The organism is Rugosimonospora africana (assembly GCF_016862975.1).
In the GTDB taxonomy this organism is placed as follows: domain Bacteria; phylum Actinomycetota; class Actinomycetes; order Mycobacteriales; family Micromonosporaceae; genus Rugosimonospora; species Rugosimonospora africana.
This window is the reverse complement of record NZ_BONZ01000027.1, coordinates 230,687-321,326: the sequence shown is the minus strand read 5'-3', so window position 1 is coordinate 321,326 and position 90,640 is coordinate 230,687. Positions and strand designations below refer to the sequence as shown.

Annotated in this window: 80 protein-coding genes, 1 pseudogene and 1 riboswitch (1 of these 82 only partly in view); of the genes and pseudogenes, 31 read left to right on the top strand and 50 right to left on the bottom strand. The window is 71.8% G+C overall.

Going from position 1 to position 90,640, the window contains the following annotated elements:
- Window positions 1–172: 172 nt before the first annotated feature.
- The gene (cobN, locus tag Raf01_RS14960; RefSeq protein WP_203918443.1) at window positions 173–3,787 is read right to left on the bottom strand and encodes a cobaltochelatase subunit CobN; all 3,615 of its coding nucleotides are present in this window, start codon (window positions 3,785–3,787) and stop codon (window positions 173–175) included.
- Between the two features lie 76 nt (window positions 3,788–3,863).
- Window positions 3,864–4,000, bottom strand: a riboswitch (cobalamin riboswitch).
- Window positions 4,001–4,502: 502 nt separating this feature from the next.
- Between cobN and Raf01_RS14955 the strand changes: the two genes are divergently transcribed.
- On the top strand, window positions 4,503–7,124 hold the full coding sequence (locus Raf01_RS14955) for a HelD family protein (protein WP_505973665.1): 2,622 nt from the start codon (window positions 4,503–4,505) through the stop codon (window positions 7,122–7,124).
- Between the two features lie 102 nt (window positions 7,125–7,226).
- The gene (locus tag Raf01_RS14950) at window positions 7,227–8,639 is read left to right on the top strand and encodes a DNA polymerase III subunit beta family protein (protein ID WP_203918442.1); all 1,413 of its coding nucleotides are present in this window, start codon (window positions 7,227–7,229) and stop codon (window positions 8,637–8,639) included.
- Here Raf01_RS14950 and Raf01_RS14945 read toward each other — a convergent pair.
- The 4 genes from Raf01_RS14945 to Raf01_RS14930 all read right to left on the bottom strand — a co-directional run bounded on the left by Raf01_RS14945 (window position 8,579) and on the right by Raf01_RS14930 (window position 13,462).
- The gene (locus Raf01_RS14945; RefSeq protein ID WP_203918441.1) at window positions 8,579–9,979 is read right to left on the bottom strand and encodes an amidohydrolase family protein; all 1,401 of its coding nucleotides are present in this window, start codon (window positions 9,977–9,979) and stop codon (window positions 8,579–8,581) included. The two genes, Raf01_RS14950 and Raf01_RS14945, sit on opposite strands and share 61 nt — an antisense overlap.
- A gap of 193 nt (window positions 9,980–10,172) precedes the next feature.
- Window positions 10,173–11,438: an aminotransferase class V-fold PLP-dependent enzyme gene (locus Raf01_RS14940; RefSeq protein ID WP_203918440.1), complete on the bottom strand. Its 1,266-nt coding sequence runs from the start codon at window positions 11,436–11,438 to the stop codon at window positions 10,173–10,175.
- 106 nt (window positions 11,439–11,544) lie between these two features.
- A complete protein-coding gene (locus tag Raf01_RS14935; protein WP_203918439.1) occupies window positions 11,545–12,690 on the bottom strand; it encodes an AAA family ATPase in 1,146 nt (381 codons plus the stop codon).
- A complete protein-coding gene (locus Raf01_RS14930; protein WP_203918438.1) occupies window positions 12,677–13,462 on the bottom strand; it encodes an RNA ligase family protein in 786 nt (261 codons plus the stop codon). The genes Raf01_RS14935 and Raf01_RS14930 overlap by 14 nt, the downstream gene beginning before the upstream one ends.
- 97 nt (window positions 13,463–13,559) lie before the next feature.
- Between Raf01_RS14930 and Raf01_RS14925 the strand changes: the two genes are divergently transcribed.
- From Raf01_RS14925 to Raf01_RS14915, 3 genes are all read left to right on the top strand, one after another.
- Entirely contained in the window at window positions 13,560–14,624 is a 1,065-nt protein-coding gene (locus Raf01_RS14925; RefSeq protein ID WP_203918437.1) for a S66 peptidase family protein, read from the top strand.
- A 246-nt stretch (window positions 14,625–14,870) separates the two neighbouring features.
- A complete protein-coding gene (locus Raf01_RS14920; RefSeq protein WP_203918436.1) occupies window positions 14,871–15,809 on the top strand; it encodes a cyclase family protein in 939 nt (312 codons plus the stop codon).
- Between the two features lie 444 nt (window positions 15,810–16,253).
- Window positions 16,254–17,783, top strand: a complete 1,530-nt coding sequence (locus Raf01_RS14915; RefSeq protein ID WP_203918435.1) for a hypothetical protein — start codon at window positions 16,254–16,256, stop codon at window positions 17,781–17,783.
- 11 nt (window positions 17,784–17,794) lie between these two features.
- On the opposite strand, the gene Raf01_RS14910 is transcribed toward Raf01_RS14915, so the two are convergent.
- Entirely contained in the window at window positions 17,795–17,965 is a 171-nt protein-coding gene (locus Raf01_RS14910) for a hypothetical protein (RefSeq protein WP_203918434.1), read from the bottom strand.
- Window positions 17,966–18,178: 213 nt separating this feature from the next.
- Here Raf01_RS14910 and Raf01_RS14905 point away from each other — a divergent pair, with 213 nt between their 5' ends.
- Window positions 18,179–18,778 carry a DoxX family protein gene (locus tag Raf01_RS14905; protein WP_203918433.1) on the top strand — a complete coding sequence of 200 codons (600 nt, stop codon included), beginning with the start codon at window positions 18,179–18,181 and terminating at the stop codon, window positions 18,776–18,778.
- 82 nt (window positions 18,779–18,860) lie between these two features.
- On the opposite strand, the gene Raf01_RS14900 is transcribed toward Raf01_RS14905, so the two are convergent.
- The 6 genes from Raf01_RS14900 to Raf01_RS14875 all read right to left on the bottom strand — a co-directional run bounded on the left by Raf01_RS14900 (window position 18,861) and on the right by Raf01_RS14875 (window position 23,536).
- Complete coding sequence (locus Raf01_RS14900; protein ID WP_203918432.1) at window positions 18,861–19,289, bottom strand: DUF2267 domain-containing protein; 429 nt, start codon at window positions 19,287–19,289, stop codon at window positions 18,861–18,863.
- A gap of 113 nt (window positions 19,290–19,402) precedes the next feature.
- The gene (locus tag Raf01_RS14895) at window positions 19,403–20,176 is read right to left on the bottom strand and encodes an ABC transporter permease (RefSeq protein ID WP_203918431.1); all 774 of its coding nucleotides are present in this window, start codon (window positions 20,174–20,176) and stop codon (window positions 19,403–19,405) included.
- Entirely contained in the window at window positions 20,173–21,162 is a 990-nt protein-coding gene (locus tag Raf01_RS14890; protein WP_203918430.1) for an ATP-binding cassette domain-containing protein, read from the bottom strand. The genes Raf01_RS14895 and Raf01_RS14890 overlap by 4 nt, the downstream gene beginning before the upstream one ends.
- Before the next feature lie 130 nt (window positions 21,163–21,292).
- Window positions 21,293–21,856: a hypothetical protein gene (locus tag Raf01_RS14885; RefSeq protein WP_203918429.1), complete on the bottom strand. Its 564-nt coding sequence runs from the start codon at window positions 21,854–21,856 to the stop codon at window positions 21,293–21,295.
- Window positions 21,857–21,958: 102 nt separating this feature from the next.
- The gene (locus tag Raf01_RS14880; protein WP_203918428.1) at window positions 21,959–22,192 is read right to left on the bottom strand and encodes a hypothetical protein; all 234 of its coding nucleotides are present in this window, start codon (window positions 22,190–22,192) and stop codon (window positions 21,959–21,961) included.
- 78 nt (window positions 22,193–22,270) lie between these two features.
- Window positions 22,271–23,536: an MFS transporter gene (locus Raf01_RS14875; protein ID WP_203918427.1), complete on the bottom strand. Its 1,266-nt coding sequence runs from the start codon at window positions 23,534–23,536 to the stop codon at window positions 22,271–22,273.
- 74 nt (window positions 23,537–23,610) lie between these two features.
- Between Raf01_RS14875 and Raf01_RS14870 the strand changes: the two genes are divergently transcribed.
- Complete coding sequence (locus tag Raf01_RS14870; protein WP_203918426.1) at window positions 23,611–24,267, top strand: TetR/AcrR family transcriptional regulator; 657 nt, start codon at window positions 23,611–23,613, stop codon at window positions 24,265–24,267.
- Between the two features lie 26 nt (window positions 24,268–24,293).
- Here the strand turns inward: Raf01_RS14870 and Raf01_RS14865 are convergent, their stop codons facing one another.
- The 4 genes from Raf01_RS14865 to Raf01_RS14850 form a co-directional block, all read right to left on the bottom strand.
- Entirely contained in the window at window positions 24,294–25,514 is a 1,221-nt protein-coding gene (locus Raf01_RS14865) for a cysteine desulfurase-like protein (RefSeq protein ID WP_203918425.1), read from the bottom strand.
- Between the two features lie 263 nt (window positions 25,515–25,777).
- The gene (locus tag Raf01_RS14860) at window positions 25,778–27,136 is read right to left on the bottom strand and encodes an alpha/beta hydrolase family protein (protein WP_203918424.1); all 1,359 of its coding nucleotides are present in this window, start codon (window positions 27,134–27,136) and stop codon (window positions 25,778–25,780) included.
- 156 nt (window positions 27,137–27,292) lie between these two features.
- Window positions 27,293–29,071 (bottom strand): gamma-glutamyltransferase family protein, encoded by a 1,779-nt coding sequence (locus tag Raf01_RS14855; RefSeq protein WP_203918423.1) that lies wholly within the window; start codon window positions 29,069–29,071, stop codon window positions 27,293–27,295.
- 172 nt (window positions 29,072–29,243) lie between these two features.
- Window positions 29,244–29,861: a TetR/AcrR family transcriptional regulator gene (locus Raf01_RS14850; protein ID WP_203918422.1), complete on the bottom strand. Its 618-nt coding sequence runs from the start codon at window positions 29,859–29,861 to the stop codon at window positions 29,244–29,246.
- 130 nt (window positions 29,862–29,991) lie between these two features.
- Between Raf01_RS14850 and Raf01_RS50805 the strand changes: the two are divergent.
- Window positions 29,992–30,639: pseudogene (locus Raf01_RS50805) on the top strand (FAD-dependent monooxygenase); the annotation flags it as partial.
- 229 nt (window positions 30,640–30,868) lie between these two features.
- Window positions 30,869–31,207 carry a Rossmann-fold NAD(P)-binding domain-containing protein gene (locus Raf01_RS49555; RefSeq protein WP_239133616.1) on the top strand — a complete coding sequence of 113 codons (339 nt, stop codon included), beginning with the start codon at window positions 30,869–30,871 and terminating at the stop codon, window positions 31,205–31,207.
- A gap of 4 nt (window positions 31,208–31,211) precedes the next feature.
- Here the strand turns inward: Raf01_RS49555 and Raf01_RS14840 are convergent, their stop codons facing one another.
- Window positions 31,212–32,411 carry an ROK family transcriptional regulator gene (locus Raf01_RS14840; RefSeq protein WP_203918421.1) on the bottom strand — a complete coding sequence of 400 codons (1,200 nt, stop codon included), beginning with the start codon at window positions 32,409–32,411 and terminating at the stop codon, window positions 31,212–31,214.
- A gap of 414 nt (window positions 32,412–32,825) precedes the next feature.
- Here Raf01_RS14840 and Raf01_RS14835 point away from each other — a divergent pair, with 414 nt between their 5' ends.
- A complete protein-coding gene (locus tag Raf01_RS14835) occupies window positions 32,826–34,271 on the top strand; it encodes an FG-GAP repeat domain-containing protein (protein ID WP_203918420.1) in 1,446 nt (481 codons plus the stop codon).
- Between the two features lie 94 nt (window positions 34,272–34,365).
- Here Raf01_RS14835 and Raf01_RS14830 read toward each other — a convergent pair whose 3' ends face one another.
- The 4 genes from Raf01_RS14830 to Raf01_RS14815 all read right to left on the bottom strand — a co-directional run bounded on the left by Raf01_RS14830 (window position 34,366) and on the right by Raf01_RS14815 (window position 38,702).
- Entirely contained in the window at window positions 34,366–35,619 is a 1,254-nt protein-coding gene (locus Raf01_RS14830; protein WP_203918419.1) for a low temperature requirement protein A, read from the bottom strand.
- A gap of 258 nt (window positions 35,620–35,877) precedes the next feature.
- The gene (locus Raf01_RS14825) at window positions 35,878–36,261 is read right to left on the bottom strand and encodes a DnaJ family domain-containing protein (protein WP_203918418.1); all 384 of its coding nucleotides are present in this window, start codon (window positions 36,259–36,261) and stop codon (window positions 35,878–35,880) included.
- A 141-nt stretch (window positions 36,262–36,402) separates the two neighbouring features.
- Complete coding sequence (locus Raf01_RS14820; RefSeq protein WP_203918417.1) at window positions 36,403–37,095, bottom strand: TrbL/VirB6 family protein; 693 nt, start codon at window positions 37,093–37,095, stop codon at window positions 36,403–36,405.
- Between the two features lie 74 nt (window positions 37,096–37,169).
- A complete protein-coding gene (locus Raf01_RS14815) occupies window positions 37,170–38,702 on the bottom strand; it encodes a glycoside hydrolase family 3 protein (RefSeq protein ID WP_203918416.1) in 1,533 nt (510 codons plus the stop codon).
- A gap of 294 nt (window positions 38,703–38,996) precedes the next feature.
- Between Raf01_RS14815 and Raf01_RS14810 the strand changes: the two genes are divergently transcribed.
- The 3 genes from Raf01_RS14810 to Raf01_RS14800 all read left to right on the top strand — a co-directional run bounded on the left by Raf01_RS14810 (window position 38,997) and on the right by Raf01_RS14800 (window position 43,085).
- A complete protein-coding gene (locus Raf01_RS14810; protein ID WP_203918415.1) occupies window positions 38,997–40,451 on the top strand; it encodes an amidase in 1,455 nt (484 codons plus the stop codon).
- A gap of 103 nt (window positions 40,452–40,554) precedes the next feature.
- Window positions 40,555–42,054 (top strand): APC family permease, encoded by a 1,500-nt coding sequence (locus tag Raf01_RS14805; RefSeq protein ID WP_203918414.1) that lies wholly within the window; start codon window positions 40,555–40,557, stop codon window positions 42,052–42,054.
- A gap of 11 nt (window positions 42,055–42,065) precedes the next feature.
- Window positions 42,066–43,085, top strand: coding sequence for an acetamidase/formamidase family protein (locus Raf01_RS14800; RefSeq protein ID WP_373319530.1), 1,020 nt, complete (start codon window positions 42,066–42,068; stop codon window positions 43,083–43,085).
- On the opposite strand, the gene hypB is transcribed toward Raf01_RS14800, so the two are convergent.
- From hypB to Raf01_RS14715, 17 genes are all read right to left on the bottom strand, one after another.
- Entirely contained in the window at window positions 43,067–43,873 is an 807-nt protein-coding gene (gene hypB, locus Raf01_RS14795; RefSeq protein WP_239133615.1) for a hydrogenase nickel incorporation protein HypB, read from the bottom strand. The two genes, Raf01_RS14800 and hypB, sit on opposite strands and share 19 nt — an antisense overlap.
- A 1-nt stretch (window position 43,874) precedes the next feature.
- On the bottom strand, window positions 43,875–44,237 hold the full coding sequence (locus Raf01_RS14790) for a hydrogenase maturation nickel metallochaperone HypA/HybF (RefSeq protein WP_203918412.1): 363 nt from the start codon (window positions 44,235–44,237) through the stop codon (window positions 43,875–43,877).
- 11 nt (window positions 44,238–44,248) lie between these two features.
- A complete protein-coding gene (gene hypE, locus Raf01_RS14785; RefSeq protein WP_275412986.1) occupies window positions 44,249–45,340 on the bottom strand; it encodes a hydrogenase expression/formation protein HypE in 1,092 nt (363 codons plus the stop codon).
- Window positions 45,337–46,464, bottom strand: coding sequence for a hydrogenase formation protein HypD (gene hypD / locus Raf01_RS14780; RefSeq protein WP_203918411.1), 1,128 nt, complete (start codon window positions 46,462–46,464; stop codon window positions 45,337–45,339). The genes hypE and hypD overlap by 4 nt, the downstream gene beginning before the upstream one ends.
- A gap of 55 nt (window positions 46,465–46,519) precedes the next feature.
- A complete protein-coding gene (locus Raf01_RS14775; RefSeq protein WP_203918410.1) occupies window positions 46,520–46,792 on the bottom strand; it encodes a HypC/HybG/HupF family hydrogenase formation chaperone in 273 nt (90 codons plus the stop codon).
- On the bottom strand, window positions 46,770–48,017 hold the full coding sequence (locus Raf01_RS51245; protein WP_203918409.1) for a hydrogenase maturation protease: 1,248 nt from the start codon (window positions 48,015–48,017) through the stop codon (window positions 46,770–46,772). Before Raf01_RS51245 ends, Raf01_RS14775 begins: the two co-directional genes overlap by 23 nt.
- Entirely contained in the window at window positions 48,014–49,063 is a 1,050-nt protein-coding gene (locus Raf01_RS14765) for a hypothetical protein (protein ID WP_203918408.1), read from the bottom strand. Before Raf01_RS14765 ends, Raf01_RS51245 begins: the two co-directional genes overlap by 4 nt.
- Before the next feature lies 1 nt (window position 49,064).
- Window positions 49,065–49,844, bottom strand: a complete 780-nt coding sequence (locus tag Raf01_RS14760) for a DUF6084 family protein (RefSeq protein WP_203918407.1) — start codon at window positions 49,842–49,844, stop codon at window positions 49,065–49,067.
- A gap of 15 nt (window positions 49,845–49,859) precedes the next feature.
- Window positions 49,860–50,039: a hypothetical protein gene (locus Raf01_RS14755; protein ID WP_203918406.1), complete on the bottom strand. Its 180-nt coding sequence runs from the start codon at window positions 50,037–50,039 to the stop codon at window positions 49,860–49,862.
- A 101-nt stretch (window positions 50,040–50,140) separates the two neighbouring features.
- Entirely contained in the window at window positions 50,141–50,938 is a 798-nt protein-coding gene (locus Raf01_RS14750; protein WP_203918405.1) for a DUF5947 family protein, read from the bottom strand.
- Window positions 50,935–51,510 carry a NifU-related iron-sulfur-binding protein gene (locus tag Raf01_RS14745; protein ID WP_203918404.1) on the bottom strand — a complete coding sequence of 192 codons (576 nt, stop codon included), beginning with the start codon at window positions 51,508–51,510 and terminating at the stop codon, window positions 50,935–50,937. Before Raf01_RS14745 ends, Raf01_RS14750 begins: the two co-directional genes overlap by 4 nt.
- Window positions 51,511–51,521: 11 nt before the next feature.
- Window positions 51,522–53,324, bottom strand: a complete 1,803-nt coding sequence (locus Raf01_RS14740; RefSeq protein WP_239133614.1) for a nickel-dependent hydrogenase large subunit — start codon at window positions 53,322–53,324, stop codon at window positions 51,522–51,524.
- A 39-nt stretch (window positions 53,325–53,363) separates the two neighbouring features.
- Complete coding sequence (locus Raf01_RS14735; RefSeq protein ID WP_239133613.1) at window positions 53,364–54,437, bottom strand: NADH-quinone oxidoreductase subunit B family protein; 1,074 nt, start codon at window positions 54,435–54,437, stop codon at window positions 53,364–53,366.
- Complete coding sequence (locus Raf01_RS50530) at window positions 54,434–55,222, bottom strand: D-sedoheptulose-7-phosphate isomerase (protein ID WP_203918403.1); 789 nt, start codon at window positions 55,220–55,222, stop codon at window positions 54,434–54,436. Before Raf01_RS50530 ends, Raf01_RS14735 begins: the two co-directional genes overlap by 4 nt.
- Window positions 55,219–55,482: a HypC/HybG/HupF family hydrogenase formation chaperone gene (locus Raf01_RS14725; RefSeq protein ID WP_203918402.1), complete on the bottom strand. Its 264-nt coding sequence runs from the start codon at window positions 55,480–55,482 to the stop codon at window positions 55,219–55,221. Before Raf01_RS14725 ends, Raf01_RS50530 begins: the two co-directional genes overlap by 4 nt.
- Window positions 55,479–56,207, bottom strand: coding sequence for a D-sedoheptulose-7-phosphate isomerase (locus Raf01_RS14720; protein WP_203918401.1), 729 nt, complete (start codon window positions 56,205–56,207; stop codon window positions 55,479–55,481). The genes Raf01_RS14725 and Raf01_RS14720 overlap by 4 nt, the downstream gene beginning before the upstream one ends.
- A 664-nt stretch (window positions 56,208–56,871) precedes the next feature.
- On the bottom strand, window positions 56,872–58,071 hold the full coding sequence (locus Raf01_RS14715) for a TolB-like translocation protein (RefSeq protein WP_203918400.1): 1,200 nt from the start codon (window positions 58,069–58,071) through the stop codon (window positions 56,872–56,874).
- Between the two features lie 51 nt (window positions 58,072–58,122).
- Between Raf01_RS14715 and Raf01_RS14710 the strand changes: the two genes are divergently transcribed.
- Complete coding sequence (locus Raf01_RS14710) at window positions 58,123–58,683, top strand: TIGR03086 family metal-binding protein (RefSeq protein WP_203918399.1); 561 nt, start codon at window positions 58,123–58,125, stop codon at window positions 58,681–58,683.
- A gap of 45 nt (window positions 58,684–58,728) precedes the next feature.
- Here the strand turns inward: Raf01_RS14710 and Raf01_RS14705 are convergent, their stop codons facing one another.
- The 4 genes from Raf01_RS14705 to Raf01_RS14690 form a co-directional block, all read right to left on the bottom strand.
- Entirely contained in the window at window positions 58,729–59,784 is a 1,056-nt protein-coding gene (locus Raf01_RS14705; RefSeq protein WP_203918398.1) for an RNA polymerase subunit sigma-70, read from the bottom strand.
- Window positions 59,785–59,909: 125 nt separating this feature from the next.
- Window positions 59,910–60,701 (bottom strand): SDR family NAD(P)-dependent oxidoreductase, encoded by a 792-nt coding sequence (locus Raf01_RS14700; RefSeq protein WP_203918397.1) that lies wholly within the window; start codon window positions 60,699–60,701, stop codon window positions 59,910–59,912.
- A 117-nt stretch (window positions 60,702–60,818) separates the two neighbouring features.
- Window positions 60,819–61,142 carry a DUF2277 domain-containing protein gene (locus Raf01_RS14695; RefSeq protein ID WP_203918396.1) on the bottom strand — a complete coding sequence of 108 codons (324 nt, stop codon included), beginning with the start codon at window positions 61,140–61,142 and terminating at the stop codon, window positions 60,819–60,821.
- Window positions 61,143–61,196: 54 nt separating this feature from the next.
- Window positions 61,197–62,441 carry an NAD(P)/FAD-dependent oxidoreductase gene (locus Raf01_RS14690; RefSeq protein WP_203918395.1) on the bottom strand — a complete coding sequence of 415 codons (1,245 nt, stop codon included), beginning with the start codon at window positions 62,439–62,441 and terminating at the stop codon, window positions 61,197–61,199.
- Window positions 62,442–62,631: 190 nt separating this feature from the next.
- Between Raf01_RS14690 and Raf01_RS14685 the strand changes: the two genes are divergently transcribed.
- Both Raf01_RS14685 and Raf01_RS14680 read left to right on the top strand, forming a co-directional pair.
- The gene (locus tag Raf01_RS14685) at window positions 62,632–63,453 is read left to right on the top strand and encodes a winged helix-turn-helix domain-containing protein (protein WP_203918394.1); all 822 of its coding nucleotides are present in this window, start codon (window positions 62,632–62,634) and stop codon (window positions 63,451–63,453) included.
- Window positions 63,450–64,712, top strand: coding sequence for an MFS transporter (locus Raf01_RS14680; protein WP_203918393.1), 1,263 nt, complete (start codon window positions 63,450–63,452; stop codon window positions 64,710–64,712). The genes Raf01_RS14685 and Raf01_RS14680 overlap by 4 nt, the downstream gene beginning before the upstream one ends.
- A gap of 12 nt (window positions 64,713–64,724) precedes the next feature.
- Here the strand turns inward: Raf01_RS14680 and Raf01_RS14675 are convergent, their stop codons facing one another.
- The gene (locus Raf01_RS14675) at window positions 64,725–65,846 is read right to left on the bottom strand and encodes a YeiH family protein (protein WP_239133612.1); all 1,122 of its coding nucleotides are present in this window, start codon (window positions 65,844–65,846) and stop codon (window positions 64,725–64,727) included.
- Window positions 65,847–65,916: 70 nt separating this feature from the next.
- On the opposite strand from Raf01_RS14675, the gene Raf01_RS14670 reads away from it, so the two are divergent.
- The 3 genes from Raf01_RS14670 (at window position 65,917) to Raf01_RS14660 (ending at window position 70,010) form a co-directional block, all read left to right on the top strand.
- The gene (locus Raf01_RS14670; RefSeq protein WP_203918392.1) at window positions 65,917–66,822 is read left to right on the top strand and encodes a LysR family transcriptional regulator; all 906 of its coding nucleotides are present in this window, start codon (window positions 65,917–65,919) and stop codon (window positions 66,820–66,822) included.
- 153 nt (window positions 66,823–66,975) lie between these two features.
- A complete protein-coding gene (locus Raf01_RS14665) occupies window positions 66,976–68,058 on the top strand; it encodes a LacI family DNA-binding transcriptional regulator (RefSeq protein ID WP_275412985.1) in 1,083 nt (360 codons plus the stop codon).
- Between the two features lie 284 nt (window positions 68,059–68,342).
- The gene (locus Raf01_RS14660; RefSeq protein ID WP_203918391.1) at window positions 68,343–70,010 is read left to right on the top strand and encodes a glycoside hydrolase family 27 protein; all 1,668 of its coding nucleotides are present in this window, start codon (window positions 68,343–68,345) and stop codon (window positions 70,008–70,010) included.
- 46 nt (window positions 70,011–70,056) lie between these two features.
- Here the strand turns inward: Raf01_RS14660 and aceB are convergent, their stop codons facing one another.
- Complete coding sequence (gene aceB, locus Raf01_RS14655) at window positions 70,057–71,640, bottom strand: malate synthase A (protein WP_203918390.1); 1,584 nt, start codon at window positions 71,638–71,640, stop codon at window positions 70,057–70,059.
- Between the two features lie 89 nt (window positions 71,641–71,729).
- Between aceB and Raf01_RS14650 the strand changes: the two genes are divergently transcribed.
- The 3 genes from Raf01_RS14650 to Raf01_RS14640 all read left to right on the top strand — a co-directional run bounded on the left by Raf01_RS14650 (window position 71,730) and on the right by Raf01_RS14640 (window position 74,837).
- Window positions 71,730–72,533, top strand: a complete 804-nt coding sequence (locus tag Raf01_RS14650; RefSeq protein WP_203918389.1) for an IclR family transcriptional regulator — start codon at window positions 71,730–71,732, stop codon at window positions 72,531–72,533.
- 218 nt (window positions 72,534–72,751) lie between these two features.
- Window positions 72,752–74,344 (top strand): B12-binding domain-containing radical SAM protein, encoded by a 1,593-nt coding sequence (locus Raf01_RS14645; protein ID WP_239133610.1) that lies wholly within the window; start codon window positions 72,752–72,754, stop codon window positions 74,342–74,344.
- A 7-nt stretch (window positions 74,345–74,351) separates the two neighbouring features.
- Window positions 74,352–74,837, top strand: a complete 486-nt coding sequence (locus Raf01_RS14640; RefSeq protein WP_203918388.1) for an MSMEG_6728 family protein — start codon at window positions 74,352–74,354, stop codon at window positions 74,835–74,837.
- A gap of 37 nt (window positions 74,838–74,874) precedes the next feature.
- On the opposite strand, the gene Raf01_RS14635 is transcribed toward Raf01_RS14640, so the two are convergent.
- Window positions 74,875–75,702, bottom strand: a complete 828-nt coding sequence (locus tag Raf01_RS14635; RefSeq protein ID WP_203918387.1) for a FadR/GntR family transcriptional regulator — start codon at window positions 75,700–75,702, stop codon at window positions 74,875–74,877.
- 198 nt (window positions 75,703–75,900) lie between these two features.
- Here Raf01_RS14635 and Raf01_RS14630 point away from each other — a divergent pair, with 198 nt between their 5' ends.
- Window positions 75,901–77,025, top strand: a complete 1,125-nt coding sequence (locus tag Raf01_RS14630; protein ID WP_239133624.1) for an SPFH domain-containing protein — start codon at window positions 75,901–75,903, stop codon at window positions 77,023–77,025.
- Window positions 77,026–77,032: 7 nt separating this feature from the next.
- Window positions 77,033–78,139 carry a TFIIB-type zinc ribbon-containing protein gene (locus tag Raf01_RS14625; protein WP_203918385.1) on the top strand — a complete coding sequence of 369 codons (1,107 nt, stop codon included), beginning with the start codon at window positions 77,033–77,035 and terminating at the stop codon, window positions 78,137–78,139.
- 63 nt (window positions 78,140–78,202) lie between these two features.
- Here Raf01_RS14625 and Raf01_RS14620 read toward each other — a convergent pair whose 3' ends face one another.
- A complete protein-coding gene (locus Raf01_RS14620; RefSeq protein WP_203918384.1) occupies window positions 78,203–78,424 on the bottom strand; it encodes a hypothetical protein in 222 nt (73 codons plus the stop codon).
- Between the two features lie 171 nt (window positions 78,425–78,595).
- On the opposite strand from Raf01_RS14620, the gene Raf01_RS14615 reads away from it, so the two are divergent.
- The 3 genes from Raf01_RS14615 (at window position 78,596) to Raf01_RS14605 (ending at window position 82,594) form a co-directional block, all read left to right on the top strand.
- Window positions 78,596–79,174, top strand: coding sequence for a PadR family transcriptional regulator (locus tag Raf01_RS14615; protein ID WP_203918383.1), 579 nt, complete (start codon window positions 78,596–78,598; stop codon window positions 79,172–79,174).
- Window positions 79,171–81,012, top strand: coding sequence for an FAD-dependent monooxygenase (locus Raf01_RS14610; protein ID WP_203918382.1), 1,842 nt, complete (start codon window positions 79,171–79,173; stop codon window positions 81,010–81,012). Before Raf01_RS14615 ends, Raf01_RS14610 begins: the two co-directional genes overlap by 4 nt.
- A 61-nt stretch (window positions 81,013–81,073) precedes the next feature.
- Entirely contained in the window at window positions 81,074–82,594 is a 1,521-nt protein-coding gene (locus Raf01_RS14605; RefSeq protein WP_239133609.1) for an MFS transporter, read from the top strand.
- Between the two features lie 36 nt (window positions 82,595–82,630).
- Here Raf01_RS14605 and Raf01_RS14600 read toward each other — a convergent pair whose 3' ends face one another.
- A complete protein-coding gene (locus Raf01_RS14600) occupies window positions 82,631–82,933 on the bottom strand; it encodes a transcriptional regulator (RefSeq protein ID WP_203918381.1) in 303 nt (100 codons plus the stop codon).
- Window positions 82,933–83,409: a hypothetical protein gene (locus Raf01_RS14595; RefSeq protein WP_203918380.1), complete on the bottom strand. Its 477-nt coding sequence runs from the start codon at window positions 83,407–83,409 to the stop codon at window positions 82,933–82,935. Before Raf01_RS14595 ends, Raf01_RS14600 begins: the two co-directional genes overlap by 1 nt.
- A 222-nt stretch (window positions 83,410–83,631) precedes the next feature.
- Here Raf01_RS14595 and Raf01_RS14590 point away from each other — a divergent pair, with 222 nt between their 5' ends.
- The gene (locus tag Raf01_RS14590; protein ID WP_203918379.1) at window positions 83,632–84,816 is read left to right on the top strand and encodes a low temperature requirement protein A; all 1,185 of its coding nucleotides are present in this window, start codon (window positions 83,632–83,634) and stop codon (window positions 84,814–84,816) included.
- A 41-nt stretch (window positions 84,817–84,857) separates the two neighbouring features.
- On the opposite strand, the gene Raf01_RS14585 is transcribed toward Raf01_RS14590, so the two are convergent.
- Entirely contained in the window at window positions 84,858–86,042 is a 1,185-nt protein-coding gene (locus Raf01_RS14585; protein WP_203918378.1) for a low temperature requirement protein A, read from the bottom strand.
- Between the two features lie 62 nt (window positions 86,043–86,104).
- Window positions 86,105–87,334, bottom strand: a complete 1,230-nt coding sequence (locus tag Raf01_RS14580; protein ID WP_203918377.1) for a serine hydrolase domain-containing protein — start codon at window positions 87,332–87,334, stop codon at window positions 86,105–86,107.
- 128 nt (window positions 87,335–87,462) lie between these two features.
- On the opposite strand from Raf01_RS14580, the gene Raf01_RS14575 reads away from it, so the two are divergent.
- The 3 genes from Raf01_RS14575 to Raf01_RS14565 all read left to right on the top strand — a co-directional run.
- A complete protein-coding gene (locus Raf01_RS14575; RefSeq protein ID WP_203918376.1) occupies window positions 87,463–88,206 on the top strand; it encodes a sugar phosphate isomerase/epimerase family protein in 744 nt (247 codons plus the stop codon).
- Window positions 88,203–89,297 (top strand): Gfo/Idh/MocA family protein, encoded by a 1,095-nt coding sequence (locus tag Raf01_RS14570; RefSeq protein WP_203918375.1) that lies wholly within the window; start codon window positions 88,203–88,205, stop codon window positions 89,295–89,297. Before Raf01_RS14575 ends, Raf01_RS14570 begins: the two co-directional genes overlap by 4 nt.
- Before the next feature lie 305 nt (window positions 89,298–89,602).
- Window positions 89,603–90,640: the beginning of a cellulose binding domain-containing protein gene (locus Raf01_RS14565; protein ID WP_203918374.1), read on the top strand. The gene runs 1,092 nt beyond the window's last position; 1,038 of the gene's 2,130 nt are visible here — the first part of the coding sequence; the start codon lies at window positions 89,603–89,605; the stop codon falls past the right edge of the window.

Genomic DNA, 90,640 nt, shown 5'->3' with positions numbered 1-90,640 from the left:
GACGCGGACCAACAACCCCGCCGCAACAACTACCACCGACGCGAGTAGGGAAGCACCGAACAATCGAAGCCGCCGGGGAGTTGGCCACCAGGAACAGTCGTGGCCATCCCGGAAAAGTCAGTACGCCTGGCGAAACCGGAACCGAATCCGAGCCCGGCCGGGCAGCGGCCGCTCAGTCGCGGCCCTCCAGGTCGGACTCCGTGGCCAGGTACGCCTGGCGAAGCCGGTCCAGAGTGTCGGCCGCAGGCCGCTCCCACAGCTTCCGGTCGGCGGCCTCCAGCAGCCGCTCCGTGATCCCGCGCAGCGCCCACGGGTTCGACTTGTCGAGGAAGTCCCGTACCTCCTGGTCGAACACGTACGACTCGGCCAGTTGCTGGTACATCCAGTCCTCGACCACGCCGGCCGTGGCGTCGTACCCGAACAGGTAGTCCACGGTCGCGGCCAGCTCGAAGGCGCCCTTGTACCCGTGCCGGCGCATGGCGGCGATCCAGCGTGGATTGACCACCCGGGCGCGGAACACCCGCCGGGTCTCCTCCGCCAGGCTGCGGGTGCGCACCTCGTCCGGCCGGTGCGAGTCGCCGATGTAGGCGGCCGGGTCGCTGCCGGTCAGTGACCGCACCATGGCCACCATTCCGCCGTGGTACTGGAAGTAGTCGTCGGAGTCGGCGATGTCGTGTTCACGGGTGTCCACGTTCTTGGCGGCCACCGCGATCCGCCGGTACACCCGCTCCAGGTCGTCCCGGGCGGCCCTGCCGTCCAGGCCGCGTCCGTAGGCGTACCCGCCCCACACCGCATAGACCTCGGCCAGGTCCCGGTCGTCGCGCCAGTTGCGGGCGTCGATCAGCGGTAGGAGTCCGGCACCGTACGCGCCCGGCTTGGAGCCGAAGATGCGGGTGGTGGCCCGGCGCCAGTCGCCGTGCTCCGCCGCGTCGGCGCGTGCGTGCGCACGCACGAAGTTGACCTCGTCCGGTTCGTCGAGCGCGGCGACCTGGGAGACGGCGTCGTCCAGCAGCGCGACCACGTGCGGGAAGGCGTCCCGGAAGAAACCGGAGATGCGGACGGTCACGTCGACGCGCGGGCGATCCAGTTCGGCCAGGGGTACCGGCGCCACCCCGGTGACCCGCCGCGACGCGTCGTCCCACAGCGGTTGGCAGCCCAGCAGCGCCAGCACCTCGGCGATGTCGTCCCCCTGGGTACGCATCGCCGAGGTGCCCCACATCGTCAACCCGACGGTACGCGGCCAGTCCCCGTTGTCCTCCCGGTAGCGGCGCAGCAGCGAGTCGGCCAGCGCCTGACCGACGTCCCACGCATTGCGGGACGGGATCGCCTTCGGGTCGACGGAGTAGAAGTTGCGGCCGGTGGGCAACACGTTGACCAGTCCCCGGGTCGGGGAACCGGACGGCCCGGCCGGCACGTACCCGCCGTCCAGGGCGTGCAGTACCGCCGTCACCTCGCCGGTCGTGGCCGCGAGCCGCGGTACCACCTCGTCCGCGGCGAACCGCAGCACGTCCACGATGGACGGTACCGGCTCACCGAGCACCTCGGCGACCACCGCCGGTACCGCGTCCGGCGCCCATCCACGGGCGTCGCAGCCGGCCACCAGCCGGACGGCCAGCTCCTCCAATGCGTCCACCGCCGAGCGCCCGGAGTCCTCGGATAGTCCACTATGGACGGATAACGCCGCGCGCAACCCCGGCAGCGCCCCGACCCGCCCACCCCACACCTGAGTCGCGCGCAACACCGCCAGCACCAGGTTGACCCGGGCCTGACCCTCCGGCGCGGCGCCGAGCACGTGCAGGCCGTCGCGGATCAGCGAGTCCTTGACCTCGCACAGGTACCCGTCGACATGCAGTACGAAATCGTCGAACTCCCCGTCCTCGGGCTGGGCGTCCACCTGCAGGTCCCGGTGCAGTTGAGCGGCCTGGATCAGGGTCCAGATCTGGGCCCGCACGGCGGGCAGCTTCGCCGGGTCCAGCGCCGCGACGGTGGCGTACTCGTCCAGCAACTGCTCCAGCTTCGCCAGGTCGCCGTAGCTGTCGGCGCGGGCCATCGGCGGCACCAGGTGGTCCACGATCGTGGCATGCCCGCGCCGCTTGGCCTGGGTGCCCTCCCCGGGGTCGTTCACGATGAACGGGTAGACCAGCGGCAGGTCGCCCAGCACCGCGTCCGGCGCGCACGCCGCGGACAGGCCGAGCCCCTTGCCGGGCAACCACTCCAGCGTGCCGTGCTTGCCCAGGTGCACGATCGCGTCGACGTTGCCGGCCAGCCACCGGTACGCGGCCAGGTAGTGGTGTGAGGGCGGCAGGTCGGGGTCGTGGTAGATGGCGATCGGGTTCTCGCCGAATCCGCGGGGCGGCTGGATCAGCAGGGTGACGTTGCCCAACCGCAGCCCGGCCAGCACGATGTCGTCGCCGTCGACGTACAGTTCGCCGGGCGCGGGCCCCCAGTGGGCGGTCATCGACTCGCGCAACTGCGCCGGCAGCGCGCCGAACCACTCCCGGTACTGCCCCGCGGGTACCCGGATCGGCGCCGCCGCCAACTGCTCCTCGGTCAGCCACTCCACGTCCTGGCCGCCGGCCGCGATCAGCTGGTGGATCAGCGCGTCGCCATCCTCGGGGAAGGAATCCACCGAGTACCCGGCCTCGCGCATGGCTCGCAGCAGCAGCACCGCCGACGCGGGCGTGTCGAGCCCGACGGCGTTGCCGACCCGGGAGTGCTTGGTCGGATACGACGACAGCACGATCGCCACCCGCTTGTCCGCGTTCGGCACCTGGCGCAGGCGCGCGTAGCCCAGCGCGATGCCGGCCACCCGCCGGGCCCGTTCCGGGTCGGCGACGTACACCGGCACCCCGTCCGGGCCGGTCTCCTTGAACGAGAACGGCACCGAGATCAGCCGGCCGTCGAACTCCGGCACAGCCACCTGCATCGCGGCGTCCATCGGCGTCAGGGCCGCCGCCGACTCCTGCCAGGCTGCCCGGGTGGTGGTCAGGCACAGCCCCTGCACCAGCGGTACGTCCAGCTCGGCCAGTCCCTCGACCGTCCAGGCGTCCTCGTCGCCACCGGCCGACGCGTCCGACGGTCGGGTGCCCCCGGCGGCCAGTACCGTCACAATCAGCGCGTCGCACCGACCCAGCAGCTCGCGCAGCCCGGCGTCGACCGAGCGCAGCGACGCGGCGTAGACCGGCAGCGGGGTCGCGCCGGCCTCGGCGATGGCCACGCACAGGGTGTCCACGAACGCGGTGTTGCCGGCCAGCGCGTGCGCCCGGTAGAAGACGACACCGACGGTGGGCCGGCCCGCGGTTCGCGGACCGCCGGGTGGCTGGTGGTCGCGCTGGTCATGACGGTACTGGCCGCCGTCGTACTCCCCGTAAGCCGGCGTGGGTACCGGCGCGGCGAAGCCCTCACCGGTGAGCAGCACGGTGTCGGACAGGAACCGGTGCAGTTCCCGCAGGTTGTCCGGGCCGCCCTCGACCAGGTAGCGCAGCGCGTCGTGCGCGACTCCGGCCGGTACCGTCGAGCAGGCGGTCAGCTCCGCGTCGGGCGCCGCCTCACCGCCCAGCGCGACCACCGGCAGCCCGGCGTCCAGCACCGCGGCCAGCCCTTCCGGCCAGGTCCGCCGGCCGCCGAGCAGCCGGACCACCACCAGGTCGGCGCCGTCCAACAGGGTGGGCAGGTCGGACGGCTCGATCCGGGTCGGGTTGGCCACCCGCCAACCGGTGCCGGCGGCGCGGGCCGCGAGCAGATCGGTGTCCGCGGTGGACAGCAACACGAAGGCCGACGACGGCATGGTGGTACCTCCCGGCGGGGTCCACGCCCCGGGTCGTAGCGGGCGGCGGCGCCGCGTGGTGCCACCGGGGCGGCCAGAGTCTCCTGGCTCCCGGATCGACGCGCTCCCCCGGCCTTCCCACCGCACGCTTCCGTCGTACCGCAGTGGCCATCGTGGGGGGACCGCTCCCCGGTCACAGTGGCGGGACCGTCCCGGATTCGCACCGGGTTCCTCCGCGCCGCCCGCGCCGGATCCTACGCGTACCCGGCGAGGCGACGTACCGGCCGGGCCGTATGACCGCGTCACATCCCTGCGGCACGATGTCGTATCGGCCGGGTCGCTGTGGGCCGGGTCGCTGTGGGCCGGATCGCGGCGGCCGGGTCGTTTCGGCCGGGTGGTGTGGCGAGTCGGGTGGAGGGTCGTGTCGGCACGCAGCCGGGTCGCGGGTCGCGGCGGCCGGGTCATGTCGATCGGGCCGGTGTCGGTCCGGGCACGAGTCGTCGCCGGTCGAGTCGTCGCCGGTCGAGTCGCGCCGGTTGGGTCGTCGCGGCCGGGCGGGCGAGGTACCCTGTTGAGTTCGAGCAACAAAAAAGACGGCACGCAGAAGCGCTCCGTCTTTCTGAGATTAGACACGAGGGAGACGGGTTTGTCAAGTCCTTCCGCTGTCCCAGCTGCCTCGGGCGTGAACGGGACCGGCATGAACCGCATGGGCGACAACCGCATGGACGACAACCGCATGAGTGACAACCGCAGAGACCACGGCCGCAGAGACCATGGCCGCACGGACGACGGTCGCATAGATGACCACGCTCACGGCACGGACGATATCGATCGCGAGCAGACATACGTCTCGATGCTCTACGGCCGCCTCGACGCGATGCGAGGACACGCCAGGGACCTGTTGACCGGCGCGCTGGCCCAGACCGGCGGTACCCAGCAGGAGCGTTCGCAGCGCGACAGCACGATCCGGATGCACACCGACCGGATCGCGCAGCTCGACGCCGTGGACAGCGGGCTGTGCTTCGGCCGGCTCGACCTGGCGCCGTCCACCGACTCGGCCCAGCCCGAAGGCTCAGCCCCGCTCAGCGACTCGGCCCAGCCCGAAGGCTCAGCCCCGCCCAGCGACTCGGCCCAGCCCGAAGGCGCGGCCCCGTCCGGACCGGCCCCGTCCGCGCCGGTAACGGAAGCAACGAAAGAGCGCCGGTACATCGGACGCATCGGCATCTTCGACGAGGACGGCGACTACGAGCCGCTGCTGGTCGACTGGCGCGCGCCCGCGGCCCGTCCGTTCTACCTGGCGACCGCGGCGGCACCGCTGGGAGTACAGCGGCGTGCCCACATCCGGACCGCCGGCCGGAAGGTCGTCGGCGTGGACGACGAGGTGCTCGACCTCGCCCTGGCCGCCTCCGCCGACCGGCACTCCCGGTATGCGGGCCTGACCGGAGAGGCCACCCTGCTCGCCGCGCTGAACGCGACCCGCACCGGCCGGATGCGCGACATCGTGGAGACCATCCAGGGCGAGCAGGACCGGATCATCCGGGCAGACCTGGGCGGGGTACTGGTCGTGCAGGGCGGCCCCGGCACCGGGAAGACCGCCGTCGCGCTGCACCGGGCGGCGTACCTGCTCTACACGTACCGGCGGGAGCTATCCAGCCGGGGTGTCCTGGTGGTCGGGCCCAACACGACGTTCCTCAGCTACATCTCGCAGGTACTGCCGTCGCTGGCCGAGACCGGGGTGCTCCTGCGCACCCCGGCCGACCTCTACCCGGGCGTGTCCGCCCGGCGCCCGGAGCCGGCGGAAGCCGCCGAGCTGAAGGGCCGTACGGTCATGGTCGAGCTGCTGGCCAACGCGATCCGGGACCGGCAACGGGTACCCGACGAGGCGCTGGAGATCGTCACCGACCGGGGTTCGCTGTGGCAGGACACCCTGCGGCTGGACCCGGCCACCTGTGCGGAGGCTCGCGAGCGCACCCGCCGCCTCGGCCGGCCGCACAACCTGGCCCGACCGATCTTCGACACCGAGATCATCCACGCCCTCTCGCTGCAGGTCGCGGAGCGCATCGGTACCGACCCGTACGCCGACGATCCGCTGGGCGGCGACGACGCACCGGGGGACGAGCAACTGCTGGAGGAGGCCGACCTGGCCGAAATCCGCCGGGAGTTGCGCGCCGATCCCGCGGTGGCGACCGCACTGGACTGGCTGTGGCCGATCCTCACGCCGCAGCAACTGCTCACCGACCTGTACGCGTCCGCCGACCGGATCGCCACCGCCGCGCCGATGCTGACCGACGCGCAACGAGCCCTGCTGCACCGGGACCGGTCCGCCGACTGGACAGTGGCCGACGTGCCCCTGCTGGACGAGGCGGTCGAACTGCTCGGCGAGGACGATCGGGACGCGACGACGCTCGCCGAGCTGCGCCGCCGGCAGCAGGCCGCGTACGCCGAGGGAGCGCTGGAGATCCTGCACGGCTCCCGGCCGATCGACCTGGAGGACGAGATCGACCCGGAGATCCTCACCGCGACCGACCTGCTCGACGCCGGGCTGCTCGGCGAACGGCACGAGGAACGGGAGTACCTGACCGCGGCCGAGCGGGCGGCCGCCGACCGCACCTGGGCGTTCGGCCACATCATCGTGGACGAGGCGCAGGAACTGTCCCCGATGGCCTGGCGGCTACTGATGCGCCGCTGCCCGAGCCGGTCCATGACCCTGGTCGGTGACGTGGCGCAGACCGGTGACCTGTCCGGCACCACGTCGTGGGCGCGGGTACTGGAACCGTACGTGGGCGACCGCTGGCGGCTGGCGGAGCTGGCGGTCAACTACCGGACGCCGGCCGAGATCATGGCGCTGGCCGGCCGGGTACTCGCCAACATCGACCCAGCGCTGCCGCTGCCCCGGTCCGTCCGGGAGACCGGGATCGCGCCGGAGCTGATCCGGGTCGATCCGGCCGAACTGGCCGACCGCGTCGTGGAGACGGTACGGCGGGAGGCGGCCGGGGACAGTGGCAAGCAGGACAGTGGCAGGCAGGACAGTGGCCGGCGCGAGGGCGGCGGGCGGCTCGGCGTTCTGGTCCCGGACGGCGACCTCGCCGAGCTGGCCGCGACGGTCGTCGACGCGGTACCGGAGGCGGCCGTCGGCGACGAGGCGGACCTGGAGAGCCGGGTCGTCGTGCTGACCGTACGGCAGGCCAAGGGGCTGGAGTTCGACTCGGTCGTGGTCGTCGACCCGGCGGGGATCGTCGCCGGATCGGAGCGCGGGCGCAGCGACCTGTACGTGGCGCTGACCCGGCCGACCCAGCGACTCACCGTGCTGTGCCCCGGTGACCTGCCGGCGATCCTGGAGGCGCCAGTCGCGGCCTGACCCGAGCCCGCTGCCCCGCTGCCCCGCTGCTCCGCTGCTCCGCTGCCCCGCTGCCCCGCTGCCCCGCTGCAAAGTGTCGTACCGGGCGGTTAGCGTCCGGGCATGTTCGAGACCCTCGACGTGAGCGCCCAGGCCGGTCCGCTGGCCGAGGCGACCGCCCGGCTGGCCCGTCTCCTGCCGGCGCGGTCGGTCCACCCGGCCCATGCGGGCGTGCTGCTACGCGCCGACGACGACGGGCTCCTGCTCATCGCCGCAGACGGCGAGGTGAGCGCGCGGTTGCGGGTGCCGGCCGTCACGCACGGGCGGGGTGAGGTGGTGGTCTCCCGGCGCGGCCTGGCCGAGACCGTCGCTGCGCTCGACGTGCCGGAGATCCGGCTCGTCGCGGAGGGATCTCGGCTGGCGGTGCGCACGCCCGGTGCCCGGTTCGCGCTGCCGTCACTCGGCGACGTCCGCCCGGCGACGGCCGCGCTGCCCCGCGAGGCTGGACGGGTCTCGAGTGCGGCGCTGCGCGCGGCGGTGACACCGGTCGCCGGAGCCGCCTCGCGTGAGCACGCGCTGCCCGTCTTCACCGGCGTTCGGCTGCGGTCCGACGGCGACCGGCTGTCTCTGTTGGCCACCGACCGCTACCGGCTGGCGTCGGCGTCCCTGACCTGGCTGACCTCGCTGACCTCGCTGACGTCGCAGACCTCGGAGACCTGGCAGACCGACCAGCACAGCCGAGACCTGACCGCGGCCGAGCCGGGCGCCCCCGGCACCGGTCCGGGCAGACCACACGGCACGGGTCCGGGCAGATCACAGGCTGCCAGCCCGGAGGGACCGGAGGGCACAGTTCACAGCGAAGCAGGGGACAACCGCGCGGAGGGCACCGGTCCGGGCGATGGGAGGATCAGCGGTCCGGGCGGTGCGAGGGTCGCCGGTCCAGGCGGGGTGGCCGGCCCCGAGGTGGACGTGCTGGTGCCCGCCGCGATCCTCGCCGAGGCGACCCGACATGCGGGCACGGCCGACACCGTCACCCTCCACGCCGCGGGCGACCTGTTCGGGCTGGCCTGGGAGGGCGGCAGCGTGGTCATCCCCACGCTCGGCGACGCGTTCCCCGACACTCAGCTAGACCGGCTGTTCGACCTGAAGCCGGAGTGCGAGGTCGAGGTCGACGCCGACGCGCTGGCCGCGGCGGTCGATCGGGCCTCGCGGTACGCGGGGACGTCCGGCCGGATGGCAGTCGAGGCGGGTGACGGCGTGCTGCTGGTACGGGCGAACGACCCGCTGGCCGGTGAGTCGGAGGAGACCGTCAAGGCGTCCGTCCGGGGCGACCACCTCACCCGGCTGTACCAGGCTCGGCTGCTCCTCGACGCGCTGCGCGCGTTCGGTCGGCACCGGCTGGAGCTGCGGATCCAGGGCGGGATACGCGCCACCGAACTGCGTCACGCCTCGCCCGAGGCGCCCGTCGACCTGCGTTACCTGGTTGTCCCGTTGAGGGCGGCGCCCCCCGCCGACGAATCCGGCGCCGCTCGCTGATCCGGCGGCGCCGCGCCCGGCCGCTCGCTACCGCCGGGCCGCTCGCTACCGGGCCGCTCGCCGTCAGGCCGCCCCCCGTCGGGCCGCTCCCCGTCGGGCGGCTCGCCGTCGGCCCGCCCGCTGCCGGGCCGCTCGTCGCCACGGCGCTCTCCGGCGACCCGCCCGCTGCCGGTGGGCGCGGCGGGCACCTGGCGGCCGTTGTGCCACACCGACCGTATGCGGTCCTCCAGCCGGGCCGGGTCGAGGTCGGTACCGTCGAGGAGGACCAGATCCGCCCGCTTGCCCGGGGCGACCTCACCCCGGTCGTCGGCGAGCCCGAGCAGCCGGGCGGCGTCCAGTGTCGCGGCACGCAGCGCGCCGGCTGGACCGAGCCCGGCGTCCGACAGGTACCCGATCTCCCGCAGCACCTCGGTGTGCGGCCGTACCGGGTTGTCGGTACCCATCGCGACCGGTACCCCGGCCTCGACAGCGAGCCGGACCGCCCGCCGGTGCGCCTCGACCGCCGCCGGCCTGCGGTCGGGGTCGCCGTGCGTCGTCGAGAGCGTCGGCACGAACCACGACCCGGACTCCGCCATCGCGGCCACCGCCGACTCGTCGAGCCAGGTGCCGTGCTCGATGCTGCGGGCACCTGCGCGTGCGGCCAACTCGGCCCCTCGGGCACCGTGCGCGTGCACCATGACGCCCCGCCGCCCCTGCCGGTCCGCCTCGTCGACGAGCGCACGCATCTCCTCGGCGGTCAACTGGACGTCGTGCACGCCGGTGCCCCGCACCATCGAGCCGGTCGCCGTCACCTTGATCCAGTCAGCGCCGGCGCGCACCATCCGGCGCACCACGTCGCGGGCTCCGTCGGCGCCGCAGAACACCGGATCGGGCATCGACGGATCTCCGAACAGGTCGAGCGAACCGGACAGGGGCGCCCAGTGGTCACCGATGCCGCCCGTGGTGCACACCTGCCGGAGGCTGACGAACAGGTCGGGCCCCTCGATCCAGCCCCGCTCCAGGGCCAGTTTGAGGCCGGCGTCGGCACCCCAGGCGTCGCGTACCGTCGTGACGCCGAGGCGCAGCAACGTCCGCAGGACCGGTACGGCGGCCAGCGCCCGCGCCGATCGCGGCATATCGAGCGGATCGTCCTCGTGGTACGTGGCCGGCAGGCACACGTGTGTGTGGCAGTCGATGAATCCGGGCAGCAGCATGCCGCCGGTGCAGTCGACCGCCTCGTCTCCGTCGAGGCCGGTGCCGACGGCGACGATCCGGTCTCCTTCCATCACCACGTCGGCGGGCCGTGCCTCACCCGACGCGACGTCGAGCACCGATCCCCCGGTCAGCAGTACGCGAGTCACCCAACCATCCTTCCAGCGACGGCAAACTCCGCGCTGCCCCGCCCCGCATCGAAAATCGGCCCGGCGCCGGAAGACAGGCCGGCGTGAGAAGAACGGTCCGGTGCCAGAAGACGGGGCCGGCGCCAGAAGACCAGCCCCGGCACCGGAAGACCCGCCTCGCGCCCAAAGACGACGCCCGGCCCGGCACGAGCGCTCACGACGCCGGCCGGTGCAGTACCTCCAGCGCGCGGTCGATCTCGTCGGGTGTGGTGAACAGGTGCGGGCACAGGCGCAGGTTCCCCTCGCGGTACGCCACGTCGACACCGGCCTCGGCCAGCTGCCGGTACCGCCGCTCGTTGTCTCCGTCCCGCCGGGCGAGCACGACGAGGGTGGACCGGGCAGGCCCGCGTACCGGGCTGAGCACCTCGTATACCTCCGGATCGATGCCGGCCAGCAGCACATCGACCAGCCACTGGTCGTACTCCGCGACCGCCGGAACCCCGACCGACAGGAACAGGTCGATGGCCGCCGCCCAGGGCAGCGTGTTGGCGAAGTTGGCCGGGCAGAACACATCCATGCCGCGCACGCCCAGGTCGTCGCGCACGGTGTAGTCGCGCATGTGGTCCAGGCCGCGCCCGGCCTGCATCGCCAGCCAGTACGCCTGTTGCGGGCGCAACCGGTCCCGCAGGCCCGGGCGCAGCCAGGTGAACCCGGTGCCGTACGGCCCGCACAGCCACTTGTACCCGCAGCTCGCCACGGCGTCGACCGGGACGCGCGACACGTCGATCGGACGCGCCCCGATAGCCTGCGACGCGTTCACCACGAACGTCACCCCGGCCTCGCGGCACACCCGGCCGAGCGCGTCCAGGTCAGCTGCGTGGCCGGTGAACGAGTTCACCCAGGTCAGCGCGAACACCCGGGTCGCGTCGGTGAGAGTCGCGGCGAGTTCGGTCGCGGTCGGCGCTCCGGCGCCCGGGTGCAACCGGCGGGTATGCACGCCGCGGTCGGTCAGCCGCGACCACGGCAGTACCGTCGCCGGGTAGTCACCGTCGACGACCAGAACCTCGTCCCCGGACTGCCAGGGCAGTCCACCGGCGACCAGCTGCAGCCCGTACGACGTGCTGTTGCCCAGCACGATCTCGTCGACCCGGCCGCCCACCAGCGTGGCGAGCAGCCCGCGAAGCCGTTCGGGCTCGTCGGTGAACGCCTCGTCGGGAATGCGATGCGGCGCCGCTTTGAGTGACGCCGCTCGCGCCGCGGCCTCCACCGCGACCCGGGGCAGTGGCCCCTGGTGCGCTGTGTTGAGCCAGACCCGCCCATCGAACGGGCCGAAGCTGTCCGGCGCCACCGGGCTGGCCGGGCGGCTGTCGCCTGTGCGGCCGTGGGCGGGGCGGCTGTCGCCTGCCCGGCCGTCGGCGGGGCGGTTGGTGGCTGAGCGGTCGGTCGCTGGGCGGTCGGTCGCTGAGCGGTCGGTGGCCACGACTCCTCCCGGAAGGTACGGCAGCGCGTCGATTGTCCCCCGGCACCGGCCCCGCCGCAGCGCGGCGACCCAGCCAACACCGCCACAGCACAGCGACCCAGCCAGCTCAGCAGTCGGCCGTGTCGATCCAGGACACGCGGTGCGCCTCCGTTGGATCCGGTGTCTCCCAGCGGGAGACGAGCCGGTCGACGACCGCGTCGGGTACCGGATGCTCGCGTGCCCGGTTGCGCGCCCGCAGCACCGGCGGCGGCGCCTCCAGCGCCACCAGGTCGACCCGGCCCCGGTAGTCGGCCACCAGGCCGACGCACTGCTCACGCAGCCGGCGCGAGACGTTGGTGGCGTTCCACACGAACGACCGTCCGGCGCGCAGGTGCTCCCTGGCCAGCCGGTGCGCCGCCGCGACGACCGGGCGCTGATCGTCAGTCGGCGCCACGCGAAGCTCGGCGCGCAACCCGTCCAGGCTGACCACCGGCTGATCCGCCCGGTGCCGGGCGATCCAGGTGTCCTTGCCGGCACCGGGCAGCCCGGACAGCACCGTCACGGTCAGCCGGGTGTCGTCGTAGGCGGCGTAGTCGGGATCGCGGCCGGGAGTTCGGAAGTACCAGAACCGGGAATGGTCCGACGCGAACCGCCGCGGGGTGTCGAGGCAGCCCCGTTCCGCGCAGTACTCGCGGAACAGCCCGATGTTCTCCATCACCTCGGCGGCGTCGCCGCAGGTCCGGCCGAGGATGTCGGCGGTCGCCAGCAGTGCCAGGTCGTCGTTGCGGGCCAACAGGCTGACCCGGAACACGATGCGGTCCAGATCCGGGCGCTCCAACGCCCAGAACGGCACCTGATGGTGGCGCACCAACGCGGCCACGTACTCGCGCCAGGCCACCGGCGCGCCCAACTCCCACAACACCCGGCGGGCGATCAGGTCACCCCGGCGCGAGTGGCCGTGCGCGGTGACCCGCCCATCCGGTTCCAACTGGGTACAGTCCGGCTTCGCCGCGTCGTGCAGGAGTACCGCGGCGAACAGCCGGACCCGGTCGGACTCGGCACGGGCGCGCCACTCGGGGAGCGCGGCCAGCGCTTCGCACGCCATCCGGGTGTGTGTGGCGACGTCCCCCTCGGCGTGGTGAACCGGATCCTGTGCCACACCGGCGAGCCGGCGTACCCAGGCGAACTCGCGGACGATGTCCGACCATCGCACGGTCCAGTCCGGCGGATCCGGGGACAGCCGTTCGAAGCACGACCACTCAAACGACTTCATACATCACCGCCGGGTCGGCGAGTTGGTTGGGCACGATCGTACGGTCCAGCCAATGGCTGCCCGAGTCGAGCACCGTGGTGAGGAAGCCCGACCGTACCCACTTGTACCGGCCGGCGACCCGGCCGTCCTCCTCCACCTTGAGGTACAGACCCTCCATGTCGTCGGACCGGTCGGTCTCGGCGACCACTCGCTCCGGGTCGGCTCCGCTCGCGGTGGCCGCCTCGACGAGCGCTTCCCGCCACCTGCCGGTCCGGCACGTCGACGGACCGACGAGCGCGACCAGTTCCGCGAGGTCGGTGAACACTCCGGTACGCAGCACCGGCACCGAGCGCACCGGCGTACCCGCCAGCAGTTCGCCGCGCCGCCGCGTCGACAGGAACTCGCCGGACCGCCGGTCGAGCACGTCGAACTCACAGAAGTAGTGCGGCAGCGCGTCGTAGAACACGGTGTGCTTGGCGTACAACCATTCGCCGTACATCACGTACCGGTCGCCAAGCCTCGGCCAGAGCGCGCCGGCAACCGTCGCGGCCCACGCCTTGAACGGTCCGAACTGCCGTTCCCGGGGCCCGCCGTCCAGGTAGTGTCCGCGCGACTGAAGCCGAAGCTCGCCGCTCGCGGTGAAGCTGACCGCGGCGTTCGCTCCGTCGAGCTTCTCCTCCACCGTCAGGAACCGCCCCGCGATGTCCCGAAACGGGACGGCAGCCAGGTCGTGGTCGCCCGGCTGAAGCCGGGAACCCTCCAGGTGCGCGGTCCGCGGATACTTGACGAGCATGCCCAATGTTGTAGCCGATTCCCCATAGCGTCCGCGAACGCATTCCCATCAACCTAGTGCCGTTCAATACGCTTGCCGGGTCCGGTTCAATGGACACATGCGTCCGTCCTTCACCGCACCGGCCACGCTGCGTCCCGGAGACCGGGTGGCCGTGGTCTCCCCCTCGTTCGCCGCACCCGGACGGTTCCCGGCGGTTCACGAGCGCGCCATGACCCGACTGCGCGACGAGTTCGCGCTGAAACCGGTGGAGTACCCGACGACGCGGCGGGTCGGCGCCGACCCGCGGGACCGGGCTGCGGATCTCATGGCCGCATACCGCGACCCGGACATCCGAGCGGTACTGGCCACCATCGGCGGGGACGACCAGCTGACCGTGCTGCCGCACCTCGATCCGGCCGCGTTCACCGCGGATCCCAAGCCGTACTTCGGGTACAGCGACAACACCAACCTGCTCAACTGGCTGTGGAACCAGGGCATCGCGGCGTGGCACGGTGGCTCGACGATGGTGCACCTCGGCCGCCCCGGCGGTCTGCACCCGGAGTCGGCGGCGTCACTGCGTGCCGCGCTGTTCGGTGGCGGGGACGTCGAGCTGCGGCCGGCCGACGCGTTCAGCGAGGACGAGGGCGACTGGAACGATCCCGCGTCCCTGGAGGTCGAGGCGCCCACGCTGCCCGGCCCCGGCTGGCACTGGCACCAGCCCGACCGGGTCGTCACGGCACCGACCTGGGGCGGCAATCTGGAGATCCTGCACTGGAACCTGGCGGCGAACCGGTGGATCCGGCCGGTCGAGGACTACGCCGGCTGCGTGCTGCTCATCGAGACTTCCGAGGAAATGCCGGCCGCCGAGGAGGTCTTCCGCATGCTGCGCAACGCCGGGGAGCGCGGTCTGCTGGCCCAGTTTCCCGCGGTACTGGTCGGGCTGGCCAAGGCCAGCAGCATCGACCGGCCTACCGCGCGGCAGGATCGCGACCGGTACCGGGAGGAGCAGCGGGCAGCGGTGCTCCGCGCGCTGGCCGACTACAACCCGACCGCGATGGCGGTGTTCGACGTCGACTTCGGGCACACCGATCCCCAGTGGGTGCTGCCCTACGGCGGGAGCCTCACCGTCGACGGTCCCGGCCGCCGCATCGTCGCCCACTATCCGGACAACCGCGGCCGGTAGCGCGACCGGTGAATGAGCCTCAACCTCGCGGTGGCCGGTTCGCTGGTGCTGTACAAGCTCGCCGGGCTGTTGTGAGCGCTGGCCTGTTGTGAGCGCTGGGCTGCGGTAAGCGCCGGGCTCTCGTAACCGCCGGCTGGTGTGACCCGACTTGGCGCAAATCGGTGTCCAGCGGCGGGATACCCTACCGGCGGTGCCTCGAACCGCGTGACCGGAGGAGTCGATGCTGAGATGACGGCAGGGCGACCGATGCCTACACAGGACGACGTGCTCGGGTACTTCGACACGCTGTCGAACTGGGGGCGGTGGGGCGACGACGACGAGCTCGGGACCCTGAACCACATCACCGACGACGTCCGGCTGGCGGCGGCGCGGGCCGTGCGCCACGGCAGGAGCGTGTCGTGCGCGTGGGAGGTCGCCGTACCGGAAGAGATGGAGCGGTCGACAACGACGTGCCCGTGCGCCGCCGACATGCCGGGTGCCGAGAACATGCCGGTGCCCGCGTTCCACAACGACCGGCGCTGGGGCTTTTCGTCCGAGCGGCTCGGCATCACGTTCCACGGCAACACCCTCACCCACGTCGACTCGCCGTGCCACATCTTCTGGGACGGCACGATGTACAACGGGCGGTCGCACTCGTTGGTCGACGCCGCAACGGGATCGGCGTGGGCGGCCGTCACGGCGGCGGCGAATGGCATCATCACGCGTGGTGTCCTGCTGGACATTGCGAGGGTCCGCGACGTGCCGTGGTTGGAACCGGGGCAAGGTGTGTTTCCCGATGATCTCGAGGAGGCCGAGCGTCGCCAGGGAGTGCGGGTGCGATCCGGCGATGCGGTACTCCTGCGGACAGGCTATGGCCGCTTCCGGCACGAGGCCGGTGAGGCCAGTGGCTTCACGCAGGCCGGCTGGCACGCGTCCTGCCTGCCGTGGCTGCGTGAACGGGGGGTAGCGCTGATCGGCGCTGACACCCCCCAGGACGTTCAGCCGTCGGGGTACGAAGACGTGTTGATGCCGGTTCACGCCGTGAGCCTGGTCGCGATGGGTCTGTGGCTGCTCGACAACTGCGATCTGGAGGTGTGCGCGACGACGGCTGCCGAGCTCGGCCAGTGGGACTTCCAGCTCGCGGTCGCGCCGGTTCGCTTCGCCGGTACGTCCGGCAGCCCGGTCAATCCGATCGCCACATTCTGACCGCGGTTCACGGTGGCGAGGTACCCCGCCACGATTGCGGCCGCCACGATTCCTTCACAAAGCTTGGGGCGAGCGCGGCGGGGCCGGCCTCCGGTTGTCGGTGTCGAGAACCCGGCGCACTCGGAGCGCGTACAAGGATCCGGTCGCGTCGAGCCCGGAGCGGCGCGGGCCACGCCCGCTTAGCCGTCCTAGGACAATAGGTCTCCGGTCCACGCGACCGCTCGCCGCCCCCACCACAGCCGGGTATCCGAATTGCCCGAAGAATCCTTTATGCGGCTTTTGTTACTAAAAGCCTGACCATTCGTTGATCCCAGCGTGAGTGCTCCTCAAACCCCAGCGACCGGGCAGTCCCCAGCCACTAGGCCATCCCCCACGACCGGCCAAGCCCCAACGACCGGCCAAGCCCCAACGACCGGGCAAGCCCCAACGACCGGGCAAGCCCCAATGACGGGGCAACCCCCCGCGACGCGGCAAACCTCAGCGACGACCGGGCAAACGCCAGCGACCGGGCACACCCCAGCGACCGGGATCCGACCGCCGCGCCCCCGGCTGGCCTGCGCGGCGCTGACCGTCGCGGCCATCGCCGCGTTCGGTCCGTACACCCCGCTCGCCGGTATTCGTGCCGAACAGGTGGTCGTCTACGGACTCTGCGCGGTCGCGCTGGCGTCCCTGCGGTGGTGCCAGTTCCGGTTCACCCGCGCGGCCGCCCTGGTGTTCGGCCTGCTCACCGCCGAGACCCTGGTCGCGGTATTCGGAGCGCTGGTACCGGTACCCGAGCTGACCGGATTCGGCCGGGCGAGCACCCTCGCCGGCCTGGACAACCTGGCGCTGCCGCTGGCCGTACTCATCACCCTGTGGACCCTGCTGGACATGGGCGCCGACCGGAAACGGCTGCTGGCCATCGTGTGCCGGGTGGTCATCTGGGCGATGTGCCTCAACGCGGTACTCGCGTACGTGTCGCAGGCGCACGACCTGACTCCCATGCTCTCCCGGTTCTGGGACAACACCGTCGTGGAGAACACCGTCACGGACACCGTGGCCGGACGGGCGAGCCAGCTCGGGCGGTACACCGGAATCTTCAACCAACCCGCCGAAGCCGGTGAGATGTACAGCATCGCGCTGCTCGCCGCCATCTACCGCTACCGGTCCAACCTGCTCCGCTTCGCCGGTGCCAGCCTGCTCATCACCGTCGGCGGCCTGCTCACGGTCAGCAAGGTCTTCCTCCTGGTCGGCCTGCCGATCGCGGTCTGGCAGGTGCTGCGCCAGTCGCACGGGCGCGGCCGGCGGGTCGTGCTGCTCGCCGCCGCCGTCATCGCGGTCGCGGGACTCGCCCAGTCCGGCGTCGGTCCACAGTGGATCGGCGGTGACTTCCTGGCTCAGTTGCTGCGCCCCGGCACGAACGGCGACATGCTGCATCTCTACACCGGAGGCCGGCTCGGCGACTCGTCCAGCCTGCAGACCATCGTCGCGGCCGTGTTGCACGACTCCCCGTGGTTCGGGTTCGGCGCGGGTGGACTCGCCGTCCCGTACGACGACGCCTGGGTGGAGGCGCTGTGCGTCGCCGGCCTCTGCGGGGCGATCCTGTACACGATGCTGCTCGCCGTTCTGGCACTGAGCTGGTACCGCCGGAGGCTGCCGCCGGACCCCGGGCAGTCGCGGCTCGCGCAATCCCAGCTCACACAATCGAGGGTCGCGCAGCCGCAGCTCGCACAGTCGAGGCTCGCGCAGTCGCGGCTCGGCGGCGGAATCGTCCTGCTGGTCATCGGCGCGTCCGTCGGGTTGCCGGCGCTGACCGCGAACCGGGCGGCGACGATCGCGTGGCTGATGATCGGGCTGGTGCTGCTCGCTCCGCCCGGCGACACGGACGCGAACACGGGTACGGCGCCGGCCGGCGTCGGCACGATGCCGCGCGCCCGCCGCGGCACCGCCGCCACCACCGGCGGGCCGAAGGCTGATAGCGCGGAGGCCCGATAGCGCGGAGCGCGCTACGCCGCCGCTTCGCCCTGTCCGCCGGCTCCGCCCCGTGCGGCGAACGTGTCCAGCGCCCGCTGGGCGGTGTCCAGCCCACGGCGCAACTCCGTCACCGGGTCGAGACTGCGGCCGGCCGAGGCCAATCCCTTGGCGACCCAGTCGCGGATCAGATCCGACGTTGTCACCCCGCGAGCCTCTGCCAGCGCCCTGACCATGGCGTCGACGCGGGCACGTATGCACGCCGAGATCGCGCTCCGGGTTCAACGCCCCGACGAGGAACTACTCACACTTGACTTCAGATTAGGTATGGCTAACCTAACTTTGCCTAGCTGCTGATTGCTCGGCCCTTGATTTGCCCGGCCCTTGATTTGCCCAGCCCTTCACAGGACGGATCTCCCATGACCGCAAGCACCGCCCCCGTCGACGACTCCCCGGCGGCAAGCCGTACGAGCGAGCCCGGCGTACCCACCCTGCGACGGCTGCACGGAGCCGCAGTGGTCCGTGTCGTCTTCGGCATCATCTGGTCCATTGACGCCACGTTCAAATGGCTGCCCGGGTTCATTCACGGCCAGACCCTCGGCAAGGAACTCGGTGCGGCCGACGACATCCACACGCCGGTGATCCACCAGTGGATCTCGCTGTGGCACTCCGTCGGTACCGCGCAACCCACCGCTTTCGCCGTGGGTACCGCCGTCATCGAGACCCTCATCGCCGTCTGCATGATCCTCGGCCTGTTCTCCCCGGTGGTCTTCGTCGGCAGCGCCATCTTCTCGTTCGGCATCTGGTCCGCGGCCGAGGGATTCCACCTGCCCTGGACGAAGTCCGGAATCACCGACCTCGGCCCGTCGGTCGGGTACATCGCGGCCTCGCTCGCGCTCTACTTCGCCGCCGCGGGCGCGACCTGGAGCGTGGACAGTTGGCTGCGCCCCAGGCTGGGCCGGCTCGCGTGGCTCACCAGCGTGTCACCCGCACAGTTGGAGCGCGGCGCTCAGGGCTGACGGTCAGCGTTCCGCGCCCATTCACCCGTGCGCCCGGGCGGCCCGCACGTTCGCCGCCCGGGCCACCGCTTCACCGCCCGGGTCACCGGATCGACATGGCCAGGTCCTTGGGCAGGACGGACTTGACGTCCTCAAGCTGCCCACCGGTGATGTGCTGGCGCATGGCGTCCATCACGGTCTCCACCAACCGTTGTGGGCCACCCTCGACGTCGAAGGTGAACTCGCTGCGGATCCGCGCGAGAAACTCCTCCTTGTCCATTTTCATGGGTACGTCGCTGGGATCCCAACCCTCGTAATAGATCCCGCGCACCAGGGTGGGCAGCTGCCCGGCCAGTTGAGCCGATTCCCCGACCGGCAGGCGGTCGCGCAGCGCGTGCAGCACGGTCCGCAGCGCGGCGTACGACTGGTTCCGGCGGTCCTTGGGCCAGCCGTAAGCCTGTTCGATGTCGCGCAGGATGAGATTGGCCTTCTCGATCGTCGTGTCGAAGCCGGCGTATCCGGTATCCCCCATGGTTCATCTCCTCGGTCGTTTTCGTCCTCGGCCGGCCGTCGCCGCGTCCGCCCGGACACCGGGGCTATACCCAGACCGGGTCGATGGTCACCTCCGGGACCGCTCGCGACCGGTCAGATCCGCCGCCGGTACGCCCGGACGGCCAGCGGCACGAACACCGCCAGCATCACCGCCACCCAGCCCAGCGTGACCAGGATGTCGACGCCGAGGTGGCTGTCGTACGGGTGCCCCACGAGCAACCCGCGTACCGCGTCGGCCAGGTGCGACGCCGGGTTCACCCGCATCCACGCCTGCAGCCAACCAGGCACGCTGCCGATCGGGAGGAAGGCACTGGAGCCCAGGGTGAGCGGCATGATCACGGCCGTGGCCGTCACCTGCATCGCTGCCGGCGTCTTCGACACCAGGCCGAGCAACGCGCTGCCCCAGCTCAACGCGACCGCGATGGCCAGGATGAGGCCGACGGCGACGACGACCTGGACCGGACCGGTACCGATCCGGAAACCGACCACGAGACCGACCAGCAGCGCCATGCCAACCGAGACGCCCAGCAGGCACAGATCCGCCAGTACCCGGCCGAGCAGCGGCGCCGCCCGCGCGATCGGCAGGCTGCGGAACCGGTCGAACACGCCGTTGTGCAGGTCGGTGTTGAGGTTGACCCCGGTCGCGATCGTGGCCATCAGCGCCGACTGCGCGAGTACGCCGGGAAGGGCGTACAGCACGGCCGTGTGCCTGTCGCCACCGGCCGCCGCGCCGCCGAACAGGTACACGAACACGGCGACCATCAGGACCGGTTGGAGCACGTACCCGATCAGTTGGCCGGGGCTGTTCTTCAGCGGTACCAGGCTGCGCCAGGCCAGCGTGAACCCCTGTTGGGCGAGCGGCATCATGCCGGAGTCCTCTCCATCGTCGCGGCCGGTTCCTGTTGCCCGGCCGGGTCCTCGGGCGCGCCGGATGTCTTGGTCAGCGCCAGGAACACCTCGTCGAGACTGGGGTGGCGGACGGACAGCTCGGCCACCGGGATGCCGGCCTCGTCGAGCCGGCGGAACACTTCCGGGGGAAGGCTCAGGTCGGAAACGGGTACCCAGAGCACGTCCCTGCGCCGCTCCGGTTCCCGCCCGGCCAGCCCGGCCAGGATCCCGGCGACCGCCTCGCGGTGCTCCGGCCGGGCCGGCCGAACCTCCAGCCGCTGTCCGCCGACCTCGGCCTTGAGCGAGTCCGGGGTACCCGACGCCACCACCGTGCCCCGGTCGAGCACCGCGATCGCGTCGGCCAACTGGTCGGCCTCGTCCATGTACTGAGTGGTCAGCAGCACGGTCACCCCGTCGTCGGCCAGGGCTCGCACCACGTCCCAGAGTTCGACGCGGGCGTGCGGGTCCAGTCCGGTCGTCGGCTCGTCCAGGTAGATGATGCGGGGATCGCCGACCAGGCTGGCCGCCAGGTCCAGGCGGCGGCGCATGCCACCGGAGTACCCCTTGGCGCCCCGCTCCGCCGCGCCGGACAGGCCGAACCGGGCCAGCAGCGCGGCGGCCCGTGCCCAGGCGTCCGGGCGGGACATGCCGAGCAGCCGACCGATCATGAACAGGTTCTGCGCGCCGGTGAGGTTCTCGTCCACCGACGCGTACTGCCCGGTCAAGCCGATGAGCTTGCGGACCTTGTCCGGAGACCGCACCACGTCGTGGCCACCGACCCGGGCGGTACCCGCGTCGGGGCGCGCCAGAGTGGCCAGGATCCGTACCGCGGTGGTCTTGCCGGCGCCGTTGCGGCCGAGCAGGCCCAGCACCGTACCCTCGGCGGCGGCCAGGTCGACCCCGGCCAGCGCGACGGTCTCGTCGAACCGCTTGACCAGCCCCTCGGCCTCGATTGCGTATCTCATGGCACCCACGGTGCCGGGCGCCGGTCACACGGCGCTGAGCCCTCGCTGACGCCTGCTGACACCGGCCGCGCAGCGGGGCCGGGCCGGTGTCAGGGGCGGCCGGTGTCAGGGGCGGCCCGATCCCCCGTCATCAGAACGGGTTCGGGAGTCGGCTCCGACCCACCTTGATGGCGGCCAGCGCCGAGGGAAAGGCGAAGATCTCTTTACCGGGGCCACCGATCGGGCCGGCACGAGGGATCCGGTCACCCATCCGATCGGCCCACCGACGCAGCGCCTTCCAATGCCGGACGGTTTCCGACGTCGCCGGCCTACCGATTGAGCGGTAGTGGTTTCCGATCCACTCGATGGTGGACATCCCGATCGGCTCCGGCGCGGCCGTTCGTAGGTTGAGCCAGTAGACACCGGGATGTCCAGCGCCGAAGTACGGCAGCCCTCCATGGTCTACCTGCCATCCCGCCCACGGATCGGGAATCTCCCCCTCGGCTTTGCCGCGACCCGACGCGAACAGGGGAAGAGGACCCGACGGTACGTGCCACAACCCGACCCGAGCAACCGATACCCGGTCGAGGTGGGGCGCGGCTCGCCATCGACCGGTATCGACGTTGATCAGCCACGCGAGAGAGCCGTCCTGGTTGAACCGGTCGACGACAAGGTTCACGTCGTCATCCAACAAATACATGGGCAACCAGGCCATGAGTCCACCTCTCGACAGTCATCGCGCTCGACGTAGCACGGCTCCGACGTAAGCACGCGTGCACCCGCACACGGTCGAATCGGGGTCACCGGCGGGCCCGGATCAGATCCGGTCGGCCAGCCGGTCCAACAGCGGGATCGCCGCGTCCAGGCGGCGCAGCTCCGCCTCGCTGTACGACTCGTTCAGCGCGTGCATCAACCCGCTCAGCACCGCCTGCTCCCGGTCCCGCAGCAGCGCCTGGCCGGCGGCCGTGATGGCGATGACGGTCTCGCGCCCGACGGCCACCCGCAACTGCTGCGCGCGCATCACCGGATCGGGGTCGGTGTCACCGGTCATTGATGCAATCTGGCCGACTCGGGCGGGATTTTCAACACCAGCGCGGACTCGGCTGCCGCGCGCTCGGCTGCCGCGGAATCAGCCGGCGTTGGCCGGTGGGGCCGCCACCGGCCGGCGGGCGCGCAGCCGGGACACCGCCCACACCAACAGGGCCAGCACCGGTAGGGCCCCGCCGAACACCGTCACCGCCGTCCAGCCCGACTGCTGGTAGAGCGTCCCGGACACCGCCGAGGCGATCGCGCCCGCGATGAACAGCGAGCCCATGTAGACCGAGTTGATCCGGGCGCGGGCATCCGGCCGCAGCTGGTAGATCTCCTGCTGGCTGATCACCTGGTGCCCCTGGACCGCGAGGTCCAGCAGGACGGCCGCGGCGGCGAGCAGCACCAGGCTGCCCTGGCCGGCGCCGGCCGCCGCCATCGCCACCACCCCCAGGGCCAGCGCGATGCCGCTGGCGAACTGCCCGTGCCCGCGGTCGCCGAGCCAGCCGGCCAGCGGCGCCGAGGCGGCCCCGGCCGCGCCGACCAACGCGAAGATGCCGATGCCGGTCTGCGAGAGGTGGTGCCGGTCGAGCAGTTCGTACCCGATCGACGTCCAGAAGCTGCTGAACGCCGCGAACATCAGCGCCTGGCAGGCGGCCCGGCGGCGCAGCACCGGCTCGGTACGCACCAGCTGCCCCATCGACGCCAGCAGCCGAGGGTACGTGGCGGTGTGCGCCGGGCGGCGGCGCGGCAGTACCCGGACCAGGACGGCGGCGACCGCCACCATCAGTACCGCGGAGATCAGGTAGACGCTGCGCCACCCCCACTGCGCGGCGACCAGGCTGGCCAGCGTCCGGGCCAGCAGGATGCCGAGCAGCAGGCCGCTCATCACCCGGCCGACGACGCGACCGCGCTGCTCAGCCGGCGCCAGGTGGGCGGCCAGCGGGACGAGGATCTGCGCGACCACCGAGGTGAGCCCGATGAACACGGAGACCGCCAGCAGCACCCCGATGCCCGGCGCCACAGCCGCGACGACCAGAGCCGCGGCGGTGCCCAGCAGGGTGCGCGAGGCCAACGCCCGGTTCTCCAGCAGGTCGCCGAGCGGCAGCAGCAGGATCAGACCGGCGGCGTACCCGATCTGCGTCATCGTGACGATCAGCGCGGCCGTCCCCTGGCTGGCGCGCAGGCTGTGGGCGATGAAGGCGAGCAGCGGCTGTGCGTAGTACAGGTTCGCCACGGTGAGGCCGCAGGCGAACGCGAGCACCACGGTCACCAGGCGCAGGCCGCGCCCCGAGCCGTCGATGCCGGCGCGGCTTCCCACGCCGGTCCGGCCGGACTCGGCCACCGTCGCTGGCCCAGCAACCATTCCCGCCCCCTCGCGCGTCTATATTTTGAACGGTACCGTTTAGAAAATGGTCCCCACGAGCGGAAGGGGCGATCGTGACCGAGACCACCGCGCAGATCACCGCGGAAACCCCCGCGGAAACCGGCGCGGGGATCCCCGCTCGGCCGGCGCGCGGGCGTCCGCGCAGCGACCGGGCGCATCAGGCGGTCGTCGACGCCGCCGGGGATGTCCTGATGGAGCGCGGGATGGCCGGGTTCACCATGGAGGCGGTCGCCACCCGGGCCCGGGTGAGCAAGGCGACCCTCTACAAGTGGTGGCCCTCACGCAGCGCGGTGGCCATCGACGGCTTCTTCGCCCGGGTCCGCGAGTCGGTCAGCGTGCCGGAGACGGCCTCGACCGAGCAGGCGCTGCTGTTCCAGGTCGACGCCCTGCGGGAGTTGTTCGCGCACACCGCCTGCGGCCCGCTGATGCGCTCGCTGGCCGGGCAGGCCCAGAGCGACCCGGACATCGGTGACGCGCTGCGCGAACGGTGGCTCGGGCCGCGCCGGGCAGTGTCGGAGCGGATCCTGCGCGATGGCATCGCCGCCGGAGCGATCCGGGCGGACATCGACGTGGCGGTCACCCTGGACCAGCTCTTCGGGCCGCTGTACTACCGGCTGTTCTTCGGGCACGAGCCGCTGACCGCCGAGCTGGCCCGGCAACTGGTCGCCCAGGTGATGGCCGCGATCCGGGCGCCCGGCACGAGCGACTGACCGCCGGCGGGCCAGCCCAGGCGGTCTCAGGCCAGATCCGCGACCGCCTCGACGAGCCGGTCGATGTCCTGTGCGTTCGTGTACGGCGCGATGCCCGCCCGTACCGCGCCCTCGTCGCCCAGCCCGAGCCACCGGGCGCACTCGACGGCGTAGAAGCTGCCGGCCGGGGCGTTCACCTTCGAGGCGGCCAGCTGGCGGTAGATCTCGGCCGGCCGGTGGCCACGTACCGAGAACAGCACCAGCGGCGTGCGCCGCGACGCGCGGCTGTACCGGGTGAGCCCCTCGACGCCGGCCAGCCCCGCCTCCAGCCGGTCGAGCATCGCCGACTCGTGCCGGTCGACCGCCGCCATGCTCTCCCGCAGGCGAGTCGCGCGGCTGCTTTCGCTGCCCTCACCCGAAACGCTGCCTTCGTCCGGAGCCAGTCCGGCCAGGAAGTCGACCGCGGCCGTGGTGCCGGCGAGCAGCTCGTACGGCAGGGTTCCGAACTCGAACCGGTCCGGTACCGCTTCGGAGGACGGCAGCAGCTTGTCCGGGTGCAACTGCTCCAGCAGTGCCGGGGAACCGGCGAGCACCCCGAGGTGCGGACCGCAGAACTTGTACGGCGAGCACACGTAGAAGTCGGCACCCAGCGCCTCGATGTCCACCGCCGCGTGCGGCGTGAGGTGCACACCGTCCACATAGCACAGTGCGCCGACCCGGTGTGCGGCGGCGGCGATCGCCGGGATGTCCGGGCGGGTACCCAGGAGGTTCGACGCGCCGGTGACCGCGACCACCCGGGTACGGTCGGACAGCACCGCCGCGACCGACTCCACCGGAAGCTCGCCGGTGTTCCGGTCGAAGTCCGCCCAGCGCAGGGTGGCGCCGGCAGCGGCCGCGGCGTGTACCCACGGCCGGATGTTCGCGTCGTGGTCCAGCCGGGTGACCACCACCTCGTCGCCCGGGCCCCACTGCTTCGCGAGCGCCCGGGACACGTCGAAGGTCAGCTGCGTCATGCTGCGCCCGAACACCACCCCGGCCGGTTGCGCACCGAGCAGGTCGGCCATCGCCTGCCGGGCGCCGGTGACGATGTCTTCGGCCCGCCGCTCGGCGGTGGTGACCCGGCCACGGTTGGCGATGGCGGACGTGAGAGTGTCCGCGACCGCGGCCGCGACGACGTCCGGCACCTGGGATCCACCGGGCGAATCGAAGTGCGCCGCGCCCTCGACCAGTGCCGGGAAATGCGCCCGTACCGCCTCAACGTCGTACATCCGTCTGCCCACCTTCGCGCCGTCGTCCCGTGTTGTCGTCCCGTGTTGTCGTCCCGTGCCGCAGTCCCCGTGCCGCAGTCCCGGTGCCGCAGTCCCGGTGCCGCAGTCCCGTGCCTGCCCCGCACACGCTACCCGGGCCCGCCGCTGGGGCCCGGGTAGCCGATGCTGGGTAGCTGAGGCCGGGTAGCCAAGGCTGGGTAGCCGAGGCCGGGTAGCTGAGCCCGCCCACCCCCCGCTGCCGGGCGGGCTCAGTCTGGGCCGGCTCAGCGCAGGCTGATGAACCAGTCGAGGGCACGCGGGATGGACAGGATCGCCGAACCGGTGTGGTCAACCGGCCCGACGTCGGTCAACTGCGCTGTCGCGCCGTGGGAACGCAGTTGCCGCTGGCACTGCCGCGCGTTGGCGATCAGGGCGTCCCGGTCGCCGTCCGCGGCGAACAGGCGCACCGGTACCCGCGGCTGCCACTGACACGTACCGTCGCCCGCGCGCTCCGCGGCCAGCAGCGCGCCACTGGGCTGGCGAAGCCGCCGCACGTACTCCGGGGTCAACAGGTCGACCGGCGTACCGGGCAGGTTGGCGAGGATCGTCTCCTCGTCGTGGTTCCCGTCGAACAGCTGCTCCACCGTCGCGTCGTACGGCGCCCGGAACACCTCCGACGGCGAGTCGTACAGCGGGAAGAGCCGGTTCATGGCGACCGTCCAGTACGCGATGTAGAGCGTGCCGTCCACCGGATCGAGTTCGCCGTCCCCGTCGCCCGGGTGGTCGATGAGCGCGGCCAGCTCGGTGTGCTGGAGGTCGTACGGGCCGCTGATCGGCGCGAGGGCGCGCAGCCGCCAGTACGGGTCGGCGCCGCGCTGGAGCGCCTCGCCCAGCCCCATCGCCGCCGTGCCGCCCTGCGAGAACCCGGTCACCAGGACGCGCGGATCCAACTGCCGGCCCTGCCGCGTCGCCAGTGTGGCCGCGGCGCGCAGCGCGTCGAGGCTGGCGCTGACCTCCGACGCGGTGTCCATGTACGGATGGTTTCCGGCGCCGGTACCCAGGCCGAGATAGTCGGGTGCGACGGTCGCGTACCCGGCCGAGGAGAACAGTTCTGCGGCCTCCCGGTCGCCGTTGCCGGCCACCATCGAGGCGACGCCGCCCCGGTACGCCTGGGTGCCGTGCCCGTAGACGATGACCGGCAGCGGCGCGCCGGACCCGGGCAGCCGGGGCGCGGCGGTTTCGGGCAGGACGACCAGCGCGCTCGCGGTCGTGGGCCGCCCATGGGCGTCGACGGTGCGGTACTCGATCCGGTACGCGGTCACCCCGTACCGGACGTGGGTCGTGTCCCACGGGATCTGCGAGACGACCTCGGCCACCTCGGCGGCGGACAGCCGCGCGACGGGCGTGACCGACAGCAGCACACCCCGGCCTTCGACCGGCCCGGCATGAGCGCCGGCAGGGCTAGCGACGGCAGGGCCGACCGTGCTGGCGGCGACAGGGCTGGAGCCGGCCGGGTTGGCGGCGGCCGGTGCCGGGCCCGTCGGGTTCGCGAACGCGGTCGCGGGCGCGCCAACCAGCGCCGCGGCGAGCGCGACACAGGTCGCGACGCCGATGGTGCGGCGACGCAAGAGCTTCGTATTCATGCGTTGAGGATCCCGTCGGGGATGAAAGCGGACAATCCAGCCAGCCGGAGACCCCGTGGTAGGGCCAGCCCCAGCAATGCCCGCCACTCAGCGCAAACGCAGCCCAGTGAAAAACGCCGGTCAGCGCAAACGCCGCTCACGCCAACGCGACGCGGGTCAGCGCCCGACCGCGTACCCCTGCGCGCCTCGGGGGTTCGCCGCCGCCTTGAGCCATCCGCCGTCCCGCGCCACCGCGCTGACCCGGCCGAGCGACCACGGGTCGGTGACCGTCACCGCGTGACCGCGCCGGCGCAACTCCTCGACGACCTCCGCCCCGACCCGCTCCTCGACGTGCAGCCGGCCCGGCTCGGCCGTGCGCGGATAGAACGAGCTGATCATGTGCTCCGAGTGGAACTCGGGCGCGTCGACCGCCTGCTGAAGGTTGCCGGTGCCGTGCACCGCGTTGAGGAAGAAGTTCAGCGTCCACTGGTCCTGCATGTCACCGCCGGGCGTACCGAACGCCAGCCACGGCTGCCCGTCGCGCAACGCGAACGACGGGGACAGCGTGGTCCGCGGCCGGGCGCCGGGGCGCAGGCTGAGCGGCAGGCCGTCCTCGAGCCAGAACATCTGGCCACGGGTACCGAGGCAGAATCCGAGCGCCGGAATGGTCGGGCTGCTCTGGAACCAGCCGCCGCTCGGCGTCGCCGAAATCATCATTCCGCTGGCGTCGACCACGTCCACGTGACAGGTGTCGCCGCGGGTCTCGCCGTTGTTCGCGATCGTCACGTCGCCGACGCCGGCACCCGCCGGGCCACCGTCCGGGGTGGTCCAGCGGCCGGGCATCACCGGCTTCCTGCCACCCGGGTCGCCGGGCCGGTGGTCGAACGACGCGGTCGTCCCGATCAGCGCCGCCCGCCGGGCGTTGTAGCCCGGGTCGAGCAGGTCGGCAAGCGGTACGTCGGTGAAGCGCGGGTCGCCATACCACGCGTCCCGGTCGGCGAAGGCGAGCTTCGCGGCCTCGGTGACCGTGTGCACCCAGTCGGCCGACAGCGGCTCCATTTCGGCCAGGTCGGTGTGTGCCAGCAGGGCGAGCTGTTGCAGGAACACCGGACCCTGGCCCCACGGGCCGGTCTTGAAGACGGTGTAGTCGCCGTAGTCGAAGCTGGTCGCCCGCTCCACCGCCGGCTCCCAGCCGGCGATGTCCTGCGCGGTGAGCAGGCCGCGGTGCGGCCGGCCGGAGGTGTCCATGACGTCGGTACCGGCGAAGAAGTCGCCCACAGCCTCGGCGACGAAGCCGCGGTACCAGACGTCGCGGGCGGCGCGCAGCTGCCCGGCCCGGTCGGTCGCGCGGGCCTCGGCCTCGGCGACCACCCGCCGGTAGGTGGCGGCCAGTCCGGGCTGCCGCACCCGGCTGCCCGCCGCCGGTACCCGGGTGCCGGGCAACCAGGCCGCGGCGGAGGTGGGCCAGTCCCGGCGGAACATCTCCTCGACCGTGCGCAGCGCGCCCGCGGCCTGGGCCAGCAGCGGGTGCCCGGCCTCGGCCAGGTGCACCGCCGGCTCCAGGATGTCGCGCAGCGGCCAGGTGCCCCAGCGCTCGACGAGCAGGGTCCAGGCGCCGAAGGCACCCGGCACCACGGCCGGCAGCAGGCCGGTGCCCGGGATGAGGTCGAGGCCGAGTTCGTCGAACCGGCCGATGGTGGCCGCGGCGCCGGCCGTGCCCTGGCCGCAGATCACCGACACGGCACCGGCCCGCCCGTCCCAGAGCAGGATCGGGGCGTCGCCGCCCGGACCGTTGAGGTGCGGCTCCACCACCTGCAGGACGAACGCCGCGGCGGCCGCGGCGTCGGCCGCGTTGCCCCCGCGTTCGAGCACGCTCATGCCGGTACTCGACGCGAGCCAGTGGGTGCTGGCAACCATGCCGAAGTCGCCAACGAGCTCGGGTCGGGTGATCAGCATGAGCGATCCTTTCGGCGGCGCCGCCCCTGTCGCGGCGGATGCGGATGCGGTCGCGGCAATGGATGCGGCGGCGGATCCAGCACGCGTGGCACGGGAGGGGTGAGGAATCAGGGGTACGAGAAGCATAGATCCCGCACCGGGCCAAGGTCAGTGCCGGCGGCGCACGGTACCGCTATTCGGAATGGGAACCGGACTCGGGACCGGCCGGTGTGTCCGCGACGTGACCGGCCAGGGCACGCAGACCCGCCACGACGTCGCCCGCGCTCGGCGCGTGTTCCGGGTCGAGCAGCCACTGGATGCACACGCCCGACAACAGAGCGCTCTGTACCGCGCCGATGCGCCGCTCCGTCGGCTCGTCGAGCGTCTCCTCCGGTACCCCCAGCAGAGACGCGGCCAGCCCGCGGCGGCCCTCCCGCTGCGCGGCGGCCAGCAACTCACGCACCTCCGGGTTGTGTTCGGCCTCGACGAACGCCTCGACGGTGGCCAGCCACAGCGCCCGCGTGCCGGCGAAGGACGCGATCAGCTCCCGCCACATCACCTCGTACCGCTGCTGCTCGGTGACGCCGGCACCGAACGACGCGGCGACCGCCCGGCCGGTCTCCTCGCCCCACTCCTCCATCGCCTGGCTGAACGCCGCCGTCAGCAACGCCTCCCGGGAGCCGAAGTGGTAACCGATCGCCGCGTGGTTCACCCCGGCCGCGGCGGCGATGTCCCGGACCGTGGTCCGCGCCCAGCCCTTCTCCTTCAGGCACTGCACGGCCCCGGTCAGCAGGTCCTCGCGATTTCCCATGGTCGTGATCGTAGCGCACGGTCATCCAGATGGTTTATCCAGTTGGATTGACCAGATGGATAAACCGCCTCTATGGTGGTCCCACGGCAGCCCGGACGAGCCGGCGGCCGAGAACCGTTGAGGAGTCACCATGAACGGCAACACGACCGGCAACACGACCGGCAGCGCCGCCGGCGACAGGAGTGTGTTGATCTCAGGCGCGGGGATCGCCGGTCCGGCGCTCGCCTACTGGCTGCGGCGCGCGGGCTACCGCGTGACCGTGATCGAGCAGGCCGCGGCGCTGCGCGACGGCGGCAGCGCGGTCGACTTCCGCGGCGCCCAGGTGGCGGTGCTGGAGCGGATGGGCATCCTGGACGAGGTACGGGCCCGGCAGACCGGCATGGGCGCCCAGACGGTCATCGACGCGCACGGCCAGCCCATCGTGGCGCTGCCGTCCCACGTGTTCAGCGGGGAGATCGAGATCGCCCGCGGCGACCTGACCCGGATCCTGTACGACCGGACCCGCGGCGACGTCGAGTACGTCTTCGGCGACACCATCACCGCGCTGACCGAGACCCCGGACGGCGTGGAGGTCGGGTTCCGCGACCGCGCCGGGCGCACGTTCGACCTGGTCGTCGGCGCCGACGGGATGCACTCGGTGGTACGCGGGCTGGTCTTCGGCGACGAGTCGCGGTTCCGTACCGACAGCGGGTTCGCCATCGCCGGCTTCACCGCTCCGAACCGTCTCGGCCTCGACCACACAGGGCTGATCTACAACGAGCCCGGCCGGGCCGTCATGGTCGGCAGCGCCCGCGACTCGTCCATCGCCGACGTGGGCTTCGTGTTCGCCACGCCGCCGCTGGAGTACGACCGTCGCGATCTAGAGCGGCAGAAGCAGATCGTCGCGGACGCGTTCGCCGGCGCCGGATGGCGGACGCCCGACCTGATCGCGCTGATGCGCGAGGCGGCCGACCTGTACTTCGACCCGATCGGGCCAGATCGCGCTGGACCGCTACTCGCAGGGGCGGGTGGCACTGCTCGGCGACGCCGCCTGGGGCGCCGGGCCGGGCGGTGGCGGCACCGGCCTGGCGATGAGCGGGGCGTACACCCTCGCCGGCGAACTGGTCGCCGCGGGCGGCGACCACCGGACCGCGTTCGCCCAGTACGAGCAGCAGATGCGACCCGGGGTGGCGGCCAGCCAGAAGCAGGCCAAGGAGGCCGGTCCGTTCCTGGCGCCGCTGACCGAGAAGAAGTTGCGCCAGCGCAACCGCGCCTACCGGTTCCTGTCGAAGCGGCTCGTGGCCGGCGTCTTCGTCCGGCTCACCGAGAGGTCGGCGAATGCCCTGAAGCTCAAGCAGTACACCTGAACCGTCAGCGCTCCTGGCGGCCGTATGCCAGGTCGCTGGCCAGGACGGCGGCGCCCACGACACCGGCGCGCGGACCCAGCTCGGACATGACGATCGGCAGGTTCCCGGTGGCCAGGGGCAACGACCGCCGGTACACGACACTGCGGATCTCGGCGAGCAGGACGTGCCCCAGCCCGGCCAGCCCGCCGCCGACGACGATCATGGACGGGTTGATGAAGCTGACCAGGCCGGCCAGCACCGTACCCACCTGGTGGCCGCCGTCCCGGATCAGCCGCACGCAGGTCGCGTCCCCCTCGGCCGCGCCGTCGGCCACGTCCTGCGCGCTCACCGGGCTCCCCGCGGCGAGCCGCTCGGCAAGCGCGGGCGAGGTACCCGCCCGCGCGGCGGCGAGCGCGTCACGGGTCAGCGCCGCGCCACTGAACACCGCCTCCAGGCACCCCACGTTGCCGCACGCGCAGACCTGGCCGTGCCCGTCCAACTGGATGTGCCCGATGTCGCCGGCGCAGCCGTCGGTCCCCCGGTACACCTCGCCGCCGAGGTAGATACCGCAGCCGATGCCCGTACCGAGCTTGAGGAACAGCAGGTTGTCCACCGAGTGGGCCACGCCGCCGTGGCGCTCACCGATGGCCATGATGTTCACGTCGTTGTCGACGACGACCGGGCAGGCGTGCTCGCGGGCAAGCACGTCACGCACCGGGTACCGGTCCCAGCCCGGCATGATCGGCGGGGAGACGGGCACCCCGTCGCGGTAGCTGACCGGGCCGGGCACCCCGATGCCGATCGCCTGCAGCCGCTGGTACGCACCGTCGGCCTTGAGCTTCGCCAGGATCTCGCCGAGCCGCTGGAGCACCGCCTTGGGTCCGGAGCGGATCTCCGCCGGCTCGGAGTAGCCGGCCACCGGTTCCAGCCGCCCGTCGGTGATCTCCACGTCGATCGAGGACGCGCCCAGGTCGACGGCGGCGAACCGCAGGTCGGGAGATAGTTCGACCAGGGTGGAGCGCCGGCCGCCGCGGGAGGCCGCCGGCCCGGCCTCGCGGACCAGGCCGGCCGCGATCAACGCGTCGATCTCGCCGAGAACCCGGGCGCGCGGGTCGCCCAACTGCCCGGCCAGTTCGGCCCGGGACGTCGCGCCGCGGTCGCGCAGCAGGCAGAGCAGGTGGTACGGCAGCGGACCGGCCGCGGGCGGCGGTACGGATGCAACCATCGGGCGCTCCCGTTCGGGTGATGCGGACTCGGGCGGATATGGCTCGGGCGGACGTGACTCGGATGCTGCGGGCTCGGCGACTCAGTCGTCGAGGAAGATCAGAAGTTCGGCGCTCGGCATCAAAAGTACCGGTCAGTACGCCTAAAGGCAGGCAGCAGGGCAGCACCACGGCGACACCGCGGCCACGACACCGCGCCTAATGAGCGACATTTCGCCCCTTACGCCCTGTAATAGGAATATTCGGGGCAGAATGGGAGCTACGCACAAAAAGGTTCGCATCTCCCCGATTCTCGTTCCTCCACCACGCCGTGCCCGCCAGCGCGGTGCGGCACCTCGGATTCCGGTTCGCCGCCATCGAGCCCACGAGGCCCGCCTTGGAGGTGGATCTTGTTACCCGAACGAAGAGGAGAATCCATGCGAAGACCCGCGTTGTACCTCGCCGGCCTGGGCGTCATGCTCGCCGTCGGGGTTCCGACCATGCTGGTGTCCGCGCCACGGGCATCGGCCGAAGCCGCCAAACCGGCGGCACAGATCCCGTTCTGGGCGAACCCGGGCCAGCCGAACGAACCCCAGCTCGCGCCGATGCCCACCGTCTCACCCAACGCGCTGCCCACCGTCACCCAGGCGGAGGTCATCAGCCGGGCGCAGACGTGGCTGCACGCGAGCCGTGGGGGGCCGCAGCCGTACTCGGTGTCGCGGACCCTCCAGGGGTACCGCACCGACTGCTCCGGCTACGTGTCGATGGCCTTCGGCTGGGCGAAGCCTGGGTACGTCACCTCGGAGATGGCTCAGCGCTCCATGACGACGCCGATCGACAAGAGCCAGCTCGTCCAGGCCGACCTGCTCATCAACCCGGGCATCGGCGCGGCCGGCCACGTGGTGATCTTCGACCACTGGGCCGACACGGCGCACACCAGCTACTGGGGATACGAGCAGAGCGGCGACGGCGGTACCCACTACCGCCAGATTCCCTATCCCTACTTCGACGGCTACCAGATGTCGCCGTACCGGTACAACCGCCTGATCATCGGCCCGGTCACCCACCCGAACGGCGACTACGACGGGGACGGCAAGACCGACCAGGCGCTGTTCCGGCCATCGACGGGTACCTGGTACATCCGGTACAGCTCGGACCAGTCGGTCGAGGTGCTGAACTGGGGCCAGAAGGGCGACATCCCGGTACCCGGTGACTACGACGGAGACGGCAAGACCGACGAGGCGCTGTACCGCAACGGCACGTGGTACATCCGCAACAGCTCCGACCACAGCGTCACCGTCCTTGCCTGGGGTACCGGCGGCGACATCCCGGTTCCCGCCGACTACGACGGGGACGGGCGGGCCGATCCCGCCCTGTACCGCTCCTCCACCAGTGCCTGGTACGTCCGCCGGAGCAGCAACTCCACGGTGATGAAGGTGGTGTGGGGGCAACCGGGCGACATCCCGGTGCCCGGCGACTACGACGGCGACGACAGAACCGACGAGGCTCTGTACCGGCCGTCGTCGAGCGCCTGGTACATCCGCTACAGCTCGGACCCGACCCGGATCGCCCCGGAGGTCTGGGGCGTCACCGGCGACCTGCCGATCCAGGCGGACTACGACGGCGACGGCAAGACCGACCAGGCGCTGTACCGGCCGTCGACGGGCACCTGGTATGCCCGTTACAGCGCGACCCACACCGCCTCGATGCTCGGCTGGGGCGCGAGCACGGACCTGCCGGTGCCGGGAGACTACGACGGCGACGGCAAGACAGATCAGGCGTTGTACCGCTCGCCGATGGGCACCTGGTATACGCGGTACAGCTCCAACTTCGCCACCTCGACCCTCGGCTGGGGGCTGAACGGCGACGTTCCGACCATATAACGACCGACCGACACAACGACCGGTCCGCGACACGACCGATCCGCATCACGATCGGTCTGCGAGACAACCGATCCGCGACACGGCCCCGCTCCGGCTACCCGCCGGAGCGGGGCTCGCCGTCGTGGCCGGCGGCTTCCCCGGGACTCGCGGCTTGCCCGGGGCTCGCGGCGAGTTCGCGGTGCGGCGGATGCTTCACCTGCCTCCACCGGTCGTACACCGCGACCGCGACGACCACGGCCGCGGCCATCCCGGACAGGGCCGTCGGGGGCACCACCGGTGCCACCGCCGCCAGTGCCCCGAGCAACGCGACGGCACCCAGGCGCGCCGGGGAGAGCAGATTGAACACCGACTTCTTGAACAGCGCATGACCGATCAGGAACAGCGCCGGCCCGGCCAGCACGGTGACCGTGGTCGCCGTGTTCGGGGGGCCACCGGGGTGCGCGATGACCAGGTCGTCGCCGACCGCGGACACGATGACGCCGGCGATGATGGGCAACTGGAAGTACGTGTACGCCGAGCGACCCAGCCGTCCCGGGTCCGAGACGCTGCCGATCACCCGGGTCGCCGCCTCGGCGAAGCGGTCGAAGTAGATCCACCACAGCGCCACACTGCCGGCGAACACGACCACGAACGCGCCGAGCACCGCCGGATGTTCCGGCAGGGCGTCGAACGCGGTCCCGGCGACCAGCACCGACTCGCCGAGCGCGACGAGAACGAACTGCTGGTACCGGGCGGCCAGGTGCTCGCCGCTGATCTGCCAGTCCCCGGGGCCGGAGCGCCCCAACCCGGGCACGTAGAAGCCCAGCGGTGCGGCGGCGTACTCGATGACGACGCCGACCGCCCACACCCCGGTCCGGGCCGACTCGTGCACCAGGCCGCCGGCGATCCACAGTGCCGCGGCGACGACCTTCCAGACCATGAACCGCTGGAAGTTGCGCCGCAACCGGGAGCCCCGCGCCAGGCGTGCCACGGCGAAGCCGGTACGCCCCAGCTGAATGGCCGCGTACGCTCCGGCGAACCACAGGCCCCGCCCGCCGTACGCGTCGGTGAGCGTCCCGGACAGGACCAGGCTGAGCATCATGACCACCAGCAGCATGAGGCGCACGCTCGACTGGTTCGGATCGAACCAGTTGGTGGTCCACGCGGTGTCGGTCCAGGCCCACCAGACCGCGAGCAGCAGCAGCGTGGTGTGCACCGCGCCGCGCCAGGTCAGGTCCTCGCGCAGCAGTCGGGTCAGCTGCGTCACGGCGAGCACGTAGACCAGGTCGAAGAACAGCTCGGTCGGGGTGACCTGGGTGGCGGTGCCCGGTACCCGCAGGCCATGACCCTCGCCGCTTGGCGCTGCCATCCCCACTCCGCCCGATCCGCCACCGCACTCGTGGCCGCGATCACCGGACAGTGGCGCGCCCGAGGGTGGATACGCCGGATGTTATCGGCCGAGCGGCGCCCTGACCGCCGTTCCGGCGCGCTTGCTCGCCGCGCTGGCTCAACCGGCGATGGCGCTCCGGTTCGGAATCGGCCGCGTCAGGATCGGCCGCGTCAGGATCGGCCGCGTCAGGATCGGCCGCGTCAGGGATCGGCCGCGGTGTCAGAATTGACCGCGGTGTCAGGCTCGCTGCTGGCGCCAGGCCTCGACGACCCCGTCGACGTCGAAGTCCGGCAGCACGACCGAAGGGCCGTCGGCCAGTCCCCGCCGGGCCCGGCGGATGCGCTCGTTGAGATCGGTGACGAACTCCCGGACCGCGGATTCGGTGGGCTTCTTCGCGACCGTGCGCATCAGGTCCTCGGCCTCCCTGCGCAGCCGCAGGGTGGTGGGCAGCACGCCGGTGATGTTCTCCCGCCGTACCCAGTCCTTGACCCACCAGTTCTCGTCGTAGGACTCGCCGTATCCGGGCAGCGGCTTGCCCATGCCGGGCAGGTCGTCGAAGTCGCCGCGCTCCTGCGCTTCCCGGATCTGACGGTCGACGGGCGATTCGTACGGACTCGACACGAAGGTGAACCTCCTCGGGGCGACGACTGGTCTGGGTCGCGGTGCGGCACAGAGGCGCCGCGGACGCGCCGAGCCAGACCAGTCGGAATGGCACCGTCTTCAAGGGTACGTCGAGGCCCCGAGGCCTCCATGATCCGTACTTCAGGATCCGTACTTCTCCACGATCCCGGACAGCGCGGCGATCACCGGCGCGAGCGGCGCGGCGATGCCGCCGTCCTGCGCGAGAATCTGCCAGCTCCGGTAGGTCAGGTGGTAGACGAACAGGTCGTTGCCGGAGGCGTTCTCGACTCCGGGCAGGCTCGCGAAGCCGGAAGCGTCGATCTTCCGGTTCAGGTCGGCCAGTTCGGTCGCGGTCAACCGACCGGTCCGGTTCACGCTCGGCTTGAGCCGGAACAGCGTGAACCCGCCGTCCTGGCGGACCTCCAACCGATCGACCAGGCCCGCGATGCCGCCCCGGCGCCCAAACTCGATCAGCGCGGTGGTCGCCTGGCCCGCCGACCCGGGTGTGTCCACCGCACTCGCCGACGCGTCGCGCGAGGGCTGCCCGGCGCGCGTGGCGGTCGCGGCCGGTGGCGGTACCGTGGCCCGCGCCGCGGGCGAGCCGGCCGGCGGAGTCCCGGAGCCGCCCTGGGCGCACCCGGCCAACACGAGGCTGGCCAACGCCACGCCGGCCAGCGCACGCCCGGAGAGCGCACGGCCGGCCAACGCACGACCGGACAGCGCACGACCGGCCGATGTGGGCCCGGCCAGTGCGGGCCCGGCCAGTGCGGGCTCAGCCAACGCACGCCCAGCCAGCGCAAGCCCAGCCAGCGCGGGCCCGGCCAACAGCATCACGCGGCCGATCCTTCGTCGCATCGAACACCGCCCATCTCCGGATGAGCGATTCTCGGCCGCTGCGCACCGGTGCGTCAAACGCCGGCGGTATTGGCCGTCCCGAGCAGAAGCTCGGCCGCCGCCTGGCGGCAGGCCAGGCTGCCCCCCGAGGTGGATACGTGCACCGCGCCGTACACCGCGCCGGCCAGCCCGGTCTCCACCACGACGCAGTCGTCGCGCGCACCGATCAGTACCTTCAACGCCTGCGCGACCCACTCGTGGCGGTGCGCGTCGCGCACCACGATCACGATCGGGCGGCCGGTCGCCGGTGCCAGGGCGACCTGGTGCAGGTCCACGCCGTCGACGAAGTCGGTCTCTCCCAGCCGAACCCCGGTGGTACCGGGCAGCGCGGCGGCGAACAGGTCGATCATGCCCCACGGAACGTCGTCGCCGACCGCGATGTTGCTGGGCGGCGACAGCTCCACGACGTGAGGGGCGCCCGACAGCGGCAACAGCCGGCTGCCCACCGGCGCGGTGAGGCGGATCGCGCGCCGGGCCGCGGCCAGCCCGAGCTGGCCGTCCCGCGGCGGCCTCCGGTCATCCGCCAGAGCGCGCTGCCCGGCGGTCCACGCGGCCAGTTCAGCGACCCGGCTGGCGGCCTCGACCAGCCGCGCCTCGGGCAGGTCGCCGTCGACGACCGCGGCCACGATCGCGTCACGCAGCAGCGTCGCAGTGTGCTCGTCGGCGTGATCGCCGCCGACACAGACCGCGTCGACACCGGCCGCGAGAGCCCGTACCGTCGCGCCGGCGAGCCCGTACGGGCCGGTCACCGCACGCATCTCGATCCCGTCGGTCACCACGAGCCCGGTGTAGCCCAGCTCGCCGCGCAGCAGGTCGGTCATCACCCGCCGGCTCAGCGTCGCGGGCAGGTCCTCGTCGACCGCCGGTACCAGCAGGTGGCCGGTCATGATGGCGCGCACGCCGGCCGCGATGGCCGCGCGGAACGGGACCAGTTCACACTCGTCCAGCTCGGCACGGGTCGCGGAGATGACCGGGATGAGGTGGTGCGAGTCGGCGCTGGTGTTGCCGTGCCCGGGAAAGTGCTTGGCGCACGCGGCGACGCCCGCCGACTGCTGGCCGGTGATCCAGGCCCGGGTGTGCCGGGCGACCAGGTCCGGGTCGGCGCCGAACGCGCGCACACCGATGACCGGGTTGTCCGGGTTGGAGTTGACGTCCGCGTCCGGCGCGTAGTTCAGGGTGACTCCGGCCTCGGCGAGGTCGCGCCCGACGTCCCGGGCCACCTCGGCGGTGAGGTCGGGGTCGTCGACCGTACCGAGCGCGTAGTTGCCCGGCCGGGTGCTGCCGGTACGCGCCTCCAGCCGGGTGACGTCGCCGGCTTCCTCGTCGACGGCGACGATGACGTCGGGATTTGCCCCGCGCAGCGCGGCGGTGAGCGCGGCCACCTGCTCCCGGCCGGTGATGTTGCGGCTGAACAGCGCGACCCCGCCGAGTCCGGACTCCAGCCGGCGCAGCAACCACGGCGGTGGACTCGTGCCTTCGAACCCGGGCTGCAGCACCGCGTCCGCCAGCCGTTCAAGTTCGAGGCTACGGGCGTGGCCGCGTGCCATATGCGCTCCTCGGGTGTCCCCGCCGTCGAGGCGATCCATTGTGGTGTCAAATTCTCGGTGAGATCACCGAAACAGTCAAGAAACTTATCAGTTTCCATCCGGTGAGTAGCCTCGCAGAATCAGCGGTGTTCAATAGGCGACCCTGCCGAACGAACGGCCCTGTTCGATGGACGGCCCCTGTTGGATGGGTGGCGCTGTTCGACTGATGGCGCTGTTCGACTGATGCCTCTGTTCGACGGACGGCTCTGTTCGATGGGAGAGAGACCGAGGACGGTCGCGGAGGGAGGCGGATCCGTGACGGATCCTTCGGGCGGCGACCTGACCCGCTTGACGCTCAACGAGGCGTCCGCGGCGGTGACCGGCGGCCAGCTGTCCCCCGTCGAACTGACCGAGGCGTACCTCGACCGCATCGCCGCGGTCGACCCGGCGATCAACGCGTACACCACGGTCGTCGCCGATGCCGCCCGACGGGACGCGCGGGCGGCCGAGCACGACATCGCGCACGGGCGGCATCGCGGCCCGCTGCACGGGCTGCCGGTCGGGCTCAAGGATCTGTTCGACACCGCTGGGGTGCGCACCACGGCCGGATCGGCACTGCGCCGGGATCACGTACCGGCGACCGACTCGGCGGTGGCCGCCCGGCTGCGCGAGGCCGGCGCTGTCCTGCTGGGCAAGCACGCCACGCACGAGTTCGCCTGGGGCGGCACCACGACCAACCCACACTTCGGGCCGACCCGCAATCCGTGGGACCTCGACCGAATCCCAGGCGGCTCGTCGGGCGGGTCGGCCGCGTCGCTCGTCGCCCGTACCGCGCTGGCCAGCGTGGGTACCGACACGTGCGGCAGCGTACGGATTCCGGCCGCGCTGTGCGGCTGTGTCGGGCTGAAGCCGACGTACGGACTGATCGACCTGACCGGCGCGGTACCCCTGGCACCGTCGCTCGACCACGCCGGCCCGCTGGCCCGGACGGTGGCCGACACCGCGCTGCTGTTCGACGTACTGAGCGGTGCAGCGGGGCGCGCAGGGAGCGCCGGGGAGGCCGGGGTCGGCACCCGGGCCGGTCTGGGCCGGGACGAGGAGGGGGACCTGACCGGCCTGCGGGTGGGCTGGCTGGGCGGCTGGTTCTCCGACGTCCTCGACGCCGAGGTGGCCGGCGTCGTGGCCCGGTGCGCCGGACGCCTCGCCGACCGGGGCGCCGTGGTGGAGAACCTCGACGCGCCCGACTTCGGCCCGGTCACCGATCGGGTCTTCGACATCGTGCTCGCCGAGGCCGAGCCGTATCATCGCGCGGCATTCCGCGGGTACCCGGAAATGTTCGGGCCCGACCTGCGCGCGAACCTGTCACTCACCCCACCGACCGCCGCCGAGCTGGCCGCGGGGCGGCCGGTCCTGGACCGCCTCACCCGCTGGTTGGACGCCGCGCTGCGCCGGGTCGACGTGCTGCTGGCCGCCACCGAGCCGCTGCCCGCTCCGCCGATCGGCGCCGGCCGCGTCGACGTCGGCGACCGGGACCTGCACATCGAGTGGGCGCTGACCCGACTCACCTCGGTCTTCAACGTGGCCCGCCTGCCGGCGCTGTCTGTCCCTGGTGGACTGTCGGCCGGTGAACTCTCGGCTGGTGGACTGTCGGCGGGCGGGTTGCCGATCGGCGTGCAACTCGTCGGGCGGCCGCTGCGCGAGGTGGACGTGCTGCGCGCCGGGCGGGCGGCCGAGGTGTCCCTGGGCGATCCGCCCCTTCTCGGGCGGTAACCGCCTCGATAGCGCCGCGAGTTGCCCGTGACCACTTCTCAATTCAGGTCGTCGGATGTACGGTCACCTCAACCTTCATGGTCACCTCGGTTGGGGGGCTACCATGGCAACTAATCCACCCGCGCTTCGCCGCGACGCGATCGGTCTGCGCGAGGTCCTCTTCCAGAGCATCACGGACATGGCGCCCGGAGCCGCCATCGCCGCCTCGATCCCGGCCGGCGCCGCGTTCGCCGGTGGTTCGCTGCCGCTGGCCGTGGTCTTCGCGCTCATCGCCTGCCTGTTCTCCGCGGTGTGCGTCGCCGAACTGGCCAAGCACATGCCGGCCGCCGGGTCTCTCGCGACCTACGCGGCCAACGGCCTGCACAACGCCGTCGGGTTCCTGGTCGCCTGGGCGTACGTGCTCGTCGGCATCCTCATCTCGCCGCTCGTCCTGCTCCAGCTGGGTTTCACCACCGCGTCGACCATCAACTCCGAGTTCTCCGGCTACCCTGCGAATCTGTGGTGGCCGTGGACCATCCTGGGCGCGCTCATCGTGATGGCCGCCGGTCTGTACGGCGTACGCGCGTCGGCCGGCCTCGGCACGATCCTCGGGGTGTTCGAGATCGGCGTGTTCCTGGTGCTCGCCGTGCTGCTGATCATCCACGCGGGACACGGCAACACGCTGTCCGTGTTCGGCACCGGGCACACCCCGGCCGACCACCACGGCATCACCGGCGTCATCGCCGGCTCCATCTTCACCATCCTCGCGTTCGGCGGATTCGAGGGCGCCGCGCCGCTGGCCGAGGAGGCACGCGACCCGCGGCGCACCATCCGCCGCGCGGTGCTCGGTGCGACCCTGACGATCGGCGTTCTCTACATCGTCACCACGTACGCGGTGGATGTCGCCTTCGGTCCGGACAAGTTCGCCACGTTCGGCAGCTCCGGTGCCTCGTCCTGGGAGGGGCTCGCCCGGCAGTTCTACGGGCTCTTCTGGTTCTTCGTGTTCCTGGCCATCGTGAACTCCACCATCGCGAACGCGAACGCGGGCGTCAACGTGTCCAGCCGCACCGCGTACGCGATGGGCCGCATCGGCGCGTTCCCGTACCGGCTGGCCCGCATCGCGACCCGGCACCGCTCGCCGTACGTGGCGATCCTCCTGGTGACCGCGGCAACCGTCGCGGTGTCCCTGGGGTTGGGCTTCGGGTACGACCCGGTGACCGCGTTCTCCGTGGTGGGCACCGGCATCGTCATCCTGCTGGTCGCCATCTACGTGGTCACGAACGTCACCTGCATCGCGTACTTCCTGCGGCGGCGGCGCGCGGATCGGAACATCGTGCTGCACGTCGTGGTCCCGGTGCTCGGCGTCCTGGCGTTCGTGCCGGCCTGGTTGACCGCGGCCGGGCTGCCGGTGTTCTCGTTCGTGTCCACCCTGACGCCACCGATCTCGTACGCCGGCCCGGCCGTCGCGATCTGGATGGTGCTCGGCATCGGCTACCTGATGTGGCTGTACCGCCGGCACCCGCAGCGGGTCGCCGACGTGGCCCGGGTGCACCTGGACGAGGAGCTCGGTGACGAGCCCGGCGAGCAACCGTCCGTCCCGGCGATTCCAGTGGCTCCGGTATGACCGGGGCAAGTGTGAGCGGGGCGGGCGTGCTCAGGTTCCGGCCCTCGGCGGGTGACTACGTCTGGACGTTCGGCGGCGTCCCGCCGGTCGCGCGGGTGGCTCCCGGCACGGTACTGGAGCTGTTCACCGAGGACTGCTTCGCCGGACGGGTACGCGGAGTCGACGACCTCGTGTCCCGGGTGGTGGAGTTCCCGTTCGTCAACCCGCAGACCGGACCGTTCTATGTGGAGGGTGCGGAACCGGGCGACACGCTGGCCGTGCACTTCGTGTCGCTCGAACCGGCCCGGGACTGGGCCGCGTCCACGACCGTACCGCTGTTCGGCGCGCTGACGTCCACACACGCGACCGCGACCCTGCAGCCGCCGCTGCCCGAGGTGGTGTGGATCTGGCAGCTCGACCGGGAGCGCCGGCTGTGCCGCTTCGAGTCACGGTTCAGCGAGTACACAGTGGACCTGCCGATGGACCCGATGCACGGCACGGTCGGCGTCGCACCGGCGAACCTGGAGGCGCGCTCCTCGCTGGTACCGGACTCGCATGGCGGCAACATGGACACCCCGGAGATGCGCGCCGGCGTCACCTGCTACCTCGGCGTCAACGTGGAGGGCGCGCTGTTCTCCCTCGGCGACGGGCACGCCCGGCAGGGCGAGGGCGAAACCTGTGGCGTCGCCGTGGAGTGCGCGATGGACACGGTCGTCATCGTCGACCTCATCAAGGGGTGGCCGTGCCCGTGGCCCCGCCTGGAGTCGGACACGCACATCATGTCGACCGGGTCGGCCCGGCCGCTGGAGGACGCGTTCCGGATCGCCCAACTCGACCTGGTGCAGTGGCTGGAGTCCGACTACGGGCTGCCGGCGCTCGACGGGTACCAGCTGCTGTCGCAGGCGGTGGAGGCACCGCTGGCAAACGTGGTGGACACCAACTACACGTCGGTCGCGAAGATCCGCAAGCAGTGGCTGCCCGGGTCGCCCGCGGCGGGCGGCGTGCACACCAGGCTGCGTGAGCAGGCCGCCGCCTACCTGGCCAGCCGCTGAGGATCCCGCCGGCGCTGCGTGTCTTGGCGGTGCTGCGGGTCTTCGCGGCTCTGCGGGTCCTGCCGGTTCTGCGCCTGCCGGTCGCGCAGCCAGGCGTACCAGTCCGCCAACCCGTCGCCGCGGGTGGCCGACACCGGCATCGGCGCGAGCCCCGGCCGTACCGCCGCGACCGCCCGCTCGAACGCGGCGAGATCCACCTCCAGGTACGGCAGCAGGTCCACCTTGTTGAGCAGGAGCAGGTCCGCGCCGCGGAACATGTGCGGGTACTTCAGTGGCTTGTCCGCGCCCTCGGTCACCGAGACGACCACCGCCCGGGCACTCTCCCCCAGGTCGAACAGCGCCGGGCAGACCAGGTTGCCGACATTCTCCACGAACAGCACCGATCCCTCGGGCGGGTCCAGCTCGCGCAGCGCCCGGGCCATCATCGCCGCGTCGAGGTGACATCCGGTGCCGGTGTTGACCTGGAGTGTGCGACACCCCGCCGCACGCAGCCGCCACGAGTCCAGCGCGGTCTCCTGGTCGCCCTCGATGACCGACACCGGGGTCGAGCGGGCGACCTCCCGGACGGTGCGCTCCAGCAGCGTGGTCTTGCCCGACCCGGGTGAACTCATCAGGTTGACGGCGAAGATGTTCCGGTTCGCCAGCCACTCCCGGTTGCGCGCCGCCAACCGGTCGTTCTTCTCCAGTACCCGCTGCTCAAGGGGGACGGTAGTGGTAGCAGCGATCGTGGGGGCGGCGGCGATCGGGGCGGCGGCCATCGGGGCGGCACAGCCGCAGCTTCCACACATGTCAGGTCACCTCGACGGATTGGACAGTCTCGGATCGGACCGTCTCGACGGATCGGATGGTCAGGTCCTGCCCGTGCAGCACCTCGACGTCGGCGCTGCCACAGGCACACAACAGGATCGGATCGTCGACGCGGAACTCCTCGCCGCACGAGCGGCACCGCGCCCAGCCGTCCGGCTCCTCGATGTCGAGCCGCGCACCGTCCACAGTGGTACCGGCCGCCGCGAGGTCGAAGCAGAACCGGATGGCGTCGGGTACCACGCCGGACAGCCGGCCCACCGACAGCCGCACGCGCGTCACCCGCGCCTCGCCGCACCGCAGCCCGATCGCCTCCACGATGCTCTCCGCGATCGCCAGTTCGTGCATGCCGGACCCCCTCAGCAGATGCGCGGCAGCGGGTCGCCGACGAGCAGGTCGACGATGCGGGTGCCGCCGAAGACGGTGTTCAGCAACACCAACCCGGGCGGGTCGGCGGCGACCCTGCCGATGATGGCCGCCTGCTCGCCGCCCGGGTGGGACCGCAGGGTGTCCAGGGCGGTCTGCGCGTCGTCCGGGCCGACCACCGCGACCATGCGCCCCTCGCAGGCCACGTAGAGCGGGTCGATGCCGAGCAGTTCCGCGGTGCCGCGCACCGGTGGACGCACCGGTACGGCGACCTCGTCCACCACCACCGACACGTCGGCTGCCTTGGCGATCTCGTTGAGTACGGTCGCCACCCCGCCCCGGGTCGCGTCGCGCAGCGCCCGCACCCCCGGTACGGCGCGCAGCAGCGCCGCCACCATGCCGGACAGCGGTGCGGTGTCGGAGGTCACGTCGGCCTCGATGTTCAGCTCTCCGCGCGCCAGCATGACGGTGACCCCGTGCTCGCCCACCGGTCCGGAGACCAGCACCACGTCGCCCGGCCGTACCGAGGCGATGGACAGGTGCACGCCCGGAACCATCGTGCCGATCCCGGCGGTGTTGATGTAACAGCCGTCGGCGCCGCCGCGCTGCACCACCTTCGTGTCGCCGGTGACCACCTGGACGCCCGCCGCGGCGGCGGCCTCGGCCATCGACGCCACGATGCGCTCCAGGTGCTCGACGGCGAAGCCCTCCTCCAGGATGAACCCGGCCGACAGGAACATCGGCGTGGCACCCTGGACGGCGAGGTCGTTGACGGTTCCGTTGACCGCGAGGTCACCGATGTTCCCGCCCGGGAAGAACAGCGGCGACACCACGTACGAGTCGGTGGTGAACGCCAGCCGCGCGCCGCCGGCGACCAGTTCGGCGGCGTCCTCCAGCCGGTCCAGCACCGGATTGCCGAGCCTGCGCAGGAACACCGACTCGACCAGGGTCTGGGTGGCCTTGCCACCGGCCCCGTGCGCCATCGTGACGCGCTGCTCCCGCAGCCTGGCGCTCCCGCGCCGTACCCGCTCGATGCGGGCGAGTACCTGTTGCTCATGCGCGACTTGCTCATGCGCGACACTCACGCGCGACTCGCCTCCCTGACCCGTTGCCGGCTGAACCGGCCGAAGTTGTAGTACGCCGCGCAGGCCCCCTCGGGGGACACCATGCACGTGCCGATCGGCGTCTCCGGCGTACACGCCGTGCCGAACACCTTGCACTCCCACGGCTTGAGCACGCCCTTGAGCACCTCGCCGCACTGGCACGACTTCGGATCGGCGACCCGAAGCCCGGGCAGCTCGAAGACCTGCTCGGCGTCGAACGCGGCGAACTCCTCGCGCAGCCGCAGCGCCGACGACGTGATGAAACCCAGCCCTCGCCACTCGAAGTACGGCCGCAGCCGCATCGTCTGGGTGATCGCCCGCAACGCGATCGGGTTGCCGTCCCAGGGAACCACCCGGCCGTACTGGTTCTCCACCGCGCAGCGCCCCTGCGACAGCTGGAGCATCAAGAGGTAGATGGACTGCAGGATGTCCAGCGGCTCGAAGCCGGCCACCACCACCGGTTTGCCGTAGTCGCGCGCGATGAACTCGTACGGCCGGCAGCCGATCACCGTGGACACGTGGCCCGGGCCGAGGAACCCGTCCAGCCTCAGGTCCGGCGAGTCGAGGATGGCTTTGATGGCCGGGATGATGGTGACGTGGTTGGCGAAGACGAAGAAGTTGCGCAGCCCCTCGGCCTTCGCCCGCAGCAGCGTCATCGCGGTGGACGGTGCGGTCGTCTCGAATCCGATGGCCATGAACACGACCCGCAGTTCCGGCCGGTCCCGCGCGATCGCGAGCGCGTCCAGCGGCGAGTACACCATGCGGATGTTCGTGTCCCGCGCGTTCGAGTCGAAGAACGAGCCGTTGCCTCCCGGTACCCGCATCATGTCGCCGAACGACGTCATGAGCACCCCCGGCTGCCGGGCGATGTGGATCGCGTCGTCCACCCGACCCATCGGGATCACGCACACCGGGCACCCCGGCCCGTGCACCAGCGTGATGTTCTCCGGCAGGTAGTCCTCCAGCCCGTGCTTGTAGATGGTGTGCGTGTGACCGCCGCACACCTCCATGAACTTGTACTCCCGCCCCGGTTCGGCGAGCCGCGCGATGCGCGATGCCAGCGCCCGCGCCCGGTCCGCGTCGCGGAACTCGTCCACGTACCGCATGTGTGTCCCTTCCCCGCTCACCTGCCCGCCCGCAACCCGGGCGGGTCTGGCGGCCCTAGCCGATGTTCGATTCCCGCAACGCGTTCAGCTCGTCGTCGTACGGAGTGCCGAGGCTGGACAGGAACGACAGCACGGCCCGTGCCTCGTCCTCGGAAATCTTCGACAGCGCGAACCCGACGTGGACCAGCACCCAGTCGCCCAGCCGCAGGTCCTGATCGGACAGCAGCGCGACGTTGATTTTCCGGCGTACGCCGCTGACCATCACCACCGCGAGATCGGGCTGCTCGTCGACGGTGTCCACCAGCTCACCGGGAATGCCCAGGCACATCGACCGCGCTCCTTTCCCGCCGGACCACCACGTCTGGCGCACTCACATCTGGCGCACTCACGTCTGGCGCACCTACATCTGGCGCATCTTCAGGTACCGGCGGATCTCCGGCCACTGCCGGGCCACCACCGCGAGCATCGCCACGCCCGCCACGATCCCGATCGACGACAGCGTTTTCTTCACGCGCCTCACCGCCCTTCCCGTCCGGACCGCCTCTGAGGTCCGGCACTGCGACAAACGCCCCGGCGGACTCGGCGAGAATCTCCGCCGCCAGGGACTTGACCATCCCGACAGCCGCGTCCAGCGCACCGCGCACCGGCGCGCTCAACCCGACGACGACCTCTTCGTCGGCTCCGGTGTCCGGAATGAACCCGGGTTCGCAGCACACCACGTACGTCCGGGCAGGGCTGCCGCCGAACTCCCGCGCCAGGGCCAGTACCCGTACCGGATCCATGCCGTGGGTCTGCAGGTCGACGCTGCCGGTCGACGGGGCGCTCGGCTCGATGACGGTCAGCGTTCCCGGGGCGTACCCGCGCGGGGACGCGTCGACCAGGATCGCGGCGCGGTAGTCACGCAGCAACGCGTACGCCAGGTCCATGCCCCGGATCCCGTACTCGACGATGTCCACGCCGGGCATGGCCGCACCGGCGGCGGCATCGGCGCCGGCCGTGTCCGCGCCGGCGGCCAGCCGCCGGACCACCTCGCAGCCGAACCCGTCGTCGCCCAGGAAGATGTTGCCGATGCCGGCCACCAGCACCCGCGCGCCGGCCGCCCCCTCGGCACCCGGCTCCAGCGGCCGCACCTCCTCGGGCGCGTAGAAGAACCGGTGACCGGGCATGCGCGCGTCGCCGAGGTCGCGACCCGGGTCGTCGGCGACGGTGACGGCGAGGAAGACGTTCCCCTCCCCGTCCTGCTCGACGGCCTCGACGATCGCGATCCGGCCGTCGAGCGCGAGGTCGAAAATGTCGGAGCGGCCGCGTGGCCGCAGCCGGACCCGGCTGCCCGACCGCACCGTCACCCCGCCCACGGTCACGGTGTCGGGGCCGCGGCTGCCCATCACGTCCCAGAATTCCCCGCCGGTCCCAGGCTGGGTTTCGGCGGTCCCAGGCTGGTTTCTGGTGGGCGCGGGCTGGCTTCCGGCAGGCTGGTTTCCGGCGGGCACAGGCTGGCTTCCGGCGGGCACGAGCTGGCTTCCGGCGGGCACGGTGCGGTCCTTGGCGGTCACGCGCGGCTCCAATCCCCAGGCCTGCCCGGCCCGCTCGCCGACCCGAGCGGCTGGACCCGCTGGAGCCGACCGTGCAGGCGCATCAGCTCCTCCGGGGTCAGCGCCGCGCAGCGCTCCAGGATTTCCCGGGCGCGCGGGTCGCTGTCCCGCATCTCGCGCCGCTCCTCGTCGGAGAGCGTGAGAATGCTCAGGGTCAGCAGCTGGTCGATCTCGGTGGCGTCGAACAGGTCACCCGGGCTCTCCGGCGCGACCCGGGGGTAGTCGGGCAGGATGACCGGCGCGGACAGCATGGCGTGGCGGTCGCCCTCGGCGCCGACGAGCACCGGCCAGGCGCCGACGTTTTCGCAGCCCGCGGCGAACTCCGCCAGGTGGTCGGGCGGGTCGGTCTGCGAGACCAGCCGCGCCCGGTCGGTGCGGATGACGGTGTGAGCCGCGACGAACGTCCGGCGCAGCGCGCCCGGCCGGTCGTGGCCGTACCACGCCGTCGTGTTGACGACGCGTACGGTCAGCCGGTAGAGGTCCGGCGCGACCCGTTCGGCGCCGACGTCCAGCCGCCCGTGCAACTCCTGCCACTGGCGCAGGAGGGCGCCCTCCCGCCGGTCGTCGTCGGGCGAACGTAGCCACTCGACGCGGCGGCCGGCCGCGATCCGGACCGGTACGTGGCACGGCGCCTCGGCGAGCTTGGCCAGCGGCAGCTCCCCGGTCAGCACCTCCCGTTCGGTGGCCTCTTCCCAGGGAAGGTAGCGCTCGGTACCGACGACCAGCTCCGGTACCGGCTCCAGCCGCCCGAGGCGCAGCCGGCTCACGTTGCGCACGACGACCTGGAGAAAGCACACCCGCACGTCGACCGTGTCGTCCGGGCCCGCCTCCACCAGGCACTGTGTCTGGTTCAGGTGCGGACCGGCCTCGTACGCGCTCCCGACCGGCCTCGGGTACACCCCGCCGATCGTCCAGCGATGCTGGTTCTTCAGGGCCGAGCGCCGGTACGGCCAGAGCAGGTACCCCTCGTAGAGCACCGCCTGGGCCACCTGCCGAACCATGTCCACGTCAGGCACCGTGTCCCTGGGCGGCACCGGATCCCTGGGCGGCACCGGGTTCATTGTGGACATCGCCCGCCGGCCGGTCGGCAGCGTCCAGCAGGGCTTCGATCGCGCTCTCCCAGTTGGGCAGCGCGTGCCGCGCCCGGAAACCGTAGAGCCGATCGAAGACGGTGTGGTCGAGCCGCAGCCACGCGGTCCCGGGAAAGTACCGCGCCATCAGGTCTTTCCACACGCGTACCGGCATCCGGTACGCCGCCTCGGTGCTCCACGGGATCCGGACCGCCCGCAGCGCGCCGCCCGACTCGGCACCGTCGGAGCAGTAGAAGACCGTGCCGCTGAACAGGAACTCCAGCGGGACGTCCCCGTCGTCCAGCGCGTGCAGGTACTTGGTCGCGACGACATCGAAGTCGTACGTGCACGGCACGTGGATGTCCACCACCGTGTCGCCGTCGAACTCGGGTACCTGGCTCGTCACCTGTGTCCACAGGAGACTCCTCAGGTTCCGGCCCCACTGGTCCGGCGCCCCGAACAGCTCCACCAGTCGCTCCTGGCTCGACGCGTCGTAGCGCCGGACCGGGGCCGCGATGCGGAGCTGGGTGTGGAGGGCCAGTGACCGGATCGCCGGGTACCCGTCGGCGTGGACCCGCGCGCGGAACCGGAGCGTCGGCACGGCGGCCAGATCGACCGGCTCCGCCGACTCGATCGCGATGGACAGAACCGGGACGGCGGCATGCGTACCGGCGGGTGCTCCAACGGGTGTGCCGGCGACGGCACTCGGTGTGGTCACGGTCGCGGTTCCTTCTCAGGCCGGCGAGAGGTTGGGCATGCCGGGCGCGATCGGTTCGCGCCGGTGCGGGTTGATGCCCGTGGACCGGGCCGCCGTGGAACGCCCGTCGGGCAGGTGTCCGCGTTGCTTGTAGTAGTTGCCACGCGCGTTGCCCTCGCCGACACCCTTGGTGTGAGACGGCAGGGACGGTGACACGTCCGGCCGCCCGACACTGATGTCCGCGCGGACTTCGTCTTCTCGGCTAACTTCGTCTTCTCGGCTAACTTCGTCTTCTCGGCTGACTCCGCCATCTCCGCTCATCGGAGCGCTCCCTCCACTGTGGATGCCGGCGTCGCTGGGGCGGCCGGCTTTGCTGGGGCTGCCGGCTTCGCTGCGGTTGCCGCGTTGGCCGCGCCTGCCGGGGATTCGTGCCGGCGGGCGCGGACGGTCCGCGCCCGGTCGTGCAGCCGCCGGACGTACGCGGCCGTCTCGTCCCAGACCCGCTGGCCGCCGGACAGTCCGGACCAGTGAGTGCGGATCAGCCCGACGAGCGCGTAGCAGTCGTCGATGGGTACCAGCCAGTAATCGCGGGCATCGCGCGACCGGTTGACCAGAAGAGCCTCGGTGTCTGGCTGCATCGTGTCCAGCACCGGGTTGGCGCGCACGAGGCTGGCCCAGCTGTCGAGTTCCAGGCCCGATTCGACGGCCCCTGCCGGGCTCGGGTAGAACGCCACGACCCGGCCGGCGCGGCTGTCGTAGAAGAAGAACGCCATGTCCACCGGCAGGCGCAGCCGCTCCCAGGCCGCGTCGTCGAGCACGAACTCAGGCAGGTACCAGCGCCGGTCCGGGACGAGCCGGTAGTGCCGGCCGCCGGCCGTGGCGCGGTCGAACAGCACGACGCAGGCGTGGCAGGCGCACCGCAGCGTACGCGCCACGGTGTCCAGCAGGTGCCGGTGCCCGTCGGCGATTGGTTCGGCGCACAGTTGGCACTGTTCGGCGTCGGTACCGTCGGTACCGCCGGCAACATCGGCACCGCCGGCACCGCTTCCGCCGGACGAGTCCGCCGCGCCGGCGATGAGGCGGTACAGGCCGGAGGGCCCGCTCGTCGTGCTCATACCTGCTCGGGCTCCGTCCGCACCGGCCGTGCCGCCACCGTGGCGTGCCGGCGCAGGCTGTCGAGCGGGATCAGGGCCGGCTGCCGCTGTTCGTACTCCACCTCGACGCCGGTGACCTCCGGAGCCGCCGCGCGTACCGCCTCCGTCAACACCTCCTCGACAGCCGCCCGCGACGACCCGCACCCGCTGACGTTGCCGACCCGCAGCCGCGCGACGCCGCCGGTCACCTCGACCAGCCGCGCCCGCGCCCCGTGCAGCCGGGAGCCCAACCGGTCGATCGCCCGGCCGATGCGCTCCGGCGCCTCCTGCGGGTGCAGGCCGTGCAGCAGCAGGAGATGCGCCACGAGGTCGTCGCCGACCAGGTCGGCGGCGAACGCCTCGCCACCGGTACGGCGACCCGCCGAGGCCATCCGGTCCAGTCCGTCGCCGTACAGCGCGAGCAGCGCCTGAACGAGTGCCACCGCCGTTCCCCGGGCCGGTTCGGGCAGCGCCTCGACCCGCTCCAGCCGCTCCTCGACCGTGCGCACGCGCTCCAGCTCCCGCTGGCCGTTCACCGACATCTGGCTGCTCACCGACATCGTGACTAGCCACCCACGCTCGTACCGAGCGTCGGTGAATGCAGCCGCTTGACCACCGCGCCGTCGCCCAGGTACATGTGCACCCCGCAGGGCAGGCACGGGTCGAAGCTGCGCACGGTACGCATGATGTCGATGCCCTTGAACTTGTCCCGGCCGTTCTCCTCGAAGATGTGCATCCCGGTCACCGCGTCCTCGTACGGTCCCGGCGTGCCGTACTTGTCGCGGGGGCTGGCGTTCCACGGCGTGGGCGGGTACGGGTGGTAGTTGGCTATCTTGCCGTCGCGGATGACCAGGTGGTGCGAGAGCACTCCGCGCACCGCCTCGTGGAAGCCGCACCCGATCGCCTCGTCCGGCACCGTGAAGTCGGAGAAAACCTTGGTGTTGCCCGCCCTCACCTCGGCCAGCGCGTGCTCGACGAAGTACAGTGCCGCGGCGGCCGCGTACGCGATGAAGTACACCCGGGCCCGGTCCCGTTCCAGGGTGTTGGACCACTGTGGAACCTTCCACTCCAGTTGCATCTCCGGGAAGGCGGCGCTGCGCGGCAGGTTGATCTGGACGCTGCGACCGGTGGCCTTGACCGTACCGATGTCTACCTTGCCCGCCAGCGCCGTCGCCCACAGCCGGGCCAGCGGCCCGCCACCGGTGTCCAGCGCCAGGTGTTCCTTCGTGGCCGGGTTGAACCAACGCGGGCTCATCACCCAGGAGTAGTTGCCGTTTTCCAGGTCGCGCTTCTGCGGGCGGGGCAGCGTCGTCTGGTTCCACGGGTGCCGCTGGTCGATCGGGTTGCCCAGCGGGTCGTGGGTGACGAACGTTTCCTCGCCCACCCAGTCGTCGTAGTACGAGCTGCCGAGCAGGATGCGGATGCCGAGGTTGATGTCGACCAGCTTGGTGGTCAGCAGCTTGCCGTCCAGCACGATGCCCGGGGTCACGAACATCTCCGCGCCCCAGTCGTTCATGTTCCGGTAGTCGTAGTCGACGTGGTGCGGGTTGTTGAACGCGCCCCAGCAGCCGAGCATGATGCGCCGCCGGCCGACTTCCTCGTAGCCGGGCAGCGCCTCGTAGAAGAAGTCGAACACGTCGTCGTTGCACGGCACGGCCTTCTTCACGAAGTCCAGCACCTTCAGCAGGCGTACCAGATAGTCGGTGAACACCTGCGGCGTGGCCACCGTCCCGACCCCGCCCGGGTACAGCGTGGACGGGTGCACGTGGCGCCCCTCCATGAGACAGAACATTTCCCGGGTCAGGCGGCTCATCTGCAGCGCTTCGCGGTACATCAGGCCGGTGAACGGGTTGAACGCGCGCATGATGTCCGCGATCGTCTTGAACCCGTGGATGTCGCCGTGCGGGGCGGGAGTCTTCTCCGCGCGGCGCAGGAGGCTCGGGTTCGTCTCCTTCACCATCTGCTCGCAGAAGTCCACGAACACCAGGTTGTCCTGGAAGATGGTGTGGTCGAACATGAACTCCGCGGCTTCGCCGAGGTTGATGATCCATTCCGCGAGCGGGGGCGGCTTGACGCCGTAGGCCATGTTCTGCGCGTACACCGAGCAGGTGGCGTGGTTGTCGCCGCAGATGCCACAGATCCGGCTCGTGATGAAGTGCGAGTCGCGGGGGTCCTTGCCCCTCATGAAGACGCTGTACCCGCGAAACATCGACGAGGTGCTCTTGCACTCGACGACTTCCTGGTTGTTGAAGTCAATCTTCGTGTAGATGCCTAGATTGCCGATGATGCGGGTGATCGGGTCCCACGACATGTCGACGAGTTCGCGGGTCTCCGCCTGCGCCTTGTTCGCCTTCAACGTCTGGCTCACCGTCGGTGTCCTCCTGTCGGTCCGGCTTGACGGCCGGCTCTAGCGCGGCCAGCGCGGCTGGTACCCGCTGGTCAGCTCGGCCCGGTTGTGGTGCCACCGGGGCTCCTCGTTGACGGTCTTGTTGGTGATGGACCGCAGCCTGCGGATCAGCGAGCCGTACGTGCCGGCGATCGCGACCGACACGGTGGCGCCCGGCGGCTGGTCCATGAACGGCATGAACTTGTCCGGGAACCCGGGCATGGTGCAGCCGATGCAGATCCCGCCGACGTTCGGGCAGCCCCCGATGCCGTCCATCCAGCCGCGTTTGGTGACGTTGCAGTCGACCACCGGTCCCCAGCAGCCCGTCATCACCAGACACTTCGGCGAGTTGTAGTCGCGGGCGAAGTCGCCCTGCTCGTAGTAGCCGGCACGGTCGCAGCCCTCGTGCACGGTCTTGCCGAACAGCCAGGTCGGGCGCAGCTGCTCGTCCAGCGGGATGGTCGGTGCCGCGCCGGCCGCCTGGTACAGCAGCCAGGTCAGGGTCTCCATGAAGTTGTCCGGCTGCACCGGGCAGCCGGGTACGTTCACGATGGGCAGCCCGCCGGCCGAGCGGAAGTTCCAGCCGAGGTAGTCGGCGAGGCCCATGCAACCGGTGGGGTTGCCGGCCATCGCGTGGATGCCGCCGTAGGTGGCGCAGGTACCGGCGGCGAGCACGGCCCACGCGCGCGGCGCGAGCCGGTCGATCCACTCCGGCAACGTGATGGGTTCGCCCGTCGCCGGATCGTTGCCCATCGACGACCAGTACCCGTCGCCGTTGATTTTCTCGTTGGGTATCGACCCCTCGACCACGAAGATGAACGGATCCAGTTCGCCGGCCGCCGCCTTGTGGAACGCGGCCATGAACTCGTCGCCGGTCTCGGCGGCCAGCACCTTGTTGTGCAGCACCACTTTCGGCAGCCCGGGTACCAGCCCGGTCAGCACGTCCTCGATGCTGGGCAGTTGGGCCGCCGTCACCGAGACCGTGTCGCCGTCACAGCTCATGCCCTCGGACGTCCAGAGAATGTGGATCGGCTTCTCGGTCGACTTCTCGGTCGACTTCGCGCCGTCGCCGCTCTGCTGCTCGAGTACGGTCACCGCAGTGCACCCCCAATGCCGGTGGTCGCTCGTACGCCGTTACCGGCAGCCAGCGCGGCGAGGGTGAGCTCCCACAGTACGTGGTAGATCGTGGTCTGCGCCTCCTGGATCCGGTGGACCGAAGGCGATGCCACGACGAACAGGTGGTCGATGGTCGACAGGCCGGCCATCCTCCCGCCGTCGCCTCCGGCGATGCCGACGGTCAGCAGGCCGCGGGCGTGCGCCTCGTCGAAGGCGTTCAACAGGTTCGGTGAGTTGCCGCTGGTGGACAACCCCACGGCGATGTCACCGCGGCGACCAAGCGCGGCGATCTGGCGGGCGAACACAGCGTCGAACCCGACGTCGTTGGACAGCGCGGTCACCAGTGCGACGTCACCCGCGAGAGCGAACGCGGGCAACGCCCGCCCGGACCCGCCGTTACCCGTGCCGTCGCCCGCGCCACCACTGCCCGTGCCGCCATTGCCCGCGGTGTCGCTGCCCGCAGTGTCGCTGCCCGCGCTGCCGTTACCCGCGCTCAGGAAGAGACTGGCCAGGTCGAGCGCGTCGGTGCTGCTGCCGCCGTTGCCGAACGCCAGCAACCGGGCGCCGGCCGCGAACGCGGCGGCCAGATCGGCGGCGCACGCCTCGATCCGCGTGGCGTCGCGCCCGACGACCCGGCGCCGCAACTCGATGACTTCGGACGCCTTGCCCGCGGCCGACTGACGAAGGTCGGCCAGCAGGTCGGGGTCGCCTGTCGTGTCGGCGATCGGGTCGCCCGTGAGGAACGGGTACAGCGCGTCGGTCATCTCCCCACCACCGCGATGGCTTCCCGGGCGTGGACCAGGATCGCGTCCCCGACCGTCGCGCGGACCAGCGCCACGCTGACCACCTCTGTGCCCTCGCCCACCTCGACCAGAGCCATCGCGTCCGGGAGCAGGCGCAGTACCTTCGCCGTCACGGCCAGGTCCGCACAGGTCAAGCACTCCCGGGTGTACCCGGGTGCGCTCTCCCCCGGTGCCCTCTCGCCCAGTGCCCGCTCGCCCAGTGCCCTCCTTGCCGGTGTCACGGCCGCCTCCCCGCGACAAGCACCCCGGAGCCGGCGGGGTCGACACGGCCCGTGGAGCCGGCCTGCGGTACCGGCAGCCCACGCAGTTCCAGGAACACGTGAACCAGTTCCCAGAGCAGGTGGTACGCCGTGACGTGCACCTCTTTGACCACGCGCGGATCGCCCGACCGGGCGAGCAGGACGTGGTCCGCTTCCGGCGACGAGCCGATCGCACCGCCCGTACCCACGCCGCCCGTACCCACGCCCACACCGCCCGCACCCGCGCCGCCCCCGCCCGCGCCGCCGAACAGCGCGACGGTGAGCAGGCCGAGCCGCGCTCCCTCGCGCAGGCCACGCAGGACGTTGACGCACCCGCCGTCCGCGGAAATGCCCAGGGCGATGTCCGCCGGCCGGGCCAGCGTGCGGATCTGATGGGCGAACACGTCCGGCAGCCCGGGACGCCCAGCTAGCGCGGTCAGCGACGCCACGTCAGCGGTCAGCGACACCGCCGGCAGCGCCGGCTTGCCGATGATCACGGGATGCATGAACTCGACCGCGACGTGGTGGGCATCGGTCCCCGCCGCGCCGTTGCCGAAGGCGATCAGCGTGCCGCCCCGGTGGAACCGGTCAGCCATCGCCCTAGCCGCCCGCACCAGCAGGTCGGCGTCGGCGGCGAGCGACTCGGCCGGCCCGACGCGCTGGGCGAAGCGCTCCCGCGCAGCGGAGGCGAGGTCCGGTGTCCGCATCGGCATCGCTTTCTGTCACGGCATGGACTGGCTGCATGACGGACATTACGCGCGACTTACGGATCAAACCGGTGAACAGTCGAAAACTCTCATGCGCGGGCAAATGGCGCAAGCACGTACCGCTCTGCTTACCTGGACGCAACACGACGGCTTTCCGGCCCAGCGTCACGGCACCTGCCGGGTCCCCTTCGCCGCGTCCCCTTCGCCGCGTCCCCTTCGCCGCGCCCTCGCCGCGCGTCCCTTCGCCGTGCGCCTTCGCCGCGCGTCCCCTTCGCCGCGCCCCCGCGCCGCGCGCTCCCTTCGCCGCGCCCCTGACCGCGCGTCCCCCGCGCCGCGCGGCGCCGCACCGGAGGCACCCTCCCCCACAACCTTTGCTCTGCTTACTCATACGCAACCCAAACGGCGTTCGAGTGTTGCGTCCAGGTAAGCAGAGCAAAGGCTGCCGGACAGACACCTCCCGCCGCTCCCCGCCCGGCTCGACGGTCTCCCGGTCTCGGCGCCTCAGCGGCTCGGGGCAGGCGCCCCGGCCTGGTCACAGGCTCGGGGCAAGAGCCCCGGCCTGATCACCGGCCGAGGCGGAACGGCGGGCCCACCCCGCCGGGACAGAACGGCGGTTACCCCGCGGGACAGAACCGTGGGCCACCCCGCCGGGACAGAACGACGGTCACCCCGCCGGGGCGGGCCGGACAGCCAGACGGGTCAGATGCGGGAGCACGACGCCGAGATTGTGGACTTCCCCGGTCGCCGGATCCACCGGGTACAGCGCCCCGTCGTCGCCGGCGATGAACAGCCAGCGACTGTCCGGCGACCAGACCATGGAGTCGGGGTCGGAGAGTGCCGGAGACACCTGCACGCCGTAGCTGGTGGAGCCCGAGGCGAGGTCGTAGAGGCCGACAGTCACCGATCCGTTCGGGCCGGACTCGATCAGGGCGGCCCTGGAACCATCCGGGGAGATCACACCCCGAACGGTGGTCTGCTGGGCCAGCGGGATGTCGACGGTACGCCGGGCTCCGGTGGCCCGGTCGATGACGACGGCGGCACACCGGTACCGGTCGTCGCACTCCCAGGTCAGCCAACGGGTGGGACCGGCAGCTATCAGGGCGCCGGTGGTGATCCGGTGCGGGCCGTCCGGGCGCGCGGCGTAGACCCCGCCGGTACCCGCGAACACCAGGTAGCCGGTGCCGTCCGGGGCGACGGTGCTGACCACGCCCGGCGGTACCGTGAGCCTCGGTCCGGCCGGCTCGCCGTCGGACTTCACCAGGATCAGGGTCTGGTCGTCGCCGGCGAGCGGAACCCACACGGTGTTGCGGTCCGGGCCGGGAACGGCGGGCCCGGTCCGGGCCAGCGGACCGTACAGCGGGCGGGCCGGCTGCCCGTCGGGTACCAGATAGCCGGGTACCAGATCCAGCGGACGGACCATCGCCCAGTCCGGGCCGGCGACGAACGACACCGGGCCGCCGCTCAGGATCGGTGGGACGGCGGTGCTGGTGATCCGGCCGCGGGCGAATTCGACTCGTACGACACCGCCTGACCCCTGCCCGAGCAGCTCCCAGCCGGCGGTCACCCCGAGCAGCGGCCGACCGGCCTGGCTGACCAACGGCGACGGCGTGGCGACGGCATCCACGGAGGCTGCCGGCCCGGCCTGCGCCGGGAGGGTCGACTCCGGGACGGTTGACGACGGACGCGATGTCGCCGACGGCGAGCCACCGGTCCCGCGCGTCACGGCGGCCACGACCGCCACCGCCGCGACCACGACCACCGCCGCCACCGGCAGCCACCGGCGCCACGGCGGCTTGGGCCGGGCGCCGGACCCGCCGAACTCGATGATGTCGACCGGCTCGCCGTCGAGGTCGTCAACGCCCATGAAGCCATCATGGCCGATGCGACGGACGGGCAATGGCCCATCATGGTGCACATGACTCAGAGCCCTCTCGCACAGTTCGATCGGGCCGCCGCCGTCGCCGAGGGCGTCATCGCCTCGACCAAGCCCGACCAGTTCGACGAACCGAGCCCGTGCACCCTGTGGTCGGTCCGCCAGGTCATCAACCACGTCGTCGTGGGCAACCTGCGCACCCTCGGCACCGTGACCGGACAGGCCCGTCCCGACCCCGGCGAGGACCGGCTCGGCGACGACCCGCTCGGCGCGTTCCGCGCGTCGGTTCGTGAGCTGCGTGCCGCCCTGTCGGTCGAGGGCGCGCTCGACCGGACGGTCCCGACGCCGGTCGGTGAGCGCCCGGGGACGTTCCTCGTCCTCATGCGGGTCGCCGAGATGACCCTCCACGCGTGGGACGTCGCGAAGGCCACCGGCCAGTCCACCGATCTGGACCCGGGGCTGTCCGGGCAGATCCTGGCGGTGTTCCACGGCGTGCTGCCGGCCGACCGGGAAGGCTCGCCGTTCGGAGCCGAGCAGCCCGCGCCGCCGGATGCCACCGCGGCCGACCGGCTGGCGGCCTACGCGGGGCGGACGGTCTCGTAGACCGTCCGTAGCCCCGGCAGGCCGCCCGCCCGCCCGCCGCGAGGGTCAGGACAGCGGCAGCGTCGCCGGGAGACCGAACGACGGGAACAGCGTGGCGTCGAAGGTAGTGATCTCGGCGACCTTGTCACCCTCGACACGCAACACGTCGAGCTTGAACGCGCGGTAGCACGAGTCGCCGGGCGCGAGCAGGTAACTGGCCGCGGTCGGCTGGCGGTTGGCACTCGTGGGTACCAGCCGCCACTCGCCCTCCACCGCCGGCCCGAACGCGTTGGCCACCAGACCCGAGACCGCCTCGATGCCGTCGTACAGGAACGGGTGCGGTGGCATCGTGACGCGGATGTCCTCGCGCATCAGCGCGATGGACGCGGCGATGTCCGCCCGCTCGTGCGCGTCGATGAAGCGCAGCAGCAGGTCGCGTTCCTCGGCGCTCGGCTCGCTGGTCGACCAGTCGAGCCGCCGCCGGGGCAGTTGCTCGCGCATGGTGGCCCGGGCCCGTTGCAGCGCGCTGTTGGCCGAGGCCACCGTGAGGTCGAGTGCCTCCGCGCTCTCGCCCGCCGACCAGCCCAGCACGTCCCGGAGAATCAGCACGGCACGCTGGCGTGGCGGCAGGAGCTGGACGGCGGCGAGGAACGCCAGTTCGATCGTCTCCCGGTCGACGGCGACCGCGTCCGGCTCCTCCTCACGCGGCGCGATCTCATTCAGCAACCGGTCCGGGTACGGCTGCAGCCACGGCACCTCGGACGGCGAACTGGACGTCACCGGTCGCCGGGACCGCCGCCGCAGGGCGTCCAGGCAGGCGTTGGTGGCGATGCGGTAGAGCCAGGCCCGGAATCCGCTACCGCCCTCGAACGTGCCCCGCTTGTCCCAGGCCCGCAGGAACGTCTCCTGTACCACGTCCTCGGCCTCCTCAAACGAGCCGAGCATCCGGTAGCAGTGCACGTGCAGCTCACGCTCGTGGCGCCGGACCAACGTGGCGAACGCCGACTCGTCCCCAGCCGTCGCCGCCGCGACAGCGGCCAACTCGTCCCCAGCCGCGACAGCGGCCGGCTCGTCTCCGGCCACGAAAGCCGCGACAGCGGCCGACTCGTCGATGTCGGGCATGCCGCCTTCCCTTCCGCCGGGCGCCGGGCGCCCGCCGCCGTCCATGAACCATAGGATGCCCGGACCCGGCGGCCCTCCCCGCCGGGCCGGCGCCTCCACGTCGGAGTCCGCGTCGGAGTCGGGATTCACCGCGGTACCAGGCCACACGTCACGTTGACCGTCGTGGCCGTGATGGCGGCGGCCCGGTCCGAGGCCAGGAACGCGGCGGTTTGCGCGACCTGTGCCAGCCGGGGAGTCCGGCGCAGCATCGCCATCCCGGAGATCGCCCGGTCGATCGTCTCCGGATCCGGGGTACTGTCGCCGCCGACCGCGCGCAGCTTCTCGGCGGTGAGGGTCTCGGGTACGCCCGCGGTCCACAGCCCGACAACCCGTACGCCCTGCGGCCCGACCTCGGCCGCCAGGTACCGCAGGTACGTCTCGACCGCGGCGTCGGCCGGTCCGGTACCGCCCATCATCGGCGCGAGGCCGGCGGACGATCCGCTGGTGAGTCCGAGGATGACGCCGGAGCCCTGTGCCACCATCCGACGCGCGGCCGCCCGCGCGGTGATGGCCGTGGACAGGAGCCCGTTGGTGACCGGGCGCATCAGGTCGGCCGCTGCCAGATCCAGAAGCGGGATGCCCTGCACGTCGCCCCGGGTGATGAGGTTGAACGACACGTCGACGCTGCCGGCCCGGTTCACGACGTCGTTGACGTGCTCCTCGACCGCTGACTCGTCGAGTGCGTCGAGTACCGCGACCTCGGCGCGTCCGCCCGCGGCGGTGATGTCGGCGGCGACCGCCTCAAGAGGTGCGGCGGTCCGCCCGGCGAGGAAGACCCGTGCGCCCTCACGCGCGAACTCGCGAGCCACGCCGCCCCCGAGGCCGCCGCCCGCACCGTAGATGATCGCGTTCTTGTCCAGAAGAAGTTGTGTCGTCATGTGAGGTGTAACGCCGCCCGGCGGCAAGACTCATCGGTCCCACATCGGCTCGGCAGAATCGGCCCGGAAAACCGGCCCGGGAAACCGGCCCAAGAGATCGGGCCGGGAAATCGGACGTCAGTGCCGCGCCGAGCCGGCCGGCGGTGCGGCTTTCCCGGCCGGGGCGGGCTGCGCCTGGTCCAGCCCGAGCCGGCGGCGCACCTCGGGCCGGCGCAGCGGCGGCACCGTCTTCGGCTCCTGACGGCGCGCCGGCAGGCCGGCGAGCAGCCTTCCGGTGATCTCCGCGACCTCCCGCACCGCCTCCTGCACGGCGTCGGCGGTGGCCCCGGTGGGTCGGGCGATCCCGGTCACTTTCCGGATGAACTGGGCGGCAGCCGCCTCGACCTCCTCGGCCGACGCCGGCGGGTTGAGGCCACGCAACTCGGTGATGTTTCGACACATGACCCCAACATAGGACCCCGCCGGCCGCGAGGCCGCCCGCGCCCGCGCGAAGGGTCAGCCGAGCCGGCCGCCGGCCGCCGCGACCGCCAGCCCGGCGAGGCCCCGCACGCCGAGCAGTCGCAGCGCGGTGCGCGGGGACCGGTACTGCCGGATCGGCGTCACGCCCGCGAACGCCCCGAGGAACCGGTCCGCCTCGGCCGGCCGGTCGCGCAGCGCGGCGAGCAGGTACCGCTGGGCCCGGCGTAGCGGGTCGAGAGCGGCGAGCCCGGCGGTGAAGTCGTACATCGGGCGTACCGCGGCGTCCCGCCGCCGGTGGTACCCGGCCAGGTGCGCGTCGGGCGGGCGGCCGCGGGCCATCGCCGAGGTGATCGCGTCGGCCAGTAGTTCGGCGTCGCGCAGCGCGTTGCCGATGCCCTGCGCGCTGACCGGATCCATCACCACCCCGGCGTCGCCGACCAGCGCCCACCCCGGCCCGTACGGGACCCGGAACAGCTGCGGCAGGTCCGGCGTGGTGCGCAGCCGTTCGGCCCGCCGGCCCGCCCGTACCCACATGCCGAGGTCGCCGCACCGGTCCAGGCTCGCCAGGTAGTGCTCCTCGACGGCGGTGCGGAACCGGGCAAACTCGGCGATCGGTGCTGCCACGTAGACCATGGTCAGGCCGTCGTTCGTGGGGAACGCCGCCACCGCCCGGCCCGGCCGCAGGTACAGCTCGCCGGCCGCCATCGGTACCCCGTGCCAGTACGTGTAGCAGGCCATCGTCGCGATCGGCCGCTCCCGGTACCGGCGGGCCCCGACCGCGCTCGCGACCAGGGAACGCTTCCCGTCCGCGCCGACCACCAGGCCCGCCGTCTCGGTGCACCGCGCACCGCCCCGCTGGCGACCGGCGATCCCCACCACCCGGTCGCGGGACCACACCAGTTCCTCGGCGGCGAACCCCTCCCGGATCTCGGCCCCGGCCTCGCGGGCGGCTCGTACCAGCACGGTGTCCAGCACGGTGCGGCGCGGGCTGTAGAGGGCGTCGGCGCCGTCGTACGGCGGGAAGCGACCGGACAGGACGATTCCCTCGAAGTCCATCCGCACCTCGCGGGTGGCCGGCGTCCCGGCCGCGTCCAACTCGCCGAGCAGCCCCCAGCGCCGCAGCCGGGCGACGCCGGGCACCTGGACCTGGTGGGTGGACAGGGTGTCGCTGGGAAATCGGGCCCGGTCCACGGTGAGTACCCGGACGCCCCGCCGGGCCAGCAGCAGCGCCGTCGCGGCCCCGGCGACCCGGGCGCCTACCACGATCACGTCGTATGCCATCGAGCCCCCTGAGAGCCGGGCGACACATCAACAGACGTGGGCCAACGGACGTTGACAACGCTACGGACCCATGCCTCCCGAAGTCAACGGCCGTTGGCACGAAGTCGCGTTCCCGACCGCAAAAATCTCTTTGCAGAAAAACCTTTGCGGTCTACCGTGAGGGGCATCGTGAAGGGAAGGGACCGCCGAGATGGATGACACCGAGCGCCCGAGCGCCGAATCGGCGGGCGCCAGCGGGCCACCGACTGGCTTCGGCGAGCCACACGCTGGCGCCGGTGAGCCACAGGCCGGCGTCGGCCAGCCACCGACCAGCGTCGGCGAGCCACCGGCCGCCCCGCCGGGTGGCTGGCCCGCATGGTTCGACCCGGCCCGCGACCTGCTGCTCACCCCGCAGCGGCTGCGCGGGCTCGTGCACCCGATCCGAGTGCGGCTGCTGTGGTCGCTGGAGACCGACGGCCCGTCCACCGCGTCCCGGCTCGGCCGGCAGATCGGCCAGTCCAGCGGCGTCACCAGCTACCACCTGCGGATCCTCGCCGACCTGGGGTTCGTGGAAGAGGACACCGAGCGCGGCACCGGTCGCGACCGCTGGTGGCGCACGCGGTATCGGGACTCCGGCTTCACGCTCCGCTCCCCCGACGACCTCCCCGACATGCGGAGCCTGGAGGTCGCTGAGCAGTACATGCGGATCGTCGTCGAGACCTACTACGAGCGCATGCTCGCCTACGTCAACAGCTTCGCCGGACGGCTCGAGGAGTTGCCGACGCTGCCGTGGACATTTCACGAGTACGCGATCGAGCTGACCCACGACGAGGCGCGCGCGCTCGCGGCCGAGGTCTCCGAGGTGATCCGGCGGTACCGGCGGGAACCGGGCGCACCGCCGCGCGGCGGCGACTCCGAGCGCGCCGTCTTCCAGTTCCAGATGCTGCCCGACGATGCCGGCACGGCGACCGACTCCACGGCGACCAACGGCACGGCGACCGACGCCACAGCGACCGGGGAGGTTCCGTCATGAGACGCCGCACGCCGTTCGTCGCGCTGATCGGCTCGTACGTCATCTCGGTCGCCGGCACCTCGATGTCCGCCGTGGCGATCCCGTGGATGGTGCTGACCACCACCGGCAGCGCGGCGAAGACCGGCCTCGTCGCGTTCGCCGAGATGGCACCGTATGTCGCGGCGCAAGCCCTGGCCGGGCCGCTGGTCGACCGGGCCGGGTTGCGCCGGTCCTTCGTGGTGGGCAACGCCGTCGCCGCGGTCGCGGTCGGCGCCATCCCGCTCATGTCCGCGGCCCACGCGCTGACCCTTCCGGTCCTGCTCGGCCTCGTCGCGCTCGCCGGCGGTGTGCGCGGCGCGGCCGACACCGCGAACAGCGCGCTGGTACCGACGACGGCCACGGCCGCCGGCATGGCGCTGGAGCGGGCCGCCGGCCTGAACTCCGGCGCGAACCGCACCGCGCTGCTGCTGGGCGCCCCGCTGGCCGGCGCGCTGGTCACCCTGGCCGGATCGCCGGTGGTCGTCGCCATCGACGCGGCGACCTTCGCGGTGGCCGCGGCGATCGGAGCGATCTGGGTACGGGTGCCCCGGACCGCACCCGCCACCAACGAGGCGGACGGGTCGGGCCTGCGCCGGTACGGGCGTGACCTCGCGGCCGGCCTGCGGTTCATCCGCACCGACCGGCTGCTGCTCGGCATCATCACGATGGTGGCCGTGACGAACCTTCTCGACCAGGGACTCTCCGAGGTCATGCTGCCGGTCTGGGTACGCGACACAGTCGGCTCGGCCGGCGCGCTGGGCCTCCTCGCCGGCATCGGCGGCCTGGGCTCCGTCCTGGGCAACCTGTTCGGGGCATGGCTCGGACCGCGGCTGTCCCGGCGGGCCCTCTACAGCGTCGGGTACCTGGTCGGCGGCGCCCCCCGCTTCCTCGTCCTGGTGGTGGCCGGCACACTGGCCCCGGTCATCGGTGTCACCCTGGTCGCCGAGGTCTTCGCCGGGTCGCTCAACCCGGTGATCGGGGCGACGTCCTACGAGCGGATCCCGGAGGAGCTGCGGGCGCGGGTGCTCGGCGTGGTACGGGCCAGCGCCTGGGTCGGCATCCCGTTCGGCGCGCTGGTCGGCGGGTACGTCATCGAGGCCGTCGGTACCCGGATGGCGCTGCTCGCGTTCGGCGTCGCGTACCTGCTGACCACGCTCGCCCCGTTCGTCTTCCCGTCCTGGCGCCAGCTGCGCCGGCCGGACCCGGTGGTGGCCACTGACCCCGAGATGGTCACCGCCTAGCGACCGGCGCGCTCACCAGTTCGCGGTCAGGGCCTGGAGCCCGAGGCTGCCGAGGGCCACCAGTACCGACAGCAGGCCGCCGAACAGCAACGGCCGCAGCCCGGCACGGCGCAGCTCGGCCACCCGTACCCCGAGCCCGACCCCGGCCAGCGCGACCGCCACCAGGTACCCGGCGAGCCGGGCCAGCGCACCCTGCCAGCCGGCCGGTATCAGGCCGGTCGAGTTGGCCGACGCGGCGAGCAGGAACAGCACCAGGAACGGTGGCACCAGCCGCCACAGCGGGGTGCGGGCCGCCGCCCGGTCGGCCACCGGATCGGCCGCCCGCTCGGCCCGGCGAGTGCGGGCGGCCACCCCGAGGACCACCGGAATGATCATGAGAGCCCGGGTCAGCTTGACCGTCACCGCGTACCGGCCGGCGGCCGCCCCGTACGCGTACCCGGTGGCGACCACGCTGGAGGTGTCGTTGACCGCCGTACCCGCCCACAGCCCGAACGCGTGTTGGCTCAGGCCCAGCAGCCGGCCCACCGGCGGGAAGACGACCGTGGCCGTGATGTTGTAGACCACGATCGTGGACACCGCATAGGCCACGCTGACCTCGTCGGCGGCGACGACACCCCGGAGCGCGGCGATCGCGGAGGCGCCACAGATCCCGGTACCGGCGCCGATCAGCGTGCGCAGCGGGTCGGGGATGCGCAGCAGGCGGCCGAGCAGCCAGGCGGCGACCAGGCACAGGGCCAGGGTGCCGAGCATCACCGGCAGCGAGGCCACCCCGGTACGCAGGACGGACCGGACAGACAGGCCGGTACCGAGCACCACGACCGCGGCCTGGAGCACGTGCCGCCCCGCGAAGCGGGAGCCGGCGTGGATGGCGGTGCCGGCGTCAGCAAAGCCAAGGGGCGCAGCGGAGCCAACTGGCACAGCGGAGCCAACTGGCACAGCAGTGCCGCGCCGGTCGAGGACGGTACGCGCGAGCAGACCCAGCAGTACGGCGATCACCGGCGCCCCCACCACCGGAACCACCGTGCCGAGCGCGGTGGCGACAGCGCCGATCGCGGCGGCCACCGCGACCCCGGGCAGCAGCCCGCGGGCATCGCCGAGCGTGGCCATCACCCCGGGTCGCGCCACGCTGGTCATGTCGCAAGCCAACGCCTGCCCACCCGTGCCGGGTAGTGGCGCCGGCGATATGACCTCATAGGCTGTACCTATGACCGATATCCGGCTCACCCCGGCAGACCTGCCCGCCCTCGGGCTGTTCGTCGACGCCGTCGACCTCGGCAGCCTGTCCGCCGCGGCCCGCCGGCACCGCATCACCCAGCCGTCGGCGAGCCAGGCGATCGGCCGGCTGGAGCGCCGGCTCGGGGTGACCCTGCTGCGCCGCGGTCCTCGCGGCTCGCGGCCGAGCCCGGAAGGCGAACGGCTGGCCGGGCACGCCCGCGAGGTCCTCGCCGCGCTGAACCGCTTCGCCGCTGCGGCCGAGGCGGTCCGGTCCGGTACGCGCGGCCTGATCCGGGTGGCGGCCAGCTACACCAACGCCGAGTACGTGCTGCCGGTCCGGGTGGCCCATTTCGGGTCGGTCCGGCCGGACGTGGCGGTCCGGCTCACCGTGGCGAACACCGACGAGGTCGTCGCCGCGGTACGGGCGGGCGAGGTGGAGCTGGGGTTCGTGGAGGGTCCGGGTACCTTCGCCGGCCTGCGTACCCGGCGGATCGGGCACGACGAACTGGCCGTGGTGGTCGCACCCGACCACCCGTGGGCCGGCCGGGACACCGTACCCGGAAACGTCGTCGCCGCCACGCCGCTGCTGCTGCGCGAGCGGGAGTCGGGTACCCGGCGCACGTACGAGGTGGCCGCGGCACGGGCCGGGTACCGGGTCGCCGAGCCGTACGGCGTCATGACCTCGACCGAGGCGCTGAAGGCAGCGGTACGGGCCGGGCTCGGCGCCACCGTCGTCAGCCGGCTCGCTGTGCAGGACGAGCTGCGCGACGGGCGCCTGGTCGCGGTGCGGGTGACCGGGCTGGACCTCGGCCGCGACCTGCGCGCGGTCTGGCTGCCGGGGCAGCGCAGCCCGCTGGCCGCCGAGTTCATCCGCCGCCTCGTCGACCAGCCCTGATGTCATCCAGCCGCGACCGCAGGCCGGCCCCGACCGTCGACCGGCCCCGAACGCGGGCGCGGTCTGCGCCACCAGCACCGCGCCGCCAACACCGCGCCGCCACCACCTCGGCGCCGTGGTCACGTATCGTGTTGCAGCAACGGGAGGGGTCGCGTGAGCGCGGACACGGGCAGGGAACGACCGGTCGTAGGCGGGCACACCGCACGACCGCCGGTGATACATGATGTCGCCCGGCTCGCCGGGGTCTCCCATCAGACCGTCTCGCGCGTGTTGAACGACCATCCGAACGTCCGGCGGACGACCCGCGACCGGGTGCTGTCCGCCATGCGCCAGCTCAACTACCGGCCGAACGCGCTGGCTCGCGGCCTGGCCAGCCGCCGGTCGCGGACGATCGGCGTGGTGAGCTTCGACACCCGGCTCTTCGGCCCGGCGTCCACGCTGCTAGCCATCGAGCAGGCCGCGCGCGCGGCCGGATACGCGGTGAGCCTGAGCAGCGGGGCCAACCTCGACGCCGGCTCGGTACGCCGCGGCGTCCAGGCACTGGCCGACCAGTCGGTCGACGGCGTCATCGTCATCGCCCCGCAGGAGGACTCGGCGCGCGGCGCCAGCGAGATGCACGGCGGGCTGCCCATCGTGGCGGTCGAGGCCGGATACGGCGGGGATGTCCCCGTCGTGTCGGTCGACCAGTTCGCCGGAGCCCGGCTGGCAACCGACCACCTGCTCGAACTCGGGCACCGCACGGTGTGGCACGTGGCGGGCCCGGCCGACTGGCTGGAGGCACAGGAGCGCGTCGAGGGGTGGCGAGCCAGCCTGGCCGAAGCGGGCCTCGCCGCGCCACCGCCCATCCGCGGCGACTGGAGCCCGGCGTCGGGCTACCGGGCGGGGATCGAACTGGCCGGAAAGTCCGGAGTCACCGCCGTCTTCGTCGCCAACGACGAGATGGCGCTGGGGCTGTTGCACGCGCTGAACGAGCGCGGGGTCCGGGTGCCGCAGGATGTCAGCGTCGTCGGGTTCGACAATCTCCCGGAGTCGGAGTTCTTCATCCCGGCGCTGACGACGGTTCGGCAGGACTTCGACGAACTCGGGCGGCGCGGGCTGCAGCTGCTGGTGGACCTGATGGACAAGTCGCCGGTCGACGACCGGTCCCGCTCGCGCGTCGCGCCCTCTCTGGTGGTACGGCGGAGCACGGCGCGGGCAGGCGGCGGCGACCGCATGCCACGCTTCTCCGCCGGCTGACCGCCGGCCACGCCTTCTCCGCCGGCTGACCGCCGGCCACGCCTTCTCCGCCGGCTGACCGCCGGCCATGCTTCTCGGCCGGCCACCTCTCGGCCGGCTGACCGCCGGTCACGCCCTCCCCGCCGGCTGACCGCCCGGCATTCGTAGGTTGACAGCTATCGATGTTCGCGCTAACAATGGCGGCAACTTCCCGCGATCCGGCGCCGAACCGTCCCGCGTCGCCGCCGCGCCGGTGCGCGGCCGGCCCATTCGTCCATAGTGGACGTTGCGAGAGGAAGGCCACCATGCATCTGCGAAGCGACCCGCGCCGGGTACTGGCCGGGTTAGCGGTTGCGTTGCTCGCCACGACCGGCGCCGCGATCGGCGTCCTGGCCACCCCGGGAGCGGCACAGGCCGCGTCCCCGTCATCACACGCCCCGTCATCACGCACTCCGGCCAGCGCTCCGGCCCTGGCCAACAATCTGGCGCTGACCCCGCCGATGGGGTGGAACGACTGGAACGCGTACGGCTGCAACGTGTCCGAGACGCTGGTCAAGCAGACCGCTGACAAAATCGTGTCCTCCGGCATGGCGGCCCTCGGGTACCAGTACGTGAACATCGACGACTGCTGGCTCCAGCACAGCAGGGACGCGAACGGCAACCTCCAGCCCGACTTCACCAAGTTCCCGGACGGCATCTCCGGCACCGCCGCGTACGTCCACTCGAAGGGCCTGAAGCTCGGCATCTACGAGGACGCGGGCACCGCGACCTGCGCCGGGTACCCGGGCAGTCTCGGCCACGAGCAGCAGGACGCCAACTCCTTCGCCTCCTGGGGCGTGGACTACCTCAAGTACGACAACTGCAACAACAACGGCAGCAGCACCCAGGCGCAGTACATCGCGCGCTACTCGGCGATGCGCGACGCGCTCGCCGCCACCGGCCGGCCGATCGTCTACAGCCTCTGCGAGTGGGGCGTGAACTCGCCGTGGACGTGGGGCGCGAACGTCGGCAACCTGTGGCGCACCACCGGCGACATCAGCGCCAACTTCTCCAGCATGCTGTCCATCTTCCACGCGAACGTGGGGCTCGCCTCCTACGCCGGACCGGGCCACTGGAACGACCCGGACATGCTGGAGGTCGGCAACGGCATGTCGGCCGCCGAGGACCGCACCGAGTTCAGCCTCTGGTCGGAGATGGCCGCGCCGCTGCTGGAGGGCGGCAACCTGGTCAGCGCGAGCGCGACCACGCTGTCGACGCTGACCAACCGGGCGGTCATCGCGGTGGACCAGGACTCGCTGGGCAAGCAGGGCACCCTGGTCACCTCGTCCGGCGGGCACGACGTGCTGGCCAAGCCACTGTCCAATGGGGACGTCTCGGTGGTCCTGTTCAACGAGGGCAGTTCCACGGCCACCATCAGCACGAGCGCGGCGGCCATCGGCAAGACCGGCGCGTCCAGCTACTCGCTGACCGACCTGTGGTCCGGCGTGACGAGCAGCACGACCGGTACGATCAGCGCCTCGGTACCCAGCCACGGCGTCGTCATGTACCGGGTGGCCGGCGGCACCACCGGCGGCGGGGGCGGCGGCTCGACCGGGATCCTGCGCGGTGTCGGCTCCAACCGGTGCCTGGACGTCTACAACAACCAGACGGCCAACGGCACCAAGGTGGAGATCTGGGACTGCAACGGCGGCGCGAACCAGCAGTGGACCCTGACCCCGTCCGGTCAGCTGCAGGTGTACGGCACCAAGTGCCTGGACGCCTACAACAACCAGACGACCAACGGCACCATAGTGGAGCTGTGGGACTGCAACGGGCAGGCCAATCAACAGTGGCGGCTGAACTCCGACGGGACCATCACCGGTGTCCAATCGGGACTGTGCCTGGACGTGACCGGTGGCGCCACCGCCAACGGTACCCAGGTGGAGCTGTGGACCTGCGGCGGCGGCAGCAACCAGCGGTGGTCGCGCACCTGAGGTCGTTGTGCCCGGCCGGCGACCCGCCGGCCGGGCACATCACCCGTCACGGGAAGCGCTGGTAGGCCGGCAGGGTGAGGAACTCGGTGTAGTCCTCGGCGAGCGCGACCTCCACGAACAGCGCGCGGGCGTCCGCGTAGCCGGCCGGATCGCCGAGCTTGTCGCACTCCTCCTCGAGGATCCGCTCCACCAGCTCGCGGGTGACCGTCTCGCCGGTGTCCAATGTGGTCGGATTGTGGATCCACTGCCAGATCTGCGACCGGGAGATCTCCGCGGTCGCGGCGTCCTCCATCAGGTTGAACACGGCCACCGCGCCGGTGCCGGCCAGCCAGGACCGCAGGTACTGCAGGGCGACCGAAACGTTGTTGCGCAGCCCGGCCTCGGTGACGCCGCCCTCGACGCCGCCGACGGCGAGCAACTCCCCGGCGCTGACCCGGACATCGTCGCGCTGCCGGTCGAGCTGGTTGGGCCGCTCGCCCAGGTGCTCGTCGAAGACCTCCCGGCAGACCGGTACCAGATCGGGGTGCGCCACCCACGAGCCGTCGTAGCCGGCGCCGGCCTCGCGCTGCTTGTCCTGGCGCACCTTGGCCAGCGCGGTCGCGTTCACCTGCTCGTCGCGGCGGCTGGGGATGAACGCGGCCATCCCGCCGATCGCGTGCGCGCCACGCCGGTGGCAGGTCTGCACCAGCAGTTCGCTGTATGCCCGCATGAACGGCGCGGTCATGGTGACCGAGTTGCGGTCCGGCAGCACGAAACCTGCGCCCCGGTCGCGGAACTTCTTGATGAGGCTGAACAGGTAGTCCCAGCGGCCGGCGTTAAGGCCGGCGGAGTGCTCGCGCAGCTCGTACAGGATCTCGTGCATCTCGAACGCGGCCGGAATGGTCTCGATGAGCACGGTCGCCCGGATCGTGCCGCGCGGGATGCCCAGCGCGTCCTGGGCGAGCAGGAACGCGTCGTTCCACAGCCGCGCCTCGGCGGCGGACTCCATCTTCGGCAGGTAGAAGTACGGGCCGCGGCCGTGCTGGAGCTGCCGCTGCGCGCCGTGCACGAGATACAGCGCGAAGTCGAACAGGCTGGCCGACATCGGCTCGCCGTCGACCAGCAGGTGCTTCTCGGACAGGTGCCAGCCGCGCGGGCGGACCACGATGGTCGCCAGTTCCTCCTCGGGCCGCAACGCGTAGGACTTCCCGTCCGGCGACTCGAAGTCGATGCGCCGGTCGAGGGCGTCCATGAGGTTGAGCTGGCCGCCGACCATGTTTTCCCACAGCGGCGTGTTCGCGTCCTCGAAGTCGGCGAGCCACACCTTGGCGCCGGAATTCAGCGCGTTGATCGTCATCTTGCGATCGGTCGGCCCGGTGATCTCGACGCGGCGGTCGACCAGACCGGGCGCCGGAGGCGCCACCCGCCAGCTCGCGTCCTCCCGGATCTCCGCGGACTCGGGCCGGAAGTCCAGCGTGCCGCCCGCGCTCAGCTCGCTCTGGCGGACCTGGCGGGCACGCAGGACCTCGGCCCGGCGCGGGCCGAGCTGCCGCTGCAGCTCGCCGAGCAGGGCCAGAGCCTGCGGGGTGAGCACCTCGTCGAACCGGTCGTGCCGCTCTCCGGTGACCGTGATTCCTTGCGTATTCTCCACAGTACGGAGACTATTATCTGCATGGCGGAAAGACAATGCCCGGCCACTCGTGGTGACCGGGGCCGCCGGCACGGACGGGGGACGGCGCGGTGACCTCAGCGGGCTCGGCGGGCTCCACAGCGGCGGGCGACGCGGCCGGCAGTGCCGGCGTGCAGTCCGTGCGCCGCGCCTTCGAACTGCTGGAGCTGATCGCGGACGCCGGCGGCTCCCAGGGCATCAGCCAGCTGTCCGCGCGGTCGGGCCTGCCGGTGCCGACCATCCACCGGCTGCTGCGCACGCTGATCGGCGCCGGGTACGTGCGGCAGGACCTGTCCCGGCGATACGCGCTCGGGCCGCGGCTGATCCGCCTCGGAGACCTGGCCGACCGGTCACTGGGCGCCTGGGCGGTGCCGCTGCTGACCCGGCTGGTCGAGGCGACCGGCGAGACGGCGAACCTGGCCATCCTGGAGGGCGGCGAGGTGGTGTACCTGGCGCAGGCGCCCAGTGCGCACTCGATGCGGATGTTCACCGAGCCCGGACACCGGGTGCTCGCGCACTGCACCGCGGTCGGCAAGGCACTGCTGGCCGGCCTGCCGGCCGAGGAGGTCGTCGCGCTGGTGACGCGCACCGGGATGCCCGCGCTGACGCCGCACACCATCACCGACCCGGACGCCCTGCTCGCGGCGCTGGCCGCGTGCCGTGCTCAGGGCTACGCGGTCGACGACGGGGAGCAGGAGCTCGGCGTACGGTGCGTGGCCGTGGCCGTGCCGCATCCGGGCACCCGTACCGCCATCTCCATCTCCGGCCCGCCGGCCCGGGTCGACGACGCGGCCATCGCGGCGGCCATGCCGGTGCTGCGCGACGTCGCCGCGCAGTTGGCCCGGCACTTCGCCGACGGCCACGCCGCGCCGTAGCGCCCAGCGCCCCGGCGCCAACCGCCCCGCACCAACCGCCCCTCGCCAAACGCGGCCGACGCCACCCGCCCGACGCCACGCGGCCGGCACACGCACCCGACGCACGCACCCGACGCCGCGCATCACAGGCCCCCGGCCGGCGGGTCCGCACGACCTCTTCACATGCTCCGCACACCGTCCGCGCCACCGGATCGCGCACGCGACCTAGCGTCGCCGGCATGCGGATCACGATGATTCTCCCGGCGTTGACCGAGGCGACCAGTCCCCTGTTCCGTCCGATCAAGTACTCGCTGTTCCCGCCGCTGGGACTGGCCACGCTCGCCGGCTATCTGCGCCCGGACGACGACGTGCGCATCATCGACGAACATGTCGAACGGCCGCGGCTCGACGACGACCGGCCGGACCTGGTGGTGATCCAGCCGTACATCACCTCGGCCCGGCGCTCGTACCGGCTGGCCGACGCGTACCGGGCCCGGGGCGTGCACGTGGCCATGGGCGGGCTGCACGTGACCTCCCTGCCGGAGGAGGCCGCCGCGCACGCCGACACCGTCTTCGTCGGGCCGGGCGAGGACACCTGGCCGGTGTTCCTCGACGACCTGCGGCGCGGGCGGCCGGGCCGCCGGTACGACTCGACGAACCGCACGCTCGTCGGGCTGCCGCCGGTACGCCGGGATCTGATCAAACGCCACCGGTACCTGGTGCCGAACTCGATCGTGGTGTCCCGGGGCTGCCCGCACCACTGCGACTTCTGTTACAAGGACGCGTTCTTCAGCGGCGGCCGGTCCTTCTACACGCAGACCGTCGACGCGGCCCTCGCCGAGATCGACCGGCTTCCCGGACGCCACGTGTATTTCCTCGACGACCACCTGTTCGGCAACCGGCGGTTCGCCGAGGCGCTGTTCGACGGGATGACCGGGCTCGGCCGGGTGTGGCAGGCGGCCGGGACGGTGGACGCAGTCCTCGCCCCCGGACTTCTGGAACGCGCGGTGGACGCGGGACTGCGCAGCCTGTTCGTGGGCTTCGAGACCATCAACGGCGACAACCTGGAACAGCAGCGCAAGCGGCAGAACATCGGCCGGGACTACTCGGCCGTGATACGGCGGCTGCACGACCTCGGCGTGATGGTGAACGCGAGCTTCGTGTTCGGGATGGACGGCGACCGGCCGGACGTCTTCGACCGCACCGTGTCGTGGGCGATCGATCAGGGCATCGAGACCGCCACGTTCCACATCATGACGCCGTACCCCGGCACCAAGCTGTATGCCCGGATGGAGGCGCAGGGCCGGATCCTCCACCACGACTGGGACCTCTACGACACCCGGCACACGGTCTTCCGCCCGACCGGCATGACCGGGCGGCAACTGGAGGACGGGTACTGGCGGGCGTACCGGGAGTTCTACCGGTGGGGCTCGATCTGGCGGGGCGCCTCGACCAAGCCGGTACCGCGGGACCGCCTGCGGCACCTCGCCTACGCGGGTGGGTGGAAGAAGTTCGAACCGCTGTGGGACCTCCTCATCCGCGGCGGTCAGGTGCTGCACGCGCTGCCGCTGCTGGAGGCCGCGCTCGGCAGCTTCGGCGCCCGCCGCTCGAGCGAGCGCCGCTCGAGTGAAGACCGCTCGGATGAACGCCGCTCGGGCGCGCGCAGTTCGGATCAACGCCACGCGAGCGAGCGCAGCTCAGATCAGCGCCGCTCCGGATCGACAGGGGACGCGCGGCAACCCCAAACCGGGAGCCGGAGCGGCCGGGAGCCGGTAGCGTTCGATCACGTGGTGTCCGGTGTGACGAGCGCGGGCCGGGGGGCGGACGGGTAGCCCGCGAATGCAGACCTTCCTGCCGTACCCGGACTTCCTCGCCTGCGCCCGGTCGCTCGACCCGCTGAGGCTGGGCAAGCAACGCGTGGAGGCGCTTCAGGTGCTGCGCGGCCTCACCGTCGCCGGGCACGGCTGGCGCCGCCACCCCGCGGTGAAGATGTGGTCCGGGTACGAGGAGGCTCTGGTCGCGTACGGCCTGACCATCTGCCGCGTGTGGATCGCCGGCGGCCGGGCCGACACCGTCGCCGGTACGCTCGCCAACGACCTCGCGGAGAGTTGCGCGATCCACCGGGTACGCGAACAGCCGGACCTGGTGGCGGCCGGCGAGGTACCGCCGTGGCTCGGCCGGGAGGATTTCCACCTCAGCCACCGGTCGGCGCTGGTACGCAAGAAGCCCGACTTCTACCGGCCGCTGTTCGGCGACCTGCCCGAGCTGCCCTACATCTGGCCGGAATCCGACCGGCCGCCGTCCTGCCCGGGCGTCTCCGGATAGGCACCCGGTCGGGAGGCTCAGCGAACGATCCGGAAGCTCAGCGCGAGCGCTTCTCGTGTGACCGGACGCGTGCCGCGGTGCGCCCGATGTGGGTGCGCATGATGGTCTCCGCCGCCTCCACGTCCCGCGCCGCGATGGCCTCGACGAACTCGGCGTGCTCGGCGACGCCCTTGCGCCCGAACAGCGGCCCGGCGGCCTCCGCCTCCAGCAGCGACATGAGCAGCGGACCGTGGAACGTGTGCACCAGCATCTCGATCGCCGCGTTGTGGGTGCAGCTCGCGATGCGGATGTGGAAGTCCGCGGAATTCTCCATGGTGTACGTGCCGGCCTTGACCAGCTGCGCGTGCCGCTTGGTCAGGTCGCGCAGCTCGGCGATGTCCTCATCGGTCGCGCCGTTCACGATGAGCGGGACGATGCCCATCTCGAACACCAGGCGCGCCTCGGTCACCTCCGCCGCGGTGATCGTCGACAGCGACACCAGATCGGCCAGGCCGGTGCCGACCTGCCGGGACGTCGGCGACGTCACGAACGCGCCACCCCGCGCACCGACCCGGATCGCGACCAGGCCACCGGTCTCCAGGATGCGCAGCGCCTCGCGGACCGTCACCCGGCTGACCCCGAACTGCTGGCACAGGTCCCGCTCGCTCGGCAGCCGATCGCCCGGGCGCAGCTTGCCCGCGCGCATGAGCCCGCGGATCTGTTCCACGATCACCTGCGACGCCCTGGACAAATTGACCGCGGTGAACAGCTTGTCGCCATTGTCGCCGGGCTGCTGGGCCCCGGTCACCGCGGAGTTCCGCGCGCCCACCTCGTCACGCTGTGCCGAGAGCGCGGTGCCCGGCCTGTCAGCCGCTCGCGTCGCCATGCGCAAATTGTCGCATGGTCCGGTTCGCTGTCCGCGCTGGCACGCTGTCGTATCTGGGCGGTGCGTGTCCGGGATGGGCGAAACCGTGTCCGGGCCAGCGGGCGCGTACGGCGGTGGACGGCCGTTGCTACCGTCGTCGCAAACGTCCGGACAACAGTGGAAACGGGCAACGGTGGAAAGGGGTGCGCGGTGGGACTGATGGACAAGATCCGCGGCGAGATCATCGACATCATCGAGTGGCTCGACGACAGCAGAGACACCATCGTGTGGCGCTTCCCACGGTACGACAACGAAATCAAGATGGGCGCGAAGCTCATCGTGCGGGAGTCACAGGTCGCGGTGTTCGTCAACGAGGGCAGCATCGCCGACGCCTTCACCCCCGGCACCTACACTCTCGAAACGCAGAACGTGCCGATCCTGTCCACGCTCAAGGGCTGGAAATACGGCTTCCACTCGCCGTTCAAGGCCGAGGTCTACTTCATCAACACCCGCCAGTTCACCGACCTCAAGTGGGGCACGCAGAACCCGGTGATCGTCCGGGACCCGGAGTTCGGCGCGGTGCGGCTGCGCGCGTTCGGGGCGTTCTCCGCCCGGGTCGTCGACGCCTCGAAGCTGTTGACCGAGCTGGTCGGCACCGACCCCCAGTTCCGCACCGAAGAGGTCCAGGAATACCTGCGGCAGATCACCGTGAGCCGGCTCGGCACCGCACTGGCCGCCGCCCGGATACCGCTGCTGGATCTCGCCGCGCACCAGGACACCATCGGCCTCACGCTGGCCGGGACGCTGAGCGAGGACCTGGCCGACATCGGCATCGAGATCCCCAAGCTCGTCATCGAAAACATCTCGGTGCCGCCGGAGGTCGAGGAGGCACTGGACAAGCGCAGCCAGATGGGCATCGTGGGCGACCTCGACCGGTACACGCAGTTCCAGACCGCGAATGCCATCGAGGACGCCGCGAACAACCCGGGCGGCGGCGCGGGCGAAGGCTTCGGGCTGGGCCTGGGCATGGCCGCCGGGCAGCGCCTCATCACCGGCGCGACGGGCGGTCAGGGCGCCGCGCCGGCGGCCGGTGGCGCGGCGGTGCCTCCCCCGCTGCCCACCGAGGAGCAGTGGTTCGTCGGCGTCGGTTCCGAACGGCAGGGACCGTTCGACCGCGCCGCGCTGGCTTCCCGTCTCACCCCGACGACCCTGGTCTGGCGGGCCGGCATGGCCCAGTGGGCGCAGGCCCAGCAGGTACCGGAGCTGGCCGACGTGCTGAGGAGCGTCCCGCCGCCGCTGCCGCCGCAACCGGGATCCGCGACCGCGCCGTCGGCGCAGGACTGAGGCACCGATGACCGAGAACCCAGCCGCCGAACGGTCGCAGACCGCGCAGACGTATCCGTGCGACGGATGCGGCGCCCGAGTCGAGTTCGTCCCCGGTACCGCGTTGCTGCGCTGCCCGTACTGCGGCCACGAGCAGCAGGTCTCGTCGATCGACCGGGACGTCCGCGAGCACCCGTACGAGGAGTTGGCGGAGCTGCGCGTGAAGGAGCGCGCCCCGCTCGCCGCCCACGTTCTGGTGTGCCAGAAGTGCGGCGCGACGAGCGACAGCGAGGCGCTGTCCGGACGGTGCCAGTTCTGTGGCTCACCGCTCATCGCCGATCCCGCCGCCGGGCACCAGATCGTTCCCGAGGCGGTCCTGCCGTTCGCGGTCGACCGCAACGGCGTCCGCACCGCGCTGCGCGGCTGGGTGAAGTCCCGATGGTTCGCGCCGTCGAGCCTGAAGAAGGTCTCCGAGGCCGAGTCGCTCAAGGGCACCTACCTGCCGCACTGGACCTACGACGCGCACACCGAGACCGACTACACCGGCCAGCGCGGCGAGCACTACTGGGTGACGGTGACCGACACCGTGACGGTGAACGGACAGACCCAGACGCGGACCCGGCAGGAACGCAAGACCCGGTGGCACCACGCGAGCGGCCGCGTCCAGCGGGAATTCGACGACCTGCTGGTCCCCGGCACCGGGCGCGTCGACGGCGGGATGCTGGAGCGGTTGTCACCGTGGCCGCTGAAGGAGGCGGTCGCGTTCCAGCCCGAGTACCTCGCCGGGTACGACGCCCTGCGCTACGACGTCGAGCCGGACGCCGGCCTCGAGACGGCGAAGGCCAGCACCGAGCCGGTCATCCGCTCCGACTGCCGCGCGGACATCGGCGGCGACGAGCAGCGGGTCGACTCCGTCCACACCACGTTCTCGAACATCACGTTCAAGCTGATGCTGCTGCCGGTGTGGCTGGTGTGTTACCTGCACGCCGGGCGGACCTACCAGGTCACGATCAACGCGCGGACCGGTGAGGTGATCGGGCAGCGGCCGTACAGCCCGATGAAGATCGCGGTGGCGATCCTCGCCGCGCTGCTGGTGGTCGCCCTGGTCGTCTTCTGGTTCGTTCGATCGCGCTGAGCGCCCGGGCCGGGTCGTCGTGGGGGGCGGCCCGGCCCGGGCGATCGCGGCCCCCATCAGGCCCTAGCGGAACCGGCCGTACCGGAGATACAGCAGCCCGCCGAACGGGATCCAGAACACGATGAGCAGGCGCCACGTCTGGCGGGGCAGGTATCGGACCACCCTCGCCCGGTCGAGGTCGGCCAGGCAGAACGCAAGGAACCGGTACAGGCCGGCGACCACGATCACCGCCAGCGCGGCCACCAGGACCACCTGGACTGCGAGAACCACGTGCGACTGGTTCATCGCCGCTCCCCCACCGATTCCGGCCTCTCCCCCGGAACGGTAGCAGCCCCCGACGGCGCGGCGCTCGATCCGCGTGACCCCGCGACTTGACCCGGGAACCTCGCGCGCACATACTCGGATCCGACTGATCGGATCCGAGTCGTTGGAGTCGCGATGGAGACGGAATCCACCATGAAGCCGAAGCGTCCGGCGAACCCGCTGGCGCTCGCGGTGCTCGGCCTCCTCCTGGAGCAACCGATGCACCCGCACGCGATCGCGACCACGCTGCGCGAGCGCGAACTGGACCGGGCATTCAAAGTCACCACCGGCTCGCTGTACGACGTGGTGCGCTCGCTGGAGCGGGCGGGCTGGATCGCGGCCCAGGAGACGGCGCGGGTCGGCGGGCGACCGGAACGGACCGTCTACACCCACACCGGCCAGGGGCGCGAACAGTTCGTCGCCTGGCTCGACGAACTGATCCGGGTGCCGGCCAAGGAATACCCGAAGTTCATCTCGGCGATCAGCTACCTCGGCGCGCTGGGCCGGCAGGCCGCGCGGGAAGCGCTGACCGAGCGCGCTGGGCACCTCGCCGCCGAGGCGGATCGGGCCCGGGCCGCCTGGCGCGACGTGGTCGACGCCGGTCGGGCGCCGCGGCTGTTCATGTTGGAGTTGGAGTACGCGCTGCGGATGATCGAGGCCGAGTTGGCGTGGGTGGAGCAGGTCGCTGCCGACATCGACTCCGGGACGCTCGCCTGGCCGGTGGCGGCATGACCGCGCCCGCCGTCTCCGGGCCAACCGTCTCCGGGCCAACCGTCTCCGGGCCAGCCGACTCCAGGCCTGCCGACTCCAGGCCAGCCGACTCCGGGCCTGCCGTCTCCCACCACGGCGCGACCGGTCCGAGCCCGGACACGGACGTCCTCATCGTCGGCGCGGGGCCGGCCGGACTCATGCTCGCCTGCGAACTGGTGCTGGCCGGCGTGCGTACCACCGTCATCGAACGGCACGCGCGGCCGCCGGGATTCTGCCGCGGCTTCAACCTCAACGCGCGCAGCCTGGACCTGCTGGACCGCCGGGGCATCGCGGACCGGTTCCTGGCCGAGGGACCGACCGTACCGGTGACCACCTTCAGCGGCCTGAACCTGCCACTCGATCTGTCCACTATGGACACCGACCATCCCTACGTGCTCGGCATCGCGCAGACCCGGGTCGAGGAGTTGCTGGCGGAGCGCGCCAGCGAACTGGGCGCATCGATGCACCGGGGCATCCGGCTCACCGACCTGAGCCAGGACGCCAACGGAGTGACCGCGGTCGTCGAATCCACCTGCGCGCACGACTCCGCCAAAGGACACGACTCCGCCAGAGGACACGACTCCGCCAGAGGACACGATAGGCCCGGCCGGCTGCGCGCCCGGTACCTGGTCGGTTGCGACGGCGGCCGCAGTACCGTGCGCAAGCTCGCCGGGATCGCCTTCCCGGGTACCGCGGCCACCCGGTACACCCTGCTCGGCGACGTCTGTCTCGCCGACCCCGCGGCACTGCCCTTCGGCCCGACGGTGACCGCGGCCGGTTCGGTCTTCGTCATCCCCCGGCCCGGCTACGTCCGGGTCATCACCGCCGAGCCCGAGCCGCCGGCCGACCGCGACGCGCCGGTCACGCTGCCGCATCTCCAAGCGACCGTCGACCGGGCGCTGGGCCGCCACGTCGAACTGACCGAACCGCGCTGGCTGACCCGTTTCAGCGACGCCGCCCGCCAGGCGGAGCGGTACGTCGCCGGACGCGTGCTGCTGGCCGGCGACGCGGCGCACATCCATCCACCGGCCGGCGCGATCGGCGTCAACGTCGCTTTGGACGACGCGGTGAACCTCGGCTGGAAACTCGCCGCCACGGTGCACGGCTGGGCACCGGAGGATCTGCTGGACAGCTATCACGCGGAGCGGCACGCCGCCGGCGAGCGGCTGCTGCGCGACACGCGGGCGCAGGTTCTGCTCGCCGGCGGCGACCTTGCCGGGAGCCATGACGGCTGGGAGGCGCTGCGCCGGCTGTTCGCCGACGTCCTCGGGGTACCGGCGGCGGCCACCTACCTCGCCGAGCGGGTCACCGGCGTGGGTACCCGGTACCCGATGCCGGGCGCCGACGGCCACGCCGGCAGCCACGACACCCATCACTGGCTCGGCCGGATGGCGCCGAACCTGACCCTGACCCCGGCCACAGACGGCACAAAACCCACAGCCCACACCGAACCTACAGCCGCGAGTACCACCGTCGCCCGGCTGCTCTCCGGTGGCCGGCCGGTGCTCCTCGACCTCGCCGACCGGCCGGACCTGCGCGCCGGGGCGGCGGCGTGGCAACCGCGGCTCGCCATTCACACCGCCCGGTCCGAACGGTGCCCGGACGTGGCCGCCATGCTGCTGCGCCCGGACGGGCACGTCGCCTGGGTAGCCACCGCCGACGACCCCGGCAACGGCGGCACCGGTCCGGGATCCGGTGGCGGCGTCGAGGCGCTGCGTCACGCGCTTCGCGCCTGGCTCGGCACACCCACCGGTTCGACGGGTCCGGCTCGGCGCCGCGCGACGACCCGGACCCGTCGCGGGCCGGGCGCGGACCGCTGACGCGGGTGTGAGCCGATTCGCACAACGGTAACCGGCGACCCGGCCGGTGGTACTGTCCCCCGTGTCCTCCACCGCCTCGCCCGTTCCCGGCGGCGTACACCGGCCGCTCGCCCTGCTCGTCGCCGGCGCCTTCTTCATGGAGATGCTGGACGGCACCATCATCGCGACGGCGGCGCCGAGCATGGCCCGCTCGTTCGGGGTGGCGTCGGCGGACATCGGCGTGGCCATGACCGCATACCTGCTCACCCTCGCCGTGTTCATCCCGCTGTCCGGCTGGCTCGCCGACCGGTGGGGCGCCCGGCCCGTGTTCACCGCGGCCATCGTGGTGTTCACCGTCGCCTCGGCGCTGTGCGCCGCGGCCGTGAACCTGCCGATGCTCGCGGTGATGCGGGTGGTGCAGGGCGTGGGTGGGGCGATGATGGTACCGGTCGGCCGGCTCGTGGTGCTGCGGTCGACCGAGAAAGCCCAGCTCATCCGGGCGATCGCGTACCTCACCTGGCCGGCGCTGGCCGCACCCGTCGTCGCGCCGGCACTGGGCGGTCTGCTGAGCTCGTACCTGTCCTGGCACTGGATTTTCCTCGTCAACGTGCCGCTGGGCGCTCTGGCACTGGGTTTCGCGCTGCGGGTGGTACCCGACATCCGGGGCGGGAACGGCCGGCGGCTCGACTGGCCCGGCTTCGTGTTCAGCGCACTGTGCCTGGCGTGCGTGGTGTACGGGGCCGCGGTACTGAGCAACCAGCGCATCCCGGTCGGGCGGGTCGCCGTACTCGGCGCCGTCGCGCTCGCGGCCGGCGTGCTGGCCGTGTGGCACCTGCTGCGTACCGGCACCCCGCTGCTGGACCTGTCGGTCTTCCGGGTCGCCACGTTCCGCCTGGCGCACGCGAGCGGATCGGTGTTCCGCATCGCCATCAACGCCGTACCGTTCCTGCTGCCGCTGATGTTCCAGGACGGCTTCGGCTGGTCGCCGGTCAAGTCCGGGCTGGCCGTGGTGTTCGTGTTCTTCGGCAACATCGGCATCAAGCCGTTCACCACGCCGCTGTTGCGGCGGTTCGGGTTCCGGCCGATCCTCGTCGCGTCCGGGCTGGCCGCCACGCTCACCATCGTCGGGTGCGCCCTGCTCACCCCCGGCTGGCCGTTCGGCGCCATGCTGGTGGTGCTGTTCGCCAGCGGCGTGTTCCGCTCGCTCGGGTTCACGGCGTACAACACCATCGCCTTCGCCGACGTCGAGGCCGACCGGATGAGCCACGCCAACACCCTGGCCTCGACCGTCCAGCAACTGGCCACCGGGCTCGGCGTCGCGGTCGGCGCGCTGTGCCTGCGGCTCGGCCAGGCGCTGCCCGGCGTCCGGCCGGGCGACGTGGTGCCGTACCGGGTGGCGCTGGGCCTGGTGGCGGCGCTCATCTTCGCCGGTATGGTGGCGGCGCTGCGGATGCCGGGTGACGCCGGCGAGGTGATCGGCGGAGGTGCGGCCCGGCGTCCGGTACCCGCGCAGCGGGCACCGACCCGTCCGGCGCCCGCCCCGAGAGCCGGCGCCGAACCCACCGCCGGCGAGCGCCTGGAGCGGTCCGACCGGTCGGAGTGAGCCGCCGGCCGGCCCTGACGACGCCTGAGCCGGGGACTACCCGTCGGCCAGGCGTGAGGTGGCGACGATTCGTTCGAGGGCGGCGGCGTGTCGCCGGAATGCCCGCCGGCCCTGCGGGGTGAGGGTCACGTGGGTACGCCGCACACCCCTGTCGCGATCCTTGCTCATGGCGACGTACCCGGCACTGACCAGTGCGGAGAGGTGTTTGGACAGAGCGGAGTCACTGGTCCCGATCGTGTCCCGCAGGAAACCGAAGTCCACCCGGTCGGCCGGGGCCAGCAGCGCGAGGATCGACAGCCGGGCCGGGACGTGCAGGAATTCGTCGAAGTCCGGATCCATCAGCGGTCTGCGTCTTCCGCGACCGCGTGACGGGCGACTGCCCTGAGCGCCTTCCGAGCCGGGTAAGCGGTCGCCACGACCATGAGAGCCGTCGCGGCCGCGGCGACCGTGTGATGCGCGGGCATGCCGAGTTTCACGGCGGCGACCGCCGCGGCGACCTGGAACGCCACGCAGGCGACCAGGAAGACGATCCCCGCCCCGAGGTAGTAGAGCTGCTCCAAGCCGGTGGGCCTCCGGTGGACGCGGGCCTGTCGCTGCCAGCTGACACAGACCATCGCCGCCAGGCCGAGCCCGAGCGCGATGGCGAAGGTGTTCCATGGGCCGGGCAGGTCGAACGAGGCGAACGCGACGAACACCATCAGCGCCGACGGCAGCACGTACCGGCGGGCGAAGCCGTGGTCGACGTACTCGTCGATGCTCCGGTCCTGTAGGCGGTGGATGGTGTCGAGCGAGTCCTGCGCGTCACGGGGAAGCATGAGTTGGCTCCTTGGTCGCCCTGCTACTTTCCTGAGAGGAAAGAATAGCGCCTCCTTTCCTCAGAGGAAAGTCACCAGGCGCCGGGGTCGGCGATACGGGACCAACCCAGCCCGCTCGACCCCAGCCCGCTCGCCCCGGCCCGCTTGGTCCAGCCCGCCGCCGGGCACCGCCCCGTGTGGTACGCCTGCTAGAAGGGACAATCCGGGGGAAATGGTGAGTCGATGACGGTGGAGGGCGACGCGGAGGCTCGCGACAGCGACGCGGGCCCGCGCCGTCCCGAATTCCTGGAGCTGTTCTTCGACCTGGTCTACCTGCTGGCGCTGGTCGTCCTGTCCCGGAAGCTGGTCGATCATCTGACCTGGGCCAGTGCCGGCCAGACCGTGATCCTGCTGATGGGCTTCAGCCTGATCTGGGCGCTGACCGCGTGGGCGGCGGACACCTTCGACCTGAACCGCCCGACCGTGCAGGCCCAGATCATCGCGGTCAGCTTCGGCAGCCTGGTGATGGCCGCCGCGGTGCCCGGCGCGTTCGGCAACCGCGGGCTGGTGTTCGCGGTGGCCTACCTGAGCATCCACTTCGCGTCGAGCCTCTATTACATTGTCCTGTTGAGAGACCCGGAGCCGCGCCGGCGCAGCGTCCGGATCATGTCCTGGTTCTGCACCTCGGCCCCGCTCTGGCTCACCGGCGCTCTCCTCGGCGGTACCGTCCGCTGGGTGTTGTGGGCGATCGCGATCGTCCTGGAGTACACCGGGGCCTCGCTCGGTTTTCCCACCCGCCGGCGGATCCACCCTCCGGTCACCGAGTGGCGGCTGGCCGGCGAGCGGGTGTCGGAACGCTACCGGCAGTTCCTCATCATCGCGTTCGGGGTCGCGATCTTCGAGACCGCGACCGCGCTCGGCAGGCACCCGTTCACGATCGGTCGGGGGGCGGCGTTCGCCGCCACGTTCGTGACCACGACCATGATGTGGCGGATCTACATCCACCAGGCCGGCGGGATGCTCACCAACGCCATCGCCACGGCCACCCACCGGTCGCGGTACACGCAGTTCGCCGCGGTCTCACACGTGGTCATGGTGGGCGGCGTGATCATCACCTCGGTCGACGCCCAGCTCGTCATCCGCCGGCCGTACGGCGACACGCCGACCTCCTGGGGTGTGGTCATCCTCGGCGGACCGGCCGTGTTCCTCATCGGTCGCGGCCTGCTCGACTACACCGTGTTCAGCAGGATGTCCTGGTCACGCCCGGCGGGGCTGGCCGTGCTGGGCGCCCTGGGTTCCGCGGTCCACCTCATGCCGCCGCTCCTGGTCGCCGTCGCGGGCACGCTCACCCTGCTCGGCGTCGCGGTGGCCAACCTGATCGCGGTTCGGGCGTACCCGCCCCGTCCGACACCGCCCCCGATCGGCTGACGCCGCGTGCGGAAACCGCCGGGAGAGCCGGGAACGCCGGGTCAGGTGAGGCTGCCCGCGCGGGACCGGGTCCACCGCTGCCTGAACACGATGTCCGAGGCGAACACCCCGGCCAGCACCACGTCGGCTCCGATCGCCGGAACCAGCGCCGGCTGCGGATCGATCCACGGCGCGACGCCGAGCAGGACCACGATCGCGATCGGCCGGGACCAGAGAATCTGGCCGCTGACCGCGCGCTCGAACAGGAAGGTGCCGAACAGGACCAGCGCCGGGCCCGCGACGACGGCCAGAGCCTCGACCGTACTCAGGTCTCCGACCGGCCGCAGGGCGACAAAGGCATCGCTGGCCGAGAGAGCGACCACGCCGGCAACCATGATCAGATGCGCGTACGCGGTGACGATGCCCGGGCCGACCCGGTCCATCGACCACAGGGCGGGGGGCGCCAGCAGCCTCCGGGACTGCCGCGCGTAGATCAGGAAGAGCAGCACGACCGCCATGAACGCGGTCACCAGCGTGGCCCACTGGCCGGATTCGAAGCGGGTGCTGGTGAACTTGAGCCCGTTGGACAGGATCACCTCGCCCAGCGCGATGATGAAGATCTGCCGGTGTCGCTCGGATACGTGTACCCCGGTGAAGATCCGGCTCTCCAGGCTGGTGCGGCCGAGTCGCGGGGTGATCCAGCCGATGCTGGCCGCCGTGTAGTCGGTGGTCACGGCGATCGCCCAGAGCACCAGCCGTACCGTCGCGTCGGGCACGAACGCGCCGGCGAACCAGGCGAACCCGGTCACGCCGAACCAGAACGCGAGCCGCACGCTCCTGGCCTGGACCGGGCTGCCCCGGGTGAGCGTGATCAGCACGGCCGCCCGGGTGAAGATGATCCCGAGGTACGCGACCACGAAGATCCACCCCGAGCCGCCGAACGCCGACGGTACGACGAGCGCCATCACCAGGCTGCCGAACATGGCCAGGATGATGAGGAACTGGATGTACGGCTGGCGCGGATCGAACAGGTCGGTCAGCCAGACCATCAGTTCCCAGATCCACCAGGTGGCCAGGAGCAGCACGGCCACCCGCAGCATGCCGACCGCGGTGAAGCTCTGGTCCAGTTGGTGCGCGAGCCGGCGGAACGTGAAGATGTAGACCAGGTCGAAGAACAGCTCCAGGAAGGTCGGAGGCTCCGGGTCGCCTTGCTTGCGCAGAACGCTCGGCACCCTGCTGGTCGTCACTGGCCCGGCCTCCTACGCCCCCTTTGTACCATTGGCGGAGGCGGGGGCGGCCGGGCCGGCGGTCAATCCACCAGCGCGGAGTACACGAGCTGGTGCAGCTGCGGGCGCAGCGGATGGGTACCCGACGGCATCAGCTGGGTGAACAGCATCGCGGTCAGCTCCTCGGCCGGGTCGACCCAGAACAGGGTGCTCGCCATGCCGCCCCAGTAGTACTCTCCCGGGCTGGCCAGGGTCTTGATCGGCACCGGGTCGCCGACCACGGCGAACCCGAGCCCGAAGCCGATCCCGTCCAGGGTCGTCTCGGCGAAGCCGCCGGTGCTCAGGGCGGCGAGGTCGCGCCCGCCGGGCAGGTGGTTGCGGGTCATGTAGCGCAGGGTCCGGGTGCCCAGGATCCGCTGCCCGTCAAGCTCCCCGCCGCGCAGCAGCATCTGGGTGAAGCGGTGATAGTCGGCGGCGGTCGACACCAGGCCCCCGCCGCCGGTGAGCGCGGGCGGGGCGGCGAGCGCGTACTGGCCCAGCACGTCGTACCGCACCGCCGTGCCGGTACCCGGGCCGGGCGCGTACAGCGCGGCCAGCCGCTCCGCCTCGGACGGCTCCACCCACCACCGGGTGTCGGTCATCCCCAGCGGCCGCAGGATCCGCTCGCTGATGACGGCGTCCAGCGACTGGCCGGTGACCACCTCGATGACCCGGCCCAGCACGTCGGTGGCCACCGAGTAACCCCAGGCGCTGCCCGGCTGGAACTGCAGGGGCAGCGAGGCCCACGCGTCGCAGAGGCCGGCCAGGTCGAGGTCCGGCCGCGGGGCGGTGTCGAAGCCGGCCCGCCGGTACAGCGCGTCGACCACCGAGGTGTGCATGAACCCGTACGTCAGGCCGGAGGTGTGGGTCAGCAGGTGCCACACGCGCACCGGTTCGATCGCCGGAACGGTGAACGGGTGCAGCGCACTGCCCTTCTGGTAGACCCGCGGATCGGCGAACGACGGGATGAACCGGCTCACCTCGTCGGTCAGCTCGAAGCGCCCCTCCTCCCACAGCGCCATCGCTGCGACACTGGTCAGCGGCTTCGTCATGGAGTAGATGCGCCACAGCGTGTCGTCGGCGACCGGCAGGCCGGCCTCGCGGTCACGCTGTCCGTAGGTCGAGGCGTGCACGACCTCGCCCCGCCTGGTCACCACGACCTGCCAGCCCGGCAGCAGGCCATCGTCGACGTAGCGGGCGAAGTGCGCGTCGATGCGTGCGAGGCGCCGCGGATCGAAGCCGAGGGCGCCGGGATCGGCGGTGGGGGGCAGCATCGTCGGGTACTCCTCAGGGGGTGGAGTCGATCAGCTACCGGATGGTAGCCCGCAGTCCTCCTCACAGCTTTTTTCATTGCGATCAGTTTCATTGACAGCTTGAAAAAAAGTTCATAGCGTCGAGGCCCATGAAGCCAATCGCTGTGCAGTTGTACTCGGTCCGTGAGCAGTTGACGGCCGACCGCGGGGGGACGCTGCGGCGGCTCGCCGACATCGGTTACCGGATGGTCGAGCCGTACGACCCGGCACACGATCCCGAAGGCTTCCGGGCCCTGCTCGACGAGACCGGGCTGGCCGTCTGCTCCACCCACGCCCCGGTGCTCACCGACGCGCGCGAGCAGGTCGCCTCGGCCGCCGCCGTCATCGGCATCGACACGGTGATCGTGCCGGCCATCCCGGCCGAGGAGTTCGCCGACTCCGACGGCGTCGCCCGCACCGCGCGACGGCTCAACGACACCGCGGCCTGGGCCGCCGGGCACGGGCTCCGGCTCGGATATCACAACCACCACTGGGAGCTGGCCTCGAAGGTGGACGGCCGGCCCGCCCTGGAGGTGCTGGCCGACCAACTGTCCAGCGAGGTCTTCCTGGAGGTCGACGTGTACTGGGCGGCGGTCGGCGGCGTGGACGTCCCCGACCTGCTGGCCAGGCTCGGCGACCGGGTGGAGTACCTGCACGTGAAGGACGGGCCGGCGGTCAACCGGGATGACCCGATGACCGCGGTCGGCGCCGGCACCCTGCCGATCCCGGACATCCTGGCGGCCGCCCCGGCCGACGCCTGGCGGGTGGTGGAGCTGGACCGGTGCGCCACCGACATGCTCACCGCGCTGGACGAGTCGTACCAGTACGTGAGCGGTCTGGAGAAGCAGGCGTGAGCGTCGGAGTCGCGATCGTCGGCTGCGGCACCATCAGCCACGAGTACCTACGCAACCTGACCACGTTCCCGGACGTGCGCGTCCTGGTCTGCGCCGACCTCGACACCGAACGGGCCAAGGCGGTCGCCGGACAGTACGGGGTGCCGACGGCCGGCGAGCCCGAACTCGCGCTGCGACACCCCGACGTCGAACTGGTGGTGAACCTGACCATCCCGGCCGCGCACGTCGAGGTGTCCGCCGCCGCGATCGCCCTCGGCAAGCACGTGTACAGCGAGAAGCCGCTCGCCCTCGACCCGGACAGCGGGGCCCGGCTGCTCGCCGCGGCCGCCGAGGCGGGCGTACGGGTGGGTGCCGCGCCCGACACCTTCCTCGGCGCCGGCCTGCAGAGCGCGATCCGGTTCATCGGCCAGGGCGGGATCGGCGACCCGCGGACCGCGCTCACCCTCCTGCAGGGCCCGGGGCCGCAGCGCTGGCACCCGAGCCCGGAGTTCCTGTTCCAGCAAGGCGCCGGCCCGCTGTTCGACCTCGGGCCCTACTACCTGACCGCGCTGGCCGCGGTGTTCGGGCCGGTGACCCGGGTGGCCGCGACCGCCGGGCAGGCGTTCGGCACGCGGGTGATCGGATCCGGGCCGCGGGCCGGCACCGAGTTCGCGGTCGAGGTGCCGACACACGTGTCGTGCCTGATGGAGTACCGCGGCGGGCAGTCCGCGACGAGCATCTTCAGCTTCGACTCGCCGCTGTCCCGGCAGGGCTTCCTGGAGATCACCGGCACCGAGGCCACGCTGAGTGTGCCCGACCCGAACCGGTTCGACGGCCCGCTGTCGCTGCGCCGGGCCGGCGACGACGACTGGACGCCGGTGGAGACCCGCGGGGCGAGTGTGGGGCGGGGCATGGGCGTGCTGGACCTGGCGCGGGCCATCCGCACCGGCACCCCGCACCGGGCCGACGCCGCCGCCGCGCTGCACGTGGTGGAGGTGATGGCGGCGGTGGCGCAGTCCGCCGAGCGCGGGGAATTCGTCACGGTACACGGCGAGTTCCCGACCCCGGCACCGCTGCCGGAGGACTGGGATCCGCGCGAACGCACGCTCTGAGCCGTCCGGTGGCGGCGCGCCAACCCGCCACCCGTAGCCCATCCCGACAGACCGTCAACGACGACGACAACCGATCGGCGCACGGCCGCTCCTTGAACGCGCGGAAACCCTTCCGTACGATCGCCCCGGGAGCCGAGCCGTGCGCCGCTTCAGCGTGGCCGGGAAACACTCGTCCCGACCCCTCTTCGGCGCTCTCCCCCGCCCTCCCTCGGGTCAGTGCCCCGCCGCGGCCACCACCACCGGTGTCCACTCACCACCCACCGGCACGCGGCGCCGCCGACCCTCCCTGTCGATTGGAGCGTCCGATGAGGACACCCGCGCATCGCCGTGCCTGCCTGGCGACGGCCGCGCTCCTGGCCGCCGGCGGGCTCGCCGGCATCCTGGAGCCGGCGGCGCATGCCGCCGCCCCCGACCCGGCGGCCCATGCCGCCATCGCCAACCCGGCGGCCCACACCGCCGCTGGAACGGCGCCCGTCGCCGTCACCGTCAACACCAGAGCCGCGCTGGCCACCGTGGCCGACACCGCCCTGGGCGTCAACGACGCCGTCTGGGACAGCCAACTCGGTACCACCGGCGTCTCCGATCTGCTGAAATCGGCCGGGGTACAAATGATCAGGTACCCGGGCGGATCGTACGCCGACATCTATCACTGGCAGGACAACACCGCGCCCGGTGGCTACGTCGCCCCGGACACCGACTTCGACACGTTCATGGGATCGGTGCGCCGGGTCGGCGCGCAGCCGATCATCATCGCCAACTACGGCACCGGCAGCCCGGCCGAGGCCGCCGGCTGGGTGCGGTACGCCAACGTGACGAAGGGGTACGGCGCCAAGTACTGGGAGATCGGCAACGAGCTGTATGGCAACGGGCACTACGGCTCCGCCTGGGAGGCGGACAACCACGCCGACAAGAGCCCGACCGGGTACGCGAACCAGGTCGTGGCGTACGCGAACGCGATGAAGGCGGTCGACCCGACCATCAAGGTCGGTGCGGTGCTCACCACTCCGGCCGGCTGGCCGGACGGCGTGGTCGCCGCCGGGGACTCCAGCACCTGGAACCAGACCGTGCTGTCCATCGCCGGCCCGTCGATCGACTTCGTCATCCTGCACTGGTATCCGGGCGGCTCGAACGCGGCCGACGCGCTGACCAAACCGAACCAGTTGAACGACGCCCTCTACCTCGTCCGCGACCAGATCGCCCGGTACGCCGGGCCGAACGCGCGGAACATCGGCATCTCGCTGACCGAGACGAACACGGGCTACGGCGAGGACACCCAGCCCGGCGCGCTGTTCGCCGCGGACACCTACGCCGACCTGTGGGAGAACGGGGTGTTCACGGTCGAC

Bases quoted from the DNA above. Each gene is read 5' to 3' on its own strand.
- Raf01_RS14750 (WP_203918405.1), bottom strand. From the start codon at position 50,938: ATGAGCACGACGAGCGGGCCCTCCGGCCTGTACCGCCTCATCGCCGGC.
- cobN (WP_203918443.1), bottom strand. From the start codon at position 3,787: ATGCCGTCGTCGGCCTTCGTGTTGCTGTCCACCGCGGACACCGATCTG.
- Raf01_RS14575 (WP_203918376.1), top strand. From the start codon at position 87,463: ATGAAGCCAATCGCTGTGCAGTTGTACTCGGTCCGTGAGCAGTTGACG.
- Raf01_RS14950 (WP_203918442.1), top strand. From the start codon at position 7,227: ATGTTCGAGACCCTCGACGTGAGCGCCCAGGCCGGTCCGCTGGCCGAG.
- Raf01_RS14590 (WP_203918379.1), top strand. From the start codon at position 83,632: ATGACGGTGGAGGGCGACGCGGAGGCTCGCGACAGCGACGCGGGCCCG.
- Raf01_RS14775 (WP_203918410.1), bottom strand. From the start codon at position 46,792: ATGTGCCTGGGCATTCCCGGTGAGCTGGTGGACACCGTCGACGAGCAG.
- Raf01_RS14830 (WP_203918419.1), bottom strand. From the start codon at position 35,619: ATGGCAGCGCCAAGCGGCGAGGGTCATGGCCTGCGGGTACCGGGCACC.
- Raf01_RS14935 (WP_203918439.1), bottom strand. From the start codon at position 12,690: ATGAAGTCGTTTGAGTGGTCGTGCTTCGAACGGCTGTCCCCGGATCCG.
- Raf01_RS14670 (WP_203918392.1), top strand. From the start codon at position 65,917: ATGACCGATATCCGGCTCACCCCGGCAGACCTGCCCGCCCTCGGGCTG.
- Raf01_RS14615 (WP_203918383.1), top strand. From the start codon at position 78,596: ATGAAGCCGAAGCGTCCGGCGAACCCGCTGGCGCTCGCGGTGCTCGGC.
- Raf01_RS14625 (WP_203918385.1), top strand. From the start codon at position 77,033: ATGACCGAGAACCCAGCCGCCGAACGGTCGCAGACCGCGCAGACGTAT.
- Raf01_RS14610 (WP_203918382.1), top strand. From the start codon at position 79,171: ATGACCGCGCCCGCCGTCTCCGGGCCAACCGTCTCCGGGCCAACCGTC.
- Raf01_RS14920 (WP_203918436.1), top strand. From the start codon at position 14,871: ATGCCTACACAGGACGACGTGCTCGGGTACTTCGACACGCTGTCGAAC.
- Raf01_RS14700 (WP_203918397.1), bottom strand. From the start codon at position 60,701: ATGACGACACAACTTCTTCTGGACAAGAACGCGATCATCTACGGTGCG.
- Raf01_RS14835 (WP_203918420.1), top strand. From the start codon at position 32,826: ATGCGAAGACCCGCGTTGTACCTCGCCGGCCTGGGCGTCATGCTCGCC.
- Raf01_RS14865 (WP_203918425.1), bottom strand. From the start codon at position 25,514: ATGTACGACGTTGAGGCGGTACGGGCGCATTTCCCGGCACTGGTCGAG.
- Raf01_RS14840 (WP_203918421.1), bottom strand. From the start codon at position 32,411: ATGGTTGCATCCGTACCGCCGCCCGCGGCCGGTCCGCTGCCGTACCAC.
- Raf01_RS14640 (WP_203918388.1), top strand. From the start codon at position 74,352: ATGCAGACCTTCCTGCCGTACCCGGACTTCCTCGCCTGCGCCCGGTCG.
- Raf01_RS14875 (WP_203918427.1), bottom strand. From the start codon at position 23,536: ATGGTTGCTGGGCCAGCGACGGTGGCCGAGTCCGGCCGGACCGGCGTG.
- Raf01_RS14905 (WP_203918433.1), top strand. From the start codon at position 18,179: ATGACCGCAAGCACCGCCCCCGTCGACGACTCCCCGGCGGCAAGCCGT.
- Raf01_RS14710 (WP_203918399.1), top strand. From the start codon at position 58,123: ATGACTCAGAGCCCTCTCGCACAGTTCGATCGGGCCGCCGCCGTCGCC.
- Raf01_RS14630 (WP_239133624.1), top strand. From the start codon at position 75,901: ATGGACAAGATCCGCGGCGAGATCATCGACATCATCGAGTGGCTCGAC.
- Raf01_RS14860 (WP_203918424.1), bottom strand. From the start codon at position 27,136: ATGAATACGAAGCTCTTGCGTCGCCGCACCATCGGCGTCGCGACCTGT.
- Raf01_RS14815 (WP_203918416.1), bottom strand. From the start codon at position 38,702: ATGGCACGCGGCCACGCCCGTAGCCTCGAACTTGAACGGCTGGCGGAC.
- Raf01_RS14715 (WP_203918400.1), bottom strand. From the start codon at position 58,071: ATGGGCGTTGACGACCTCGACGGCGAGCCGGTCGACATCATCGAGTTC.
- Raf01_RS14680 (WP_203918393.1), top strand. From the start codon at position 63,450: ATGAGACGCCGCACGCCGTTCGTCGCGCTGATCGGCTCGTACGTCATC.
- Raf01_RS14805 (WP_203918414.1), top strand. From the start codon at position 40,555: ATGGCAACTAATCCACCCGCGCTTCGCCGCGACGCGATCGGTCTGCGC.
- Raf01_RS14880 (WP_203918428.1), bottom strand. From the start codon at position 22,192: ATGACCGGTGACACCGACCCCGATCCGGTGATGCGCGCGCAGCAGTTG.
- Raf01_RS14690 (WP_203918395.1), bottom strand. From the start codon at position 62,441: ATGGCATACGACGTGATCGTGGTAGGCGCCCGGGTCGCCGGGGCCGCG.
- Raf01_RS14720 (WP_203918401.1), bottom strand. From the start codon at position 56,207: ATGCGGACACCGGACCTCGCCTCCGCTGCGCGGGAGCGCTTCGCCCAG.
- Raf01_RS50530 (WP_203918403.1), bottom strand. From the start codon at position 55,222: ATGACCGACGCGCTGTACCCGTTCCTCACGGGCGACCCGATCGCCGAC.
- Raf01_RS14685 (WP_203918394.1), top strand. From the start codon at position 62,632: ATGGATGACACCGAGCGCCCGAGCGCCGAATCGGCGGGCGCCAGCGGG.
- Raf01_RS14850 (WP_203918422.1), bottom strand. From the start codon at position 29,861: ATGGGAAATCGCGAGGACCTGCTGACCGGGGCCGTGCAGTGCCTGAAG.
- Raf01_RS14695 (WP_203918396.1), bottom strand. From the start codon at position 61,142: ATGTGTCGAAACATCACCGAGTTGCGTGGCCTCAACCCGCCGGCGTCG.
- Raf01_RS14580 (WP_203918377.1), bottom strand. From the start codon at position 87,334: ATGCTGCCCCCCACCGCCGATCCCGGCGCCCTCGGCTTCGATCCGCGG.
- Raf01_RS14595 (WP_203918380.1), bottom strand. From the start codon at position 83,409: ATGCTTCCCCGTGACGCGCAGGACTCGCTCGACACCATCCACCGCCTA.
- Raf01_RS14930 (WP_203918438.1), bottom strand. From the start codon at position 13,462: ATGCTCGTCAAGTATCCGCGGACCGCGCACCTGGAGGGTTCCCGGCTT.
- Raf01_RS14890 (WP_203918430.1), bottom strand. From the start codon at position 21,162: ATGAGATACGCAATCGAGGCCGAGGGGCTGGTCAAGCGGTTCGACGAG.
- Raf01_RS14925 (WP_203918437.1), top strand. From the start codon at position 13,560: ATGCGTCCGTCCTTCACCGCACCGGCCACGCTGCGTCCCGGAGACCGG.
- Raf01_RS14635 (WP_203918387.1), bottom strand. From the start codon at position 75,702: ATGGCGACGCGAGCGGCTGACAGGCCGGGCACCGCGCTCTCGGCACAG.
- Raf01_RS14885 (WP_203918429.1), bottom strand. From the start codon at position 21,856: ATGGCCTGGTTGCCCATGTATTTGTTGGATGACGACGTGAACCTTGTC.
- Raf01_RS14900 (WP_203918432.1), bottom strand. From the start codon at position 19,289: ATGGGGGATACCGGATACGCCGGCTTCGACACGACGATCGAGAAGGCC.
- Raf01_RS14660 (WP_203918391.1), top strand. From the start codon at position 68,343: ATGCATCTGCGAAGCGACCCGCGCCGGGTACTGGCCGGGTTAGCGGTT.
- Raf01_RS14855 (WP_203918423.1), bottom strand. From the start codon at position 29,071: ATGCTGATCACCCGACCCGAGCTCGTTGGCGACTTCGGCATGGTTGCC.
- Raf01_RS14675 (WP_239133612.1), bottom strand. From the start codon at position 65,846: ATGACCAGCGTGGCGCGACCCGGGGTGATGGCCACGCTCGGCGATGCC.
- hypD (WP_203918411.1), bottom strand. From the start codon at position 46,464: ATGCGGTACGTGGACGAGTTCCGCGACGCGGACCGGGCGCGGGCGCTG.
- Raf01_RS14705 (WP_203918398.1), bottom strand. From the start codon at position 59,784: ATGCCCGACATCGACGAGTCGGCCGCTGTCGCGGCTTTCGTGGCCGGA.
- Raf01_RS14645 (WP_239133610.1), top strand. From the start codon at position 72,752: ATGCGGATCACGATGATTCTCCCGGCGTTGACCGAGGCGACCAGTCCC.
- Raf01_RS14600 (WP_203918381.1), bottom strand. From the start codon at position 82,933: ATGGATCCGGACTTCGACGAATTCCTGCACGTCCCGGCCCGGCTGTCG.
- Raf01_RS14915 (WP_203918435.1), top strand. From the start codon at position 16,254: ATGACGGGGCAACCCCCCGCGACGCGGCAAACCTCAGCGACGACCGGG.
- Raf01_RS14620 (WP_203918384.1), bottom strand. From the start codon at position 78,424: ATGAACCAGTCGCACGTGGTTCTCGCAGTCCAGGTGGTCCTGGTGGCC.
- Raf01_RS14790 (WP_203918412.1), bottom strand. From the start codon at position 44,237: ATGCACGAACTGGCGATCGCGGAGAGCATCGTGGAGGCGATCGGGCTG.
- Raf01_RS14955 (WP_505973665.1), top strand. From the start codon at position 4,503: ATGAGTGACAACCGCAGAGACCACGGCCGCAGAGACCATGGCCGCACG.
- Raf01_RS14895 (WP_203918431.1), bottom strand. From the start codon at position 20,176: ATGATGCCGCTCGCCCAACAGGGGTTCACGCTGGCCTGGCGCAGCCTG.
- hypB (WP_239133615.1), bottom strand. From the start codon at position 43,873: ATGTGTGGAAGCTGCGGCTGTGCCGCCCCGATGGCCGCCGCCCCGATC.